At 52.0% G+C, this 115,343-nt stretch carries 102 protein-coding genes, 3 tRNA genes, 6 rRNA genes, 1 pseudogene, 1 riboswitch and 1 other annotated feature (1 of these 114 only partly in view); of the genes and pseudogenes, 110 read left to right on the top strand and 2 right to left on the bottom strand.

What is annotated here, in order from left to right; all coding sequences use genetic code 11:
* The first annotated feature begins 127 nt into the window (after positions 1 to 127).
* From SK3146_RS20695 to SK3146_RS20705, 3 genes are all read left to right on the top strand, one after another.
* A 23S ribosomal RNA gene (locus SK3146_RS20695) occupies positions 128 to 3,052 on the top strand.
* A gap of 153 nt (positions 3,053 to 3,205) precedes the next feature.
* Positions 3,206 to 3,322: ribosomal RNA gene (gene rrf, locus SK3146_RS20700) — 5S ribosomal RNA — on the top strand.
* 171 nt (positions 3,323 to 3,493) lie between these two features.
* Entirely contained in the window at positions 3,494 to 4,000 is a 507-nt protein-coding gene (locus SK3146_RS20705) for a hypothetical protein (protein ID WP_249860595.1), read from the top strand.
* A 21-nt stretch (positions 4,001 to 4,021) separates the two neighbouring features.
* Here SK3146_RS20705 and SK3146_RS20710 read toward each other — a convergent pair whose 3' ends face one another.
* Entirely contained in the window at positions 4,022 to 4,540 is a 519-nt protein-coding gene (locus SK3146_RS20710; protein WP_249860596.1) for a hypothetical protein, read from the bottom strand.
* A gap of 193 nt (positions 4,541 to 4,733) precedes the next feature.
* On the opposite strand from SK3146_RS20710, the gene SK3146_RS20715 reads away from it, so the two are divergent.
* The 15 genes from SK3146_RS20715 (at position 4,734) to rsmI (ending at position 21,057) form a co-directional block, all read left to right on the top strand.
* On the top strand, positions 4,734 to 4,934 hold the full coding sequence (locus SK3146_RS20715; protein ID WP_249866385.1) for a sigma factor G inhibitor Gin: 201 nt from the start codon (positions 4,734 to 4,736) through the stop codon (positions 4,932 to 4,934).
* Positions 4,935 to 5,060: 126 nt separating this feature from the next.
* A complete protein-coding gene (locus tag SK3146_RS20720) occupies positions 5,061 to 6,521 on the top strand; it encodes an aminotransferase class I/II-fold pyridoxal phosphate-dependent enzyme (protein WP_249860597.1) in 1,461 nt (486 codons plus the stop codon).
* A gap of 645 nt (positions 6,522 to 7,166) precedes the next feature.
* Positions 7,167 to 9,500, top strand: coding sequence for an AraC family transcriptional regulator (locus tag SK3146_RS20725; protein WP_249860598.1), 2,334 nt, complete (start codon positions 7,167 to 7,169; stop codon positions 9,498 to 9,500).
* A 511-nt stretch (positions 9,501 to 10,011) separates the two neighbouring features.
* The gene (locus tag SK3146_RS20730) at positions 10,012 to 11,007 is read left to right on the top strand and encodes an ABC transporter permease (RefSeq protein WP_375295550.1); all 996 of its coding nucleotides are present in this window, start codon (positions 10,012 to 10,014) and stop codon (positions 11,005 to 11,007) included.
* The gene (locus SK3146_RS20735; RefSeq protein WP_249860599.1) at positions 11,007 to 11,888 is read left to right on the top strand and encodes a carbohydrate ABC transporter permease; all 882 of its coding nucleotides are present in this window, start codon (positions 11,007 to 11,009) and stop codon (positions 11,886 to 11,888) included. Before SK3146_RS20730 ends, SK3146_RS20735 begins: the two co-directional genes overlap by 1 nt.
* 168 nt (positions 11,889 to 12,056) lie before the next feature.
* Positions 12,057 to 13,592 (top strand): extracellular solute-binding protein, encoded by a 1,536-nt coding sequence (locus SK3146_RS20740; RefSeq protein ID WP_249860600.1) that lies wholly within the window; start codon positions 12,057 to 12,059, stop codon positions 13,590 to 13,592.
* 132 nt (positions 13,593 to 13,724) lie between these two features.
* On the top strand, positions 13,725 to 14,978 hold the full coding sequence (locus SK3146_RS20745) for an alpha-L-fucosidase (protein WP_249860601.1): 1,254 nt from the start codon (positions 13,725 to 13,727) through the stop codon (positions 14,976 to 14,978).
* A gap of 248 nt (positions 14,979 to 15,226) precedes the next feature.
* Entirely contained in the window at positions 15,227 to 15,865 is a 639-nt protein-coding gene (gene tmk, locus SK3146_RS20750; RefSeq protein ID WP_249860602.1) for a dTMP kinase, read from the top strand.
* 334 nt (positions 15,866 to 16,199) lie between these two features.
* Positions 16,200 to 16,529, top strand: a complete 330-nt coding sequence (locus SK3146_RS20755; protein WP_249860603.1) for a cyclic-di-AMP receptor — start codon at positions 16,200 to 16,202, stop codon at positions 16,527 to 16,529.
* A gap of 60 nt (positions 16,530 to 16,589) precedes the next feature.
* Positions 16,590 to 17,036 (top strand): YaaR family protein, encoded by a 447-nt coding sequence (locus SK3146_RS20760; RefSeq protein WP_249860604.1) that lies wholly within the window; start codon positions 16,590 to 16,592, stop codon positions 17,034 to 17,036.
* Between the two features lie 67 nt (positions 17,037 to 17,103).
* A complete protein-coding gene (gene holB / locus SK3146_RS20765; RefSeq protein ID WP_249860605.1) occupies positions 17,104 to 18,081 on the top strand; it encodes a DNA polymerase III subunit delta' in 978 nt (325 codons plus the stop codon).
* Between the two features lie 2 nt (positions 18,082 to 18,083).
* Positions 18,084 to 18,887, top strand: a complete 804-nt coding sequence (locus tag SK3146_RS20770; RefSeq protein WP_249860606.1) for a PSP1 domain-containing protein — start codon at positions 18,084 to 18,086, stop codon at positions 18,885 to 18,887.
* Positions 18,888 to 18,917: 30 nt separating this feature from the next.
* Entirely contained in the window at positions 18,918 to 19,268 is a 351-nt protein-coding gene (gene yabA, locus SK3146_RS20775) for a DNA replication initiation control protein YabA (RefSeq protein WP_249860607.1), read from the top strand.
* A 122-nt stretch (positions 19,269 to 19,390) separates the two neighbouring features.
* Entirely contained in the window at positions 19,391 to 20,179 is a 789-nt protein-coding gene (locus SK3146_RS20780; RefSeq protein ID WP_249860608.1) for a tRNA1(Val) (adenine(37)-N6)-methyltransferase, read from the top strand.
* On the top strand, positions 20,176 to 21,057 hold the full coding sequence (gene rsmI, locus SK3146_RS20785; protein ID WP_249860609.1) for a 16S rRNA (cytidine(1402)-2'-O)-methyltransferase: 882 nt from the start codon (positions 20,176 to 20,178) through the stop codon (positions 21,055 to 21,057). The genes SK3146_RS20780 and rsmI overlap by 4 nt, the downstream gene beginning before the upstream one ends.
* A 245-nt stretch (positions 21,058 to 21,302) precedes the next feature.
* On the opposite strand, the gene SK3146_RS20790 is transcribed toward rsmI, so the two are convergent.
* Positions 21,303 to 21,557: an AbrB/MazE/SpoVT family DNA-binding domain-containing protein gene (locus SK3146_RS20790; RefSeq protein WP_010501678.1), complete on the bottom strand. Its 255-nt coding sequence runs from the start codon at positions 21,555 to 21,557 to the stop codon at positions 21,303 to 21,305.
* Positions 21,558 to 21,912: 355 nt separating this feature from the next.
* Between SK3146_RS20790 and SK3146_RS20795 the strand changes: the two genes are divergently transcribed.
* The 92 genes and pseudogenes from SK3146_RS20795 to fusA all read left to right on the top strand — a co-directional run.
* On the top strand, positions 21,913 to 23,199 hold the full coding sequence (locus tag SK3146_RS20795; protein ID WP_249860610.1) for an HD domain-containing protein: 1,287 nt from the start codon (positions 21,913 to 21,915) through the stop codon (positions 23,197 to 23,199).
* A 55-nt stretch (positions 23,200 to 23,254) separates the two neighbouring features.
* Positions 23,255 to 24,022, top strand: a complete 768-nt coding sequence (locus tag SK3146_RS20800; RefSeq protein WP_249860611.1) for a TatD family hydrolase — start codon at positions 23,255 to 23,257, stop codon at positions 24,020 to 24,022.
* A gap of 224 nt (positions 24,023 to 24,246) precedes the next feature.
* A riboswitch (cyclic di-AMP (ydaO/yuaA leader) is annotated at positions 24,247 to 24,448 on the top strand.
* A gap of 376 nt (positions 24,449 to 24,824) precedes the next feature.
* On the top strand, positions 24,825 to 25,964 hold the full coding sequence (locus tag SK3146_RS20805) for a resuscitation-promoting factor (RefSeq protein WP_249860612.1): 1,140 nt from the start codon (positions 24,825 to 24,827) through the stop codon (positions 25,962 to 25,964).
* A 140-nt stretch (positions 25,965 to 26,104) separates the two neighbouring features.
* Positions 26,105 to 26,650, top strand: coding sequence for a ribonuclease M5 (gene rnmV / locus SK3146_RS20810; RefSeq protein WP_249860613.1), 546 nt, complete (start codon positions 26,105 to 26,107; stop codon positions 26,648 to 26,650).
* 2 nt (positions 26,651 to 26,652) lie between these two features.
* Positions 26,653 to 27,555 carry a 16S rRNA (adenine(1518)-N(6)/adenine(1519)-N(6))-dimethyltransferase RsmA gene (gene rsmA, locus SK3146_RS20815; RefSeq protein WP_249860614.1) on the top strand — a complete coding sequence of 301 codons (903 nt, stop codon included), beginning with the start codon at positions 26,653 to 26,655 and terminating at the stop codon, positions 27,553 to 27,555.
* Positions 27,556 to 27,645: 90 nt separating this feature from the next.
* The gene (yabG, locus tag SK3146_RS20820; protein ID WP_249860615.1) at positions 27,646 to 28,515 is read left to right on the top strand and encodes a sporulation peptidase YabG; all 870 of its coding nucleotides are present in this window, start codon (positions 27,646 to 27,648) and stop codon (positions 28,513 to 28,515) included.
* A 187-nt stretch (positions 28,516 to 28,702) separates the two neighbouring features.
* Positions 28,703 to 28,975 (top strand): biofilm formation stimulator Veg, encoded by a 273-nt coding sequence (gene veg, locus SK3146_RS20825; RefSeq protein ID WP_239630887.1) that lies wholly within the window; start codon positions 28,703 to 28,705, stop codon positions 28,973 to 28,975.
* A 145-nt stretch (positions 28,976 to 29,120) separates the two neighbouring features.
* Positions 29,121 to 29,321, top strand: a complete 201-nt coding sequence (locus SK3146_RS20830) for a small, acid-soluble spore protein, alpha/beta type (RefSeq protein WP_249860616.1) — start codon at positions 29,121 to 29,123, stop codon at positions 29,319 to 29,321.
* A 109-nt stretch (positions 29,322 to 29,430) separates the two neighbouring features.
* A complete protein-coding gene (ispE, locus tag SK3146_RS20835) occupies positions 29,431 to 30,285 on the top strand; it encodes a 4-(cytidine 5'-diphospho)-2-C-methyl-D-erythritol kinase (RefSeq protein ID WP_249860617.1) in 855 nt (284 codons plus the stop codon).
* Positions 30,286 to 30,552: 267 nt separating this feature from the next.
* Complete coding sequence (gene purR, locus SK3146_RS20840) at positions 30,553 to 31,371, top strand: pur operon repressor (RefSeq protein ID WP_249860618.1); 819 nt, start codon at positions 30,553 to 30,555, stop codon at positions 31,369 to 31,371.
* Positions 31,372 to 31,393: 22 nt separating this feature from the next.
* Positions 31,394 to 31,786 carry a RidA family protein gene (locus SK3146_RS20845; RefSeq protein WP_249860619.1) on the top strand — a complete coding sequence of 131 codons (393 nt, stop codon included), beginning with the start codon at positions 31,394 to 31,396 and terminating at the stop codon, positions 31,784 to 31,786.
* 116 nt (positions 31,787 to 31,902) lie between these two features.
* On the top strand, positions 31,903 to 32,187 hold the full coding sequence (gene spoVG, locus SK3146_RS20850) for a septation regulator SpoVG (RefSeq protein ID WP_028551906.1): 285 nt from the start codon (positions 31,903 to 31,905) through the stop codon (positions 32,185 to 32,187).
* A 248-nt stretch (positions 32,188 to 32,435) separates the two neighbouring features.
* Positions 32,436 to 33,839, top strand: a complete 1,404-nt coding sequence (glmU, locus tag SK3146_RS20855) for a bifunctional UDP-N-acetylglucosamine diphosphorylase/glucosamine-1-phosphate N-acetyltransferase GlmU (protein WP_283942774.1) — start codon at positions 32,436 to 32,438, stop codon at positions 33,837 to 33,839.
* Between the two features lie 84 nt (positions 33,840 to 33,923).
* Positions 33,924 to 34,565, top strand: coding sequence for a 50S ribosomal protein L25/general stress protein Ctc (locus SK3146_RS20860; protein WP_249860620.1), 642 nt, complete (start codon positions 33,924 to 33,926; stop codon positions 34,563 to 34,565).
* Between the two features lie 214 nt (positions 34,566 to 34,779).
* Positions 34,780 to 35,343: an aminoacyl-tRNA hydrolase gene (gene pth, locus SK3146_RS20865; protein WP_249860621.1), complete on the top strand. Its 564-nt coding sequence runs from the start codon at positions 34,780 to 34,782 to the stop codon at positions 35,341 to 35,343.
* Positions 35,344 to 35,431: 88 nt separating this feature from the next.
* A complete protein-coding gene (locus SK3146_RS20870; RefSeq protein WP_249860622.1) occupies positions 35,432 to 35,662 on the top strand; it encodes an anti-sigma-F factor Fin in 231 nt (76 codons plus the stop codon).
* A 301-nt stretch (positions 35,663 to 35,963) separates the two neighbouring features.
* On the top strand, positions 35,964 to 39,485 hold the full coding sequence (gene mfd, locus SK3146_RS20875; RefSeq protein WP_249860623.1) for a transcription-repair coupling factor: 3,522 nt from the start codon (positions 35,964 to 35,966) through the stop codon (positions 39,483 to 39,485).
* Positions 39,472 to 40,572 (top strand): peptidylprolyl isomerase, encoded by a 1,101-nt coding sequence (locus SK3146_RS20880; protein ID WP_249860624.1) that lies wholly within the window; start codon positions 39,472 to 39,474, stop codon positions 40,570 to 40,572. The genes mfd and SK3146_RS20880 overlap by 14 nt, the downstream gene beginning before the upstream one ends.
* A 235-nt stretch (positions 40,573 to 40,807) precedes the next feature.
* Positions 40,808 to 41,350 (top strand): stage V sporulation protein T, encoded by a 543-nt coding sequence (gene spoVT, locus SK3146_RS20885; RefSeq protein WP_249860625.1) that lies wholly within the window; start codon positions 40,808 to 40,810, stop codon positions 41,348 to 41,350.
* Positions 41,351 to 41,516: 166 nt separating this feature from the next.
* Positions 41,517 to 43,187 carry a putative polysaccharide biosynthesis protein gene (locus SK3146_RS20890; protein ID WP_249866388.1) on the top strand — a complete coding sequence of 557 codons (1,671 nt, stop codon included), beginning with the start codon at positions 41,517 to 41,519 and terminating at the stop codon, positions 43,185 to 43,187.
* Between the two features lie 173 nt (positions 43,188 to 43,360).
* On the top strand, positions 43,361 to 44,842 hold the full coding sequence (gene mazG / locus SK3146_RS20895) for a bifunctional methyltransferase/pyrophosphohydrolase YabN (RefSeq protein ID WP_249866389.1): 1,482 nt from the start codon (positions 43,361 to 43,363) through the stop codon (positions 44,840 to 44,842).
* Positions 44,843 to 44,920: 78 nt separating this feature from the next.
* A complete protein-coding gene (locus SK3146_RS20900) occupies positions 44,921 to 45,193 on the top strand; it encodes an HU family DNA-binding protein (RefSeq protein ID WP_249860626.1) in 273 nt (90 codons plus the stop codon).
* Complete coding sequence (locus SK3146_RS20905; protein WP_249860627.1) at positions 45,193 to 45,468, top strand: RNA-binding S4 domain-containing protein; 276 nt, start codon at positions 45,193 to 45,195, stop codon at positions 45,466 to 45,468. Before SK3146_RS20900 ends, SK3146_RS20905 begins: the two co-directional genes overlap by 1 nt.
* 298 nt (positions 45,469 to 45,766) lie before the next feature.
* The gene (gene yabP / locus SK3146_RS20910; protein WP_249860628.1) at positions 45,767 to 46,051 is read left to right on the top strand and encodes a sporulation protein YabP; all 285 of its coding nucleotides are present in this window, start codon (positions 45,767 to 45,769) and stop codon (positions 46,049 to 46,051) included.
* Positions 46,048 to 46,617, top strand: a complete 570-nt coding sequence (gene yabQ, locus SK3146_RS20915) for a spore cortex biosynthesis protein YabQ (RefSeq protein ID WP_249860629.1) — start codon at positions 46,048 to 46,050, stop codon at positions 46,615 to 46,617. The genes yabP and yabQ overlap by 4 nt, the downstream gene beginning before the upstream one ends.
* Before the next feature lie 136 nt (positions 46,618 to 46,753).
* The gene (locus SK3146_RS20920; protein ID WP_249860630.1) at positions 46,754 to 46,966 is read left to right on the top strand and encodes an FtsB family cell division protein; all 213 of its coding nucleotides are present in this window, start codon (positions 46,754 to 46,756) and stop codon (positions 46,964 to 46,966) included.
* Positions 46,967 to 47,125: 159 nt separating this feature from the next.
* Positions 47,126 to 47,629, top strand: a complete 504-nt coding sequence (locus tag SK3146_RS20925) for a S1 domain-containing RNA-binding protein (RefSeq protein WP_249860631.1) — start codon at positions 47,126 to 47,128, stop codon at positions 47,627 to 47,629.
* A 200-nt stretch (positions 47,630 to 47,829) separates the two neighbouring features.
* Positions 47,830 to 47,903, top strand: a tRNA-Met gene (locus tag SK3146_RS20930).
* Between the two features lie 447 nt (positions 47,904 to 48,350).
* Entirely contained in the window at positions 48,351 to 50,846 is a 2,496-nt protein-coding gene (gene spoIIE, locus SK3146_RS20935; RefSeq protein ID WP_249860632.1) for a stage II sporulation protein E, read from the top strand.
* Between the two features lie 347 nt (positions 50,847 to 51,193).
* Positions 51,194 to 51,970 carry a vWA domain-containing protein gene (locus SK3146_RS20940; RefSeq protein ID WP_249860633.1) on the top strand — a complete coding sequence of 259 codons (777 nt, stop codon included), beginning with the start codon at positions 51,194 to 51,196 and terminating at the stop codon, positions 51,968 to 51,970.
* Positions 51,954 to 52,871 carry a protein kinase domain-containing protein gene (locus SK3146_RS20945; RefSeq protein ID WP_249860634.1) on the top strand — a complete coding sequence of 306 codons (918 nt, stop codon included), beginning with the start codon at positions 51,954 to 51,956 and terminating at the stop codon, positions 52,869 to 52,871. Before SK3146_RS20940 ends, SK3146_RS20945 begins: the two co-directional genes overlap by 17 nt.
* Positions 52,872 to 52,909: 38 nt before the next feature.
* Positions 52,910 to 54,355: a tRNA lysidine(34) synthetase TilS gene (tilS, locus tag SK3146_RS20950; RefSeq protein ID WP_249860635.1), complete on the top strand. Its 1,446-nt coding sequence runs from the start codon at positions 52,910 to 52,912 to the stop codon at positions 54,353 to 54,355.
* A 38-nt stretch (positions 54,356 to 54,393) separates the two neighbouring features.
* The gene (gene hpt, locus SK3146_RS20955) at positions 54,394 to 54,933 is read left to right on the top strand and encodes a hypoxanthine phosphoribosyltransferase (protein ID WP_249860636.1); all 540 of its coding nucleotides are present in this window, start codon (positions 54,394 to 54,396) and stop codon (positions 54,931 to 54,933) included.
* Positions 54,934 to 55,003: 70 nt separating this feature from the next.
* Positions 55,004 to 56,956 (top strand): ATP-dependent zinc metalloprotease FtsH, encoded by a 1,953-nt coding sequence (gene ftsH / locus SK3146_RS20960; RefSeq protein WP_249860637.1) that lies wholly within the window; start codon positions 55,004 to 55,006, stop codon positions 56,954 to 56,956.
* Between the two features lie 293 nt (positions 56,957 to 57,249).
* Positions 57,250 to 58,188, top strand: a complete 939-nt coding sequence (nadA, locus tag SK3146_RS20965; protein ID WP_249860638.1) for a quinolinate synthase NadA — start codon at positions 57,250 to 57,252, stop codon at positions 58,186 to 58,188.
* A 70-nt stretch (positions 58,189 to 58,258) separates the two neighbouring features.
* Positions 58,259 to 59,872, top strand: a complete 1,614-nt coding sequence (gene nadB, locus SK3146_RS20970) for an L-aspartate oxidase (protein ID WP_249860639.1) — start codon at positions 58,259 to 58,261, stop codon at positions 59,870 to 59,872.
* A complete protein-coding gene (gene nadC, locus SK3146_RS20975; RefSeq protein WP_249860640.1) occupies positions 59,865 to 60,734 on the top strand; it encodes a carboxylating nicotinate-nucleotide diphosphorylase in 870 nt (289 codons plus the stop codon). The genes nadB and nadC overlap by 8 nt, the downstream gene beginning before the upstream one ends.
* The gene (locus tag SK3146_RS20980; RefSeq protein WP_249860641.1) at positions 60,731 to 61,495 is read left to right on the top strand and encodes a type III pantothenate kinase; all 765 of its coding nucleotides are present in this window, start codon (positions 60,731 to 60,733) and stop codon (positions 61,493 to 61,495) included. Before nadC ends, SK3146_RS20980 begins: the two co-directional genes overlap by 4 nt.
* Before the next feature lie 33 nt (positions 61,496 to 61,528).
* Positions 61,529 to 62,398, top strand: a complete 870-nt coding sequence (gene hslO, locus SK3146_RS20985) for an Hsp33 family molecular chaperone HslO (RefSeq protein ID WP_249860642.1) — start codon at positions 61,529 to 61,531, stop codon at positions 62,396 to 62,398.
* Positions 62,399 to 62,462: 64 nt separating this feature from the next.
* A complete protein-coding gene (locus tag SK3146_RS20990) occupies positions 62,463 to 63,395 on the top strand; it encodes a peptidyl-prolyl cis-trans isomerase (protein WP_249860643.1) in 933 nt (310 codons plus the stop codon).
* Positions 63,396 to 63,537: 142 nt separating this feature from the next.
* Entirely contained in the window at positions 63,538 to 64,476 is a 939-nt protein-coding gene (cysK, locus tag SK3146_RS20995; protein ID WP_249860644.1) for a cysteine synthase A, read from the top strand.
* Between the two features lie 103 nt (positions 64,477 to 64,579).
* Positions 64,580 to 66,124 carry an anthranilate synthase component I family protein gene (locus SK3146_RS21000; protein ID WP_249860645.1) on the top strand — a complete coding sequence of 515 codons (1,545 nt, stop codon included), beginning with the start codon at positions 64,580 to 64,582 and terminating at the stop codon, positions 66,122 to 66,124.
* A 12-nt stretch (positions 66,125 to 66,136) separates the two neighbouring features.
* On the top strand, positions 66,137 to 66,718 hold the full coding sequence (pabA, locus tag SK3146_RS21005; protein WP_249860646.1) for an aminodeoxychorismate/anthranilate synthase component II: 582 nt from the start codon (positions 66,137 to 66,139) through the stop codon (positions 66,716 to 66,718).
* A complete protein-coding gene (gene pabC / locus SK3146_RS21010) occupies positions 66,715 to 67,605 on the top strand; it encodes an aminodeoxychorismate lyase (RefSeq protein WP_249860647.1) in 891 nt (296 codons plus the stop codon). Before pabA ends, pabC begins: the two co-directional genes overlap by 4 nt.
* Complete coding sequence (gene folP / locus SK3146_RS21015; RefSeq protein ID WP_434006808.1) at positions 67,605 to 68,444, top strand: dihydropteroate synthase; 840 nt, start codon at positions 67,605 to 67,607, stop codon at positions 68,442 to 68,444. Before pabC ends, folP begins: the two co-directional genes overlap by 1 nt.
* Positions 68,445 to 68,486: 42 nt before the next feature.
* The gene (gene folB / locus SK3146_RS21020) at positions 68,487 to 68,849 is read left to right on the top strand and encodes a dihydroneopterin aldolase (RefSeq protein ID WP_249860648.1); all 363 of its coding nucleotides are present in this window, start codon (positions 68,487 to 68,489) and stop codon (positions 68,847 to 68,849) included.
* Between the two features lie 4 nt (positions 68,850 to 68,853).
* Positions 68,854 to 69,360 (top strand): 2-amino-4-hydroxy-6-hydroxymethyldihydropteridine diphosphokinase, encoded by a 507-nt coding sequence (gene folK, locus SK3146_RS21025; protein WP_249860649.1) that lies wholly within the window; start codon positions 68,854 to 68,856, stop codon positions 69,358 to 69,360.
* Positions 69,342 to 69,551 carry a helix-turn-helix domain-containing protein gene (locus tag SK3146_RS21030; RefSeq protein ID WP_249860650.1) on the top strand — a complete coding sequence of 70 codons (210 nt, stop codon included), beginning with the start codon at positions 69,342 to 69,344 and terminating at the stop codon, positions 69,549 to 69,551. The genes folK and SK3146_RS21030 overlap by 19 nt, the downstream gene beginning before the upstream one ends.
* 25 nt (positions 69,552 to 69,576) lie before the next feature.
* Positions 69,577 to 70,596, top strand: coding sequence for a tRNA dihydrouridine synthase DusB (gene dusB, locus SK3146_RS21035; protein WP_249860651.1), 1,020 nt, complete (start codon positions 69,577 to 69,579; stop codon positions 70,594 to 70,596).
* Positions 70,597 to 70,787: 191 nt separating this feature from the next.
* Positions 70,788 to 71,264: a transcription elongation factor GreA gene (gene greA, locus SK3146_RS21040; RefSeq protein ID WP_249860652.1), complete on the top strand. Its 477-nt coding sequence runs from the start codon at positions 70,788 to 70,790 to the stop codon at positions 71,262 to 71,264.
* Positions 71,265 to 71,368: 104 nt separating this feature from the next.
* Positions 71,369 to 72,865 (top strand): lysine--tRNA ligase, encoded by a 1,497-nt coding sequence (gene lysS / locus SK3146_RS21045; protein ID WP_249860653.1) that lies wholly within the window; start codon positions 71,369 to 71,371, stop codon positions 72,863 to 72,865.
* 473 nt (positions 72,866 to 73,338) lie between these two features.
* Positions 73,339 to 74,882: ribosomal RNA gene (locus tag SK3146_RS21050) — 16S ribosomal RNA — on the top strand.
* Between the two features lie 146 nt (positions 74,883 to 75,028).
* A 5S ribosomal RNA gene (gene rrf / locus SK3146_RS21055) occupies positions 75,029 to 75,145 on the top strand.
* A 32-nt stretch (positions 75,146 to 75,177) separates the two neighbouring features.
* Positions 75,178 to 75,254: transfer RNA gene (locus SK3146_RS21060), tRNA-Ile, on the top strand.
* Positions 75,255 to 75,282: 28 nt separating this feature from the next.
* Positions 75,283 to 75,358 (top strand) — tRNA-Ala (locus tag SK3146_RS21065).
* 76 nt (positions 75,359 to 75,434) lie between these two features.
* A 23S ribosomal RNA gene (locus tag SK3146_RS21070) occupies positions 75,435 to 78,356 on the top strand.
* 219 nt (positions 78,357 to 78,575) lie between these two features.
* A 5S ribosomal RNA gene (rrf, locus tag SK3146_RS21075) occupies positions 78,576 to 78,692 on the top strand.
* Together the 16S, 23S and 5S rRNA genes with 2 tRNA genes alongside form the textbook arrangement of a ribosomal RNA operon.
* Positions 78,693 to 78,749: 57 nt before the next feature.
* Positions 78,750 to 79,652, top strand: a complete 903-nt coding sequence (locus SK3146_RS21080) for a LysR family transcriptional regulator (RefSeq protein ID WP_249860654.1) — start codon at positions 78,750 to 78,752, stop codon at positions 79,650 to 79,652.
* 110 nt (positions 79,653 to 79,762) lie between these two features.
* Positions 79,763 to 82,051, top strand: a complete 2,289-nt coding sequence (metE, locus tag SK3146_RS21085; protein WP_249860655.1) for a 5-methyltetrahydropteroyltriglutamate--homocysteine S-methyltransferase — start codon at positions 79,763 to 79,765, stop codon at positions 82,049 to 82,051.
* A 70-nt stretch (positions 82,052 to 82,121) separates the two neighbouring features.
* Positions 82,122 to 82,268, top strand: a pseudogene (locus SK3146_RS21090) (serine hydroxymethyltransferase); the annotation flags it as partial.
* A 78-nt stretch (positions 82,269 to 82,346) separates the two neighbouring features.
* A complete protein-coding gene (locus tag SK3146_RS21095; RefSeq protein WP_249860656.1) occupies positions 82,347 to 82,895 on the top strand; it encodes an NUDIX domain-containing protein in 549 nt (182 codons plus the stop codon).
* A gap of 311 nt (positions 82,896 to 83,206) precedes the next feature.
* Positions 83,207 to 83,668 carry a CtsR family transcriptional regulator gene (locus SK3146_RS21100; protein ID WP_249860657.1) on the top strand — a complete coding sequence of 154 codons (462 nt, stop codon included), beginning with the start codon at positions 83,207 to 83,209 and terminating at the stop codon, positions 83,666 to 83,668.
* A gap of 14 nt (positions 83,669 to 83,682) precedes the next feature.
* On the top strand, positions 83,683 to 84,201 hold the full coding sequence (locus SK3146_RS21105) for a protein-arginine kinase activator protein McsA (RefSeq protein WP_249860658.1): 519 nt from the start codon (positions 83,683 to 83,685) through the stop codon (positions 84,199 to 84,201).
* A gap of 31 nt (positions 84,202 to 84,232) precedes the next feature.
* Positions 84,233 to 85,294 carry a protein-arginine kinase McsB gene (locus tag SK3146_RS21110; RefSeq protein WP_249860659.1) on the top strand — a complete coding sequence of 354 codons (1,062 nt, stop codon included), beginning with the start codon at positions 84,233 to 84,235 and terminating at the stop codon, positions 85,292 to 85,294.
* 73 nt (positions 85,295 to 85,367) lie between these two features.
* Positions 85,368 to 87,809, top strand: coding sequence for an ATP-dependent protease ATP-binding subunit ClpC (gene clpC, locus SK3146_RS21115; protein ID WP_249860660.1), 2,442 nt, complete (start codon positions 85,368 to 85,370; stop codon positions 87,807 to 87,809).
* A gap of 237 nt (positions 87,810 to 88,046) precedes the next feature.
* Complete coding sequence (gene radA / locus SK3146_RS21120; protein WP_249860661.1) at positions 88,047 to 89,414, top strand: DNA repair protein RadA; 1,368 nt, start codon at positions 88,047 to 88,049, stop codon at positions 89,412 to 89,414.
* A 60-nt stretch (positions 89,415 to 89,474) separates the two neighbouring features.
* A complete protein-coding gene (disA, locus tag SK3146_RS21125) occupies positions 89,475 to 90,551 on the top strand; it encodes a DNA integrity scanning diadenylate cyclase DisA (RefSeq protein ID WP_249860662.1) in 1,077 nt (358 codons plus the stop codon).
* Positions 90,552 to 90,614: 63 nt separating this feature from the next.
* Complete coding sequence (gene pssA / locus SK3146_RS21130; protein WP_249860663.1) at positions 90,615 to 91,349, top strand: CDP-diacylglycerol--serine O-phosphatidyltransferase; 735 nt, start codon at positions 90,615 to 90,617, stop codon at positions 91,347 to 91,349.
* 177 nt (positions 91,350 to 91,526) lie between these two features.
* Positions 91,527 to 92,624: a PIN/TRAM domain-containing protein gene (locus SK3146_RS21135; protein WP_249860664.1), complete on the top strand. Its 1,098-nt coding sequence runs from the start codon at positions 91,527 to 91,529 to the stop codon at positions 92,622 to 92,624.
* Between the two features lie 92 nt (positions 92,625 to 92,716).
* A complete protein-coding gene (ispD, locus tag SK3146_RS21140) occupies positions 92,717 to 93,373 on the top strand; it encodes a 2-C-methyl-D-erythritol 4-phosphate cytidylyltransferase (protein WP_249866391.1) in 657 nt (218 codons plus the stop codon).
* Positions 93,370 to 93,855 (top strand): 2-C-methyl-D-erythritol 2,4-cyclodiphosphate synthase, encoded by a 486-nt coding sequence (gene ispF, locus SK3146_RS21145; protein ID WP_249860665.1) that lies wholly within the window; start codon positions 93,370 to 93,372, stop codon positions 93,853 to 93,855. The genes ispD and ispF overlap by 4 nt, the downstream gene beginning before the upstream one ends.
* A 47-nt stretch (positions 93,856 to 93,902) precedes the next feature.
* The gene (gene gltX / locus SK3146_RS21150; protein ID WP_249860666.1) at positions 93,903 to 95,360 is read left to right on the top strand and encodes a glutamate--tRNA ligase; all 1,458 of its coding nucleotides are present in this window, start codon (positions 93,903 to 93,905) and stop codon (positions 95,358 to 95,360) included.
* Between the two features lie 386 nt (positions 95,361 to 95,746).
* Positions 95,747 to 96,433 carry a serine O-acetyltransferase gene (gene cysE / locus SK3146_RS21155; RefSeq protein WP_375295553.1) on the top strand — a complete coding sequence of 229 codons (687 nt, stop codon included), beginning with the start codon at positions 95,747 to 95,749 and terminating at the stop codon, positions 96,431 to 96,433.
* Complete coding sequence (gene cysS, locus SK3146_RS21160; protein WP_249860667.1) at positions 96,423 to 97,820, top strand: cysteine--tRNA ligase; 1,398 nt, start codon at positions 96,423 to 96,425, stop codon at positions 97,818 to 97,820. The genes cysE and cysS overlap by 11 nt, the downstream gene beginning before the upstream one ends.
* On the top strand, positions 97,820 to 98,242 hold the full coding sequence (locus tag SK3146_RS21165; protein WP_375295554.1) for a Mini-ribonuclease 3: 423 nt from the start codon (positions 97,820 to 97,822) through the stop codon (positions 98,240 to 98,242). Before cysS ends, SK3146_RS21165 begins: the two co-directional genes overlap by 1 nt.
* A gap of 69 nt (positions 98,243 to 98,311) precedes the next feature.
* A complete protein-coding gene (gene rlmB / locus SK3146_RS21170; protein ID WP_249866393.1) occupies positions 98,312 to 99,052 on the top strand; it encodes a 23S rRNA (guanosine(2251)-2'-O)-methyltransferase RlmB in 741 nt (246 codons plus the stop codon).
* Positions 99,053 to 99,065: 13 nt separating this feature from the next.
* Positions 99,066 to 99,581, top strand: a complete 516-nt coding sequence (locus SK3146_RS21175) for an NYN domain-containing protein (RefSeq protein ID WP_249860669.1) — start codon at positions 99,066 to 99,068, stop codon at positions 99,579 to 99,581.
* Between the two features lie 126 nt (positions 99,582 to 99,707).
* Positions 99,708 to 100,352: an RNA polymerase sporulation sigma factor SigH gene (gene sigH / locus SK3146_RS21180; protein WP_239630941.1), complete on the top strand. Its 645-nt coding sequence runs from the start codon at positions 99,708 to 99,710 to the stop codon at positions 100,350 to 100,352.
* A 346-nt stretch (positions 100,353 to 100,698) separates the two neighbouring features.
* A complete protein-coding gene (gene rpmG / locus SK3146_RS21185) occupies positions 100,699 to 100,848 on the top strand; it encodes a 50S ribosomal protein L33 (RefSeq protein WP_079914997.1) in 150 nt (49 codons plus the stop codon).
* Between the two features lie 18 nt (positions 100,849 to 100,866).
* Entirely contained in the window at positions 100,867 to 101,079 is a 213-nt protein-coding gene (gene secE, locus SK3146_RS21190; protein ID WP_249860670.1) for a preprotein translocase subunit SecE, read from the top strand.
* Positions 101,080 to 101,106: 27 nt separating this feature from the next.
* Positions 101,107 to 101,640 carry a transcription termination/antitermination protein NusG gene (gene nusG, locus SK3146_RS21195; protein WP_249860671.1) on the top strand — a complete coding sequence of 178 codons (534 nt, stop codon included), beginning with the start codon at positions 101,107 to 101,109 and terminating at the stop codon, positions 101,638 to 101,640.
* A 42-nt stretch (positions 101,641 to 101,682) separates the two neighbouring features.
* Positions 101,683 to 102,108: a 50S ribosomal protein L11 gene (rplK, locus tag SK3146_RS21200; protein WP_028552028.1), complete on the top strand. Its 426-nt coding sequence runs from the start codon at positions 101,683 to 101,685 to the stop codon at positions 102,106 to 102,108.
* 238 nt (positions 102,109 to 102,346) lie between these two features.
* Entirely contained in the window at positions 102,347 to 103,039 is a 693-nt protein-coding gene (gene rplA / locus SK3146_RS21205; RefSeq protein WP_249860672.1) for a 50S ribosomal protein L1, read from the top strand.
* A gap of 54 nt (positions 103,040 to 103,093) precedes the next feature.
* Positions 103,094 to 103,251: a sequence feature (ribosomal protein L10 leader region), on the top strand.
* Between the two features lie 165 nt (positions 103,252 to 103,416).
* Positions 103,417 to 103,926 (top strand): 50S ribosomal protein L10, encoded by a 510-nt coding sequence (gene rplJ, locus SK3146_RS21210; RefSeq protein ID WP_249860673.1) that lies wholly within the window; start codon positions 103,417 to 103,419, stop codon positions 103,924 to 103,926.
* A 55-nt stretch (positions 103,927 to 103,981) separates the two neighbouring features.
* Positions 103,982 to 104,347, top strand: a complete 366-nt coding sequence (rplL, locus tag SK3146_RS21215) for a 50S ribosomal protein L7/L12 (RefSeq protein WP_249860674.1) — start codon at positions 103,982 to 103,984, stop codon at positions 104,345 to 104,347.
* A 111-nt stretch (positions 104,348 to 104,458) separates the two neighbouring features.
* Positions 104,459 to 105,055 (top strand): class I SAM-dependent methyltransferase, encoded by a 597-nt coding sequence (locus tag SK3146_RS21220; protein ID WP_249866394.1) that lies wholly within the window; start codon positions 104,459 to 104,461, stop codon positions 105,053 to 105,055.
* 329 nt (positions 105,056 to 105,384) lie between these two features.
* On the top strand, positions 105,385 to 108,921 hold the full coding sequence (gene rpoB, locus SK3146_RS21225) for a DNA-directed RNA polymerase subunit beta (RefSeq protein WP_249866395.1): 3,537 nt from the start codon (positions 105,385 to 105,387) through the stop codon (positions 108,919 to 108,921).
* A gap of 65 nt (positions 108,922 to 108,986) precedes the next feature.
* On the top strand, positions 108,987 to 112,610 hold the full coding sequence (rpoC, locus tag SK3146_RS21230) for a DNA-directed RNA polymerase subunit beta' (protein ID WP_283942775.1): 3,624 nt from the start codon (positions 108,987 to 108,989) through the stop codon (positions 112,608 to 112,610).
* A 137-nt stretch (positions 112,611 to 112,747) separates the two neighbouring features.
* Positions 112,748 to 112,999, top strand: coding sequence for a ribosomal L7Ae/L30e/S12e/Gadd45 family protein (locus tag SK3146_RS21235; protein ID WP_249860675.1), 252 nt, complete (start codon positions 112,748 to 112,750; stop codon positions 112,997 to 112,999).
* Positions 113,000 to 113,128: 129 nt separating this feature from the next.
* The gene (rpsL, locus tag SK3146_RS21240; RefSeq protein WP_249860676.1) at positions 113,129 to 113,548 is read left to right on the top strand and encodes a 30S ribosomal protein S12; all 420 of its coding nucleotides are present in this window, start codon (positions 113,129 to 113,131) and stop codon (positions 113,546 to 113,548) included.
* Between the two features lie 45 nt (positions 113,549 to 113,593).
* Positions 113,594 to 114,064: a 30S ribosomal protein S7 gene (gene rpsG, locus SK3146_RS21245; protein ID WP_239630950.1), complete on the top strand. Its 471-nt coding sequence runs from the start codon at positions 113,594 to 113,596 to the stop codon at positions 114,062 to 114,064.
* Between the two features lie 35 nt (positions 114,065 to 114,099).
* On the top strand, positions 114,100 to 115,343 hold the 5' portion of the coding sequence (gene fusA / locus SK3146_RS21250; RefSeq protein ID WP_249860677.1) for an elongation factor G. Its footprint extends 832 nt past the window's final position; only the first 1,244 of its 2,076 coding nucleotides appear in the window; the start codon lies at positions 114,100 to 114,102; its stop codon lies off the right edge, out of view.

Below are 115,343 nucleotides of genomic sequence, written 5' to 3' on the forward strand. Positions count from 1 at the left end.
TTTGTCGCTGTTAAAGGCGACGCACCGACAACTGCCATTGAATTTGATGATGTAACAGTTGCAGATTGTTCCTTGAAAACTAGATAACGAAACGAAATGCGTAGAGCAATACAACGTGTATTAGCATGGTTAAGCTAATAAGAGCACACGGAGGATGCCTAGGCGCTAGGAGCCGAAGAAGGACGTGGCGAACGACGAAATCGCCTCGGGGAGCCGTAAGCAGGCTTTGATCCGGGGATATCCGAATGGGGGAACCCAGCTGAGGTAATTCTCAGTTACTCACATCTGAATACATAGGGTGTGCAGAGGCATACGAGGGGAACTGAAACATCTAAGTACCCTCAGGAGAAGAAAACAAAAGTGATTCCGTCAGTAGCGGCGAGCGAAAGCGGAACAGCCCAAACCAGAGGGCTTGCTCTCTGGGGTTGTGGGACGTCAACGTAGGTGCAGCAGGGTAGACGAAGCGGTCTGGAAAGGCCGGCCATAGAAGGTAAAAGCCCTGTAATTGAAATTCTGCGAACACCTTAGACGGATCCCGAGTACCGCGAGACACGTGAAACCTCGTGGGAAGCAGGCAGGACCATCTGCCAAGGCTAAATACTCCCTAGCGACCGATAGTGAAGCAGTACCGTGAGGGAAAGGTGAAAAGAACCGCGGGAGCGGAGTGAAATAGAACCTGAAACCGTGTGCTTACAAGAAGTCAGAGCCCGTTAATGGGTGATGGCGTGCCTTTTGTAGAATGAACCGGCGAGTTACGTTCCCGTGCAAGGTTAAGGTGAAGAGCCGAAGCCGCAGCGAAAGCGAGTCTGAATAGGGCGACGAAGTACGTGGGCGTAGACCCGAAACCGTGTGATCTACCCCTGTCCAGGGTGAAGGTGCGGTAACACGCACTGGAGGCCCGAACCCACGAATGTTGAAAAATTCGGGGATGAGGTGGGGGTAGCGGAGAAATTCCAATCGAACTCGGAGATAGCTGGTTCTCCCCGAAATAGCTTTAGGGCTAGCCTCGGGAGATGAGTAGTGGAGGTAAAGCACTGATTGGGTGCGGGGCCCGCCAAGGGTTACCAAGTCCAGTCAAACTCTGAATGCCACATACTTTATCCCGGGAGTCAGACAGTGAGTGCTAAGATCCATTGTCAAGAGGGAAACAGCCCAGACCATCAGCTAAGGTCCCCCAGTGTGTGTTAAGTGGGAAAGGATGTGGAGTTGCGCAGACAACCAGGATGTTGGCTTAGAAGCAGCCACCATTGAAAGAGTGCGTAATAGCTCACTGGTCGAGTGACTCTGCGCCGAAAATGTAACGGGGCTAAACACACCACCGAAGCTATGGATTGTAGATTTTATCTACTCTGGTAGGGGAGCGTTGTGTATAGGTTGAAGGTGTACCGTAAGGAGCGCTGGACAGTACACAAGTGAGAATGCCGGTATGAGTAACGAAAAGATCAGTGAGAATCTGATCCGCCGAAAGCCTAAGGGTTCCTGAGGAAGGCTCGTCCGCTCAGGGTAAGTCGGGACCTAAGGCGAGGCCGAAAGGCGTAGTCGAAGGACAACAGGTTGAAATTCCTGTACCACCGTGAACCGTTATGAGCAATGGGGTGACGCAGAAGGATAGTGACGCGGGCTGATGGATGCCCGTCCAAGCAGAGAGGCTGATGTGTAGGCAAATCCGCACATCGATAAGGCTGGTCTGTGATGGGGAGTGAAAATAACAGTAGCGAAGGTCATGAGTTCAGGCTGCCAAGAAAAGCCTCTAGCCAGGGAGAAGGTGCCCGTACCGCAAACCGACACAGGTAGGCGAGCAGAGCATGCTAAGGCGCGCGGAAGAACTCTCGTTAAGGAACTCGGCAAAATGACCCCGTAACTTCGGGAGAAGGGGTGCCTCGGTAGGGTGAATAGCCCGAGGGGGCCGCAGTGAAAAGGCCCAAGCGACTGTTTAGCAAAAACACAGGTCTGTGCGAAGCCGCAAGGCGAAGTATACGGGCTGACGCCTGCCCGGTGCTGGAAGGTTAAGGGGAGTGGTTAGGGAGCAATCCCGAAGCTATGAACCGAAGCCCCAGTAAACGGCGGCCGTAACTATAACGGTCCTAAGGTAGCGAAATTCCTTGTCAGGTAAATTCTGACCCGCACGAATGGCGTAACGACTTGGGCGCTGTCTCAACGAGAGATCCGGTGAAATTTTAATACCTGTGAAGATGCAGGTTACCCGCGACAAGACGGAAAGACCCCATGGAGCTTTACTGCAGCTTGATATTGGACTTTGGTACGATCTGTACAGGATAGGTGGGAGCCTGAGAAGCATGAGCGCCAGCTTGTGTGGAGGCGACGTTGGGATACCACCCTGATCGTATCGGAGTTCTAACCTGGTACCGTAGATCCGGTATGGGGACAGTGTCAGGTGGGCAGTTTGACTGGGGCGGTCGCCTCCTAAAGCGTAACGGAGGCGCCCCAAGGTTCCCTCAGAATGGTTGGAAATCATTCGAAGAGTGCAAAGGCAGAAGGGAGCTTGACTGCGAGACAAACAGGTCGAGCAGGGACGAAAGTCGGGCTTAGTGATCCGGTGGTACCGAATGGAAGGGCCATCGCTCAACGGATAAAAGCTACCCTGGGGATAACAGGCTTATCTCCCCCAAGAGTCCACATCGACGGGGAGGTTTGGCACCTCGATGTCGGCTCATCGCATCCTGGGGCTGAAGTAGGTCCCAAGGGTTGGGCTGTTCGCCCATTAAAGCGGTACGCGAGCTGGGTTCAGAACGTCGTGAGACAGTTCGGTCCCTATCTGTCGTGGGCGTAGGAAATTTGAGAGGAGCTGTCCTTAGTACGAGAGGACCGGGATGGACGTACCGCTGGTGTACCAGTTGTTCCGCCAGGAGCATGGCTGGATAGCTACGTACGGACGGGATAAGCGCTGAAAGCATCTAAGCGTGAAGCCCCCCTCAAGATGAGATTTCCCAGTAAGTAAGACCCCTTGAAGACGACGAGGTAGATAGGTTCGGGGTGGAAGCACGGCAACGTGTGGAGCTGACGAATACTAATCGGTCGAGGGCTTAACCAAATTCCCAAGAAAGTGAAGAGAAGCTTCGAAGCTGATTCCGAATACTTTCTCGGGGCCCGGAAACAAACCGGGAAGAACAAATAATCATTGCTCGCTACGCGCACGAGTTTCGTATCTAGTTTTCAAGGCGCAAGCCTTGAACAAGTAAAACCGTTTGGTGATGATGGCGGAGGGGAACCACGCGTTCCCATCTCGAACACGACCGTTAAGCCCTCCAGCGTCGATGGTACTTGAACCGAAGGGTTCTGGGAGAGTAGAACGTCGCCAAGCACACAAAAAAAGCTTCGTGGATATTTATCCGCGGGGCTTTTTTTCGTTGACAAAGAAGTTACTTAGCGGTGTTTTCTGGACGTGTCGCTTCCGAATAGAAAAGAAGACAGGGGCTGATAATATCATTGGATTCGGACAAAGGTCCAATTGAAGCTCAGCGGAGGAAACGGTATGAAACGTTATGTAATCATCAGTCTTTGCCTTGTGCTCGCTCTAATGTCTGGATTTCAACGGGAGGTATCGGCAAAGGGGAGGACAATTGCCATTGAAGAAGGGCAGATTGAGCCTTATGTGAAGGTACCGCCTGACCGGGAAGGGGAAGTAACCGGTCAAGCTTATCGTTCAGGCCGAGGCTCGTTTTCCGGAGTGAGAAGCCCGGGAGGGAGCCGTACGGGTACTACGGCGCCGGGAAGAAACCCATCCAACGCAGCCAATAACCCCCGAACCACGAATCCGACGAATCCGGGTTACGGTACGCCGACCCGAGGAGGATGGGGCGGAATATTCGGCGGTTTTGCGGCAGGCGCACTCATCGGCAGTCTCTTTAATCCGTTCGGATTTATGGGCTTTGGCCCGGGAGCAGGCTCGCCTCTTTCTTTTATCGGGTTATTGTTCTGGGCGGTTGTCATTTATTTGGTGTACCGCTTGTTTACGAGGCATCGCAGAAATCAGCCGTAATCTTAACGAGAACAGCCCGTTTTATTGTGCATAGCATGACGTATCCTGCTCATTTAATTTGAGATACCCTGATTCTGCATGTTTTCTCAGTTGGAACAAAATAAAGAGCCTAGGCGCAATAACCCATAAGTGAACAAATATGACATGAGCGATCAGGTTTATGGAAACCCATGGATAAAAGCAGCAGCATATGACGATTGTCACCCATAGAAGATGAATATGAAGATGCATCATCCGGTACAGGGCAAAATAACTGGTAGGAACGTACCCGATCCAAGGCAAGCGGTACTGAAACATCCATTGTTTGAGCGGTCGCTTTTCTTTAAATTTGAAGTACAAATAAATGAGCAGAGTATGTAAATTAGGAATGAGCAGCAGCCCGAGCAGCAGCGGAAAAGGCTGAAGACGAATCAAATCCCACACAAATACTAAGCCGAGAAGCCCCCAATACAACTGGAAGTACAAGGGCTTGTAATGAATTCGTTGGAGCAGCCGGTAATGATAAACCGTGGATTCTTTAGATAATTGCTTGTCCTTCACGTTCGATCCTCACTCGTCCATTTTTTCATAGATTTCAAACAGGTAAAGCGGCAAATACTATATCGGCAAAATGGCAAGGAAACATAAGCTTTTCGGAACCATGTACAGGCCAATTTCATAAAAATATATCATCAACGTTTACTTTAAGAGAAAAAGGACATACTGATAGAAAAGAAGAATAGAGGTGAGACGTATGGGAGACGCGGCCCAGCAGCCAGTGATAGCCCATAACTGCATCATCTGCGGGCAAACGAAGGAAAACGGCATTATGATCATATCTGAATTCATCTGTGAAGATTGCGAACACGAAATGATTCAAACCGACGTTATGGATGCCAAATATCCTTTTTTTATCCATCAAATGAGGCAAATTTTTTATAGAAAACATGCGTAAATACGCTAAACAAGCGATATGAAGCTCTTGCCGGCGGCAGAAACCGTTGGTAGGAGCCTTTTTCTTTGATACAATAGATAAATATATACCTTTTATTTAGCAAATGTGGATAGGGAGAATTACAACATGGACAATCACAGCGCTCCTTTATTTGAGCGATTGGTGCAGCATGCGCAAGGAGAACATGCCAGTCTGCATGTTCCCGGGCATAAATCGGGGCAGGGGCTGGAAGCGGCGGCACGCCCTTTTTTCGAACATATCATGAAACTCGATTTGACGGAAATATCGGGGCTTGACGATCTTCATCATCCCGAGGAAGCAATTTGGCAAGCTCAGCAGCTCGCGGCAGAATGTTTCGGGGCCGAGGAAACGTTTTTTCTTATAAACGGGAGTACGGTCGGCAATTTGGCGATGATCTTAAGCGTCTGCCGCAGAGGAGATCTGCTGTTGGTGCAGCGCGACGCCCATAAATCGGTGATTCACGGCTTGATGCTGGCAGGGGCGCGGGCCGTGTTTCTAAACCCGGAGGTAGACCCGGCGACAGGCTTAACGCTGGGAGTCCGCATAGAAGACGTCAAAGCAGCGCTGCAGAGATATCCCGAAGCCCAAGGGCTTCTCATTACTAGACCAAGCTATTACGGCATCGCTGCGCCGCTGGAAGGCATTGTGCAGCTGCTTCATGAGTACGGGAAACCGCTTCTTGTCGATGAAGCGCACGGGGCCCATTTCGGATTTCATCCGGCCCTCCCGAAATCGGCATTATCCTGCGGGGCAGACGTGGCGGTACAATCAACGCATAAGCTGCTAACGTCAATGACGATGGGGGCGATGCTTCATGTGCAGGGGGACAGGGTAGACCGCAAGGAGCTGAAGCGCTATTTGACGATGCTGCAGAGCTCAAGTCCGTCCTATCCGCTTATGGCGAGCCTGGATTTGAGCCGCAGGCAGATGCATACGCAGGGAATGGAGCTGCTGGAACAAGGGATTCGCATTGTTGATCGATTTATGGAGCAAATGCGCAAGCTTGATCAATTTATTCTGCTGTCGCCTCCGCATGACCGGGGACTTGGGCAGGACCCGTTTAAAATAGCGGTCAAGCATTCGGCCGGCGTCTTGAGCGGGTTTGAATTGAAGGATGAGCTGGAAAAACGCGGCTGTTACGTGGAATTGGCCGATCCGCAAGCGGTCTTGCTGGTATTCAGTCTGGCATCGACCGAGGAGGATTCGGTACGGCTTGTGCAGGCGTTCCAAGAGATCGCAGAAGGATGTGAGCCGCACAGGCTATCGGACGGAGAGTCGATCGCACTCGCATCGTACACGGCAATGACCGGGCTCTCGCAGCCCGTCTCCTTCGATGAGTCCGTATACAGGCAGAAAGCGACCGCACAAATTCCGCTGGCCGATACCGTCGGTCTATCTTCAGCCGAAATGGTCGTACCTTATCCGCCTGGTATCCCCGTCTTATGTCCGGGAGAAAAAATATCGTCTGAGGTCGTTCGTTACCTGGATCAGCTTATCGGAATGGGAGCGCGCATCCACGGACTCATAGAAGGCGAACAGCCGATGCTTTCCGTATTGATCACCTAGTCGTTCGATAAACGTTTGCACCGCTTCGGCGGACAAGCGTTTTTTTGTTGTTTAGGAAATGATGCGCAGCCATATCCTGTGGAAATCCGTGGGCTCCCCCGAAAGGAAAGTCTACCCATAGGACGATCCCAGAGGAAGGGTTAGACGCCGATCCAGCTTAGGCTGGATGCGGACGCAATAAGCTTCAGAGCATCACGTCACTACCCTGGAAATTACTCTTGGTACCCCATTTCCATTGTCTGTGGTGCCGCGTCGGCGGCATGGATGGCTTTTGGGGGATTTGTTCTTTTCTCGGTCAAGAGAAGGGGGATAGCTCGCCGACGGCCCTTCTTGCAGATTCAAAGCGATGCCGGCAAAGCATGCCCACATTTTGCGATGACGCTATCGTAAAAATTGTCCCTTGAGCATGATTGCGAAGGATCGTTATGATAAAAAATGGGTATTCCCGAAAACGATTACAAAGGAGGTTGTAATGATGGGCTGGCATAGGGAAGGAAAGCATGGGACGGCCGGATACCGCCCAAAGCTTCCAGGGACTCCGTGAATGGACGAAAGAAGAGGGCGGGATGGCCGGCGCTTTCTTGCCAAGCCGATCGTTGATTCGCTAGACTAGAGAGGTGAGAATAACCGAGAGGGGGTCACAGCATGAAAAACGGTTATTTTCGCATTCGCAATCCGTTTGCGGCGTTCCGCAAAACGATGCTGCGGCGCATGCTGGTCGTATCGCTGCTGGCGTCCGTCATTCCCGTGATCGCCGTAGGGGTATCCAGCTACTTATTTTCTTCCTCGGCGATTCGCAATGAGGTGGACCAGGCAAACGCTCGGGTGCTGAAGCACGCGTCGTATTCGATAGATTCCACGTTGCAGCGGGTACGAAGCAATGCCCTGCAAATGCTGCTGGGTTCTTTTTTCAGTTCCAATCTGACGGAGCTGAAGTGGAACAATTATTCCGGATTTTATTCAAGCCTGTTCAAAAATTTATCTTCTTTGCAGAACAGCAACGCCGAAGTAGGCCAGATCGTCATGTATATTGCTGAGGACGATTATCTTATTTCTCCCGACGGGGGAGGGCGCAAGCTTCGCAGCGAAGAGGAACGCAGCCAGCTTCGCGGCTGGATGGCTTCGAGCGAGGCGATGAATTGGGTGCATGAACCGTTCGCCTTTTTGCCTGCCCTATCTAACGGTACGGTAGGCGTTACGCTGGTATGCCAGGTGCCGTTCCAGTCTTCCGAGCCGATCGGGCTATTGTTCGTGCAGTTGGCTCCGTCTTTTTTGCAGGAGAACATGACCAAATACTCCGTCTATGAAGGGGAGCAGTCGTTCATTTTGGACGATAAAGGGGAATGGGTCGTCTCCTCCGGCGGCCAGAAGGTGCCAGACGGCTTGTTTGAGAAGGTGCGCGAACAAGCGGCAAGCGGCAGTCCGTTCTCGTTTCGCTGGGATAACCGGGATTATCTCGTTACTTCGCATATTTCCTCCTTTAACGGCTGGACCTATCTCGATATGGTTCCGATTCGCGAGCTGAATGCCAAATCGCGAGGCATTGCCGTCATTACGGTGGCTATTATTGTTATATTCTTATTGCTGGGCGGTGCGGCAACCGCTTGGGGAACCCGCCGCGTATACCGGCCTATCGAGCATCTCGTATCGCTGGTAAGGGGGGGCCGTCCAGGCGATCCCTTGGCGGATGAGATCGGCTATGTGCAGACGCGCTGGGCCGAGCTAAACCGGGAGACGAGCGGGCTGCAGGCCGAGCTACGCGAACAGCTGCCGGCGATCCGCGAAGCCTATGCGCTGCAATTTTTGCAGGGGCATTTCGCTCACTATACGTTGGAGCAGCTCGAAGGGATGTTTGAACGGTACGAAGTGCCTTTCCGTCAAGCGCATGCGGTATTCGTGCTGACGTACGACCAATCGCCGGGCAGCGGAAGCCGGTTTAAGGCAAGCGATAAGGAATTGATCGTCTTTACGATCAAGAATATTGCCCAAGATATGCTGGAGCAAAGCGGAGGCAAAGGTATTGCGGTCAATTTGCTCAATGACAAGATTGCCGTCTGGCTGTGGGAGGATACGGATGACAGTGAGGATTGGTATACGGGCGTCCATCAATTCGCCAAGCAGCTTATAGACATCCTCTCCGATTATTTGAAACTGCCGGTGACGGTAGGAGCGGGAGATAGCGCAGGCCCGCCTCATGAGATGCCGATGCGCTTCGGACAAGCGGCGATGGCGCTGCGCGCGCGGTTCTGGGCCGGTACGGGCCAGGTCATTCGAAGCGGGGACACGGGTGAGGCAGAGCCTAAGCCTTATCCGTACCCGTTCGAGATCGAGGCCGGTTTGGAGCAGGCGCTTCGAGTCGGCGACGCCGCAGAAGCGGAGCGCCAGCTGGAGCGGTTCGCCGTCTACGCGCAGGAAACGCTGCGGGAAACCGAACGTATTCGTACGGCTTATTATCAGCTGATGACGGCGACGATGCGCGTTGCTTTCATTATGAATTTAAAGCTGGAGGATCTCGGAGACCCTTCGGCGACACACATCGATCCTTACCGGCAAATGAATGAATGCCGTTCGATCGGGGAATTGAACGATTGGTTTCGGGAGCAGCTCGTTAAACCTATCGCCCGTAAAATGGCCCAGCGGCAAAACCAGGAATACGAGCGCACGCTCGATATTGCGGCATCGTTCATTCAGGAGAACTACCATCTGGATTTATCGCTCGATCAGGTGGCGGAAACTTGCGGTCTCAGCCCGCCGTACTTCAGCAAGCTGTTCAAACGGGTGATGGGCGTGTCTTTCATCGAATATTTGACGGCTTACCGGATCGATCAAGCCAAGATATGGCTGAGGTCGACCGAATTGTCCGTAACGGAAGTGGCGGAGAAGGTCGGATATCAGCCGAAAAACTTCATACGCGTCTTCAAGAAACAGACGGGGTGTACGCCCGGCCAGTTTCGCGAAGCGGAGTCCGGCCCAACCTAAAATCGCCGCTGTCGCCGGCTCGTATCACGGTCTTCCTTTTTCAGGGGGACCGTGGTTTTTTATTGTTAAGGAAATGACGCGCAGCAATATCCTGTGGAAATCCGGGTTCTCCCCCGAAAGGAGAACGATCCCAGAGGAATGGTTAGACGATCCAGCTTAGGCTGGATGCGGACGGAATAAGCTTCAGAGCATCACGTCACTACCCTGGAAATTACTCTTGGTACCCCATTTCCATTGTCTGTGGTGCCGCGTCGGCGGCATGGATGGCTTTTGGGGGATTTGTTCTTTGTGCAGGGATGCTCATTTTTTAACGGAAGCATGAGGACAAAATCGGGGAACAGATGCCGCGGGTCCAGTCTCAGCAAGGGATAAGCATGATTTGGAATGCTGGAGACATCCCCCTTTTTTCGCTCCGCCGCAGCATAAGAATTGGACCTTGAGCGGCTCTGGACTCTCCCGGTAAGATACAGACATTACGATTCGCGAGTCACGACAACAGGAGGTGAAGCTTATGGAACAAACGGGAGCTAAAGCTGTCCGCCGCGCAGATGAGCTTAGTGCAGCGGCGAAACTTCGGGCGAAGAGGGAAAGGCCCGGAATGCTGCAGGAATGGGCCGTTGCGTTAAAGCGCGACAAAGGCTTGTACTTGCTTGCCGCGCCCGGTCTGTTATTTTTTCTTATATTCAAGTACTTGCCCGTTTGGGGCTTGGCATTGGCTTTTAAAGATTACTCGCCTTGGAGCGGCTTCTGGGGAAGCGAGTGGGTAGGATTTAAATATTTCCATGAGTTTTTCACCAATCCCGACTTTTGGATATTGTTCCGCAATACGATGGCGATCAGTTTCATGAACATTATCTTTTTCTTCCCGATGCCGATTATTCTCGCGCTGCTGCTGAACGAAGTCCGGGGACTCGTCTTCAAGCGGTTCGTGCAAACGGTCGTTTACTTGCCGCATTTCCTGTCTTGGGTCGTTATCGTCGGCATCTGCTTTCTGCTCTTAAGTCAAGGCACCGGCGTAGTCAATCAGCTCATTACCCAATCGGGAGGAAAGGCGATTCCGTTCTTAACCGATCCTAACGGCTTCTGGCTCATGCTGACAGCCCAAAGCATATGGAAGGAAGCGGGTTGGGGAACGATTATTTTTCTCGCGGCATTGACTTCGATCAATCAGGAATTGTACGAGGCAGCTCAGATCGACGGGGCGAACCGCTGGAAGCAGATGCTGAACGTGACGCTTCCGGGCATTCGGAGCACGATCATCGTCCTGTTCATCCTGCGGCTCGGCCAGGTGATGGAGGTCGGTTTCGAGCAAATTTATCTGATGTCGAGCGCCCCCGTCTCCGCTGTAGCCGATGTGTTCGACACGTACGTATACCGCGTGGGGATACTGAACGGAAGGTTCGGCTATGCGACGGTTGCCGGCGTCTTTAAATCGGTCGTAGGCTTGATCCTCGTCGTCGGAGGCAACCGCCTGGCCAAGAAGTTCGGAGAGGAGGGGCTGTACTGATGAAGCCGACGGCGGGAACCCGTATGTTTCAAACGTTGAATTACACGGTACTAAGTCTGATTGCTTTGGTGACGATGCTGCCTTTTCTATATGTTGTGATCGTGTCTTTTACCGATGCGAACGAATTTGTAACGAAATCGATCGTGTTGTTTCCGGAAAAATGGAGCCTTGACTCGTACCGGTACATTTTGTCGACGAATACGTTTTTGCAGTCTATGGGGGTCAGCGCGGTGCTGGCTGTAGGAGGTACGGCGCTGAGTCTGGCGGTAACAAGCTCGCTTGCGTATGTACTGTCCCGCAGCCGCTTGAAGGGCAAGCAGTTTTTTCTTGTCGCCATCTTGCTGACGATGCTCTTCCAGCCGGGGATGATTCCAAACTATATGCTGGTGGATACACTCGGTTTGACGAATACGCTCTGGTCGCTTATTTTGCCGGTATTAACGGGCGCCTGGTACGTGTTTCTGATGAAAAATTTTTACCAGGAGATGCCCGCGGAGCTGGAGGAAGCAGCTAAAATCGACGGCTGCTCCGACATCGGCGTGTTTTTCCGGATCATGCTGCCGTTATCTGTTCCCGCGCTGGCCGCTTTCGGATTGTTTTTCGCGGTCGGCTATTGGAATACGTACTTCAACGCCATTCTGTACATTAACGACGACGCGCTTCGGCCGATGCAGGTAATTTTGCAAATGCTGCTGATTCAGGCTTCGACGCAAATGGCCGATCCCAGCGTGGCGGCGATGATTCAGAGCGAGCAGACCGTGCCACCGGAAGTGATCAAAATGGCGGCCGTCGTCGTATCGTCCGTTCCTATTGTGATCGTGTATCCGTTCCTGCAAAAATATTTCGTCAAAGGAATGATGGTCGGTTCGGTAAAAGGATGAGAAGCATAGCTGTCCGCCGCTTCCTTAGCGGGGATTCAGGCGGGCTAGCGGTCATTTCGGGAAATTCATTTCGTTTAGCGTCAACGTTAGCAAGCGCCGTATCCTCGGATTGTAAAAAGGATAACCGGGGTTCGCTATAGAAACCATACATTATGGGAGGTCATTTCGATGAATAAGTTGAATAAAATGGCGGCAGGCGCCGTATCGATCGCCCTGATCGCTTCGCTGGCCGCATGCGGCGGCGGCAAGTCCGGTTCGGATGGAGCATCCTCACCAGGCGGGGATTCCTCCGGCAAGCCGATGGATATTTCGATTACGACCATAGCGTTCAGCGCCGCGCCGACAGGCGAGCTGGAAGGGCTGAAGAAGATCGGCGAGAAGTTCAACGTCAATCTGAAGATCAATTATATTCCTGCGAACAATATTACGGAGAAACTGAATGTTTTGCTTGCTTCTAACGACATTCCCGACGTGACGTTCGTCGAAGATTTCAGCACCACGCCGAGCTTTCTGAACGGCATCGACAAGGGAGCTTTTTGGGAGCTGACGCCATATATTAAAAATTATCCGAATTTGTCGAAATATCCGCAAAACGTATTTGATAACGCTTCGATTAAAGGCAAGCTGTATTCGCTGCCTCGGGTACGACCGCTGGACGGGTCCGAGGCGCTGATTTTGCGCAAGGATTGGCTGGATAAGCTCGGTTTGCAGCCGCCGAAGACGATGGATGAGCTGTACAACGTGCTGTCCGCATTCGCGAAAAACGATCCTGACGGCAACGGCAAGGCCGATACGTACGGGCTCGCGCTGTTCGGTTCTCCCGGACCTGCCGGTTACCTGATCAGTATGTTCGGGGCAGGCACGGGCTGGCACCAGGATGCCGACGGCATTACGCCGAACTGGATGACTCCACAGGCGAAGGAAGCGCTCCAGTTTTGGAACAAGACGTTCCAGGCCGGGGGCATCGTGCCGGATTTGCCTGTCATGAAGAGCCAGCAAGTACGGGATATGGTGGTGCAGGGCAAAGCCGGAGCGGCCATTACGAACGTATCGGACGCGTACAAATTCAATCTCGATTTGAAAAAGGCGAATCCGGACGCCAACCTAATGGCATTCGAATTGCCGAAAGCGTCGGACGGCAAGGCGCATTATGAGCAGGCTATCGGCTACTACGGCCAGTTCCTGGTCAGCAAAAAGGTCAGCGAGGAGAAGCTTAAGCGCATTCTTGAAGTTTATGATTATACGGCAACGGAAGAAGGATACAATCTGGGCACTTACGGAATTAAGGATGTCGACTTTACGCTCGCTTCCGACGGTTCGGTGACGCAGACGGAAGACGGCAAGAAGAAAGGCTATTCCGGCGATTCCACCGGCCAATGGGTGACCGGCTACTATAACAAATATTTGCGTGCCGCTACGGCAGGCATCCCGAGCGATGTGCTGGATTATAACAAAAAGCTGATCGACACGATCGCTGCCGTATCCGAGCCGAATCCCGAGTACGGTCTTCCTAAATCGGCGGCATTTAAGGAAAAGGGCGCCGATTGGAATAAGAAGATCAACGATATGATCATTAACGTTATCATCGGCAAGTCCAGCCTGGACGACTGGGATAAATTCGTCAAAACGATGAAGGACGACTCCGGCTTCCAAAGCCATCTGAAGGAAACGAATGAAAGCTATAAAGCGAAGGCGTCGAAGTAAAAAGCAGCAGAGCGGTTTAGCCGCTTGCAGATGAAGCCCGCTCTCCGCCCGCTGGGGCGGAGGAAGCGGGCTTGCTGCGGGCTTACGGGCCGCCGTAGTCCAACGCGCCGTTCATAATAAAGGAGGATGACCATGCAGCAGCCAAGCATTCCTACCCCCGCAATGCCCTCGCGGGAGCAGCTCCTGTGGCAGGATTTGGAGCTGGGAGTCTTTTGTCATTTTGGCATCAATACGTTTTGCGATCAGGAATGGGGGGACGGTACCGACTCGCCCCAGCGGTTTCAGCCGACCGAGCTGGATGCGCATCAATGGGTGCGAACCGCCAAGGAAGCGGGCTTCCGTTACTTCGTCTTGACGGCGAAGCATCATGACGGCTTCTGCTTATGGCCTACCGCGACTACCGGATACTCGGTAAAATCGAGCCCGTGGAGGAACGGAGCCGGCGACGTCGTGAAAGAATGCGCGGAAGCCTGCCGCAAGGAAGGCATGGGCTTCGGCATTTATGTTTCGCCTTGGGACCGCAACGCAGAGTGCTATGCCGATCCCGCCGCCTACGACGACTTTTATGCCGCTCAATTGACGGAGCTGCTGACCGGTTACGGGCCGCTTGTCGAAGTCTGGTTCGACGGAGCGGGATCGGAGGGGAGGCAGTACGATTGGCGGCGCATTATCGGATTGGTGAAACGTTATCAGCCGGAGGCGATGATCTTCAATATGGGGGCTCCCACGATCCGATGGGTCGGCAATGAAGACGGCGTAGCCCCTTATCCGTGCTGGAACGCGGCCGAGACGGCGCGCATCAGCATGTTTACCGAGGAGAAGCAGCGGTGGTTGCCCGAGACGCCCGCTTGGCTGCCGGCCGAATGCGATGTTCCGATACGTAAAAACCATTGGTTCTGGCATCCGGACGATGTAGCGAGCTTGCTCACTCTGCGTGAGCTGATGGATGTCTATTATCGCTCGGTCGGACACGGCGCAACGCTGCTGCTGAATGTCGCTCCAGACCGCCGCGGGCTGTTCCCCGAAGCGGACGCGCAGCGGCTGCTCGACTTCGGCGAGGAGATCCGGCGCAGCTTCGGGCAGCCCGCCGCGGCTGCGGACGAGCGCTCGGAGCACAGGGAAATACATCTCGACCGGCCGCTGACGATAAACCATGCCGTGCTGATGGAAGATATCCGCTTCGGCGAGCGCGTACGCGAGTATGCGCTGGAAGCCGCGGTCGAAGGAGGGTGGGTCGAACTGGTTAGAGGGAGCGCCATCGGCCATAAAAAAATCGATCGGTTTCCCTCTGTCACCACCGATCGTCTCCGGCTCAGTATCGTAGAGCAGACGGGGGGAGCATCCATCCGTAGCTTTGCCGTCTATAACGTTGACTCTATTTTGTAATTTCCATTGAATTGAGCATGAGCATGCTTCGCGATGTCGAGGCATGCTTTTTTGTCGGACACGACGCTTAACAAGTTTTACGGGGAGCGGGGAATTTTGTTTTCTGCATGTTTTTCTCGCCAAATGGATCGATGCGCTAGGTATTATGCGGTAAAAAGTATATAATCATAATATCTTTAAAGGATAACGTATGGTTTTAGCCGTAAAAGCCGCAAGGTCGGCCATTTATACAGATTGGAGTCAATGGAATGCAAAGAGGGTATTTTTTAACGGTCGAAGGCTGCGAAGGCGCGGGCAAGACCACAGTGATAGAGCTGCTTAGCGGGTATTTATCCGCGCTTGGGCATGAAGTCGTTACCTCCCGGGAGCCGGGCGGTATTGAAATAGCGGAGCAAATCCGGTCGGTCATTTTGGACACGAAAAATACGAAGATGGAAGCTAGAACCGAAGCGCTGCTGTACGCCGCGGCGAGAAGGCAGCATTTTGTCGAGAAAATCGTTCCTTCCCTCGAAGCGGGCAAAGTCATCATCTGTGACCGGTTTATCGACAGCAGCTTGGCTTATCAAGGATATGCAAGAGGTCTTGGCATCGAAGAGGTGCTGATGATTAATCAATTCGCTATAGAACATACATTCCCCGACTTGACGATTTTTCTTGATGTGAGTCCCGAGGAGGGCCTGCGGAGAATCCATTCTCGCAAGGACAGGGAAATTAACCGTCTGGATCTGGAGTCGCTGGCGTTCCACCAGAAAGTACGTGAAGGCTACCTGATCCTAGCGGAGCGTTTTCCCGAGCGGATTGTCAGCATTGACGCCAACGGGGTCATCGACGATGTGTTCGTGATGGTGAAGGAGCATTTGGAACGGTTTTTGCGGAAGCGGCAGTAAGCTCGTTCCGGATTGCATGCCGCATAGGCTTGGAACCATGAGCCTACCCGTGGCATATACTGCTTTATACCCGGAAGTAAAGCTGTTTGGGGAAAAGCGGTGATCCCGCGCGTACAGTTCCAGAAACAGCTTTCCTTGAGATGGAAGCAGGAATTCAACAATTCCGTGTCAAATTAATAGAGTAAGAACGATCTCCTAATTTTTTTCCCTCGTTGTTTGTCGTATTTTGCGCTAGACACTTACGATGCTTTCACCAAACGCCAAGTCACAATACAACTTTTGCTGCGGGCTTTCAACCGGGTCATCTGTAAATAGACAAAGGAGGGCTAAGCCAATGAAATTAGTTGTTGCCGTTGTACAGGACAAAGATAGCAATCGTCTCTCGAGCGCTTTGATTAAAGAAGGATTTCGCGCAACCAAGCTTGCCAGTACGGGCGGTTTTTTGCGGGCCGGGAACACTACCTTCATGATCGGTATTGAGGATGAGCGAGTAAGCGAGGTCATGCAGGTCATTAAGGCCAATTGCAAAATTCGCGAGCAAATCGTGACGCCGGTTTCGCCGATGGGCGGAACGACGGATTCTTACATTCCTTTCCCTGTGGAAGTTCAAGTTGGCGGAGCGGCCGTGTTCGTTCTTCCGGTCGAGCGGTTCGAGCATTTCTAAGGGAACGATAACGTCGCAAGACGTTGCTATGATCTGATTTGATGAAAGGCTGGATGCAGCGTGAAAATTAATCCGGGCTGGCGCCCTTTCGGTAACGAAATTCAGCGGAGCGAAGCGGCTTCTTCTCAGCAGCTGCAGAACAAATCGTTCTCCGATATGATGCAGCAGCAGGACGAAAGGGCGTCGCAGGAGCAGCTGCAGCGCATTTTACAGCAAATTCATCTGCAGGGAGACCGGCTGTCCCGGTCGATGACGGTGCGGGAGCTGCGTCAGTATAAACATCTCGTGAAGCAGTTTCTGGAGGAAACGGCCCGCCGCGGAGTCCAGCTGCGCAATACGCGCGGTTGGGACCGCCGCGGCCGCTCCAAGCGGTACAAGCTGCTGGAGGAAGTGGATCAGCATTTGCTGGCGCTGGCCGACGATTTGCTGGAGAGCGAGCAAGGGCGTATGGAGCTGCTGCATAAAATCGGCGAAATTCGCGGGATGCTGATAAATCTTGCTTTTTGATCTTACGACCGTTAGTGGTAAAATGGTCTATATATAATAGGAAAGGATATAACAGGGACGACCAACCATGTCTTTTCAATCGATATCAGGACAGGAACGCGTCAAACGCATATTGCAGAACAGTCTGAGATGGGACAAAGTATCTCATGCATACATTTTCACCGGGCCTTCGGGGACGGGACGGCGTCAGATGGCGCTCGCTTTCGCGCAAGCGCTGTACTGTAAGGTGCTGCCGGACGATGCCTGCGGGGAATGCCTTGACTGCCGCAAGGTCGAGCACGGCAACCATCCCGACCTGCACTGGCTTCGCCCTGAAGGAGCTTCGATTAAAATCGAGCAAATTCGCGAGCTGCAAAAGCAGTTTTCTTACCGCGCATCCGCTTCGGGGCTGAAAATGTATATTTTGGAGGATGCCGACAAAATGACGGTACAGGCTGCCAACAGCCTGCTGAAATTTTTGGAGGAGCCGACGAGCCGGGTAGTAGCGATTCTAATCACGGATAATGGACAGGCTCTGCTGCCGACCATCCGCTCGCGGGCCCAGTGGGTGCCGTTCGCTCCGATGAACCGCGACCGGATGGTCGCCGTGCTTCAAGCGGAAGGACATCCGTCGGTGCTGATCCAGGCGGCCGTCCGGCTGGCGGCGGGACCGGATGCGGCGCGCGAGCTTATTCAAGGAAATGGGTTTGCAGAAATCAGAAACCTAGTGATACAATTGACTAGAGAAAGCATGTCCCGACTGCCTACGGCGCTGCTGACAGCGCAGCAAAAGCTGGCCAAGTCGGAGCTGTCGGACCAGCTTCCTTTGTTTATGGATTTACTTATTTTATGGCTTAAAGATATGGTGCAGCTCAGCCTGGGCAACCGGTCGGAGCTTGTATATGCAGATCAAACCGAATGGACGGGCGGACTGGCCTTATCTTACGATATGAAGCATTGGGTGCGCTGTTTGGAGCAGGCGATCGAACAGCAGAAAAGGCTTCGCTTTCATGCCAACTCGCAGCTGGTGCTGGAAAAAATGTTGATGCAGCTGAAGGGGGTGTAGATTTGTACTCGGTTGTTGGCGTCCGCTTTAAAAAAGCGGGAAAGATCTATTATTTTGACCCGATCGACCTGCCGGTCGATAAGGAAAGCGCGGTTATCGTTGAAACCGCTCGCGGTATTGAATACGGAAAAGTCGTTATAGGCAAACGAACGGTTCAGGAATCCGATGTCGTACTGCCGCTGAAGAAAGTGATCCGGATAGCGGATCAAACCGATGCTCAGCTCGTGGAGGACAATAAATCCGCAGCTAAAAACGCGTTTGTGGTTTGTCAGGAGAAAATCAAGGACCATCAGCTCAAAATGAAGCTGGTGGACGTCGAATATACATTTGATCGCAACAAGATTATTTTTTATTTTACCGCCGAAGGAAGAGTAGACTTCCGGGAGCTGGTTAAGGACTTGGCCGGAGTGTTCCGGACAAGAATAGAACTAAGGCAAATCGGAGTTCGCGACGAAGCCAAGATGCTAGGCGGAATCGGCCCATGCGGACGGATATTATGCTGCTCCTCGTTCCTCGGCGATTTTGAGCCGGTCTCGATCAAGATGGCCAAGGATCAAAATTTGTCTTTGAATCCGACGAAAATTTCCGGTCTATGCGGCCGGTTGATGTGCTGCTTGAAGTATGAGCACGATAATTATGAAAGCATTAAAGAAGATGTGCCGCGGGTTGGCAGCGACGTGATCTCTTCGCTCGGAAACGGCCGCGTAGTCTCGCTAAATATTAACGAGCGTACCGTAAAAGTGCAGATTTATGAGCTCGGTAAAGTCATGGAGCTATCCTTTGACGATGTGGTAGAGCAGCATTAACGGTTGTTCGAGCTTTCTTGAGGTGAATGTGTGGATAAAAGAGACATTTTTGTTCAGATTGAGCAAATGGAAGAACAAATGGGTGCGATATACTCCGAACTGGGACAGATGAAGAAGCAAATCATCGAGCTCCTTGAAGAAAATAATCGGTTAAGCATAGAAAATCAGCAGCTGCGCAAGCTGCTGAAGAACGATGCCGAGCCGCCGGTTGTGGTACCCCATATTCATGTCACCGCCGCACAGGCCAAGGAGCTTACTGGGGAAGGCTACGACAATCTGGCCCGTCTTTACCATGAAGGCTTCCATATCTGTAATGTCTACTACGGTCATTTGCGGACGGAAGGCGATTGTCTGTTTTGCTTGTCGTTTTTAAATAAGTAAGAATGCCTTGAACGGCCGCGGTCAGCGGCGGAGGTTATCGCTAAAACCGTAGAGAAGAACCTTCTCTGCGGTTTTTTTAGATCGGGAAGGCCAAGGTCTGATGGAAAGAGGAAGCGCATTTCATGAATAAAGTAACGGTACATGCAAGCGAGAGAATCGACGATTTGTTAACGAACGACTTGAAGATTATTCAGAGCGACGAAGTATTCAGTTTTTCGATGGATGCCGTTCTGTTAGGAAGGTTCAGCTATGTGCCGCCGAGGGGGCGAATCGCCGATCTGTGCACCGGCAACGGAGTGATTCCGCTGCTGCTGTCCACGCGGACGAAAGCCTCTATCACCGGCGTGGAAATTCAAGAACGGCTGGCTGATATGGCCGAGCGCAACGTCCAAATCAACGGCCTGGAGCATCAGATTCGAATCGTCAACGGCGATCTGAAGGAGATTTCCGGCGAGCTGGGGCACGGCAGCTTCGATGTCGTGACGGTCAATCCTCCGTATTTGCCGGTGCCGAGCGGCGAGCAGAATGTGAATGAACATGTGGCGGCGGCTCGGCACGAGGTGTTTTGCACGCTGGAGGATGTGGTGAAAGCCTGCAGCCGGCTGGTGCGCAGCGGCGGCCGGGTGGCGATGGTTCATCGTCCGAGCCGCTTGGTTGAAATATTTTGTACGATGAGACAGTACAAGCTGGAGCCGAAGCGGGTCCGCTTCGTTCACCCGAGAGCGGGGGAAGAAGCGAATATGGTGCTGATTGAAGCGCTGCGGGACGGCAAGCCGGAAGTGCGAACGCTGCCGCCGCTAATCGTTTATAAAAATAAAACGGATTATTGCGATGAGTTGATGGAAATATACTACGGACGGCGTGAGCAGCTTGTCGAGCCGTCCGAGGGCATAATGAGGGATTTGACGTGAACATTCAAAAAAGTTATCGGGAAGATTCAGGACAAGGAAAGCTGTATTTGGTAGGAACGCCGATCGGCAACCTGGAGGATATGACGTACCGCGCGGTCCGAGTGCTCGGCGAAGTGCAGCTGATAGCCGCCGAGGATACGCGGCAAACGCGCAAGCTGTTGACGCATTTCGACATAGCGACGCGGCTTGTCAGCTATCATGAGCACAACAAGCATGCAAGCGGTCCCGAGCTGGTGCGGCTTATGCTGGCCGGTGACAGCATAGCGCTGGTCAGCGACGCCGGGCTCCCGGCTATATGCGACCCTGGAGCGGATCTGGTCAGGCTGGCCATCGACGCGGGCATCGACGTCATCCCGGTGCCGGGAGCGAACGCGGCGCTCTCCGCATTGATCGTCTCCGGTCTGCCTACGGAGCGCTTTACATTTCTCGGCTTTCTGCCGAGAGAGAAGAAGCCGCTGCTGCAGGAGCTTGAGCTGCTGAAGCCGGCCAAGGAGACGCTGCTGTTCTACGAGTCCCCGCATCGGATCGTGAAGACGCTTGAAGCGATGCTTGAAGTATGGAGCCCTGAGCGGCAAATGTGCCTCATGCGCGAGCTTACGAAGAAATATGAGGAAGCGGCCCGAGGGACGATACGGGAATGCTACGAGCTGCTGTTGGAGCAGCCGCCGCAGGGCGAATATTGCATTGTCGTACAGGGGGGCACCGCTTCCGAAAGCGAGCCGTCCGCCGCCTGGTGGGAGGCGTTCGGTTTGGAAGAGCATGTCGAGCATTATGTGACGCAGGGATTGAATCGCAAGGAAGCGATCAAGCGAGCCGCGGCCGACCGTCAGCTGCCGAAGCGGGAGCTGTACAACGCTTTGCACCGGCAGGAACAATAGAAGCGGTGCCGGGCAAGCGGAACGGAGTCCATAAGAAGTTACATACCCAAGCCGATCGGAACGTATCCGGTCGGCTTGTCGGTTTTGTCTATATTATATAGAAGGAAAGCAACGGGCGGCTCCTGCCTCGCGGCAAAAAAAATCCCCAAATTCATAAAAGTACATGAATTGGGGAATAGAGGAGATATGAAAAAGGTTAGAATTACCTTAGTAAGAAGTGCTATCCTTATTATAACCTATATTTCTTATTTTGTCACAGGTATTGGCATTTCCGATAAACATTCGTGACAAACAATTTTACCTTTGAAATAAGAAACATTTTCAGCGTTGCCGCAGAAGATACATGCAGGCTCATATTTTTTCAACATGATGCGCTCGCCGTCCACATAAATTTCCAAAGCGTCTTTCTCGCCGATGCCAAGTGTTCTGCGAAGCTCAATAGGAATAACGACGCGACCCAGCTCGTCGACCTTTCTAACAATACCAGTAGATTTCATCATATATATAAGTCCCCTCTCAAAAATTTATCGTCATGATTCGACATAATTCTTGATATTTATGATACCAACCATTCCCAAAATAGTCAACTAGCAATTTGCAAATTTTAGCGTTAAAATATGGAAGAATAGACCCCCAGAAGGGGGAATATACGAGAAAAGCTGCCAAACCTTGTGAAATCGGCATCTTTCTAATATAGTTCAAACATAGTATTATGAATATATTCCATATCCAAGAAAAAAATTCAAGTCAAATGTTGTTCACATTTGGAAGATTAATACGACATCATTCGACAAACATGCGGCTTTTCCGTCTCAGTTTTTTGTCGAAAATTCAAGCTTAAGGGAGGTTAGGCATATGTCCGGTTTATTACAAGAAGAAAAAGTGTTTAAAGATCCCGTTCATAAATACATTTACGTCCAGGATCAAACCATATGGAATTTGATCAACACGAAGGAATTTCAGCGTCTCCGCCGAATCCGGCAGCTGGGCACCTGCTTTCTGACCTTTCACGGAGCGGAACACAGCCGGTTTTCGCACTCCCTCGGAGTATATGAGGTTACGCGGAAAATCATTTCGCAGTTCGAGCGCAACGGTTACGAGGATTGGCCGCGCGAAGAACGGCTGCTCTGCCTATGCGCCGCTTTGCTGCATGACGTCGGCCACGGCCCGTTCTCCCATTCCATCGAAAAAACGTTCGGCACTCACCATGAAGAGTGGTCTTGCCGCATCGTTCTCGGCGACACGGAAGTGAACCGGGTGTTGAAAGAAGTGTCGCCGACCTTCCCGCAGAAGGTTGCCGGCGTCATCGCCAAAACGTACAATGAAGAAATTGTCGTCAGCCTCGTATCGAGCCAGCTCGACGCCGATCGGATGGACTACTTGCTGCGCGATGCTTACTTTACCGGCGTCAATTACGGAATGTTCGATCTGGAGCGCATTTTACGCGTTATGCGGCCGTTCCAAGGCCATATTGTCGTCAAGGAGAGCGGCATGCATGCGGTGGAAGATTACCTGATGTCCCGGTATCAAATGTATTGGCAGGTGTATTTCCACCCTGTGACCCGAAGCGCAGAGGTCATTTTGCACAAAGTTTTTCAGAGAGCTAAACAATTATATGAAGAAAATTACGAGTTCTCGTTCATGCTCTCTCCGCTGCTGAGCCTGTTTCGCCAGACGCTCAGCGTGGACGAGTACCACCTGCTGGACGAAGCCTTCATGCAGACGGTGCTTATGCAGTGGTCCCGCGAAGCGGACGAGGTTTTATCCGATCTGTGTTCCCGCTTTCTTAACCGTCGTTTATTCAAGTACGTCATGCTGGAGCACATCGACGTTCAGCAAATCGAAAGGCTGCGGGAGACGATGGCTGGCCTTGGTCTGGACCCGGCCTTTTACCTCGAAATTGATTTCCCTTCGGATCTTTCGTATGATGTCTATCGTCCGGGAGAGCATGACGAAAAACTGCCGATTTTGCTGCTCGATCAAAGGGACACGTTAACGGAAATTTCGCGTAAGTCGGAAATTGTCCGTTCCATCAGCGGCATCCATATGGGCAAGTACCATTTGTATTTCCCCGAGGAGCTGCTCAGAGCCGCTCCCGGCGCTCTGACCGAGGAGCAGCGGAAGCTGCTGCGGCTGGAATAAAGGCCCGGCCGTACCCGATTTTCCCATCACCATATAAAGGAGATTTCGCGTTCAAATGATTACAGACACTCACGCTCACTTAAATGCACCAGAGTTCGATGAGGATCGACAAGAGGTCATCCAGCGCGCGGTTGAGAACGGAATCAGTCGAATCGTCAATGTCGGATTTAACCGGGAAACGATTCCGAGCTCTATCGCCTTGGCGGAGCAATACGACTTCATTTACTCCACAGTCGGCTGGCACCCGCAGGATGCCAAAGATATGTCCCCGGAAGATCTGGAATGGATCGAGCAGCTATGCTCGCACGACAAGGTCGTAGCGATCGGCGAGATCGGCCTTGATTATTACTGGGATACGTCCCCGAAGGATGTACAGGATCGGGTGTTCCGCGAGCAGATCAGGCTTGCCCGCAAGCTTGGCATGCCGATAGTGATCCATAACCGCGATGCGCATCAGGATATTATCCGGATTCTCCGCGAAGAGAAGGCGGCCGAGGTCGGCGGCGTCATGCACTGCTTCTCCGGCAGCTGGGAAACGGCCAAGCTTTGTCTGGACATGAACTTCCATATTTCCTTCGGGGGCCCCGTCACGTTCAAAAACGCGAAACAGCCGAAAGAAGTGCTGGAGAAGGTTCCCATGGACCGGCTGCTCATCGAAACGGACGCTCCTTATTTGACTCCGCACCCTTATCGCGGCAAGAGAAACGAAACCGCATATGTGAAATTAGTCGCAGAAACCGCTGCTCAAATTAAAGGGATTTCCCTGGAAGAGCTGGCTCACGCGACTACGAAAAATGCAGTTAGATTGTTCGGTTTACGCTAGACAAATAGGGGGGTCAAGACAGCCCTTTTTTAGTCGGAAACGCGATAATCGAAGAAAATGGCATGAAAAACTAAGACATGGTTAGAAAAACAAGGGTCCAATTCGTAAAATCGCGCTTAAAAAACGGTTTTGGACGAAAATGAATCTTTTTTGCCGAGTTTGTATACTTTACAACATCGCATCCGACAGCGTAAACTCAATATTAACTTAATACGATTACCATTTTTCCACTATCGCTGAGTTTCCATAAGGGAAACGGGGGAACCGTAATTGGACCCGTCTTATTTTTCAATAAGACTAAGGTCACATTTTCTGGGGTGAGTCTTGGAGAGGTTAAGATCAAGATGATATTAACGCTTATCCAAGTAGGGCGACTCTCAAGTCCGAATCCGTCAGCTAACCTCGTAAGCGTAAGAGAGAGGTAACGATTGTCGTGTGCTTTATTTCATTAACTTGATGAAATAATCAAAGTCACGGGAAGAGTCCTCTTTCCGATGACTTTTTTTATGTTCTCCCGTCAACGTGATATTTGTCCGACAACATAATTGACTTTTAGAGAACGGGGAGGTGCTGGCCGCACGCAGGACCAGAAACGATATGGATCGAAAGGTTGCAGCCCTTAGTGGACCACTAGGAATGTTACATTTCGCTGAAGGGCGAGAAATTGGCGAAGCCGGTCTTCAGTGAAAGAGCGTCGACAGACGTTATCCGTTAACCACAGATTGCAAAACTTAAACCATAGTCGCGTCAGATCAAACATGCGTAACACTCGACGGCGGGGCTTTGAAGGAGGACCGAACTAGTGGGAGCTATTCAACACGAGCAAACCCATGTAAGACGATCATCCAGCATGTCCTTCGCATTGCGATGGAAGCATGAAAACTTGCGTATGATATCCACCACTGCACTTATTTCATTCGCTTTGACTTTCATGTTCTTAATAATGTTATACGGTACGGCTACCAAGAAGGTGACCGTCGTTGTGAACGGACAAGAGACCGTTGTTTATACCAAACAATGGGATCTGCAGCGTTTACTGGATGAGCAACAGATTCAAGTCGGGGAGCATGATCGACTCTCCGCTGCGCTGGATTCGAAGGTGAAGACGGGGGACCGTATTACCATCGACCACGCGAAGCCGGTTCAGCTTACGGCTGACGGTGAAACGAAGACGATCTACACGGTGGCCAAGACCGTAGGAGACGCGTTGCATGAATTGAACGTGCCCGTCGGAGAACTGGATAAGGTGAGCCCGGAGCTGGAGGCGTCGCTGCCGGATAGCGGTGCGGTACAAATTGTCCGGGTGAAGAAAGAGCTTGAGGAAGTATCGGAAAAAATCGCGTTTGACGTTGTGAAGAAAAACGATCCGCAGCTTGTAAAGGGCAAAGAACAAGTTGTGCAAGAAGGCCAGGAAGGCGAAGTCTTGAAGAAAAAAGAAAAACGCTTTGAAGACGGAGTGCTTGTCTCCGAACAGGTGGTTGACCAACAGGTCAAAACGGAAAAAGTCAATAAAGTGGTTGCCGTAGGTACGAAAAATCCGGTTGTAATTTTATCGGCGTCATCGCCGAATCTTCAAGAAGTAACCAAGAGCGGCGTATCCTTCGGCGTGAAGCAGGTCATTAACAATGTAACGTTAACGGCTTATTCCGCAGGCGCGGCTTCGACAGGCAAAAGCGCGGAACACCCGCAATACGGTGTGACGTCAACGGGCACGAGAGTAACGGAAGGTCGAACAATTGCAGTGGACCCCAAGGTGGTTCCGCTGGGCTGGTGGGTGTATATCGACGGCCTGGGCTTCCGCAGAGCGGAAGATACCGGCAGCGCGGTGAAAGGGAACATTATCGACGTGTATTTCGACAGCAATGACTATGCTAACCGCTTTGGCATGAAGCGAGGATACACCGTTTATGTGATCGGACCGAAGAAGCCGACCGCGGACTAAGGGGCTGCAATTAGGGAAGACTCATTATATATACGGCAAGAGGAATGAGAAGAGGGATGCCTCTTCTTTTTTCTGTGTGAAGAACATTACCGCAAGGAAGCGCGAGACGCCCTTGGCTTTGTACGAGAGAAGGTAGTAAGATGATTAAGGAAATCATTGTGGTGGAAGGCAAGGACGACACCGTCGCCATTAAGCGGGCGGTAGAGGCCGAAACGATCGAGACCGGCGGGTCGGCGATCAACGATGAGATCATTAAGCGGATCAAGCTCGCGCAGCAGCGCCGCGGCGTTATTGTGCTGACGGACCCCGATCATGCCGGAGAGCGTATCCGCAAGATTATTACGGCGCGCGTACCGGGCTGCAAGCATGCGTTCATTACGCAGGAGGAGGCTACGAGCCGCGGCGACATCGGCGTCGAGAACGCCTCGCCGGAGACGATCCGCAAAGCGTTATCCAATCTGCGGACGGATTATGAAGCGGCGGAGTCGGATATAACGTGGGAGGATTTGATTAACGCCGGCATGATCGTGCATCCTCAGGCCGCCGCAAGGCGGATGGAGATGGGCAGACAGCTCGGCATCGGCTACTGCAACGGGAAGCAGTTTTATAACCGCTGCCGGATGTTTCGGATTTCCCGCGAAGAATTCGCTGTAGCGTGGAAGCAACTTGAGAAAAAAGAGGGTTAAAGATGGATACGATAAGATCAGGTGTACAGGAGGACATTGCCTCCCCGAAAAAAACAAAGGAGCTGTTGCAGCGCCATGGCTTCACGCTAAAAAAAAGCTTGGGGCAGAACTTTTTGATCGATCCTAACATTTTGTACAAGATCGTATCGGCTGCGGGATTGGATTCGGCCAAGGGCGCGCTGGAGATTGGCCCCGGCATCGGAGCGCTGACGCAGCAGCTTGCCAAAACGGCAGGACGCGTCGTAGCGATTGAGATCGACCAGAGGCTGCTGCCGTTGCTGGAGGAGACGCTGGAGCCGTATCCGAACGCGAGCGTCGTTCAGGGCGATGTGCTCAAGGTCGATCTGAAGCCGCTGTTCGAGCAGTATTTCCAAGGCTTCGAGCCGGTGAGCGTCGTAGCTAACCTGCCCTATTACATTACGACGCCGATTATTATGAAGCTGCTGGAGGAGAAGCTGCCGCTGGAGCATATCGTCGTCATGATTCAAAAGGAAGTGGCCGAACGGATGTCGGCGCGGCCCGGAGGCAAAGATTACGGCAGTTTAAGCATTGCGGTGCAATATTATTGCGAGCCGGAGCTGGTGACGATTGTCCCTCATACCGTGTTCATTCCTCAGCCTAACGTGGATTCGGCGGTTATCAAGCTGAAGGTTCGCGGGAAGCCTCCTGTCGAGGTAGAGGATGAAGCGTTCTTCTTCGATGTCGTACAGGCTTCGTTCGTACAGCGCAGAAAGACGATATACAATAACCTGGCTTCCCGCTTTTACACCAAGGAAACCAAGAGCGAGCTGGAGGCTGTGCTGCAAGAAGCGGGAATCGAGCCTTCGCGGCGCGGAGAGACGCTGTCGATTCAGGAGTATGCGAACTTAAGCCGCTGCTTGTCCAGAGCTCTGGGGCGATCCTGAGGGCTCTGGAGCGGCCCGTATGAAATTAGGGCTCGGTGAATCACCAATTGCCTATTGACGCCATAGGATACACGAGGAGGCGATTTGGCCATGAAACAGGGAGACCTCGTTACTCGTAGATCGTATGGTGGTGACATCATATTTAAAATTCAAAATATTATTCGGCAGCAGGCGGTGCTGCGCGGAGTAGATTACCGGCTGCTCGCCGACGCTCCGTTGACCGATCTGACCACGGTAACGGTCAATGCTAACAGTCAGACCGCGGCGGGCAGCCGACCGCCATGGATGGAAACGATGCGCAAATCGAGAAACCGGGCGGTGACCGGATACGCCTCTGCGAACGGTACCGGCGGCGAAACGGCGCCGGCCTTTTTTGAAATGCCGGGCAAAGTGCTTCATCTGGACGGAGATCCGGCGTATTTGCGCAAATGCATGAATTTATACGGCGAACTGAAGGTTCCGGCCGAAGGCTATTACGTATCCGAACCGCATATGGCGGATGCGATGTATCGGCTGCTTCCGCAGGTGAAGCCCGATATTGTCGTCGTCACCGGACATGACGGGATTTTGAAAACGCGTCGCAGCGGGGACATCGCCAACCTGGGCAGCTACAAAAACTCCCACCACTTCGTAAATGCCGTCCGGGTGGCTAGACAGTACGAGAAGAACAAAGATACGCTGACGGTCGTGGCCGGAGCGTGCCAATCGCACTTCGAGGCGCTGATGCAGGCCGGAGCGAACTATGCAAGCTCGCCGTCCCGCGTTCTGATCCATGCGCTCGATCCGCTGTGCGTGGCGGTTAAAGTGGCGTATACGCCCATTCGGGACACGGTGAATATCGTCGATGTCATCGGTCTGACGCATAGCGGCTTGGAGGGGATCGGCGGGGTGGAATCCCGCGGCAGTTATCGGCGCGGCGTGCCCGTCATTCCAAAAAATATGTATCAACAAGCGCCTTAGGGGCGCTTTTTCTTTGTAAATTCGACAATTTTGTGAACGAAGTTAGAGGGTGAAATCGTAAAAACTCTTTAAAACAAGGAAAAATTGCGTTGACAACAGCTTTGCATCGCTGATATAATATTTGTCCTAATTTGACATACTACTTCCATTGGGTTATAATTTACAAGGAAAGAGGTGGTAGTAGTCAATGGCTAAAAATTCGCTATTGGATATCAAACGCAGTTTGGAACCTCATGTCGGACAGAAAATTATGTTAAGAGCAAACGGCGGTCGCCGTAAGACGATCGAGCGCTCCGGTGTATTGGAGGAGACCTACCCTTCCGTTTTTATAGTCAAGCTGGACCAGGAGCAGAACGCTTTCAAGCGCGTCTCGTACAGCTATGCAGATATACTTACCGAGTCCGTTGAAGTCACGGTGTGCAACGATGATGGACAAGTGCGGATCACGATACAGCAATAAGGGCTTTACCTAAGCGGCATGCTCCTTGGCTTGAGGGGATGCCGCTTATTCTTTGGCTCCTAGTATGTTCCGCTGCCGAATGCCGCATGGATTATCATAACGGGGGAATACTACTTGTATCCTACGGTAAAGGAGATGTTTGCGAATGGCACGAAGAGGCCGGGGCATGATGTCGGAGCAATTCAAATACGAGCTCGCCAAAGATTTGGGCTTTTATGAAACCGTGCAGCGTGATGGTTGGGGAGGTATACGAACCAAAGATGCGGGCAATATGGTAAAGAGAGCAATCCAAATTGCCGAGCAAGAGATCTCGCAACAGCCTCCGCAGCAGCCGCCGAGGTACTAGATAACGTCTTTACGGAAGCTAGAGCAAGCCAAGCGCTGCTTTAGCTTTTTTTTGTTTCTTTTTTGGTATAGTATTAGGGAATAGAATAGAGCTGCAAAGAAGGTGTCCTATGAAAGTTTTTGAAAAAGCGCCGGCTAAAATCAATCTGTCGCTGGATGTTCTGCGGAAACGGGAAGACGGCTATCACGAGGTCGAAATGGTTATGACCATGGTGGACTTGGCCGACAGGATCGAGATGCAGGAACTGCCGCGCGATACCATTATCATATCGAGTCAAGCGGGCTATATTCCTTTGGACGAGAAAAACTTGGCCTTTCAAGCGGCTAAGCTGATCAAAGACCGCTATGACGTGAAGCAAGGCGTTTACATACATTTGGACAAAAAAATTCCGGTTGCGGCCGGGCTTGCGGGAGGAAGCAGCGATGCGGCGGCGACGCTGAGAGGATTGAACCGGTTATGGAAGCTGAACATACCTGCGGAGGAGCTGCAGCGGCTGGGAGCGGAGCTCGGTTCGGACGTGCCGTTCTGCGTAACCGGAGGGACGGCGGTAGCCCGCGGGCGCGGGGAGAAGCTGGAGCCGATCGATTCGCCGCCGCAGTGCTGGGTCGTGTTGGCCAAGCCTCCGATCAACGTATCCACATCGGAAATTTACGGCAAGCTTCGGGCCGCCGCCATCCAGCATCATCCGTCGACGGAGCGGATTGTCGAAGCAATCGTGCACAAGCGATTCGACCTGTTATGCGCAAGCCTCGGCAACGTTCTGGAGGAAGTGACGCTGGACTTGTATCCGGAGGTAAGGCAGCTGAAAGAATGCATGATCCGACTCGGTGCTGACGGCGTGCTGATGTCGGGCAGCGGACCGACTGTATTCGGTTTGGTGTCCAAGGAAGCGAAGGTTCCGCGGATTTACAACGGCCTGCGCGGCTTTTGCAAAGATGTTTATGCAGTTCGGCTTTTAACATGACTACATGATACTTTTATGTTAGCTGAATGTTAGAATAAATTTCATGGACATCTTGAAAAAATACGTATAAAAATGATATAGTCACATTATAATATTCGGATTTCACTGCCTATTTATAAAACCGTAACGATACTGGACGGCCAAAACGGACAGCTCTCTTTTGCAGGGAGCGGCGGATTGGCTTTATCACGATATCCGCAAAAATTCGGCGCCGGAAATTCGGCAGGCCGCGGGTATGCAGGCTTATATTTTGAAGGGGGTTATTTCATGAAAAAATTAAAACGAAGCGCAAGGTTGGTTGAAATGACTCAATACTTGCTATTTCGCCCCCATACACTAATTCCTTTAACAACGTTCGCGGACCGGTATAATTCCGCTAAATCGTCGATCAGCGAAGATTTGGCCATCATTAAGGAAGTGTTTGAGGAAGAAGGACTGGGCGAATTGCAAACTTTGGCCGGAGCGGCTGGGGGAGTCAAATTCATACCTAAGGTCAGCAAGGAAGCGTCCTTGCAGTTCATTCAAGGAATATGCCGCCAATTGGAGCAGCCGGAGCGAATCTTGCCGGGCGGTTATTTGTACATGTCCGATATTATGGGACAGCCGCTTATTTTGAATGAAGTAGGGAAAATGTTTGCAACCGCGTTTGCGGGCAAAGATATCGACGTTGTCATGACGGTGGAAACCAAAGGGATTCCGCTCGCCTATGCGACGGCTTCATTTCTAAATCTGCCGGTCGTCATCGTGCGACGGGATAACAAGGTGACCGAGGGCTCCGCGGTGAGCATCAACTATGTATCCGGCTCGAACAAGCGGATTCAGACGATGTCGCTGTCGAGAAGAGCGCTGAAGGAAGAGTCACGGGTGCTTATTATCGACGACTTTATGCGGGTGGGCGGAACCGTCCATGGGATGATGGATCTTTTGAAGGAATTTAACGCCACTGTCAAAGGTGTAGGCGTTTTCGTAGAGTCCGGCGAGGTGGAGGAGCACCTGGTAGAGGATTACATATCGCTTGCCAAGCTGTCCGCCGTAGATCCGAAGACCAAGCAGATTACCGTCGAACCAGGCAACTATTTCCAATAATATAAATGGAGAGTGATTGAACATGAAGTTGACAACGATCGCAACAAACGAGGCTCCGGCGGCTATCGGACCGTATTCTCAAGCGGTGCAGTTCGGCAACGTGCTGTTTACGTCGGGACAAATCCCGCTCGGATTGGACGGGCAAGTGGTCGAAGGCGGAATCGAGGAGCAGACGCATCAGGTGTTTCGCAACTTGGAAGCGGTTTTGGCCGCTGCGGGAGCAGGGTTCGGCGATGTGATCAAAGCGACGGTGTTCATCAAGGATATGAATCAGTTTGCGACCGTCAACGAGATTTACGCTTCCTACTTCGGAGACCATAAACCGGCGCGTTCTACGGTGGAAGTGGCCCGTCTGCCCAAGGATGTGCTTGTCGAAATCGAACTGATCGCGGCGACAGGTGTCGAAAAACAATAAAATAATCAATTATTTATAAATTTATACATTTTTGATTAAAAAAAAGAAGGATTTTGCCCTAAAATGTGGAATTTTATATCCCAAGTCTCCCAGATGGAAAAAGGTGGTGAACACTAATGCAGATTACAGACGTTAGACTCCGTCGGGTTAACTCCGAGGGAAGAATGAAAGCCATTGCTTCCATTACCATCGACAACGAATTTGTGGTTCACGACATTCGTGTGATTGACGGTAACAACGGCATGTTCGTCGCCATGCCAAGTAAGCGCACGCCAGACGGAGAGTTCAGGGATATTGCACATCCGATCTCTTCTACCACTCGTGAAAAGATTCAAGCCGCCGTTTTGGCTGAATACGATCGAGCAGCAACAGAGGAAGAAGTAATCGTAGAAGGGGCATAATTCAGCTGGGAGAGGGCCGACAGAGGCTCTCTTTTCTTTTTACGCGAATTCATATATAGTGATTTGAGGAGTCATTTATACGTTTTTTTTCAAAGGATGGGCCTAAAGGTGGCATAGCTTTCGAAAGGTTTTTCTATAGAGAAATCGGGGCAATTGCATCTAAAGGCACTTCCTTTTGGCATGAGGCAAGCAAAGCGCAAGAGGGGTCCTTAAGAGAAGTATCCGAGAGCAGAAGGAGTGGACTGTAGTTGAACATAATGGGGATTGTCCTCGCAGCGGGACAGGGCAAACGTATGAAATCGAAGCTGTACAAAGTGCTTCATGAAGTATGCGGCAAGCCGATGGTCGGTCATGTCGTCAGCGCATTGGAGCAATTGAATACCAAGCGCGCCGTCGTTGTTGTAGGGCATGGAGCCGAAGCCGTCAAGGCGTATCTCGGAGATCGCGTAGAATATGCGATGCAGGAGCAGCAGCTCGGAACCGGCCATGCGGTGCTGCAGGCGAAAGATCTGCTTGCCGACGAAGACGGGCTAACCGTCGTCCTGTACGGCGATACGCCGCTGGTAAAGAGCGAGTCGCTCAAGGATATGATCCGCGCTCATCAGGAAAAAGGCGCTGCGGCAACGGTCATGACGGCGATTTTTGATAACCCGTTCGGACTCGGACGCATCATCCGCGACGAAAATGGACGCGTCTCCAGAATTGTCGAGCAGAAGGACTGCAACGCCGAGGAGCGGGAGATTCGCGAGATCAACTCCGGCATGTACTGCTTTACGAACCGCAAGCTGTTCGAGGCGCTGAATAAGGTGACGAACAATAATTCGCAAGGCGAGTATTATTTGACCGACGTGATCGGCATTCTCGTAAGCCAGAACGATATCGTGGAGGCTTACTGTACGGAAGACGCCGCCGAGACGCTCGGCGTGAACGATCGCGTGGCGTTGTCCGAGGCTGAACATATTATGCGCGAGCGCATTAACCGGGAGCATATGCTCGGCGGGGTTACGCTGATCGATCCGGCGAGCACGTATATCGGCGCCGATGTGCAGATCGGAGCGGATACGATCGTGCTGCCCGGCACGGTGCTGAAGGGCGCTACGGTCATCGGGGAAGATTGCGTCATCGGCCCGAATACGGAAATTGAGGACAGTACGATCGGCAGCGGCGTTCAAGTGAAGCAGTCGGTGCTGTCCCAAGCGAAGGTCGGGGACCAAACCTCGATCGGGCCGTTCGCTTACTTGCGTCCGGGGGCCAATCTGGGCAACGGCGTGAAAATCGGCGATTTCGTGGAAATCAAAAACGCTACGCTGGCCGATGAGGTGAAGGTGTCGCATCTAAGCTATATCGGCGACGCCGTCATCGGCAAAAACGTCAATTTCGGCTGCGGCGCGATCACCGTGAACTACGACGGCTTCAACAAGCAGCTGACCGAGGTGGAAGAGGATGCGTTCATCGGCAGCAACGTCAATCTTATCGCTCCGGTCAAAATCGGCAAAGGGGCTTATGTCGTCGCAGGCTCGACCATCACGCATAACGTGCCTGCCAACGATCTGGCTATCGCCAGAGAGCGCCAGGTGAACAAAGAAGGCTACGCGGAGAAGCTGCGTTCCAAGTTCTACGCGAAGAAGCAGCAGTCGAAGACAAAACAGTGATTGGTTTCCCCTTCATTTGGGCAAAGTAAGAGTAGGTGAGTGTAATTCTATTCTTGTGCCTATTGATGAAGGAGGATTTCACATATGGAAGCAGCATTGAAGGCGGAAACGCGCAAGTCGGATACGAAGTCCGAGCGCAAGGGGCTTCGCGCCAAAGGGAACATTCCAGCCGTCGTTTACGGAAAAAAAGTAAGCAATACGCCGATCGCTATAAACGAGAAGGAACTGACGGCGATCCTGCGCACCAACCCCCATGCCATTATCGACATGGTTATGCCGGATGGAAGCAAACAGCCTGTGATGATCAACGAGATCCAGCGGGACCCGATCTTGAGAACGATTCTGCATGTCGACTTTCACCAAATCAATATGGATGAACCGGTATCGACGACCGTCCGCCTCGACTTTATCGGCGACGCCGTAGGCGTGCAAATGGGCGGCATTCTGCAAATACAGCATCATGAAATCGAGATTCGCTGCTTGCCGAAGCAAATTCCGAATGCGATCGAAGTCGATGTCAGCGGACTGGAGGTCGGCAGCAGCATTCTCGTCTCCGACTTGAAGGTGGGCAGTTCCATCGAGATCAAGTCGATGGCGAACGACGTATTGGTCACCGTGCTGGCGCCGCAGAAGGAAGAAGCCGCCCCGGATACGGCGGAAGAAGCGGAGCAGAAGGCGGAAGCCAAAGCGGAAGCGGATGCGAATCATCCTCAAGAGACGGTATAGCTCTGGTATTGTTGCAGTGCAGAGGGCGGACGAAAATCGGCGGCGGCCGGGTTTCCGACGTCTTCTCGGCTCATCCTTGTTGCGGAGCGTGTCGAACGGCTTGTTCGATCCGCTCCTTTATCGCGTTCGGCGGCTGTGGGGGCCGGAGCGACATGCGCAGTCTGTGCGCAAACGGCGAAAGATGCCCCTAAACCGAAGGGAGAGCTAGAGTAACATGAAATGGTTTGTAGGTCTGGGCAACCCGGGCAAGCAATATGAAACGACTCGGCATAATATCGGATTCATGGCTTTGGACCGGTTTGCCGACAAGCACGGCATTAAAATAACGCAGAACAAATGCAAAGGTCTTCTCGGCGAAGGGAATATTAACGGGCAAAAAGTGTATCTGCTCAAGCCGATGACGTATATGAACTTATCCGGCGAATCGATTCGCGCGTTTCTCGATTTTTATAAAGCTTCGGTTGAAGATCTCGTCGTTATTTATGACGATCTGGATACGCCGTACGGGCAAATCCGCCTTCGTTATCAAGGCAGCGCCGGAGGGCATAACGGCATTAAATCGACGATACAGCATTTGGGCACGCAGACGTTTAACCGGATTCGCATGGGCATTAACCGTCCGGCCCCGGGCTACAATATAGCGGATTATGTGCTGTCTTCGTTTTCCAAAGAAGAATTCAAAACGATGCCGCAGGTGCTGGATACGACTTGCGAGGCGATGGAATACGCGCTGGAGCAGCCTTTTGAGAAAACGATGGCCAAATTTAACGGCGCATAGTGCGATCCTTTACGCCGCGTGCTTGCAAAATAGCGCAGGCTAATATTCTCCTTTTTTGGTCATAATGATGAAAAAGGAGGAGTGAGTCATGTCTATCAAATACGTTTGCCGTCACTGTCATACGCTGATAGGGGAATTGGAGCGGCAGCATGTGAGCGATGAGCTGCTCGGTTTCCATTTCTTGACCCCCGAGGAGCGTCAGAGTATAATATCGTATAACCCAAACGGCGATATGACCGTCAATGTGGTTTGCGATTATTGCAAGGAAGCTCTGGATCATAATCCCGAGCTGTCGCTTGTCACCAGTCCCCTGCAGTAATAAGGCGGGGGCGGCATCGTTTGGAATATATGCGCCTGGGCTAGCGAAGTCTGGGTTCTTTTTCGAGTACGCCGGCATAAGATTCTTAACCGTCAAGGTTTACCATATGATGAGTCAAGGATAACGAATTGTCTTCCGCCATAGAAGACGGGATTCGTTGGTTTGGCGATGTTCAAAGGGAGATAAGGAGCGTCACCTTGCGCCAAAAGGTGTTGCTCCTAGTACCCGTTGGCGGAAAACTTACCACAATGGCAAATGATGAGAAGAGGTTTTGGTTGATGGGCGAGAGGGGGTACGTTTTTTGCAAGCTTTAATCGAAGCATTCTCCGCGGATCCTGACCTGCAGAGCATCGTATCCGGTGTTCAATCGGGAATGAGGGAGCAATTGATCTCCGGATTGTCCGGTTCCTCGCGGCAGGTGATGCTGGCCGCTTTATATCATGAACTCGGGCGGCCTCTGTTTCTGGTTACGCACAACATGTTTTCGGCGCAAAAAATTTTCGAGGATTTGGTGGAATGTCTGCCAAGCGACAAGGTGATCCTTTTTCCGGCACAGGAGCTGCTGGCTGCAGAGTCGGCCGTAGCGAGCCCGGAAATGCTGGCTCAGCGGATCGACGCGCTGACGAGGCTGGCGGACGGCTTCCGCGGTGTCGTCGTCGTTCCGTATGCGGGAATGCGGCGGGTTCTGCCGAACAAGGAGATGTACGCGGAAGCGCGGATCGCCGTTCAGGTGGGGCAGACGCTGCAGTTGGATTCGTTTATTGCGGAGATGGTTCATCTCGGCTACGAGCGCGTGGAACGGGTTGAGAACAAGGGAGAGATGAGCGTCCGCGGCGGTATTATCGACTTGTACCCGCTGTCTTCGCTGCACCCGTACCGCATTGAGCTGTTCGATGTGGAAGTGGATTCGATCCGGTCGTTCGATATTGCCGATCAGCGCTCGATAGAAAAAATAAACGAGCTGATCATTACGCCGTGCTGTGAAATTATAGCCGATGGAAAACGGTTACAGAGCGCGGCTCAGCACGCGTACGAGCTGCTGCAGACGCAGCTGGAGAAGATGGCTGACCGCGGCGCCAAGGAACGCCTGCTGGAAGGCGTAGGGCACGAAATCGAACAAATGCGGGAAGGGCAGTATTTTGCCGGTTTGTTTAAATATATTTCGCTATTGTTTCCCGAGCGCCAAACGCTGCTGGATTATATGCCCGAGGATTCGGTTCTGCTGATTGACGAGCCGTCCCGTTTGCTTGAGACGGCGAAGCAATTGGAGAGGGACGAAGCCGAATGGACGACCATGTCGCTGCAGGACGGGAAGAGCATTCCGGCGCTGGTGTTGTCCAAGTCTTATGAAACCTTGCTGCAGCGCAAGCCGTATCCAACATTGTACATGTCGTTGTTCTTGCGCCAGGTGCCGCAAACCCAGCCGCAGAATATCGTCAATTTCATGTGCCGCGTGATGCAAAATTTCCACGGTCAGATGAACGTGCTGAAATCGGAAATGGAGCGTTGGAAAAAATCGGGCGCCAAAGTGCTGCTCCTGGCAAACGGCGAGGAACGGGTCGACCGCGTTCGGCGGGTGCTGGCGGATTACCATATCGAAGAGCCGACGATTTTGAACGGCAATCTTCAAACCGGCTTCGAGCTGCCGAACATTCATCTGGTCGTCATCACCGAAGGTGAGATGTTCACCCAGAAGCAGCGCAAAGCGCGCAAAGTCGAAAAGAAAATGGCGAATGCCGAGCGTATCAAGAGCTACCAGGAGCTGAAGATTGGCGACTATGTCGTTCACGTCAATCACGGGATCGGGAAATTCGTGGGCATCGGCACGTTGGAAGTCGGCGGCATTCATAAAGATTATTTGCACATTATGTACGCGGGGGGAGACAAACTGTCTGTCCCGATCGATCAGATCGATCATATTCAGAAGTATGTCGGTTCCGAGGAGAAGGAGCCGAAAGTATATAAGCTGGGCGGCACCGATTGGAACCGCGTCAAGAGCAAAGTGCGCTCTTCCGTTCAGGACATTGCGGACGATCTGATCAAGCTGTACGCCGAGCGGCAAGCGGCCCAAGGCTATGCTTTTACTGCGGACAGCACGTACCAGCAGGAATTCGAAGGCATGTTCCCCTATGAGGAAACAGGGGATCAGCTGCGGGCGATTCGTGAAATTAAGGACGACATGGAAAAGCCGCGGCCAATGGACCGGCTGTTATGCGGCGACGTAGGCTACGGCAAGACGGAGGTGGCGATCCGCGCCGCGTTCAAATCGGCCATCGACGGCAAGCAGGTGGCGGTTCTTGTGCCGACGACCATTTTGGCGCAGCAGCACTATGAAACGTTCCGCGAGCGCTTCTCCGGTTATCCGTTCAACATCCAGGTGCTGAGCCGGTTCCGTTCGAAGAAGGAGCAGTCCGATACGATGAAGGGAATCAAGGCAGGCACTGTCGATGTGGTCATCGGAACGCACCGGCTCTTGTCGGCCGACGTCAAATTCAAGGATCTCGGTCTTCTTATCGTCGACGAGGAGCAGCGCTTCGGGGTGTCTCACAAAGAAAAGCTGAAGCGGCTGAAAACGAATGTGGACGTACTCACGCTGACGGCGACGCCGATTCCGCGCACCTTGCATATGTCGATGCTTGGGGTTCGCGATTTATCCGTTATCGAAACTCCGCCGGAGAACCGCTTCCCGGTTCAGACGTACGTCGTGGAGCACAGCAACGCGCTCATCCGCGAAGCGATCGAACGGGAGCTGGCGCGGGAAGGACAGGTATACTACCTGTATAACCGCGTGCAAGGGATCAATCAAATGGCGGAGCAAATCTCGATGCTTGTTCCGGATGCCAGAGTGACGGTGGCTCACGGTCAAATGTCCGAGCAGGAGCTGGAGAAGACGATTCTCGACTTCCTGGACGGCGAATTCGACGTGCTTGTCAGCACGAGCATCATCGAGACCGGCGTCGACATTCCGAACGTCAACACGCTCATTGTTCACGATGCCGATAAAATGGGCTTGTCCCAGCTGTACCAGCTTAGAGGACGGGTCGGCCGTTCCAACCGGATCGCCTATGCGTATTTCTCGTACCAGCGGGACAAAGTATTGACGGAGGTTGCGGAAAAAAGGCTTCAGGCGATAAAAGAGTTTACAGAACTTGGATCAGGGTTTAAAATTGCCATGAGGGATTTGGCTATTCGCGGCGCGGGTAATTTGCTTGGGGCCGAACAGCACGGGTTCATCGCTTCGGTCGGATTCGACCTGTACTCGCAGATGCTCGCCGAAGAAATCGCCAAGAGGAAACAGGAGATCAGCGGGGAAGAGGCGGAGGTGCAGAAGCCTTGGAATACCCAGCTGGACATTCAGCTTGATGCGTATATTCCCGGAGATTACATTTACGACAGCGTTCAAAAAATCGAGATTTACAAAAAAGTGGCCGGCGTGAAAACGCTGGAGGAAGCTGCCGAGCTGCACGACGAACTCGTCGACCGTTTCGGCGATTTGCCGCAAGCGGTGTACAATCTGCTGACCGCTGCGAGATTGAAAGTATATGGTTCGATGTATGCGATCGAAACGATATCGCAAAAGGGAACGGATTACGAGGTCAAAATGCATGCCGACCAAACCGGCAATTTGGATGGACAGAAGCTGCTCGAAGTAACCGGGGAATTTGACGGTCGGGTGAAGCCGATTTCCGGACCGCAAATTCATTTCCAAGTCAAGGGCAAGGGGTTAAAGCCAGAAGAATCCATCGATTTGCTGGAAAGGTTTCTGGTACAATATAAGCGTGCGCTGAAATTGAAGGGAGAACTACAGGATGTTGCAAAATAAATGGAAGACGGCTAAGAAAGGGCTTATCGCTCTGCTGGCTGTAATGACGATTATCTCCGCCGCGGGATGCGGCAAGAAAGCGGATTCCGATACCGGCGCGGCAGCCGGAAGCGGCGCTGCGGCAACGAATAAAGACGCAGCGGAGGTGCTCGTTACTTATAAAGACGGCGGGAAGGTAACCCGCGGCGAATTCGACACGTTCTTGAACACCAATCTGCTGTTCTATAAAGAATATGCCCAGTACAAAGAAGATCCTGCGTTTCAGCAGGATATGATGAAGCAGCTCGTTACTTTCAAGGTGCTGTCCGCCCGTGCGGACGACAAAGCCAAGACCGCTGCCGACGAGAAGACGAAAACCCAGATGGACCAGATTAAGGCGTTCATGGGCATGCAGGAAGGCGGCATGGATAAACAGCTGAAGGATGCGAGCATTACCGAGAAAGATCTGGAGACGTTCGTCTCCCGCAGTATGCAGGCGATCGAAGCTATGGAAAGCAAAGTAACCGACGATCAAGTGAAAGCCGAGTACGACAAAAATATCGCAGCGGACAAAAATGTTTACGATGTAGCGACGGTTCGCCATATTCTGGTCGGTACGACCGATGCCGCGACAGGCAAAGAAACGCGTTCCAAGGAAGATGCGCTGAAGCGCGCTAAGGAAGTTCAGGACAAGCTGAAGAACGGCGGCGATTTTGACGCATTGGCCAAAGAGTACTCGGACGATCCGGGCTCCAAGGACAACGGCGGCAAATACGAGAACGTCGAAATTTCCCAGTGGGTGCCGGAATTCAAGAAAGCCGCTGCCGAGCTGCCGCTTAATCAAATCAGCGATCCGGTAGAAACCAGCTACGGATACCACGTTATGAAGGTCGAAGCCCGCAAAACCAAAACGTTCGACGAAGTAAAAGAAGATTTGCGCTCGCAGCTGGCCGAAACGCAAATTTACGACTTTGTCGACAAGGAATTGCCGACGATGATCGAGACCAATACGCTGCCTAAACCTGAAGAAAAAGCGCCGGCCGCTTCTCCGGCTCCATCGTCTTCACCGGCGCCGGAAGCTCCGAAATCGGAAACGCCTAGCAAGTAATATATTACCAGGATGCCCTGCAGGGCATCCTGTTTTTATTTCTCAAATATGGACATAATGAAAACAACGGCGCCGCCGGTACATAGCGGTAAATCCTACGCTAAAGAAGGCAACAGATGTATAAGTCAATGGGAATCGAAGAATACTATGGCTACTAATTGAATTCCCTCCATTTGTATACACCGTGCTATCCAGTCGAATCTAACTCTTCAAGGAAAGCGAGGCATCTAGAAATATGAAAGCAACTGGAATCGTTCGTCGCATTGACGATTTAGGAAGAGTGGTTATCCCCAAGGAAATTCGTCGGACACTCAGGATTCGCGAAGGGGACCCGCTGGAGATTTTTGTGGATCGTGACGGGGAAGTTATCCTGAAGAAATATTCTCCGATCGGTGAGCTTGGCGACTTCGCCAAGGAGTATGCGGAATCTTTGTACGAGGGCACAAATCATATTACGATGATCTCTGACCGCGATACGATTATCGCCATAGCAGGCGGATCGAAGAAGGATTTTCTGGAGAAGCAGATCGGTCCGCTTGTAGAGGCGTGTATGGAAAACCGCAAATCCTCCATGGAAAGCTCCATGGGACAGTATGAAATTTGTAAGGATGTCACAGAAACATATTCCTCCTATGTGATCGCTCCAATTGTAGCCGGGGGGGACCCTATCGGGGCCGTTATCCTTGTAAGCAAGGACGAGAATGTAAAAATGGGGCAAATGGAAACCAAAATGGCCGAAACGGCGGCGGGTTTCCTCGCAAAGCAAATGGAACAATAGATATGATTGATCGATAAGCTTCCTGACGAACGGATCCTGCAAGGATGCGAAGGTTGGGAAGCTGTTTTTGTGCTGCGCTCGTTTTTCACCAGGCTTCTAATGGTATATAATGAGAGAGAATTCGGAGGAAGCCGCGCCGGACGAACGACGAAAGAAAGGGCGAACGATGAACGGGGATGCGAACAAACATGGCGAATCCGGCAAAGCCGCGGGCTCTGCGCTGCTTAAGGGCGCTGCGGTGCTAGGAATCGCCGCTGTGGCGTCCAAGCTGATCGGGACGATGCAGAAAATTCCGCTGCAAAATATAGCGGGAGACGGGGTTTTCGGGATTTATAACGCGGTTTATCCGCTGTACATTTTAATTTTGTTTTTGGCGACGGCCGGCTTCCCGCTGGTCGTCTCCAAATTCGTTTCGGAACAGGCTGCCGCAGGACGCGACGCCGAAGCCCGACGGGTGCTTAGGGTGGCCGCAACGACGCTTGCTGCAACAGGACTGTTGTTTTTCGCGTTATTGTATTTCGGAGCGGAACGCCTGGCATGGCTCATGGGCGCCGAGCAAACAGGGCCGGCCATTCGCAGCGTTTCGTTCGCACTGTTGTTCGTGCCGGTCATGTCGGCGCTGCGCGGTTATTATCAAGGCTACCAGAACATGATTCCGACGGCGGTATCTCAAGTCGTGGAGCAGTCGGCGAGAGTAGTCATCATGTTCGCGCTGCTCCTGCTGTTCGTTCGCTACGGCTGCGGCCCGGAGCGGATCGCGGCCGGAGCGACCTTCGGCTCCGTGGCCGGCGCTATGGCCGGGCTGCTCGTCATGCTCTGGTTTTGGCGCAGGGACCCTAGACGAGCCGGGCTCAAGGCGAAGCAAGGCGCCGAGGCGGGCGCAGCGCCGGCGGAGAGCAATTGGAGCCTGGTTCGGCGGCTGCTGGCCTACGCGCTGCCAATCTGCCTCGGCACGATTGCGCTGCCGATTCTTACGCTGGTCGACTCGTTTACCGTGCCGCGTTTGCTGAAGCTTCACGGAATGGACGAGACCGGCGCGCTGCTGCGCTTCGGCCTGTATAATCACGGGCTGCCGCTCGTACAGCTGGTCGCCATGATCGCTTCGTCGATGTCGGCCGCTCTCGTGCCCTCCATTGCCGATGCGAAATGGCGCGGCGATGCCGAGGCGCTTCGCAGCCGGACGGCCATGTCGCTGCGGCTCGCCTGGCTGGTCGGGCTGGCGGCGTCCGTAGGGCTCGCGATGCTGGCCGAGCCGATTAACGCGATGCTATTCAAAAGCCCGGAAGGCTCGTGGACGATGGCCGTGCTCGCCTACACGGCCTTATTCAGCACGCTGAACATCGTGGCGTCCAGCGTGCTGCAGGGCTTCGGCGCCGTCACCGCGCCGGCGCTGTATTTGCTCGCCGCGGCCGCGGTCAAGGTCGCGGGCAACATCGCCCTCGTGCCGCGCTGGGGCATCGACGGCGCCGCCGCCGCGGCGGTGGCCGCCTACGCGCTCGCGGGCTTGCTCGCGCTCGCGCATGCGCTGCGCGCCGCCGGCGTGCGGCCGGCCCCGGGCCGGGCGGTCATCAAACCGCTGCTGTGCACCGGTTTGATGGCCGTGGCCCTGCTGGCCGTGACGCACGGCCTGCCCGCGCTGCTCGGCGCGCTGGGCGCGAGCCTGCCGCCGCGGGGCATGGCCGCGGCGGTGGCTCTCGTCGGCGTCGCCGCGGGGGCGCTCGCGTATGCGCTCGCGCTGCTGCGCCTCGGCGCCGTGACGGCGGCCGAGCTCGGGCAGGTGCCGCAGCTTAGCGGCAAGCCGCTTGCGCTGCTGCGCAAGTACCGGCTGCTGCGCTAGAGCCGGCGCAGCCCGGCTAACGGGAGCCCGCGGGCCGTCCGGGCCTATCGCTTCGGCCCGCGGGATCTTGAACGGCCCGGCTCCCGGCTGCGGGGGCATACGGTTGCCGCACATACGGCGTCCGGTAATCCGGCCGCCGCCGAATCGTCATATCATAAGGAGGCGAGTGCATGATGCAACCGCGCATTACCGTCGTCGGACTAGGCTCCGGAGACGAAGATCAATTGACGCTCGGCGTCTGGAAAAAGCTGAAGCAAGCGAAAAGGCTGTACCTTCGCACCGATCAGCATCCGATGGTTTCGCTGCTGCGCGATAACGGAATCGCCTATGAATCGTTCGATTCGATATATACAAGCAATGATACGTTCGAGCAGGTATACGAAACGATCGCCGGTCAGCTGCTGCGCTTATCCAAAGAGGAGCAAGGGGAGGTCGTTTACGCCGTGCCGGGTCATCCGATGGTGGCCGAAATGACCGTCCAGCTGCTGCGGGCCCGCTGCCCGCAAGAGCAGGTCGAGCTCACGTTTATGGGCGGAGAAAGCTTTCTCGATCAGGCGTTCGTTACGCTTGGCTTTGATCCGATCGACGGCTTTCAGCTGCTGAACGGGACGGATTTGTCGGTTTACAGTCTAAACCCGCTGCTGCATATCGTCATCGGCCAAGTGTACGACACGCATACGGCTTCCGATGTGAAGCTGACGCTAATGGAGTTGTACCCCGACGATTGGGAGGTCGTGGTCGGCCATGCGTTAGGCGTTCAGGGCGAAGAGCGGATTCATCGTATCCCGCTGTTCGAACTGGATCATTTGAAGGATTACGGCAATTTGTCGCTCGTATGGGTGCCGCGCTCCGGCGAAGAGCGGCTGCGCAGCCGGACCTTCGCCCGCTTGCACGAAATCGTGGAAATTTTGCGCAGCCCGGAAGGCTGCCCTTGGGACCGGGAGCAGACGCACCAGTCGCTTCGCAAAAACTTGATCGAGGAAGCTTATGAAGTACTGGAAACCTTCGACGAGGAAGACCCGGACCATATGGCCGAGGAGCTCGGCGATCTGCTGCTGCAAATTATGCTCCATTCGCAAATCGAGGCGGAAGAGGGCGGATTCACTGTGTGGGACGTAATCGGCGGACTGAACGAGAAGCTGATTCGCCGTCATCCTCACGTATTCGGAGAAATGAAGGCGGACGATGCCGACGAGGCGCTCAGCAACTGGCAGCAGATCAAGCAGGAAGAGAAGCGCAAGAAGGGCATCGATCCCAACGAGCTTCCGCTGCTTTCCGGAGTTCCCCGCGAACTGCCCGGGCTGATGAAGGCGTACAAGCTGCAGAAGAAGGCCGCTGCCGTCGGGTTCGACTGGTCCGAGCTGGGTGAAGTGTTGAATGTTGTCGAATCGGAGCTGTCGGAATTGAAGGAAGCGATCGCCTCTTTGTCGAAACAGGAACAGCAGGAAGAGCTTGGCGATTTGCTGTTTTCCGTCGTCAATTTGGCCCGTTTTCTGAAGGTAGAACCGGAAGAAGCCATGTCCCAGGCCAATCGCAAATTTTTTGAAAGATTTGGTTATATTGAGCGGCAGCTGCGTTTAAAGGGCAAATCTTTTGACCAAACTGATTTACAAGAGATGGAATCTTTGTGGCAGGAAGCAAAAAAAGTTTTATAAATCGACAATGGCTAGCAGGAATTTCCTGATAAACAAAGAATACTAAGCATAGTGTTATTTTGAGGAGGAAATGTATCCATGAACAAAACAGACTTGATCAACAACATCGCCGAAAAAAGCGGGATGACAAAAAAGGACGTTGAAACCGTTCTTAATAACTTCTTGGGTGAAGTAACAGATGCGCTGTCCAGCGGCGACAAAGTTCAGCTTATCGGTTTTGGCACTTTCGAAACTCGCAAACGTTCCGGACGCACGGGCCGCAACCCGCAAACCGGTAAAGAAATCAGCATTCCTGAGTCCGTAGTTCCAGCTTTTAAAGCAGGCAACAAGCTTAAAGAAGCGGTAAAATAATGCGTCTTGACAAATTTCTCAAGGTTTCCAGACTGATCAAGCGGCGCACGGTCGCCAAAGATGTGTCCGATCAAGGACGCGTCTGGATCAACGGGAAAGATGCCAAACCGAGCAGTGCGGTTAAAGTTGGCGACGAACTGAAAATTCAGTTCGGACAGAAGAGCGTCACCGTAAGGGTGGAGCAGCTGTCGGAATCGACCCGCAAGGAAGATGCCGCCAAGATGTACACGCTGCTTAGCGAAGAAATGCATAAAACCGAATTATGGCAAGGCTGAAGAGACTGATGTTTCAGTCTCTTTTTTGGTTCTATTTCTGGACATCCCCCCATACTTTTAAGTAAACAAGCTTTGTTCGTGAAATTGTCTTTTGTTATGACGCAAGACGAAGGTCCGTGTAACGAACCGGAGAGTTTACGTGTCGCCTTTGAAAACGGGTTCTATCCTTTGGCCTTTATGTAAATTGAAGGAACCCGTTTTCAACAGCGGCCGGAGGTTGTTACACGGAACCGCAGTCTTGACGAGTCATAACAAGCCGGCTTATTTCACGAACAAAGCTGCCAGGAGGGGGCGTATCATGGCAATAGAGCCGGGAAAAGTCAAACGACAAGAAATCAAGATGCTCAACCGCAAACTGCTCGAAGTATCCGGCGTCATGAATGTAGAGAGCTTCGACAGCGAGGAATTTTTACTGGAGACCGAATTCGGGTATTTGATGATTAAAGGACAGAACCTGCACATCAAAAACTTGAGCCTTGATCAGGGACTTGTCGCTATCGAAGGATTGGTGAACGAGCTGGCCTATGTAGACACGAATTCCCAAGGAAAATCCAAGGGATTTTTCGGGAAGCTGTTTAAGTGACTCTGCAAGTTCAATTCGTCACCATGGGCATGATGCTTTTAGGGGGTCTCTCGTTAGGCGGACTGTTCGATTTGTATCGGGTGCTGGCAGGCCAGCTACGTGCGCCCCGTTATGCCTATTACCTCCTGGACATCTTTTTTTGGTGCGTCGGCACGCTGCTTGTATTCAAGCTGCTTTACATGAGCAACCTGGGACAGGTGCGGATGTTTATTTTCATCGGGTTATTTATTGGCGTCGGAGTGTACTTCCTGCTCTTCAGCCGAACGGTCATTGGGATCATTAAATGGATGATCAGAGCGGTCCACGCGACGATTCGTGTCGGTAAAACAACTATCCGGTTGTTTATTGTAATTCCGGCTATATGGATCTATAGGACTACCGTCGTGTTTTTGGGGTTTTTACTGGCTATCGCTATGTTCCTGTATAAAGTTGTGCTACAATTACTCTATCCTATCTGGAGGCTGTTATTGTGGCTGCTCAGGCCCCTGATCAGATGGATCCGATTACCTATTTGGGTGAAGAAAACGGCTCAATGGACCGCGGCATGGTTTCGTCGCTTCTTTTGAACAAAGTGGGAGGGTTTTACATTCTATGCCATCCGTTCCGGCAGTAAGCAATGACGCCAAACCGAATAATAAAGGCTCATATCGCAGACGCCGTTTGGTGATGATTATACTTGCATGCTTTATGAGCTGGGCTGGCGTGACGTTATGGAATCAAATCGGGAAGCTCCAGGAGCGCGCCGAGAAGGTGACGGCCCTGGATCAAAAGTATAAAGAAACGCAGCAAGTCAATGAAGATAACAAGCGGGAGATCGCGAGATTGAACGACCCCGAGTATGTAGAGCAAAAAATTCGCAAAGAGCTGCACTATGTAAAGCAAGGCGAGACCTTGTTTTACGTGCCGAAAGAATAAAAGTAGAGACTGCCGTAATCCTCTTGTTGACCGTATTGCGGCGAGTACGTTATAATCTGCATTGTTAGGGTTTTTCTCGCACTGAACGCGGTCGCTCATCGGTGAATAGACGTCAATAGACGTTTTTCTCAATTATTTAAGGGAGGAACATTTTACTTTATGGCAATTGAAGTGGGCAGCAAGCTGGAAGGAAAAGTAACGGGCATTACTCACTTTGGGGCGTTTGTAGAGCTACCTGAGGGCGGTACCGGCCTTGTGCACATCTCGGAGATAGCAGATAACTACGTTAAGGATGTCAACGACCACTTGAAACTTAACGACGTCGTTACAGTCAAAGTGATTAATGTGGACAAAGACGGCAAAATCGGATTATCGATCAAGCAAGCGGTAGATAAACCGGTGGAAGCTAAGCCCGCTCGTTTTGAAAGACCCGGTGGCGGTTCCGGCGGCATGGGTGGCGGCGATCGAGGCCCTCGTGGCGGCGGTGGCGGTTTTGGCGGCCGTGGAGGCGACCGTGGCGGCCGTGGAGGTAAACCTCCTGCTGGTAAATTAACGTTCGAAGACAAAGTGTCGCGCTTTTTGAAAGACAGCGAAGAGCGGATTTCGTCCCTGAAAAAGAATACTGAAGGTAAACGCGGAGGCCGTGGGGCAAGACGCGATTAATGATACGAATGGGAGCCGGGGGAGCGTGTGATCGCTTCCTCGGCTTTTTGTTGCCAGGGGAGATAGGGAAACAACTATCCCAAAAATCCGGTTTCAACAGCGACTGGAAGATCAAATGGGCGCCGCAGCGGCTTTTTTTACCGCACTTTTAGGGCTGCTTGACAAATCGGATAGCTCTGATATATACTAAGATTCGTTGTGGCGGTGTAGCTCAGCTGGCTAGAGCGTACGGTTCATACCCGTAAGGTCGGGGGTTCGATCCCCTTCGCCGCTATTCAGATGCACAATTGAAGACACCCTGTCAGGAATGATCCTGTCAGGGTGTCTTTGTTTTTTAGGGCGGACAGAGTCGGATTGTTGCGGGAAGGCGGCGGCAGTTTGAAAGGATGTGGGATAAATTCCCATTTCTTGTCGGGCGAAACGGTTTCTTTCAGTAGTTTTGTCGTTTCCTTAGCGCATATAGAGCGAATCGACAGTATGCAACGGCAATAGAGCGGGGTTGTCTATAGGAATAACCGAACGGATGTTTTGGACCAAGGCGGAACGGGACAGGAACCGGTTTCCGCGAGGCCTTATGCGGCAAGGGATACGGCTGTTTGCGCGGCCGGTCTTTTTTTTGTCGGAAAAAACTTTTGTTCTACCAACTCATTCTGACAAACTTTATACTAGAGTGCCTCTATACTAGAGAACACAAATAGTATATGGGTGGTGTGATGAATATATGCAAAGAAAATTAAATGCCAATCAAGCCGGAATCGTGTGGACCCGTTTTATCCAATCAGGAAAAAACCGTATCGCAAGCCTGGTCGTACAAAATCGTTTGGTTCAATCGGTAGTAGCCAAGAAATGGTCGATTCTATTGTTGTTTATGGCATTTCTTTTAGGCAGGGCGATGATCCTCGACCAGCTTGCCCCGTTCGCCGTAGCCTACTTTGCCGTCATGTATTATTTGCGCAGGGAGCTGCTTTTTTGGACAGGCGCTTTTTTGCTCGCAGGCAGCCTCTTCTCCGCGGCTCCGCAGCACGCCGGTTATATTGCGGTGGAGATGCTCGTCTTCCTCCTTATCCAAAAGGGGGTCGAACGGTTCCAACGCTCCGACATATCGTATGCGCCCATCATCGTATTCGCCGCGACGTTCCTGGTGCAGCTTTTCTCTTATCTCGTCAGTACGGAAATGACGTGGTATACGCTCATGATGACCGGGGTGGAGTCGATGCTCAGCCTTATTTTAACCCACATCTTCTTACAGGCGATCCCTGTATTTACTCTTACCCGTAAAAACTATCATTTGAAGCACGAGGAGGTTATTTGCCTCATCATTTTGCTGGCGTCCGTTATGACGGGAACCGTGGGCTGGATGGCCGGGCCGGTAACGGTCGAGCATGTTCTCTCCCGATATTTGATCCTGCTGTTCGCTCTCGTGGGCGGAGCACCGCTGGGGGCTTCCGTCGGCGTCATCACGGGCCTGATTCTCAGTCTGGCGAATTCCAACGCCATCTATCAGATGAGTCTTCTCGCCTTTGCCGGTCTGCTGGCCGGCCTGCTCAAGGAAGGGAACAAGCTGGCGGTATCGCTCGGGATGCTGCTCGGTTCCTCTATCCTTTCCATATATATAGGAACTCAATCGGAGGTGATAGGCTCGACCTGGGAGTCGGCCGCCGCCGTCCTGCTGTTCGTGCTGACCCCGCGGGCCGTCGTGCAAATGCTGGCCAAGTATGTGCCGGGGACGCAGGAGAATCTCAAATCCCAGCATGATTATGCGAAAAGGGTGAGGGACGTGACGGCAAGCAGGGTGGAGCAATTTTCCGAAGTGTTTCGCCAGCTGTCGCGCAGCTTCAAGCAGATTACGGCGGACGCACAGCCTATGCAAAAGGAGGAAGAGGTAGGCCACTTTATGAATTCGGTAGCGGAGCGATCCTGCTCCGGCTGCTGGAAGCGTAAACAATGCTGGGACGACAAATTTTATCAGACCTACAAGTATATGACCGATATGATGACGGAGGTGGAGCTCAGGGACAATATGTCGCGCAAGCATATACTGCCCCAATGGAAGAAGCATTGCACCAAACCGGAGCATGTGCTGGAGGTGATGAAGCAGCAGTACAGCCTGTACAAAAACGACCAGCGCTGGAAAAAACAAATTATCGACAGCCGCCAGCTGGTTGCCGAGCAATTGTCGGGCGTGTCCCAGGTCATGGAGGACTTGGCCAAGGAAATCAAGCGGGAGGGGCAGGAGCTCTTCATGCAGGAAGAGCAAATTCGCAGTGCGCTGGAGGAGCTCGGATTATCGATCCACAGCATCGATATCATCAGCCTGGACGAGGGGAATGTGGAAATCGAAATCATCCATCAATATACGAAAGGATTTGATGAATGCCGCAAAATTATCGCGCCGCTCTTGTCCGAGATCGTCGGCGAGCATATCGCCGTCAAAAACGAGCAGGCGCTTGAGAGGAAGGAAGGATACAGCACGGTCGTCTTCGGATCGGCCAAGGAATACGAGGTGGAAACCGGCATCGCCGGAGCGGCCAAGAACGGCGACCTGCTGTCGGGAGACAGCTTCAGCACCGTGGAGCTCGGCAACGGCAAATTTGCCGTGGCGCTCAGCGACGGGATGGGCAACGGCGAAAGAGCCCGCGCGGAGAGCAGCACCGCTCTGGATATTTTGCAGCAGCTGCTGCAATCGGGCATGGATGAGAAGCTGGCGATCAAGTCGGTCAATTCGGTGCTGATGCTCCGCTCGTCCGACGAGATGTACGCCACCGTCGACGTGGCGCTCATCGATCTGTATAATGCCAATACGACGTTCCTCAAGATCGGATCGACCCCGAGCTTTATTAAGCGCGGCAGCGAAGTATTCCCGATTACGGCGAACAATTTGCCGGTCGGGATCGTCAGCGACATTGATGTAGATCTGGTCAGCCTGCCGCTGAAGCCCGGCGATATTTTAATCATGATGACCGACGGCATTTACGATGCGCCGGGCCATGCGGTGAATAAGGAGATGTGGATGAAACGCGTTATTTCGGAGATTCATACGGAACATCCTCAGGAGTTTGCCGACGTTCTGCTGGAGCGGGTCGTCAGATATCATCACGGGCATATTTACGACGACATGACGGTAGTTGTGGCCCGGGTGGAGAAATACCAGCCGGAATGGGCAACCTTCCGCTGGCCCGGGCTGGAGCGGATCGAGCGGCCGAAGACGGTCAGTTGACGGAATTTTGTCCAACATTATTTGAAATCGAGGGATTCAGCGCTTTCTCCCGGACAGGGAGGGGGTGCTTTTTTTTGTTGTTTAGGAAAAGATGCGCAGCCATATCCTGTGGATATCCGGGTGCTCCCCCGAAAGTAAAGTCTACCCATAGAACGATCCTGGAGGAAGGGTTAGACGCCGATCCAGCTTAGGCTGGATACGGACGGAATAAGCTTCAGTGCATCACGTCACTTTTGGGGGATTTGTTCTTTGGGACGTTCCTCTAGCATCGGCCAAGTTTAGGATTCTCGCAAAAAGGGAAAACTATATGTAAGGTTTACTATGCTCATAGAGGAGGAACGGATAGTATGAATCAAATCATCTTAATTACGGACGGGTGCTCCAACGTCGGGGTCAGCCCGGTTATTGCGGCTGCGCATGCCAAATCGGAAGGGATTGTCGTCAACGTCATCGGATTGATCGATTCCAGCGAGATCGGGGAACACGGAATCGCCGAGATCAACGAGATTGCCGAAGCCGGAGGCGGCATGAGCCGGATCGTGAACACAACGGAGCTGTCGCAAACCGTGCAGATGATGACTCGCAAGACGGTCGTTCAGACGATCCAGCAGGTTGTCGGCAAAGAGCTGCAGCATATTCTGGGCGATTCCAAGATCGAGAGCCTGCCGCCCGAGCAGCGGTCGCAGGTCGTGCGGGTCATGGACGATTTGTCGGAAACCGCTGCGCTGCGCGTTGCGCTCCTTATCGACGCCAGCGCCAGCATGAAGCCGAAGATGCAGGCGGTCAAGGAATCGATCTATGATTTGCAGCTGAGCATCCAGGCCAGAACGGGCGACAGCGAGATGGCCGTATTCCATTTTCCCGCCTCCGTTTCCGGCGATGAAGCCGTCGAGATGGATCTTAGCTGGACGCGTGACCTTGCAAATCTGAACCGTTTGTTTTATAAATTAAACATGAAGGGTACGACGCCTACGGGTCCTGCCCTGCTGAAGGTCATTCAGTTTATGGCCGGCGTATCGGAGGAGGAATCTTCCGGCGGTCCGTGGAACGCCACGGCGTATGCGGATGAACAAGAGCGCCCGCATAAGGGCAAGGATGGGATGCTGAGTGACTACGTCGTTTGAGCGGCACGTGTCTTCAGGCACAATCGTGCAAGGCAAATGGAATCATCGGCGGTACAAGATTGAGCGTTTGCTCGGTGCCGGAGCCAATGGGCAAGTATATCTCGTGAAGCGGGGGAAGTTGTCGTACGCGCTCAAAACCGGGTTCGACGCCGTCGACCATCAGTCTGAGGTCAATGCGCTCAAGACTTTGTCCAAATCCGGCACATCGTACCGCAATTATTTGCTGGATGTGGACGATTTTCATTGCGAAGGGCAAGATTTTCCGTTCTACATCATGCCCTATATGAAGGGGCAGTCCATGGCGGACTTTATGAAGCAAAACGGCCGCGATTGGATTTACCTGATTGGGCTGAATCTGCTCCGCAAACTGGTCGAGCTGCACGGCGAGGGTTATATTTTCAGCGATATTAAGATGGAGAATGTGATCGTTTCCGGATACGGGGACGTCGAGCTGATCGATTTTGGCGGCGTCACGCCGAAGGGAAGGGCGGTCAAGCAGTTTACCGAGGTGTACGACCGCGGATTTTGGGGAGCGGGGAGCCGTTCCGCCGACGAGGCTTACGATCTGTTCGCCTTTGCCGTCCTGCTCATCAGCAGTACGGATACGGGGCGGCGGCTGGCGGGAATCAAGAAGGTAATTCCGCAAAACCGCAGCGTGGATATGCTGCTGGAGATGCTCCAAGCGAACCGCGCGTTAAGCCATGCGGCTCCCGTGCTGCGCAAAGCGCTGCTCGGCCAATACGCCACCTCGAAGGAGGCGCTGGCGGACTGGCGCAAAGGGGGCTATCCCAAACCGGCCAAAATCGTTAGCTCTATCGGCGGCGCCTGGCTTAAAATTTGCTTTGCCGCTTCGCTGCTGCTGTTCGGATTAACGGTATACCTGTATTGGCCGGCTTCTTGACGTGTTTTTGCAGGCTCCATTGAAAGGATTAACGGACGATGAATCTCGTATCGAAGGTAGAGAAGGAAATACAAGCGGAGCGACTGCTCCGGCGCGGGGACAAGATGGTAGTTGCGGTATCGGGAGGGCCCGATTCCATGGCGCTGCTGCATGTCCTTTTTGCGCTGTCGAAGAGGTGGGACTGGAGGCTTGTCGTAGCTCACGTCGATCACGGTTTCCGGGTCGAGGAATCGGCGTTGGAAGCGGCGATGGTCGAAGAGGAAGCCGCGCGGCTTGGGCTGGCGTGCGAGGTCGGGCGCTTCGATGCCCCCGGTTATATTCGCGAGACCGGCCAAAACGCGCAAGCCGCAGCCAGGGAGCTCCGCTACGGCTTTCTGCAGCAAACGGCCGCGAAAAGCGGAGCGGAACGCATCGTTCTCGCGCATCATGCGGATGACCAGGCCGAGACGATGCTGATGCGGCTGCTGCGGGGAACCGGCCCTGCGGGATTGTCGGGAATTCCCGTCAGACGGACGGAACGGAATGTGGAACTTGTTCGGCCGCTGCTTCGTATATATAAATCAGAGCTGCTCGACTATTGCCGTGAAGAAGGGATCAGATACTGCATCGACAGCAGCAACGAAAGCACCAAGTATACCCGCAACGAGATCCGGCTGGAGCTTTTGCCTATGCTGCAGCGTTACAATGAGCAGCTGCCGCAGGCGCTTGGCCGGCTATCGGTCATGATGGCTGCGGAGAACGATTTTGTGGATCGTCAGGCGGCGGCTTTATTTGAACAATGTGTGGCTGCGGAAAGCGATTTCGCAGAATGGTCAAGAAATTGGTTCGCCGGGGTACATGTTGCTTTACAAAGGCGGTTGATTAAACTAATATTAAATTATCTTTCCTTTGATGCGGATTCCATGGATTTCCTGAAGCTCGAGCAAATGAGAGATGCGATACTGAGACCGGAACCGTCCAATCTTCATATCGACATAGGTCAAAGCCTCGTTCTGACGAGGGAATATGATCGGATCAAGCTACATACTTTATTTGTACCGCCGATCCCGTATCGGTACGTTCTGCAGCGAAATGAACGCCGCTTGACGATAACGGAAACCGGGGCGGTTATCGAGTGCGCCTGGTTTGAAGGCGATGCGGCAGTCGCCGCGATGAAGGCCTTGCCGGCAGACGGCCGCGATGCGGCGTGGTTTGATGCCGGGCAATTGACGTTTCCGCTAACGGTGCGCAGCCGGGCGGATGGAGATCGAATGACATTATTCGGATTAAACGGCTCCAAAAAAGTAAAAGATATTTTCATTGACGCTAAAATTCCGCCGAGCCGCAGGACGCAGATTCCTGTCGTCGCCGACGACCGCGGGCGGGTCGTTTGGCTGCCGGGCGTCCGCAGATCATCGCACGCCTTGGTAAGCGCCGCAACGCAGGCGGCCGTTTATATGAGACTTTGCACGCCGGAGGCTGACGCTTCCTCCGTGTTAAGATAAGCATTACAGATCATTTATTCCAAGTAGGAGGTTCTCTCTTGCAAAACGACATTCAAGAAACACTGTACAGCGAGCAGCAAATTCAGGACAAAGTAAAGGAGATGGGCCAATTAATTAGCCGCGATTTCGAGGGACGCAATCCGCTGGTCATTTGTGTACTAAAGGGTGCGTTTATTTTTATGGCGGATTTGGTCAAGCAAATCACCGTTCCGCTCGAAATCGATTTTATGGCGGTTTCCAGTTATGGCCAATCGACCAAATCGTCGGGCGTCGTCAAAATTATTAAGGATCTGGACGTTCCCGTTGAAGGCCGGGACATCATCATTGTCGAAGATATCATCGACAGCGGACTGACCTTAAGCTATTTGATCGACGTGCTGGAGCGGCGTAACGCGCTTTCCATAACGGTGGCGGCATTATTCGATAAGCCGGGGCGTAGAACTGTTGATTTGGATGCAGACTATAAAGGATTCGTCATTCCGGACGCGTTCGTCGTCGGATACGGCTTGGATTATGCGGAGAAGTACCGCAATTTACCTTATGTGGGCATACTGAAGCCTGAAGTGTACTCCCACTAGCATTTCTTGTGATGCCAAGACTTGCTGTGGTACAATATACAAAGTTGCCGTTTTTGAGAGGAGGTAGGGGATGAATCGAATTATTCGTAATACAGGCTTTTATTTGCTCATTTTTTTGGTCACTGTCGGTATCGTTCATTTTATCAGCACACAGAATGACCAGAAAGACGTAATAAGCTACGATAAGCTCCGACAGGCCTTAGTTGAAAAGAATGTAGACTCGGTCAGCTTGAGATATGACGGTCAGACATACTTGGTTCGCGGTAAATACAAAAATCCGCAGCCGCCGGATAAGAAAAATTTCGAAACCCGCGCGCCTTACGACCAAGAAACCGTCACGATGATCGAAAAGAGCGAAGTGCCTAACATCGTCATTGAAAAAATGGAAGGGGACAACGTTTGGATCAGTTTCCTTACCTCCATTATTCCGTTTGTCATTATTTTCATCCTGTTCTTCTTCCTGTTAAATCAGGCGCAGGGTGGCGGCGGTAAGGTGATGAATTTCGGTAAAAGCCGCGCGAGACTTTATAATGAAGAGAAGAAGCGCGTGACGTTTGAAGATGTAGCGGGGGCAGATGAGGAAAAGCAAGAGCTTGTGGAAGTGGTCGAATTTTTGAAAGATCCGCGCAAGTTTGCTGCCGTAGGCGCAAGAATTCCCAAAGGGGTTCTGCTTAACGGACCTCCGGGAACGGGTAAAACCTTGCTGGCAAGAGCTGTCGCAGGCGAAGCGGGCGTACCGTTCTTCAGCATCAGCGGTTCCGACTTCGTGGAAATGTTCGTCGGTGTCGGCGCATCCCGCGTACGCGACTTGTTCGAAAACGCTAAGAAAAACGCACCTTGCATCATTTTTATAGACGAGATCGATGCCGTAGGCCGTCAGCGCGGCGCCGGATTGGGCGGCGGGCATGACGAGCGCGAGCAGACGCTCAACCAGCTCCTCGTAGAGATGGACGGATTTGGCGCGAACGAAGGGATTATTATTGTTGCGGCAACGAACCGCCCCGACATTTTGGACCCTGCGCTGCTGCGTCCGGGACGTTTTGACCGTCAAATTACGGTGGATCGTCCGGATGTGAAGGGCCGTGAAGCGGTGCTTAAGGTACATGCCCGCAACAAGCCTTTGAACAAAGATGTGAAGCTGGACGTGCTGGCGCGGTATACGACAGGCTTTACGGGCGCCGACCTGGAGAACCTGCTGAACGAAGCGGCGCTGATCGCAGCTCGCCGCAACCGCAAAGATATTTCGATGGAAGAGCTCGACGAGGCGTTTGACCGCGTCATCGTCGGTACGCAGAAGAAAGGCCGCGTGATCAGCGAACGTGAGAAACGCATGGTTGCGTTCCATGAAGCGGGTCACACGATCATCGGTTACTATTTGGAAAATGCCGATATGGTGCATAAGGTTACGATCATCCCTAGGGGCCGTGCAGGCGGATACGTCATGATGCTTCCTAAGGAAGGCGAAGACCGGATGATGAACACCAAAAACGAGCTGCTCGATAAAGTAACCGGATTGCTGGGCGGACGCGTATCCGAGGAGCTGTTCATCGGTGAGATCGGCACGGGCGCTTACAGCGACTTCCAACGCGCTACCGGCATCGTTCGCAAGATGATTATGGAATACGGAATGAGCGACAAGCTCGGACCGATGCAGTTCGGCAATGTGCAAGGTCAAGTATTCCTTGGTCGCGACTTCGGGCATGAGCAGAACTACTCTGACGCCATCGCTTACGAAATCGATCAGGAAATGCAGACGATCATTCGCGGCTGCTACGCTAAAGCGAAGGAAACTCTTGAGAAGTATTCGGATCAGGTTCGCCTGATTGCCGAAACGCTGCTGGAGAAAGAAACGCTTGAGAAGGATGAAATCAAGCAGCTCATCGAAACGGGCAAGCTGGATCAATCCGGAAGCTCCGACGTGAAGGTAAATATCGTCGGGCAGCAGCAAACGGCGGACGCCAACAAGCTGGAGTTCGATAAGCCATCGGCAGAAGATAACAACGACGATAAGAAAGAATCTTAATAACGAAACCGGCGTGCATATGAGATGCACCCGGTTTTTTTCTCATTTGTGAGTCGGCTCCGGGTTGCGCGGCGGCGGATAAATGAGGCGTTATACGAGAAACTGGTCCCAAGAGACCACGCTCGGGAAATACACTGCGTTGGGCATCATTTTTTCAGCCATTTTGTAGTTTTTTGAGCATTGACACCACTCGGGATGTTGTGTAAATTAGTTGTAAATCTTTTAAACAATATGTGAACATTTTCACGACTTCATAGCACACAAAAAGGGGTATGGGGAAGGAAGGTACGACGATGGAGGCTTTAGCCTTGGAGCGTAAAGAGGAGCAGAAGCGTGAGCTGAAGGAACGTATCGCTCAGTTGAAGAAGGAACGCAACGCCATTATTCTTGCGCATTATTATCAGAGGGATGAAATTCAGGAAATTGCCGATTTCCGCGGCGACTCGTTTCTGCTTGCGCAAAAGGCGGCGTCTACGGATGCCGAAGTAATCGTATTTTGCGGAGTTCACTTTATGGGAGAGAGCGCCAAAATTTTGGCTCCGAACAAAACCGTGCTCATTCCCGACGAACGTGCGGGCTGTCCTATGGCGGATATGGTCAATGTAGACGGACTTCGCGCTCTGAAGAAGCAGCACCCGAATGCCAAAGTAGTCGCTTACATTAACACGTCCGCCGATGTCAAATCGGAGACCGACATTTGCTGTACTTCCGCCAATGCGGTCAAAGTAATCAATGCCATCGATTCCGACGAGATTATTTGGGTGCCCGATAAAAACCTCGGTGATTACGTTTCCAAGCATACCGATAAAAAGGTCATTATTTGGGAAGGGTACTGTAACACTCACGACATGTTGACCGTCAAGGATGTAGAAGAAATGCGGGCGCAATATCCGAATGCACAGTTCGTCGTTCATCCCGAGTGCCGTCCTGAGGTTGTCAAGCTGGGCGATTTCGTCGGCAGCACGACCGCAATCATCAAATACTGCAAGGAATCCGACTGCCAGGAATTTATCGTAGGGACCGAAGACGGAACCGGCTACCAGCTGCGGCTCGACAGTCCGAACAAACAGTTTCATTTCGCTACGAAATATTTGGTATGTCCAAACATGAAAGTCAACAATCTGAAAAAGGTTGCACGCTGTCTCGAAACGATGCAGCCGCAAATTTACGTTCCGCCTCATGTCGCAGATCAAGCTAGAGCATCCCTGGAGCGCATGCTACAAGTGAAGTAGCATGCGCTACTCTCTTGTTGAACAACCTCGCGGGCAGTCGAATATCGGTTGAAGAAGGAGAGCGTTTCTAATGATTCCTCGTTATTTAGTTGATTTTAATTTGGACGAGCTGCCGCAGGTGCATACCGATGTGATGGTGATCGGGGCCGGAATTGCCGGTCTGTTCACCTCCATTAAAGCAAGCGAACAGTATAAAGTACTGATGGTAACCAAGAAATCGCTGCTCGACAGCAACACTCGTTATGCGCAGGGAGGCATAGCGGCCGTCATTTCGGACGAGGATTCCCCGGCATACCACAGCCAAGATACGCTAATTGCCGGCGCCGGGCTATGCTCGCCGTCGGCCGTTGACGTGCTGGTGCATGAAGGGCCGGCCGGTGTTCAAGATCTGATCCGCATGGGAACCCAGTTCGATCTGGAGAACGGGGAATTTGCCTTGACCAAGGAAGGCGCGCACAGCCAGCGCCGCATTCTGCATGCGCACGGAGACGCTACCGGCGCGGAAATCGTTCGCGCTTTGTCGGAGAAGACGAAGCAGGACCCGAACATTGACCTTTGGGACGATCATTTTGTTATCGATTTGATTACCGACGGGGGAGAGTGCTTCGGCGCGCTTGTTCAGAAGCCAGACGGCCAGCGGGTTATCGTCAGGGCCAAGGCAACCATTCTGTGTACCGGAGGGGCCGGTCAACTGTACCGCTATACGACTAACCCCGATATCGCTACCGGGGACGGCATAGCGATTGCCTACCGCGCCGGCGCCCTCGTTCAAGACGTGGAGTTCATTCAGTTTCATCCTACCGCGCTTTGCTATCCGGGAGCTCCCAGATTCCTTGTGTCGGAGGCGGTCCGCGGTGAAGGCGCAATACTGCGCAATATTAACGGAGAGCGCTTTATGGAGAAATACGATCCTCAGCTGGAGCTGGCTCCGAGAGATATTGTCGCCCGGGCAATCGTCAATGAGATGGAACTAACGAAGTCGACTTTCGTCTACATAGATTTTACGCATGAGTCGGAAGAAACGGTCAAACATCGGTTTCCGACGATTTACGAATTTTGCTTGAATTACGGGCTCGATTTGTCGTCCGACTGGATTCCTGTCGCCCCCGCAGCCCATTATATGATGGGCGGCGTCAAGACGAATTTGGACGGAGAAACACGGGTGGGCCGCCTGTTTGCCTGCGGCGAAGTGTCCTCTACCGGGGTTCATGGCGCCAATCGCTTGGCCAGCAACTCGCTTTCGGAGGCGATCGTATTCGGCAGACGGATTATGGAGCGCATCCATCAGTTGCCTCCGCTCGATCGCAATCCGTCCGTATCGGCGGCATCATCGCGAACGGGGCATGTCAAACAGCCGATGGTGGAGAAGAAACTGAAGCTGCAAAAGATTATGCTGCGTTATGTCGGATTGAAGCGATCCGCTGCAGGTTTGGAGAAAGGCTACGGAGAACTGAAACGGCAGCTGGCGATTTTTGACTCCTGCTTGACCAAACGCGAAGATTTCGAATTCGCCAATCTTCTTACCTGCGCCCTGTTGACTACGGAAGCGGCCTTGATTAGAGAAGAAAGCCGGGGGGGACACTATCGGGAGGATTTTCCCGAGAAGGATGATCTCTTGTGGAGAAAACATACCGTCTTTAGCCGCGAAGACGGGATTACGGAGGGACGCGTAGACGATGTATGAGCTGCAGATGGAAACAGTAAGAAAAAACCTGAAGTTGTGGCTGGAAGAGGATATCGGCATGGGAGATGTGACCACCATGACGACCGTGCCGGCCGATCAGCAGTCCAAAGGGATCATCCACTTGAAGGATAGCGGGGTTATTGCCGGTCTGCCTGTTGCGGAAGCGGTGTTCTCGCTTATCGACAGCAATCTCGTCTTCGAGGCCAAAGTGCGGGAAGGGGAGCAGGCGGCCTACGGAACCGTATTGGCCGAAGTGTCCGGAAGCACCCGCAGCATTTTGCTGGGAGAACGGCTCGCGCTCAATCTGATGCAGCGGATGTCGGGCATCGCTACACGTACCAGACAGTTCGTCGATGCTCTGGAAGGGCTACCGACGCGGCTGGTCGATACAAGGAAAACGACTCCCGGACACCGCTTGCTGGAGAAGTACGCCGTACGGGTGGGAGGAGGCCATAACCACCGCTTCGGCTTGTACGACGCCGTCATGATCAAGGATAATCATATTAAAGGAGCCGGGGGAATTGCCGAGGCCATTCGCGGCGCCCGCGCTCAAATTCCCCATACGATGAAGATTGAAGTCGAAGTGGAGAATATGGCGCAGCTGGAAGAAGCGCTGGCGGCGCAGCCGGATATCATTATGCTGGACAATATGAGCCCGGCGCAAATGAGCGAAGCGGTTGTGCGCATGAAATCGCAGGCTCCGCATATTCTTGTAGAGGCATCGGGCTCTGTCAGCCTGGATACGATCCATGCCATTGCCTCAACGGGGGTTGACGTCATCTCGGTCGGTCGTTTGACATATTCGGTGCAAGCTTTGGACATCAGCCTGGATCTTAATGCGCGGAAGGGGGGAGCGTCGTGATTCTGGTAGTAGATGTGGGTAACACCAACATCGTACTAGGCCTTTATGAAGGGAAACAGCTGCTGCACCACTGGCGCCTCAGCACCAACCGTTCCAGCACGACCGATGAGTACGGGATGATGATTTACAATTTGTTCGGCCATGCGGGGATTGAGCTTGAACAGGTAGAGGGAATTATTATTTCCTCCGTCGTGCCTCCGCTTATGTTTGTTCTGGAGCAATTATGTTCAAAATATTTGAAGAAAACGCCGCTAATCGTCGGACCCGGCATCAAAACGGGCCTTAATGTCCGCTATGAAAACCCGCGCGAGGTCGGTGCTGACCGTATCGTCAACGCCGTTGCGGCGATTGAGCTGTACGGGGCGCCGTGTATAGTCGTCGATTTCGGGACGGCGACCACCTTCGATTACATCGACGAATCCGGCCAATACATTGGAGGTGCGGTCGCTCCGGGTATCGCCATCTCGACGGAAGCGTTGTATCAACGCGCGGCGAAGCTGCCCAGGATCGAGCTGGTTAAACCCAAACATGTAATCGGCCGCAACACGGTCGCTTCGATGCAAGCGGGGATAATTTACGGCTTTGCCGGTCAGGTCGACGGCATCGTCGGACGCATTCGCGAGGAAAACCATCCGAAAGCCAAAGTAGTGGCTACCGGGGAATTGGCGGAGCTTATCGCCAGCGAATCGCGTACGATTGAAACGGTGAATCCTCTGCTGACGCTCCAAGGCTTGCAGATGATTTACGAACGAAATCAATAGAATGGATAATACAGCCATAGAGAGGATATTCCGATGCGTGATTATTTGATTAGAGCTACTGCAATGGGGGGGAAAGTAAGGGCTTTTGCCGTATGCTCCACCGGCATTGTGGACGAGATCAGCAAGCGTCACCAAATGACGCCGACGACGACCGCCGCTTTGGGCAGAACGGTTACCGCAGGCTTGATGATGGGAGCTATGCTGAAAGGCGAAGAGAAGCTGACGATCCTTGTTAAGGGCGGCGGCCCGATCGGACAAATTGTCGTCGACGCCAACGCGAAGGGAGAAGTACGGGGCTATGTGAGCGATCCGTCGGTGGATCTTCCTTTGAACGGGGAAGGGAAACTGGATGTCGCCGGCGCCGTCGGCGTCGAAGGCTTTATCAACGTGATCAAGGATTTGGGCTTGAAGGAGCCTTACCGCGGCAGCATACCGCTCATTTCCGGAGAGCTTGCCGAAGATTTTACTTATTATTTTGCCAGATCCGAGCAGACGCCTTCTGCCGTTGGGCTGGGAGTCCTTGTCGGCGTCGATCATACCGTAACCGCGGCGGGAGGGTTCATTATCCAGCTGCTTCCTGGACTTAGGGATGACGAGATTTCGCTCATTGAGTTGCTGCTTTCCCGGGTGGAGCCGGTCAGCGTGCTGCTGGAGAAAGGGCTCGATCTTGAGCAAATTCTTCAATGCGTCGTTCCCGACGTTGAAGTGCTGGGGGAGATGGACGTTCAATTTCGCTGTAAGTGCTCCAAGGACCGCGTTGAACAGACGCTGATTTCCTTAGGGCGCGACGAGCTGCAGCAAATGCTTGAAGAGGACGGCAAAGTCGAGATTGTATGTCATTTCTGCAATGAGCAGTATGTTTTTAGAGAAGAAGATTTAAAAACCATAATCAACCAGCTGTAACTTGACGATATATTGAGTAGGACGAAAAAAATAAAGTGTGAGTGACCATACGAGGGGATTAGGAATGCGAAACATAAAGGTATTGTGGGGAGCCATCGCGGTATTGCTGATTGCCGTTGTCATCCTTTCCTCCGTATTGTCTACCGATTTTTTCAACCAACGACATGTCGACATGAGCCCGGATCAGACGAAGCAGAATCAAGCAGTAAAAGTCATCGCAACGATCGGAGACAAGACCATTACCAGCAAGGAATTGGAGCAGCAGCTGCTGCAAAAGCACGGCCGGGAATTGTTGAACCAGATGGTGGATCATGAAGTCATTCGCTTGGAAGGCAAAGCGTTAGGCATGTTTGTGGAGGATAGCGAAATCCAAAAAGAACTGAAGCGTATGCAGCAAGGCTATGACAGCGAAGAACAATTTTACGAATCGATGAAAGTGCAGCTGGGTTTGTCCCCGGAGGCATTGAAAACCGACATTTACGACAAGCTGCTTCAGGAAAAAATTGTGACCAAAGATATTATTGTCTCCGATGAGCAAGTAGAAGCTTACATCAAAGCGCATCCCGACGAATTTAAAACGGCGGTTCAGCTGCGCATTCAACAAATCGTCGTCAGCGGCAAAGATCAGGCGGCTAAAGCGTCGGCGGATATAAGCAAAGGCATTGACTTCGGTCAAGTTGCCCAAAATCGTTCGCTTGACGATGCGACCCGGGATAACGGCGGTGATCTGGGATGGGTAGAGGAAGACGATCCGTTCGTCGCGGCTCCGCTGCTGAAGGCGGTCAAACAGCTTAAGGTGGGAGAAGTCAGCAAGCCCGTCGATTGGAACGGTCATCTCTATATTTTGAAATTGAAGGACCGGAAGGAAGATCCGCAGATGAGCAAGGAAGCGCTGATGGAATCCGTGCGTAAGGAGCTTGCGCTGCGCGCGGCGCCTCCGATCAATGACGTCGTCCAGAAGCTGCGTGAAAAATGGAAGGTTAACATTACGTTCTAAGCTTTGAAGCGAAACCCCGATTTGGTAAACCCGTCCATAAATTCATATTGACAACCTATGGTTCGGTTGATAAGATATTAGTATAATACCTACCAAATTACTCGGATATCATACTATATCCTATTTTAGGAGGAACGTCTGGATGGCTAAATTAGTTCAAAACATTACACAATTAATCGGTGGTACCCCGTTGGTGAAGCTGAACCGCGTCGTGCCGGAAGGCAGCGCTGAAGTGTATGTTAAGCTGGAGTATCAAAATCCCGGCGCAAGCGTAAAGGACCGTATCGCCATTAGTATGGTTGAAGTGGCTGAGCAAGAAGGCAAGCTGAAGCCGGGCGATACGATCATCGAGCCGACAAGCGGCAATACGGGTATCGGCCTTGCAATGGTAGCGGCAGCTAAAGGCTACAAAGCCATCCTCGTGATGCCTGAGACGATGAGTATGGAACGCCGGAACCTGCTGCGCGCTTACGGCGCTCAGCTTGTACTGACACCTGGAGCAGAAGGGATGAAAGGCGCTATCAAGCGCGCCGAAGAGCTTCTTGCCGAGAATCCGACATACTTCATGCCGCAGCAGTTTAAGAACCAAGCGAACGTGAAAATTCACCGCGAAACAACCGGCCCTGAGATCGTAGAAGCGATCAATTCGCATGACGGCAAGCTGGACGCTTTCATTGCAGGGATCGGAACGGGCGGAACGATTACGGGCGCCGGCAGCGTGCTGAAGGAGAACTTCCCGAACATCAAAATTTATGCGGTCGAGCCTAGCGCTTCGCCGGTATTGTCCGGAGGCAAACCCGGCCCGCACAAAATCCAAGGGATCGGCGCAGGTTTCGTGCCTGATATTCTGAATACGAACATCTACGAAGGCGTTATTGCGGTAGAGAACGACGACGCTTTCGAAACATCCCGCCGCGTGGCGAAGGAAGAGGGCATTCTCGGAGGCATCTCCTCCGGCGCAGCGATTTTCGCGGCGCTTCAAGTCGCCAAGGAGCTGGGCGCAGGCAAGCGCGTAGTCGCTATCGTTCCTAGTAACGGCGAAAGATACCTCAGCACGCCTCTGTATCAGTTTGAAGACTAATCCGGATAAGCGAGCCCTTCATTCGTTGAGGGGCTTTTTTTCATGATCAATATCAAGTATACTTAGTCCTAACTTATGAAAATGCCGACAAGGGGGGGCGTCCGTGACGCTAATAACCTATGATCAATGGCAGCAATGGGCGGACCGTTATACCGTGCTTCCCTACGTGCAGAGCTACCCGTTAGAGGATGACCGGTGCGTTAGCTGGGAAGCGGCTTGGGAACAGGCGTCGCCCGGTTCCTTCGTGCTGGAAAGCGGCAAGGGCGGCCGCTACACGTTTCTCGGGCTTCATCCGTCCTCAGCAATCCGCGGGGATGCGCAGCGGGCGGTCATTCGGCACGAAAACGGAACGGAGACTCAGGAAAGCGGGCAGCCGCTGGACATGGTTAAGCGATGGATGGAGCCGTACCGTTCGCCGGCCGTGCGGGGACGAGGCTTGCCGAAATTTCTCGGCGGCTGCGTCGGGTTCTGGAGCTATGATGTCATCCGCACCATTGAGAAGCTTCCGGAGCAGGCTGCCGACGATTTGCCGGTGCCGGATTACGCTTTTGCCCGGTTCGACAAAGTGTGGATTATCGACCATAAAGAACGGATGCTCTATATTGCGGTTCACACTGTGATTGGCCAAGAACAGCTCGGGCTGCCGGAACGGTATCAGGAAGCCGAGGAACAGGCGCGGCGCATGAAGCTGCAGTGGGACCGGATCGCCGCAGTCAATGATTCCGGACTTCATCGGCAGCGGCGGCAATCCATGCTGGAGCAGATCGAACAGGATCGGCTGCAGATCGACGTGGAAAGCATAGAAGACATCCGGGCCGACTTTCCGAAAGAGGCTTATATCAAGGCGGTCGAGCGGATTCAACGTTACATCGGAGCCGGGGACGTCTTTCAGGTGAACTTGTCCGTAAGGCAGCACAAGCCGCTGTCCCAATCGCCGGAGTCGATCTACGAATGGCTGCGCGTCGTGAATCCGTCTCCGTACATGGGCATGCTGCGCTATGAAGACTTTCAATTAGTATCCGGCTCGCCGGAGCTGCTCGTTCAACTGGAGGAGCGGACAATGCGTACGCGGCCGATCGCGGGCACCCGTCCGAGAGGACGCGACGCCGAGGAGGACCGGCGGCTGGCCGACGAGCTGATTCATCACGAGAAGGAACGGGCCGAGCATATTATGCTCGTTGATTTGGAACGGAACGATTTGGGCAGAATAGCTGCTTATGGTACCGTTAACGTAAAAGATTTTATGGTGATCGAGTATTATTCCCATGTGATGCATATCGTTTCCCAGGTGGAAGGCCAGCTTGCCGCGGGAAAACAGGCGTACGATGTGATCGCCGCGACGTTCCCGGGAGGAACGATAACCGGAGCGCCCAAAATCCGCACGATGGAAATTATCGAGGAACTGGAGCCGGTGCGCCGCGGGCCTTACACAGGATCGATCGGATGGATTGATTACAACGGAGATATGGAATTCAATATTATTATCCGCACGCTTGTCGCCGCGGGCGGCAACGGTTACGTACAGGCCGGCGCCGGCATCGTCATTGATTCGATTCCCGAGAAGGAGTACATCGAATCGATCAACAAGGCGAAAGCGATGTGGAAGGCGATCCAATATAGCGAGCGGAACGATCAAACTTTAGTATAGGGGGCATGAGCTGTGATCCTTGTCATTGATAACTACGATTCCTTCACCTATAATTTGGTGCAATATTTGGGTGAGCTGGGGGAGCAAGTGGAAGTGCGCCGCAACGACGAAATCGATCTGGCGGGCATCGAAGCGCTGAAGCCGAACCATATTCTTATCTCGCCGGGACCTTGCACGCCGAACGAAGCGGGGATCAGCCTGGCGTTGATCGAGCATTTTAAAGGCCGGATTCCGATTCTGGGCGTATGTCTCGGACACCAGTCCATCGGACAAGCGTTTGGCGGCGAAGTCATTCGCGCGGAGCGGCTTATGCACGGCAAGACGTCGCCGATCTACCATGACGGCAAGACGTTGTTCAAAGGGCTGCCGTCGCCGTTTACGGCAACGCGCTACCATTCCCTGATTGTCAAAAGAGAGACGCTGCCGGACTGTCTGGAGATCAGCGCCGAAACGTCCGAAGGGGAAATCATGGGACTGCGTCATAAGGAATATGCGATCGAAGGCGTTCAATTTCACCCGGAATCCATCATTACGGACCATGGCTTAACGATTCTGCGCAACTTCCTGAACGAAACGGCAGTGAAGCAGGCGTGAACATCTATGTGAACGGAAGCATAATAGCTGAGCAGGAGGCCGTGGTGTCGGTATACGACCACGGTTTTCTTTACGGTATGGGCTTGTTCGAAACGCTGCGCACTTACAAGGGGCGCCCCTTCCTGCTCGGCGATCATCAGGAGCGGCTGCTGGCGGGCTGCAGACAATTAGGGATAGACTATAGCCCGCGCCCAGGGGAATGGGAGGACTTGATTCGGCGGCTGCTGGAATCGAACGGCCTGGAGAATGCGTACATCCGCTTTACGGTTACGGCCGGAGAAGACGCGCTAGGGCTTCCCTCCGGCGATTATCAATCGCCTCATGTCATCGTTTACGTGAAGGAGCTTCCAGAGAGAAACGAGGATCTGTACCGGCGCGGTAAGCCGCTTCAACTGCTCCAAACGGCCCGTAATACGCCGGAAGGGTCCGTGCGGTTCAAATCCCTACATTATATGAACAATATTTTGGCCAAACGGGAGCTGCGGCAAAACGCCCGGTCCGCGGGCGCCGAGGGATTGCAGCTTGACGCGAGAGGCTATTTGGCGGAAGGCATCGTGAGCAATTTGTTTTTCATCCGAGCCGGCCGTCTCTTTACCCCGTCGCTGGATACGGGCATTCTCCCCGGAATTACGAGAGCGTTCGTATTGCGGCTGGCGGCAGAATTGGATTTGCCCGTAGAGGAAGGGCTCTACCGCTGGCCGGAGCTTGTGCAGGCCGACGAAGCGTTCGTGACGAACTCGATCCAGGAGATCGTTCCTGTGACGACGTTGTACGATCTTCAGAGGACAGAGCTTTCCCTCAGCGGCGGGCAAGCCGGGGAATGGACCCGCAAGCTGATGGGGCGGTATCGCAGCCGCGCAGAAATTGGAAATGAAGGTGATAGGTAATGGCTGACACAGCAGCTGTACAACCGCTGGATTGCCGGGGCATCCCCTTGGATGTGCATAGCGAGACCGTGATCATGGGCATTTTGAACGTAACGCCCGATTCCTTTTCCGACGGTGGAAAATTCAATCGGACGGAAGCCGCGGTGCGGAGAGCCGAAGAAATGGCCGCCGAGGGGGCTTCCATCATTGACATCGGAGGCGAATCGACCAGGCCGGGAGCGGCTGTCGTCACATTGGAGGAGGAACTGCAGCGGGTCGTCCCTACGGTTCGGGCGCTGATCGAGGCCGGAATCGGCGTCCCTCTCTCCATCGACACGTACAAAGCCGAAGTGGCGCGGCAGGCGCTGGAAGCGGGAGCGCATATTTTGAACGATATATGGGGCTTGAAAAAAGATCCTGCCATGGGCAAGCTGGCTGCGGAGTACGGCTGTCCCATCGTCATTATGCATAACCGGACGCAGGCGGTTTACGACGATTTTATCCGCGATGTCATTCGCGATCTACAAGACAGCGTGAAGCTGGCCCATGAAGCGGGAATCCGCGACCGCCAGATCATTCTCGATCCCGGCATCGGTTTTGCCAAGTCCTATGAGCAAAACCTGCAGTTAATGAACGAGCTGCATCGAATTGCCGCGCTCGGTTATCCCGTGCTGCTCGGAACTTCCCGTAAAAGTATGATCCGTACGGCGCTTCAGCTGCCGACGCATGACGTGCTCGAAGGTACGGCGGCGACCGTTACGATGGGAATTATGCAGGGCTGCCGAATTATGCGGGTCCATGACGTCAAGGCGATGAAACGGGTAGCTTGTATGACCGATACGGTCATCCGTCATAAATAAATAGACATGTCTTGACAAAGAACTGAACTGGAGGAGAAGCAGTTGGATAAAATTACAATGAACGGCATGCAATTTTACGGCTATCACGGCGCGTTTCCCGAAGAGAATAAGCTCGGAGCGCGCTACCGGATCGATGTCGAGCTGCATCTTCCGCTGGATCGTCCGGGGCGCACCGATCAGCTGGAGGACACGGTGAATTACGCCGAGGTGTACGAGAGAATCAAAACCATCGCCGAAGGAGAAATATTCAAGCTGATCGAGGCGTTAGCCGAGCGGGTTGCACTTATGCTCCTGCAAACTTATACTAATATAAATGCAGTTACCGTACGCGTGTTGAAGCCGCATCCTCCGGTAGCGATGTTCTTCGACGGCGTAGCGGTGGAAATTCATAGAAAGCGGGCATAAGTTCATGGGCTCACAGCCTTCGTTTTACGCTTATATTGCGCTCGGCTCCAACATGGGAGACCGCGAGCGTTATTTGTTGGACGCTATCGATCAATTGGATGATCATGAAGAAATCCGTGTGATCGCTTGTTCCAGTATTTATGAGACGGAGCCTGTCGGATATGTGGACCAGGATTCCTTTTTGAATATGGCCGCCGAGGTTGATACGACATTGACGCCGGAAGCGCTGCTTGATGTTATGATGGGAATCGAACGGACTCTGGGGAGGCAGCGCGATGTGCGCTGGGGACCGAGAACGGTTGATTTGGATATGCTGCTGTACGAAGACGTGAGGCAGGACGACCCCAAGCTGATCCTTCCTCATCCCCGAATGCTGGAACGCGCGTTTGTGTTGGTGCCGCTCGTCGAGGTAATGCAATTGCGCCGCTTTCAGCAGGCTGCCGAGCTGGCAGATCATCTAGAGAAGCTGGAAGGAAAGGAAGGCGTTATTTTATGGAAAAAAATGCAATAGCGCAGCGCATTCGCGCTTTTCGCAAACTAAAGGGCTTCACGCAAAATCAGTTGGCGGATCAATTGGACGTATCTATCGCCATCTTGGGGGCGATCGAGCGAGGAACGCGCAGACCGGACCCTAAAATGATTCGCAAAATTTCCGAGGTTCTGGGCATCGATCCCGATGAACTGCTGCCAGCGGCTAAATAACCGTATAAGAGAGGAGGATATTCATATGTTAAAAATAGGAAATATAGAAGCACCGAACCAAGTCGTTCTTGCGCCGATGGCGGGAGTGTGCAACCCGGCCTTTCGGCTGATCGCCAAAGAATTCGGATGCGGACTGGTTTGTGCGGAGATGGTCAGCGATAAGGCGATTTTGCACGGCAATCACAGAACGATGGAGATGCTCTACGTCGATGAGCGGGAGAAGCCGCTAAGCCTGCAAATTTTCGGAGGGGACACGGAATCCCTGGTTGAGGCGGCTAAGCATGTGGATAAACATACGAACGCCGATATTATCGATATCAATATGGGCTGTCCCGTTCCCAAAATCACCAAATGCGACGCCGGGGCGCGCTGGCTGCTGGACCCGCCCAAGATCGAACAAATGATCTCCACCGTCGTGAAGTCCGTCAGCAAGCCGGTTACGGTAAAGATGCGGATCGGCTGGGACGATGATCATATATACGCGGTGCAAAATGCAAAAGCCGTCGAGAACGGCGGCGGCTCGGCAGTATCCGTACACGGCCGGACCCGCGTCCAAATGTATACGGGACATGCCAATTGGGACATTATTAAAGAAGTTAAAGATTCGGTGTCCATTCCGGTCATCGGCAACGGAGACGTATTCAGTCCCGAGGACGCGAAGCGGATGCTAGATCAGACGGGCGTGGACGGCGTAATGATCGGACGCGCGGCGCTCGGCAATCCGTGGATGCTGTACCGGACGATTCAATACCTGACCAAAGGCGAGCTTCCTCCGGAGCCGACGGGACAGGAGAAGATCAAGATTGCGCTGCTTCATATGGATCGGCTGGTTGCCTTGAAGGGCGAGCATGTGGCCGTGAAGGAAATGCGCAAGCATTTGGCCTGGTATTTGAAAGGTTTGCCCGGAGCGGCGCGCGTAAAGGACGTCATTATGGAGCAGACGAAACGGGATGCGATGGCGCAAGTGCTTGAAGAGTTCGTTGCCTCGCTGGACGATAAAGGCCATGCGGGCGACGCCGAAGAGGCGCCGGTTCAGGTGCATTAATCGGCCGGAGAAGGTCATTTGGATCAGATTGACATTTGAATGGGGTTGCAATATAATCAGTCAATAGTCGTTTACCAAGGCAGATCAGTCATCATGATCTCGATCGTTAATATATTATTTATAAGTGAATTCATAGTCGGCGGAATGAGCTCGAAATATGAAAATCTTTCACATGACAGGAGATCGTTGCAATGAGTGAAAAAGAAGTCATCCTGACGCAGGAAGGTTTAAAGAAGCTTGAGGAAGAGCTGGAGCATCTGAAATCGGTTAAACGCCGCGAAGTGGCTGAGCGCATCAAAGTAGCGATCGGTTATGGCGATATTAGCGAAAACTCCGAGTATGAAGATGCCAAGAACGAGCAGGCGTTCACAGAAGGCCGAATCATAACGCTTGAGAAAATGCTGCGCAATGCGCGGATTATCAGCAACGACGAAGTGAACACCGATACGGTGAGCGTAGGTTCCATCGTGACGCTGAAAGATATGGAATTCGGCGACATCGTGGAGTATAATATCGTAGGTACGGCGGAATCCGATCCGTTCCAGAATAAGATTTCCAACGAAAGCCCTGTAGGGAAAGCCATTTTGGGCAAAAACAAAGGTTCTATTGTTGACGTTAACGTTCCTGCGGGCGTAATCCAGTATGAAATTATCGATATTAAGAAATAATGTTGGTTTACGTAAGCGCCAATCAAGAACCGTCGATAGAAGCTTCCTTTGGAAGCTTTTTTAACTTATAGAAAGCATTCGAAATAAGGAGTTGGGAAAAAGGCATGACAGTTGAACAAGAAATTAACGAATTGCTGCAAATCCGCCGCAATAAATTGGACGAGCTGCGCAGTCTAGGCATTGATCCGTTCGGTCAAAAATATGATGTTACCCATCATGCGGGCGAAATCTTTGAAGCATATGAGAATCAAACCAAGGAAGAACTGGATGTCATCAACGCGGAAGTCAGCATTGCCGGACGTATTATGCAAAAGCGCAGCATGGGAAAAGCGGGCTTTGCGCACGTACAGGACATCACCGGGAAAATCCAAATTTATGTGCGCGCCGATTCCATCGAACCGGATAAATACAAAGCGTTCGATCTGCTGGATATCGGTGATATTATCGGCGTCAGCGGCGTAGTTTTCAAAACGAAAACGGGCGAGCTTTCTATTAAGGCGGTTAACGTCGAAGTACTGTCCAAATCGCTTTTGCCGCTGCCTGATAAATATCATGGTCTGAAAGATGTGGAGCTGCGCTACCGCCAGCGCTATGTTGACTTGATTATGAACCAGGAAGTTCAGGGCACTTTCATTCAGCGCTCCAAAATCATTCAGTCGATGCGCCGTTACCTCGATTCCCGCGGTTATTTGGAGGTGGAGACGCCTACGCTGCACGCCGTTGCCGGGGGAGCTGCCGCCCGTCCGTTCATTACCCACCATAATGCTTTGGACATGCAGTTGTATATGCGCATAGCTATCGAGCTGCATTTGAAACGTCTGATTGTCGGCGGTATGGAAAAAGTATATGAAATCGGCCGCGTATACCGGAATGAAGGGATTTCTACGCGTCATAACCCTGAGTTCACCATGATCGAGTTGTACGAAGCTTATGCCGATTACAAAGATATCATGAAGCTGACGGAAGAAATGATCGCTCATATCGCTCAAGACGTGCTCGGAACGACCAAAATAGAGTATCAAGGCCATGAGGTTGATCTGACACCGCAATGGAGACGCGTATCGATGGTCGATGCAATCAAAGAAGTGGTCGGCGTCGACTTCAGCGTTCAAATGTCGGACGAGGAAGCGCATAGGCTCGCCAAAGAGCATAATGTTCCGGTAGAGCCGATGATGACGTTCGGTCATATCGTCAACCAGTTTTTTGAGACGTTCGTTGAGGAGACTCTCATTCAACCTACGTTTGTTTATGGCCATCCGGTGGCTATTTCGCCGCTTGCCAAGAAAAATGAGCAGGACCCGCGGTTTACGGACCGGTTCGAGCTGTTTATCGTCGCGCGCGAGCATGCCAATGCCTTTACCGAGCTGAACGATCCTATCGACCAGCGGGAGCGTTTCGAAGCGCAGCTTGTGGAGCGTGAGCAGGGCAATGACGAAGCGCATGAAATGGATGAAGACTTCATCCGCGCGCTGGAGTACGGAATGCCTCCTACAGGCGGTCTCGGCATCGGGGTCGACCGTTTGGTCATGCTGCTTACGAACTCGCCGTCCATTCGCGACGTGCTGCTGTTCCCTCTGATGCGCGAGCGTCAAGGGGAGTAACAGGGGATACCTTTAGAGCGCATAGTTCCTTTACAGGGGAATTATGCGCTTTTTTTTAGCAAGATGCGCTATAGTTACGGATAAGCGATTCGTTTTTTTGGAATGATAACTTGCAGCAAAAAAAGTTTGAAAAAACATTTGCATTTTATGTCGCTTTTTGATATATTACTTCTTGCCGCTTTTGAAGCGGTGGTTGAAAACAGGCGATTGCATACGAAAAATAAAAAAAAGCTTGCAATCGGCTAGGCGAATGTGGTATATTATAAAAGTCGCCGCTAAAATGGGGGCGCAATAAATTGTCCTTTGAAAACTGAACAACGAGTGAGTGTTAAATAGAGAATGCGAATTCTCGCTAGCATTGAATTTTGAGCTTAAGACAAGCTCTAATAATGCCTCATGATTGGGTTCGTGGGGTCCCCGGAAAGTAATCGGAATAGGCTTCGGCAGCTTCGCTTCACTTTTTTGGGGAAACTTTATTGGAGAGTTTGATCCTGGCTCAGGACGAACGCTGGCGGCGTGCCTAATACATGCAAGTCGAGCGGACTGTTCCTTTGGGAACGGTTAGCGGCGGACGGGTGAGTAACACGTAGGCAACCTGCCTGTAAGATCGGGATAACTATCGGAAACGATAGCTAAGACCGGATAGCTGGTCTTCTCGCATGAGGAGATCATGAAACACGGGGTAACCTGTGGCTTACGGATGGGCCTGCGGCGCATTAGCTAGTTGGTAGGGTAACGGCCTACCAAGGCGACGATGCGTAGCCGACCTGAGAGGGTGATCGGCCACACTGGGACTGAGACACGGCCCAGACTCCTACGGGAGGCAGCAGTAGGGAATCTTCCGCAATGGACGCAAGTCTGACGGAGCAACGCCGCGTGAGTGATGAAGGTTTTCGGATCGTAAAGCTCTGTTGCCAGGGAAGAACGCCTTAGAGAGTAACTGTTCTAAGGGTGACGGTACCTGAGAAGAAAGCCCCGGCTAACTACGTGCCAGCAGCCGCGGTAATACGTAGGGGGCAAGCGTTGTCCGGAATTATTGGGCGTAAAGCGCGCGCAGGCGGTCATTTAAGTTTGGTGTTTAAGCCCGGGGCTCAACCCCGGATCGCACTGAAAACTGGGTGACTTGAGTGCGGGAGAGGGAAGTGGAATTCCACGTGTAGCGGTGAAATGCGTAGAGATGTGGAGGAACACCAGTGGCGAAGGCGACTTTCTGGACCGTAACTGACGCTGAGGCGCGAAAGCGTGGGGAGCAAACAGGATTAGATACCCTGGTAGTCCACGCCGTAAACGATGAGTGCTAGGTGTTAGGGGTTTCGATACCCTTGGTGCCGAAGTCAACACAGTAAGCACTCCGCCTGGGGAGTACGCTCGCAAGAGTGAAACTCAAAGGAATTGACGGGGACCCGCACAAGCAGTGGAGTATGTGGTTTAATTCGAAGCAACGCGAAGAACCTTACCAGGTCTTGACATCCCTCTGAATCCTCTAGAGATAGGGGCGGCCTTCGGGACAGAGGAGACAGGTGGTGCATGGTTGTCGTCAGCTCGTGTCGTGAGATGTTGGGTTAAGTCCCGCAACGAGCGCAACCCTTGACTTTAGTTGCCAGCATTTCGGATGGGCACTCTAGAGTGACTGCCGGTGACAAACCGGAGGAAGGCGGGGATGACGTCAAATCATCATGCCCCTTATGACCTGGGCTACACACGTACTACAATGGCCGGTACAACGGGAAGCGAAGGAGCGATCTGGAGCGAATCTTTAGAAGCCGGTCTCAGTTCGGATTGCAGGCTGCAACTCGCCTGCATGAAGTCGGAATTGCTAGTAATCGCGGATCAGCATGCCGCGGTGAATACGTTCCCGGGTCTTGTACACACCGCCCGTCACACCACGAGAGTTTACAACACCCGAAGTCGGTGGGGTAACCCGCAAGGGGGCCAGCCGCCGAAGGTGGGGTAGATGATTGGGGTGAAGTCGTAACAAGGTAGCCGTATCGGAAGGTGCGGCTGGATCACCTCCTTTCTATGGAGTCCATGGTGACTGTAGGTCATCGGACATAAGCAACTAATAGTTGCACAATAGTTGACAACGGACATCGACGAACTCGATGTAACAGTTGCAACGTCACTCACTCGTTGGTCAGTTTTGAGAGGACAACTCTCTATTCGTTTGGTGATGATGGCGGAGGGGAACCACGCGTTCCCATCTCGAACACGACCGTTAAGCCCTCCAGCGTCGATGGTACTTGAACCGAAGGGTTCTGGGAGAGTAGAACGTCGCCAAGCGAACCCCTTTATGGGGTTGCAAGTTTCAATGCGGGCCCTTAGCTCAGCTGGTTAGAGCGCACCCCTGATAAGGGTGAGGTCGGTGGTTCGAGTCCACTAGGGCCCACCATTTCTCGAAATGGATAATTTCATATTATGGGGCCATAGCTCAGCTGGGAGAGCGCCTGCCTTGCAAGCAGGAGGTCAGCGGTTCGATCCCGCTTGGCTCCACCAATAATGCAATACGATTGTTCCTTGAAAACTAGATAACGAAACGAAATGCGTAGAGCAATACAACGTGTATTAGCATGGTTAAGCTAATAAGAGCACACGGAGGATGCCTAGGCGCTAGGAGCCGAAGAAGGACGTGGCGAACGACGAAATCGCCTCGGGGAGCCGTAAGCAGGCTTTGATCCGGGGATATCCGAATGGGGAAACCCAGCTGAGGTAATTCTCAGTTACTCACATCTGAATACATAGGGTGTGTAGAGGCATACGAGGGGAACTGAAACATCTAAGTACCCTCAGGAGAAGAAAACAAAAGTGATTCCGTCAGTAGCGGCGAGCGAAAGCGGAACAGCCCAAACCAGAGAGCTTGCTCTCTGGGGTTGTGGGACGTCAACATAGGTGCAGCAGGGTAGACGAAGCGGTCTGGAAAGGCCGGCCATAGAAGGTAAAAGCCCTGTAATTGAAATTCTGCGAACACCTTAGACGGATCCCGAGTACCGCGAGACACGTGAAACCTCGTGGGAAGCAGGCAGGACCATCTGCCAAGGCTAAATACTCCCTAGCGACCGATAGTGAAGCAGTACCGTGAGGGAAAGGTGAAAAGAACCGCGGGAGCGGAGTGAAATAGAACCTGAAACCGTGTGCTTACAAGAAGTCAGAGCTCGTTAATGAGTGATGGCGTGCCTTTTGTAGAATGAACCGGCGAGTTACGTTCCCGTGCAAGGTTAAGGTGAAGAGCCGAAGCCGCAGCGAAAGCGAGTCTGAATAGGGCGACGAAGTACGTGGGCGTAGACCCGAAACCGTGTGATCTACCCCTGTCCAGGGTGAAGGTGCGGTAACACGCACTGGAGGCCCGAACCCACGAATGTTGAAAAATTCGGGGATGAGGTGGGGGTAGCGGAGAAATTCCAATCGAACTCGGAGATAGCTGGTTCTCCCCGAAATAGCTTTAGGGCTAGCCTCGGGAGATGAGTAGTGGAGGTAAAGCACTGATTGGGTGCGGGGCCCGCCAAGGGTTACCAAGTCCAGTCAAACTCTGAATGCCACATACTTTATCCCGGGAGTCAGACAGTGAGTGCTAAGATCCATTGTCAAGAGGGAAACAGCCCAGACCATCAGCTAAGGTCCCCCAGTGTGTGTTAAGTGGGAAAGGATGTGGAGTTGCGCAGACAACCAGGATGTTGGCTTAGAAGCAGCCACCATTGAAAGAGTGCGTAATAGCTCACTGGTCGAGTGACTCTGCGCCGAAAATGTAACGGGGCTAAACACACCACCGAAGCTATGGATTGTAGATTTTATCTACTCTGGTAGGGGAGCGTTGTGTATAGGTTGAAGGTGTACCGTAAGGAGCGCTGGACAGTACACAAGTGAGAATGCCGGTATGAGTAACGAAAAGATCAGTGAGAATCTGATCCGCCGAAAGCCTAAGGGTTCCTGAGGAAGGCTCGTCCGCTCAGGGTAAGTCGGGACCTAAGGCGAGGCCGAAAGGCGTAGTCGAAGGACAACAGGTTGAAATTCCTGTACCACCGTGAACCGTTATGAGCAATGGGGTGACGCAGAAGGATAGTGACGCGGGCTGATGGATGCCCGTCCAAGCAGAGAGGCTGATGTGTAGGCAAATCCGCACATCGATAAGGCTGGTCTGTGATGGGGAGTGAAAATAACAGTAGCGAAGGTCATGAGTTCAGGCTGCCAAGAAAAGCCTCTAGCCAGGGAGAAGGTGCCCGTACCGCAAACCGACACAGGTAGGCGAGCAGAGCATGCTAAGGCGCGCGGAAGAACTCTCGTTAAGGAACTCGGCAAAATGACCCCGTAACTTCGGGAGAAGGGGTGCCTCGGTAGGGTGAATAGCCCGAGGGGGCCGCAGTGAAAAGGCCCAAGCGACTGTTTAGCAAAAACACAGGTCTGTGCGAAGCCGCAAGGCGAAGTATACGGGCTGACGCCTGCCCGGTGCTGGAAGGTTAAGGGGAGTGGTTAGGGGTAACCCGAAGCTATGAACCGAAGCCCCAGTAAACGGCGGCCGTAACTATAACGGTCCTAAGGTAGCGAAATTCCTTGTCAGGTAAATTCTGACCCGCACGAATGGCGTAACGACTTGGGCGCTGTCTCAACGAGAGATCCGGTGAAATTTTAATACCTGTGAAGATGCAGGTTACCCGCGACAAGACGGAAAGACCCCATGGAGCTTTACTGCAGCTTGATATTGGACTTTGGTACGATCTGTACAGGATAGGTGGGAGCCTGAGAAGCATGAGCGCCAGCTTGTGTGGAGGCGACGTTGGGATACCACCCTGATCGTATCGGAGTTCTAACCTGGTACCGTAGATCCGGTATGGGGACAGTGTCAGGTGGGCAGTTTGACTGGGGCGGTCGCCTCCTAAAGTGTAACGGAGGCGCCCCAAGGTTCCCTCAGAATGGTTGGAAATCATTCGAAGAGTGCAAAGGCAGAAGGGAGCTTGACTGCGAGACAAACAGGTCGAGCAGGGACGAAAGTCGGGCTTAGTGATCCGGTGGTACCGAATGGAAGGGCCATCGCTCAACGGATAAAAGCTACCCTGGGGATAACAGGCTTATCTCCCCAAGAGTCCACATCGACGGGGAGGTTTGGCACCTCGATGTCGGCTCATCGCATCCTGGGGCTGAAGTAGGTCCCAAGGGTTGGGCTGTTCGCCCATTAAAGCGGTACGCGAGCTGGGTTCAGAACGTCGTGAGACAGTTCGGTCCCTATCTGTCGTGGGCGTAGGAAATTTGAGAGGAGCTGTCCTTAGTACGAGAGGACCGGGATGGACGTACCGCTGGTGTACCAGTTGTTCCGCCAGGAGCATGGCTGGATAGCTACGTACGGACGGGATAAGCGCTGAAAGCATCTAAGCGTGAAGCCCCCCTCAAGATGAGATTTCCCAGTAAGTAAGACCCCTTGAAGACGACGAGGTAGATAGGTTCGGGGTGGAAGCACGGCAACGTGTGGAGCTGACGAATACTAATCGGTCGAGGGCTTAACCAAATTCCCAAGAAAGTGAAGAGAAGCTTCGAAGCTGATTCCATCCGCATCAAGCATTAGCTTGATCGGCGTCTAAACATTCTGCTAAATTAGTTGATTATGTTTAGACAGTACTTTCTCGGGGCCCGGAAACAAACCGGGAAGAACAAATAACCATTGCTCGCTACGCGCACGAGTTTCGTATCTAGTTTTCAAGGTACAAGCCTTGAACAAGCTATACCGTTTGGTGATGATGGCGGAGGGGAACCACGCGTTCCCATCTCGAACACGACCGTTAAGCCCTCCAGCGTCGATGGTACTTGAACCGAAGGGTTCTGGGAGAGTAGAACGTCGCCAAGCAGCTAAAGCACTCACTTTTGTGAGTGCTTTTTGTTCTACTCGGGGAGGAGAAAATTCATGACTTTACAGCAATTAAAATATGTCATTGAAGTCGCAAACCGTGGCTCTATTAATGAAGCGGCCAAGAGGCTGTTTATTTCCCAACCCAGCCTTTCCAATGCGATCAGGGATCTGGAAGAAGAGATCCAAATTTCCATCTTCGATAGGTCCAATAAAGGGATATCGCTTTCCAAGGAAGGCGTTGAATTCCTAAGCTATGCGCGGCAGGTCGTTGAGCAGGCAGAGTTATTGGAGAGTCGATATCTCAATGCGAAGCCTTCTCCGCAGCATTTTTCCGTTTCGACTCAGCATTATGCTTTTGCGGTGAATGCGTTTGTCAGTCTAGTTTCGGAGTATGGTCAGGATGAATATGAATTAGCATTGCGTGAGACCAAAACTTATGAAATTATTGAAGACGTCAAAAACCTGCGCAGCGAGATCGGAATCTTATACTTGAACGAGTTTAACGGCAAGGTGATCAATAAGCTGCTTAAAAGCGCGAATCTACAGTTCAACAGCTTATTTGTCGCCAAACCGCATATTTTTATAAGCATTAAAAACCCGTTAGCCAAGCAGTCGGTCGTAACCATTGACCAGCTCCAAAACTACCCTTATTTGTCCTTTGACCAAGGGGAGTATAATTCCTTTCATTTTGCCGAAGAAATTCTCAGCACCATGTCGCATAAGAAAAGCATACGCGTCAACGACCGGGCGACACTCTTCAATTTATTGATCGGTTTGAACGGATATACGATATCCACCGGTGTTTTGAGCTCAGATTTGAATGGCAATGAAATCATCCCCGTTCCTCTGGATTGTGAGGAATCCATCAATGTCGGCTGGATTTCCCATAGAAATGTTTCGCTATCCAAGCTTGGGGCGGCTTACGTAGCGGCGCTTGAGCAGCAGCTATCCCAATAATGCTTCGATATATATTTTAACTATACCTAGATATAGTTAAATCGAGTTACATTATACCCTCTTATCTATGGTATCTTTCTCTTAACAAATTGTGGAGTGAGGGGTTTCTGATGGTAAGAAGCAGCGTATTGGGGTATCCGCGTATTGGAGCCGACAGGGAATGGAAGAAGGCGCTCGAAGCGTTCTGGGCAGGCAAGCTTGAAGAATCGGAGTTTCAGCTTCAGCTTCAAGAGATCCGTTTAAACCATTTGCGCAAGCAGCAGGAGAAGGGGATCGATCTAATACCTGTCAATGATTTCAGTTATTATGATCATATTCTGGATACCGCCGCCATGTTCGGCATTATTCCGAAACGGTTTGCTTTTGAAGGAGGCGTCGTACCTTTATCTGTCTATTATGGCGTCGCTCGGGGAACGAAGGAAGCCGCAGCAAGCGAAATGACCAAGTGGTTTAATACCAACTACCATTATATCGTTCCTGAACTGTCCGGTGCCTCTCCTGTCATTACGGAGAACAAGCCGCTGGCAGCCTACCGGGAGGCGAAGGAGAAGCTCGGGATTGAAGGTAAGCCGGTGATCGTCGGGCCTTTGACCTTCCTGAAACTGTCGAAGGGGTACAGCGCATCGGAAACGGACGCTTGGCTGCATCGGCTGCTCCCGTTGTATGTACAGATTCTTCAGGAGCTTGCGGAAGAAGGAGTTCAGTGGGTACAGATAGATGAACCGATTCTCGTGACGAAGCTAAGCGAAGAGGACGTTCAAAGGCTAAAAACCGTCTATGAAACATTCGCTGCATCCGTTCCTAATCTGAACATTATGCTGCAAACTTATTTCGAAGCGGTGGATCGTTATACTGATATTGTTTCGCTTCCAGTCAAGGGAATAGGCTTGGATTTCGTTCATGGACTTTCCGGTAATATACAGTCCATTAAAACCTGCGGATTTCCTGCAGACAAAGTTTTGGGTGCAGGGGTCATTGATGGTCGCGGCATCTGGAAGGCGTCACTCCGAGGGAAACTGGAGCTGCTGGAACAGTTGGCCCAGTTCGTGCCTGCAGAACGTCTGCTCGTGCAAACCTCAAGCAGCTTGCTCCATGTTCCGGTAACTACAGAACGGGAGACGAAGCTTACATCCGAACTGAAAAACGTGCTCGCTTATGCGGATGAAAAGCTGGATGAGCTTGTTGTTATAACGAAAGCAGCGACATCGGGCAGTTCCGGGATCGCGGAAGAATTGGAGCAATGCGATCGAGCCCTTCAAGCGCTTCAGCAGTCGGAAGAACGCAACCGCAGCAGCATACAGCAGGCTGTCGCTGCGATTAGCGCTGAGCAAGCGGAGCGTTCCCGTCCTTTTGCCGAACGTCATGCGGCGCAGCAAGCGAAATGGCAATTGCCGCTTTTCCCTACGACGACGATCGGCAGCTTCCCGCAATCTGCGGAAGTTCGGAAGGCGCGTCAATTATGGCGCAAGGGCGAGTGGAGCAATGAGCAATATGCTGCGTTCATTCGGGAGCAAATCGATACCTGGATCAAGATCCAGGAGGAAATCGGACTGGATGTTCTCGTCCACGGGGAATTTGAGCGGACCGATATGGTCGAGTTTTTCGGCGAGAAGCTCGCAGGCTTTGCATTTACGCAAAACGGCTGGGTGCAGTCGTACGGTTCGCGTTGCGTGAAACCGCCGGTTATATTCGGGGATGTAGCGTTCACGGGCGAAATGACGGTAGAAGAAACCAGATATGCTCAGTCTCGTACCAGCCGTCCGGTTAAAGGTATGCTGACTGGACCGATTACCATCATGAACTGGTCATTTGTCCGCGATGACATCCCTCGGGAGCAGATCGCATACCAGTTGGCCTATGCGCTCAGACAAGAAGTGGAGGCGCTGGAGAAAGCGGGCATCGGTATGATTCAGGTTGATGAGCCTGCGGTTCGCGAAGGACTTCCGCTGAAGGAAGAAGAGCAGGAAGCTTATCTGGCATGGGCGGTCAAAGCTTTCCGCATCGCCACCTGCACGGTACAGGAGACGACGCAAATTCATACGCATATGTGCTATTGCGAATTTCACGACATGATCGACTCCATTGAGGCGATGGATGCCGATGTCATATCCATCGAAACCTCCCGCAGCCACGGCGAATTAATTCATAGCTTCGAGTTGAACACCTACAAGCTGGGCATCGGTCTAGGCGTATATGATATTCACAGTCCGCGGGTTCCTAGTGTAGAGGAAATGACGGGCATGATCGAACGAGCTTTGCGTGTGTTGGACCCTAAGCTTTTCTGGATTAATCCGGACTGCGGCCTGAAAACCCGCGGACTCGAAGAGACGGTTGCGTCTCTGCGCAACATGGTGGATGCAACGAAAATTGCCCGCGAAAAGTATGCTGCCTTAGTCTAGGCCGTATACGGAGCAATAGAGCTATAGTTTATCAAGCCCGGTCAAAGGATTAAGTTATAGCGGAGCCATAGCGCTCCAGCCTGAATTCAAAACGTATGCTCAGCATGTCGTCAATAATGCCAAAACGTGATCGGAGGAGCTTCTGGCAGAAGGTATCGATCTTGTATCTGGAGGAACGGATCATCAGCTTGCGTTACTAAATCCGCTGTCTGTAAACGCAGCGAACGGTCGTTTATTCGGGCAAAGTATTTGATCTTCGGGTCAAATACTTTTTCTCATTTCAGGCGGGTTATTTTTGCCGAAAAAGTTGGTGGTCATGGTGAATTACGAATTCTCAGGCGCTTTGCCGAACCAAAAAATAATTTTATCGAAGGAATGTCTCATTGAAGAAGCTAACTGTGTCTTAATTTTCGCCTTTTATCAGGGCAAGCTGGTTCTTGTCCGGCATCGCAGCCGCGGCTGGGAATTACCCGGAGGGAGCAGGGAGGAAGGCGAGTCTGTGATCCAAACGGTTAGAAGAGAGTTGTACGAAGAGGCGGGAGGAGAGCCGGATTCGATTGAGCGGATCGGACAGTATTTAATTTTTGAACAAGATAGCCTTGTGTATGTGAAAAATATATATGTCGCAACGGTCAAAATGATTGGAGAACTGCCGGACGGATTTGAAACGCATGGCGTCATGCTGGCAGATCCCGTTCCGAAACAGGCAGACATTATGTATAATCCGTCGTTTAGCCCCTTAATGAAAGATAATGTGTATTCGATTGCTTCCGAATGGATCAAGGATCATCGGTTTACCGTTTCTTTAGAGAAAAGGACGGGGATTTCGCCTATGGATTCGTAAAGGTATACAAGGCAGATATCGGTTCTTTTATGGTCTTGTACAGTTTGGGAAGCAGCGGAGTCTTTCGGTGTTCATATCCTTCGAGGAAAACAATATTTGGAAAGTGCTCTTACGGTAAATAGGCGCATTTTATGTTAATACTTAAATTAAGAAGACGGTTCGGCACGATGTCCGTTATTAATAAAAAATTAGGCTTCTGCCGCTCGATATCAGTGTTTATCCATAGTTGCAAATTTTCTGAAAACTGCTATAATGTTATTAAAGTCAAAGAAAGTCAAAGTCAATTTACTTCTGGGAAGGAGGTTGAATTGATGCGTAATGTCTCCGAGGTCATCGAACAATACTTGAAGCATATCATTCAGCAGAGCACTGACGGCATTGTAGAAATTCAGCGCAATGAGCTGGCGGATCAATTCGAATGCGTCCCCTCCCAAATCAATTATGTCATCAGCACCCGGTTTACTTTGGAGAAAGGCTACATCGTCGAAAGTAAGCGCGGAGGCGGAGGCTATATCCGAATCCAAAAGATTGAGCTGAATACGCACGGATCTGTTCACGATCATATATTCAAAACGATCAGCTCGCAGATCGACCAGAGTGCTTCTGAAGGTCTCCTGTATCAGCTGGAGGAGAACGGTTATATTACTCCGAGAGAAGCCGCGATTATGAGGGCGGCTATATCAAGGGAAGTGCTCTTGCTGAAGCTTCCGCTGCGCGATGAAATCCGAGCCAAAATTATGAAGGCTATGCTGATATCCTTGTTGAGCAAATAAGGAGGGATTCTGAAATGCTTTGTCAGGAATGCGGGAAAAAACAGGCAACGCTTCATTTTACGAAAATTTTAAACGGCGAAAAGACCGAGTTTCATATTTGCGAATCATGCGCCCGGGAAAAAGGAGAGCTGATTCCGGGGACTCCGAACGGCTTTTCCATTCACAACCTTTTGTCGGGGCTGCTTGATTTCGAGCCAACCACTCATAACTCGGCGACTTCGAAGGCTCCGCCAAGCCGCTGCGAGCAATGCGGATTAACGTACTCGCAGTTCAGTAAGGTGGGCCGGTTCGGCTGCAGTTCCTGCTACAAATATTTCGGCGACAAGCTGGACCCTCTATTTAAACGGGTCCATGGAAGTACGCTTCATACCGGAAAGGTTCCTAAACGATCCGGGGGGATCATCAAGCATAAGAGGGAAATTGAGAACTTGAAGAAAGAACTGCTGCTGCGGATCGAGAAGGAAGAATTTGAAGAAGCCGCTCAACTTCGAGACGTTATACGCGACTTGGAGAAGAAGGTGGCCGAAAGCTAAACTTCTTTTGGCGAGTTAGGAGGAATTGCAGATGACAGTGAATCGATTTACCGAGCAGGCTCTAAGCGATTGGATGAAAGGCGACGGTCCCGACTCCGATATCGTGATCAGCAGCAGAATCCGTATCGCGCGAAACCTGCAATCCTACCCGTTTCCGATGCTTGCAACGAATCAGCAGTCTTTGGAAGTGCTGGAGAAAGTATCGGATGTTTTGCAAAATGAAGAACTGCATACGATCAGCCGGTTTTCACTGATTTCCCTTGCCGATCTGAACGACCTCGAAAAGCGGGTGCTGGTCGAAAAGCATCTGATCAGCCCGGCGCTGGCCAGCGAATCGCGCAACGGAGCCGTTATTCTCAGCGATAACGAGTCGGTCAGCATTATGGTGAATGAAGAAGACCATTTGCGAATACAATGCTTGTGCCCCGGTTTTCAAATTAAGGAAGCTTGGGATTTGGCCAGCCAAATCGATGATATATTCGAAGTGCAGTTGGACTATGCTTTCGATGAAAAACGCGGTTATTTGACAAGCTGTCCGACCAATGTAGGTACGGGAATTCGCGCTTCGGTGATGATTCATTTGCCGGCGTTGGTACTGACCCAGCAAATTAACCGTATTTTATCGGCCATCACGCAAGTAGGGCTGGCGGTTCGCGGGCTGTATGGAGAAGGAAGCGAGGCGCTCGGCAACCTGTTTCAAATATCCAACCAGATTACGCTGGGTCAGTCCGAACAGGAAATTATCGACAATCTGTACGGCGTCGTTCGGCAAATTATCGAGCACGAGCGCGCCGCGCGGGAGAAGCTTCAATACGAAACAAAAGCCAAGCTGCTGGACCGGATCAGCCGATCCTACGGGATCTTGTCGTACGCGGCGATTATGGATTCGAAGGAAGCAGCACAAAGGCTCTCGGACGTTCGCCTGGGGGTTGATCTGGGGATCATCAAAAATGTTCCTACACAAGTCATGAATGAACTATTGGTCATGACGCAGCCGGGTTTTTTACAGCAATATGCAGGAGAAAAGCTAACGGCTGAAGAAAGAGACATAAGAAGGGCGCAATTGATCCGCGAAAAGTTTTCGCAAACGTAGGCATGAATGCCGACGGAAATTCCCCTTTATATGGTATTGCAGAAATAATTATTCCTTTATGGAGGTGTTACACATGATGTTTGGCAGATTTACAGAACGTGCGCAAAAGGTGTTGTCTTTGGCACAAGAAGAAGCCGTTCGTTTAGGTCATAATAATATTGGCACCGAGCATATTTTGCTGGGATTGATTCGCGAAGGAGACGGTATTGCAGCGAAGGCGCTTATCGCTCTGGGGCTTGGTCTGGAGAAAATTCAAGACGAGGTAGAGGCGCTGATTGGCAGAGGTCAGGAGCAGCCGACGAATATCGCTTACACGCCGCGTGCGAAGAAAGTGATTGAGCTGTCGATGGACGAAGCCCGCAAGCTGGGCCATACGTATGTCGGAACAGAGCATATTCTGCTCGGTCTGATCCGTGAAGGCGAAGGCGTTGCGGCAAGAGTGCTCAATAATCTTGGCGTCAGCTTGAACAAAGCGCGTCAGCAGGTGCTTCAACTGCTCGGCAGCAGCGAGGTGGTATCTACCAACCATGGTAACACCACGAATGCGAATACGCCTACGCTGGACGGCTTGGCACGCGACTTGACGGCATACGCCAAAGACGGCAATCTCGATCCGGTTATCGGCCGCAGCAAGGAAATCGAGCGCGTCATTCAAGTATTGAGCCGGAGAACGAAGAACAATCCGGTGCTGATCGGGGAGCCGGGGGTAGGTAAAACGGCTATCGCCGAAGGCTTGGCGCAAAAAATCATCAATAATGAAATTCCCGAAACGTTAAGAGATAAACGCGTTATGACGCTGGATATGGGTTCGGTCGTGGCCGGTACGAAGTACCGCGGCGAATTTGAGGACCGTTTGAAAAAAATTATGGACGAAATCCGGCAAGCCGGTAACATTATCTTGTTCATCGATGAGCTGCATACGCTGATCGGGGCGGGCGGAGCGGAAGGCGCGATCGACGCGTCCAACATTCTGAAGCCGGCTCTGGCCAGAGGCGAACTGCAGTGCATCGGGGCTACGACGCTGGATGAGTACCGCAAATATATCGAGAAAGACGCCGCGCTGGAAAGACGTTTTCAACCGATTACAGTGGATCAGCCTTCTCCGGAAGAAGCGGTCCAAATTCTGCACGGGCTGCGCGATCGTTATGAAGCGCATCACCGCGTAAAAATTACGGACGAAGCCATTGAGCAAGCGGTCAAATTGTCCGACCGTTATATTACGGACCGGTTCCTGCCGGATAAAGCGATCGACCTGATTGACGAGGCCAGCTCCAAAGTAAGGCTTCGTTCGTATACGGTACCGCCCGATCTGAAAAAACTGGAAAGTAAACTGGAAGATATCCGCAAGGAAAAAGACGCGGCAGTTCAAAGCCAGGAGTTCGAAAAGGCGGCCGCTCTTCGGGATACGGAGCAGAAGCTGCGCGAAGAGCTCGATTCCACGAAGAACGAATGGAAAGAGAAACAAGGCCGCACCGACTCCGAGGTAACTCCGGAAGATATCGCCCAGGTTGTCGCCAGCTGGACCGGCATTCCGGTGGTGAAGCTGGCGGAAGAAGAAACCGAGCGCCTGCTGAAGATGGAATCGATCCTGCACGATCGCGTGATCGGTCAGGAAGAAGCCGTCAAAGCCGTCAGCCGTGCTATCCGCCGCGCCAGAGCGGGACTCAAAGATCCTAAGCGTCCGATGGGCTCCTTCATTTTCCTTGGACCTACCGGCGTCGGTAAAACCGAGCTGGCCCGTGCATTAGCGGAGTCGCTGTTCGGCGACGAGAACGCGGTCATCCGGATCGATATGTCCGAATATATGGAGAAACATTCGACCTCTCGTCTGGTCGGCGCGCCTCCGGGATATGTCGGATACGAAGAGGGCGGCCAGTTGACGGAGAAGGTTCGCCGCAAACCGTATTCGGTCGTTCTGCTGGATGAAATTGAAAAAGCGCATCCGGAAGTGTTCAACATCCTGCTGCAGGTGCTTGAAGACGGCCGCTTGACGGACTCCAAAGGCCGCACGGTCGATTTCCGCAATACGCTGATCATTATGACATCCAACGTCGGTGCGGATACGATTAAGAAAAACTCTTCGCTCGGCTTCACTGCCGTGCATGATGCGGGCAAAGATTATAACAATATGAAAGACAAAGTGATGAGCGAGCTGAAAAAGAGCTTCCGTCCGGAGTTCCTGAACCGGATCGATGAAATCATCGTGTTCCACTCTTTGGAGGAGCAGCACATCGCTCAAATCGTCACATTGATGGCGGAAGAGCTGCGCAAACGTCTGAAAGAGCAAGAGGTCGACTTTATTCTTACCGACAAAGCCAAGGCGTTCCTGGCCAAGGAAGGATTCGATCCGACCTACGGGGCAAGACCGCTCCGCAGAGCGATTCAAAAGCATATCGAGGACCGGTTGTCCGAGGAGCTGCTTCGAGGTCATATCTCCAAAGGCGATACGCTCACCATCGATGAGAAAGACGGAGAATTAACGGTAGAACGCAATCAAAAGGTTGCAACATCTTAAGCCGTCGCAGCGTCTACATCCTGTACCCTTCTTAGGGGTGCAGGATTTTTTTTGTTGTTTAGGAAATGATGCGCAGCAATAAGCTTCAGAGCATCACGTCACTTTTTGGGGATTTGTTCTTCATTTGCCGCAGAATGATTTTTATTAGTAGGGAAGAAGGGTTTTCATAACCTCCACAAAATGGTAAACTTTGATAAGACAACGGGATGCGGACGATAAACAACTAGGAGAAAAACGATGGCCAAACAAAAAACGAAATTTTGCTGCCAAGAGTGCGGCTATGAATCGCCTAAATGGCTGGGCAAATGTCCGGGCTGCCAAGCATGGAATACCTTCGTCGAAGAAGTGGAGACGGTAACGAAGACGCAAGGCATCACTTCTTCTTTATTACGCACGAAAGAAAAACCGGTATCCATCATAAATATAAAAAGCAGTGAAGAACAGCGAATCGTTACGCGCAATAAGGAATTAAACCGCGTACTCGGCGGCGGGCTGGTACCCGGATCGCTGCTCCTTGTAGGCGGAGACCCTGGGATCGGCAAATCGACGCTGCTGCTGCAAACCTCCCATGATCTGACGCTGAGCAACCAGAAGGTGCTGTATGTATCGGGAGAGGAATCTGTGCGGCAGACGAAGCTGCGCGCAGATAGGCTGAATGCGGCATCCGAACAATTGTTCGTTCTGTGCGAAACGAACCTGGAATTGATCGAAGCGGCGATCGAAGACGTTCAGCCCGATTTTATCGTGATCGATTCGATTCAAACCGTATATCATCCCGGCGTCGCTTCGGCGCCAGGGAGCGTGTCCCAAGTTCGGGAATGCACGGGGCATTTCATGAGAATTGCCAAAATAAAAGGTATCGCCACGGTTCTCGTGGGTCATGTTACTAAAGAGGGAGCGATTGCCGGTCCGAGGCTGCTGGAGCATATGGTCGACTGCGTCCTTTATTTTGAGGGCGAACGCCATCATTCGTACCGGCTGCTCCGCGCGGTGAAAAACCGTTTCGGCTCGACGAACGAAATCGGCATTTTCGAGATGAGGGAAGACGGCTTGGCCGAAGTGAACAACCCTTCGGAGCTGTTTCTATCCGAGCGGCCGCTCGGCGTATCCGGATCGACGGTCGTTGCGAGCATGGAAGGGACGCGTCCTGTACTGGTGGAGCTGCAAGCTCTCGTATCGTCTACGAATTTCCCTTCGCCGCGGCGGATGGCAACCGGTATCGATCATAACCGGCTCGCGCTAATTATTGCGGTGCTTGAGAAACGCATGGGCATGTTTTTGCAAAATCAGGATGCTTATGTGAACGTTGCCGGCGGAGTGAAGCTCGATGAGCCTGCCGTCGACTTGGCTATAGCGGTGAGCATCGCTTCGAGCCTGCGCGAGCAGCCGACGCAGCCGTTCGATGTGGTATTCGGCGAAGTGGGCTTGACCGGCGAAGTCCGGGGCGTCTCCCGGGTTGATCAACGGGTGAAGGAAGCGGAGAAGCTCGGGTTCCGCAGAGTTATCGTGCCGGAGCGAAGTCTGAAGGGATGGACGCCGCCGTCCGGAATTGAAATTATCGGAGTGAATACGGTCGCCGAAGCGCTGAAAGCTGCGCTGGGCTAGCGGTTAGTGTATATGCTTACGAAGTAGGTTTTCCTTCGGAAAACCCTTAGGAGGGACAACATGAGCAAGGAAGAAACCAAAAGAGATGTGATGAGCCAGCTTCTGCAGCTGGTCGCACCGGGGACGGCGTTTCGGGAAGGGCTGGAAAATGTGCTGCGCGCAAAAACCGGCGCCCTGATCGTCGTAGGCTACAGCCCTGAAGTGATGGAAATCGTGGACGGAGGCTTTTCCATTAATTGCGACTTCTCGCCGAACTATTTGTACGAGCTCGCCAAAATGGACGGAGCAATCATATTGAGCGAAGATCTGAAACGAATATTGTATGCGAACACCCAGCTGATTCCTAACTCTTCGATTACATCGACGGAAACGGGAATCCGCCACCGGACAGCCGAGCGGGTAGCCAAACAAACTTCCAAGCTCGTGGTGTCCATCTCCCAGAGGCGCAACGTCATTACATTGTATCAGGGCAACCTTCGCTATTCGCTTAAGGATATGGGGGTTATTTTGACCAAAGCGAATCAGGCGATCCAGACATTGGAGAAATATAAATCCGTGCTCGACCAGGCGGTGACCAACTTGGGCGCTTCCGAATTCGAGGAATCCGTAACGCTTCACGATGTGACGAACGTCGTTCAGCGCATTGAAATGGTGCTGCGGATTAAGGCGGAAATCAAGCGCTATATCAACGAGCTCGGCACGGAAGGACGCCTTATCAGCATGCAATTGGAGGAATTGGTAGGAGCGACGGAGCATGAAGCGCAACTTTTAATCAAAGACTACGTAAGAGAACTTATAGACGACAAAGTGAAGGACATCATGAAAAATTTAAGGCGAGTGGCTACCGATGAAATATTGGATCATTCGCATATCGCGCGGATTCTCGGTTATCCTCATGCGAGCAACGCCGAAGAAACCGTATCGCCGCGCGGATATCGGGTGCTGAATAAAATCCCCCGTCTGCCTTCGGTTATTATCCATAATTTGGTGGAACGTTTCCAGCAGTTACCTCATCTTATGATGGCTACGATCGATGAATTGGATGAAGTGGATGGAATTGGAGAAGTGAGGGCGCGCGCAATTAAAGAAGGATTAAAACGAATTCAAGATCAAGTACTCATTGACAGACATATTTAACTTGCATACAATCAGAGGGTAACCTATATAATAGGGTACAGTAAACTAGAGGTGGACAAATAAATGTTGACTAAATCTATTCCCAATCTTTTTACAGTAGGGAACTTGTTTTTGGGATTTATATCGATCATATTGGCCTTTAACCAAAAGGCGGAGCTGGCTGCAATCATGGTCATTATCGCCATGCTGTGCGACGGCTTGGACGGCCGGGTAGCCCGCGCGCTAAATGCCCAAAGCGAATTCGGCAAAGAGCTGGACTCCTTATCGGACGTCATCTCGTTCGGCGTAGCTCCGGCTTTCATCATGTACGTGGCCGCTTTTACGGAAATGAACGCTGCCGCGGCTTGGATCATCACCGCGATCTTCCCGATTTGCGGAGCGCTCCGCCTGGCCCGCTTTAATGTCGTAGCCGGTGTGCCGGGTTACTTCATCGGCTTGCCGATTCCAGCGGCCGGAGGCGTACTATGTACGCTGGCGCTGTTCCATACGGAGCTTCATACCGCCGTATTGGTGCTCAGCACGCTGTTGCTCTCCTATTTGATGGTCAGTACGGTGAAATACCCGAACTTCAAGAAAGTCGGCATTCCGAAGAAGGCGATTTGGATTACGCCTATCGTCATCGTCATTGCCGTCGTTATCGCCTACCAATATCCGGGCATGTTGTCCAAAATGATTTTTGTACCGCTGCTTCTCTATGCGCTGTACGGCCTAAAAAAAAACGTTGAACGCCTCTTGCCAAGACGAAGAAGAAAGAACCAATCCGTCGACGAAGTGAACTCCGAGACAAGGCCGATGTAGCCGTTAATAACACGCTTTGCGTTAATAAATGAGGCGAAAATGAAAAGCATTTATTTTCCTTGAGGGGAAAGTAAATGCTTTTTTGCTTTTTCTTTGGCTTGGGACGGTTAGCCAGGAAACTTTTGGTTCATAATTGTAACGAGGTTATTTCAAAGTAAAAGCTATGGAGGTGATTCTATGATGAAAAGATGGTTCCAATGTTTATTTGCAGTTATCGGGGGCGTGTTGGGATATGAGTGGAGTGATACCGTCGGACAGCCATTTTTCAAAATCATAGAAACGGTGTTCGGTGTGGAAACGTTGCGCGGCGAGGCTTATTGGATGATGATTGCCGGAGTCGTTCTCTTTTATTTCATCAGTTCATGGGCCGTTAATTATGTATTGCGCATGATGCAGCAAGGAGAGGAAAAGATTGCCGACGTACCGGTCTCCGATCTGATTGCGGGCACTTGCGGCATGATCGTCGGGCTGGTGCTTGCCGTCGTTTTTCTAACGCCGTTCGAGCAGGCCGTATTGTTTACCCCGCTGCTGCATGTCATTATTACGGCGATGCTAGGATTGGTCGGATTCCGCTTTGGTTATGCCAAGAAAGAAGAGGTTCTCTCCCTCTTGTCCAAGAGCCGTTCGGGCAGGGATCGCAATGCTCATGGCGAAGGCAAAGGATTCGAAGAGCATAAAATTCTCGATACAAGCGTCATTATCGACGGACGGATTGCCGATATATGCAAAACCGGATTTATCGAAGGCACGCTGGTTATTCCCGAATTCGTGCTGGAAGAGCTGCAGCATATTGCGGATTCCTCCGACCTGCTCAAACGAAACCGCGGCCGCCGCGGGCTCGACATTCTCAACAAAATCCAAAAAGAGCTGGAAGTCAAAGTATTGATCTATGAAGGCGACTTTGAGGAAATTTCCGAGGTGGACAGCAAGCTGGTGAAGCTGGCCAAGGTGCTGCAGGGCAAAGTGATTACGAATGATTTTAATTTGAATAAAGTATGCGAGCTGCAGGGCGTTTCGGTGCTGAACATTAATGATTTGGCCAATGCCGTCAAGCCGGTGGTGCTGCCGGGAGAAGAAATTCTCGTTCAAGTGATCAAGGACGGCAAAGAGCACGGGCAAGGCGTAGCCTATCTCGACGACGGCACGATGATCGTTGTGGAGGGCGGACGCGATTTTATCGGGATGACGCTGGACGTGCTGGTGACAAGCGTACTGCAGACTTCGGCGGGCCGGATGATTTTCGCCAAACCGAAACTATTGGAAAAAGCGCTCTAAAACGTATATGATAGGGGGAGCGCGATAAATAGTAGGTGAAAAGAGTGAACCAGCTGGGGGTAGTGGTTGTAGCTGCGGGCAAAGGCTCGCGGATGAAAACCGCGGAGAGCAAGCAATATCTGCAATTGAACGGCAAACCGATTATTGTACATACATTAGCTTTATTCGATCGGATGCCGGAGGTCGATACCATTGTGCTCGTAACGGGAGAGCAGGATGTCCGGCGGTGCGAAGGGTATGTGAAGCAGTATGGACTCGGCAAAGTCAAACAAGTCGTCGTCGGCGGCCAGGAACGCCAGAACTCCGTGCACAGAGGCTTAAAGGCGCTGAGCGGAGCCGTGGAATGGGTTATGGTGCATGATGGAGTGCGCCCCTTCCCCGCGAAGGAGCATATTGTGGCCTGCTGGCGCAAGGCGATGGAGACGGAGGCGGCCGTGCTCGCGGTGCCGGTCAAAGATACGATCAAGGTTGTCGATCTTCAGGGGACGATCCAGTCCACCCCGGACCGGCGCAGCTTGTGGGCGATTCAAACCCCACAAGCTTTTCGTCTTTCTTTGCTGCTGCAGGCGTACGAGCAGGCGGAGAAGGACGGGTTCGTCGGCACCGACGATGCGATGCTGGTGGAACGAAGCGGCATGTCCGTGCAGGTCGTAGAAGCGGACTATTATAATATTAAAATTACGACGCCGGAAGATTTGCCGTGGGCGGAATGGATAATACGGAATGTCAGGGGAGAGGACAAGCAATGATTCGAGTAGGACAAGGATTTGACGTGCATCAACTGGCGGAAGGGCGTAAATGTATTATCGGGGGCGTAGACATCCCCTACGAGAAAGGACTGCTCGGCCATTCGGACGCGGACGTGCTGCTGCATGCGATCAGCGATGCGATACTCGGTGCGCTGGGATTAGGCGATATCGGCAAGCATTTCCCCGATACGTCGGCGGAGTTTAAGGATGCGGACAGCTACAAGCTGCTGCTGGACGTGTGGAAGCTGGCGAAGGAAGCGGGCTATAAGCTCGGCAACATCGATTCGACGATTATCGCTCAGAAGCCGAAGATGGCGCCATATATTCCCGCGATGGTACAGCGGATTGCCGAGGCTTTGGAAGCGGAGCCGTCCCAAGTAAATGTGAAAGCGACGACGACGGAGCAGCTCGGATTTACCGGACGCGGCGAAGGAATTGCGGCGCAATCGGTTGTTAGTTTGATCGAAGTTGTGCTATCATAGTGCATATTTTTGATTTCGGTTTTGCATAGGAGAGAGGAGCGGCAGCAATGTCAGGTCAATTTCGCGTAAGATACGCGCCAAGCCCTACCGGTCATTTGCATATCGGGGGTGCCCGCACGGCATTATTCAATTATTTGATCGCTCGCAAACAAAACGGGCAATTCATTATCCGGTTCGAAGACACCGATCAGACCCGCCACATGGAGTCGGGCATCGGCAGCCAATTGGAAGGGCTGAAATGGCTCGGACTGGATTGGGACGAGAGCGTCGATATCGGCGGTCCTTACGGCCCGTACCGGCAGACCGAGCGTCTGGACTTGTACCGCCCTTATGTCGAGCAAATGCTGCAGTCAGGCCACGCTTACCGCTGCTACTGTTCGGAGGCGGATCTGGAGCAGGAGCGGGCGGAGCAAGAGGCCAAGGGAGAGATGCCGCGCTATTCCGGCAAATGCCGTCACTTGACGGCTCAGCAGATCGAGCAGTACGAGGCGGAGGGACGCAAGCCTTCCATTCGCTTCCGCGTGCCGGAGGATCGGATCATCGCTTTCGAGGACCGCATTCGCGAGCATGTGGAATTCGAATCGAACGGGATCGGCGACTTCATCATCGTTCGTCCGGACGGGATTCCGACGTATAACTTCGCCGTTATACTCGACGATCATCTGATGAACATTACGCTCGTCATCCGCGGCGAGGAGCATTTGTCCAATACGCCAAGACAGATTATGATGTACGAAGCGCTGGGGCTTCCCGTGCCCGAATTCGCGCATCTGGCGCTGATCCTGAATCAGGATCGCAAGAAGATGAGCAAGCGCGACGAATCGATCATCCAATTTATCGAACAATACCGCGAGCTCGGCTACTTGCCTGAGGCCGTACTGAACTTCATCACCCTGCTCGGCTGGTCGCCGAAAGGGGAAGAGGAGATGTTCACCAAGGACGAGCTGATCGCCCAGTTCGATCTCGACCGGCTGTCGAAGAGTCCGGCTGTGTTCGATATGGACAAGCTCAATTGGATGAACAATCAATATTTGAAGAAGGCGGAGCTGTCCCGCGTCGTCGATCTGGCGCTGCCGCATTTGCAAAAAGCGGGACGCGTTCCCGAGCAGCTGTCGGCCGAACAGCAAGAATGGGTGAATCGCCTTGTGGCGCTGAATCAGGATCGAATGCAGTATGCGAGCGAAATCGTGCCGCTGTCCGATCTGTTTTTCCAAGACGACGTAGCCTGTGAGAATGACGAAGCCGAGGCGGTGCTTGCCGAAGATTACGTACCGGTCGTTCTGGGAAGCTTCCTGAGCCAAGTGGAGCAGTCGGAGAGCTTCGCCCCGGAACACATCCAGCCGATGCTTAAAGCCGTGCAGAAGGAAACCGGTTATAAAGGCAAGCAGCTGTTTATGACGATTCGCGTAGCTTTGACCGGGCAAGTTCATGGGCCTGACTTGAACATCACTATGTACTTGCTGGGCAAAGAGAAGGTTATCGACCGGCTGAAGAAGTTATTGTAAAGCTTACGCTTTTTCGTTATACTAAGTAACATTAATATTTCGTGGCGTTGATCAGGAGAGTACGATGAATCAGGGATTTACAGAGAGGGCGGCCGGGCTGAAGCTGCATAAGCGGGCCTGCGCTGGAAGCTGCTCATTCCCGTTGATCGGAAATGCACCTGGGAGCCGTATCGGCGAGCTGCTTTCCGGTTAGGGAAGCCAGGGTAGCCGTGCCGTATACGTTCACGTTACGAACGCCGAGATGGACGAGATTGCAAGTCCGAAGCAGAGTGGAACCGCGCGCTTTTCACGCCTCTGCAGCCGCAATGGCTGCAGAGGCTTTTTGGCGTAGAGAAGAGGGCAGGGAAGGCCGTTTCGGATATCGGGGAGACTATATATCTAGCTTGATGGGGAGAAAGCAGGTGATCGTCTTGTTCAAGTACATGAAGGAAGACATCGAAACGATATTTGAAAATGATCCCGCGGCCCGCAGCTGGTTCGAAGTAGCCTTTACCTACTCCGGACTGCACGCGCTTTGGGCGCATCGGGTCGCCCATTGGTTCTACAAGCGGCGATGGTTTACTACAGCTAGAATCATCTCCCAGTTCAGCCGCTTTATGACCGGCATCGAGATTCATCCGGGCGCCGTCATCGGACGCCGGTTTTTCATCGACCACGGCATGGGCGTCGTCATCGGGGAAACCTGCGAAATCGGCAACGATGTCGTGCTGTACCAAGGAGTCACTTTGGGAGGAACCGGCAAGGAGAAGGGAAAGCGGCATCCTACTATCGGCAATAATGTCGTGATCGGATCGGGAGCCAAGGTCCTCGGTTCCTTCACCGTCGGAGACAACTCCAGCGTCGGCTCCAACGCCGTCGTATTGCGGGAAGTGCCGCCGAACTGTACGGTGGTCGGAAATCCCGGCAGAATCGTGAAGCGGGACGGCGTGCGGGTCGGTCGGCTCGATCATAACAACCTGCCTGACCCGGTTATCGATATGTTCCGGCAAATGCAGCAGCAGATCGACGAAATGAAGGTAGCGGTCACTGCACCACAATCCAAGAATGGGGGCAGCCAAGATCATGGCGCTTAAAATTTATAATACGATGACCCGGGCCAAAGAGGAATTCAAGCCTCTGGAGCCGGGCAAGGTGAAAATGTATGTATGCGGTCCGACGGTGTACGATTACATCCATATCGGCAACGCGCGGCCGATCATTTTCTTCGACGTGGTAAGACGTTATTTGGAATCTGCCGGTTACGACGTCAATTATGTCGTTAACTTTACCGATGTCGACGACAAGCTGATCAAACGGGCGGCGCAAATGGGAACGACTGTTCCGGAAGTGGCCGAGACGTTCATCGGCAAGTTTTACGAGGATACGGAGGGATTAGGCGTTCGCAAGGCGACGCTCAATCCGCGCGTAACCGAAAATATCGACGAGATCGTCGCCTTTATCGAAGGCTTGGTAAGCAAAGGCTATGCGTACGAGAACGGCGGGGATGTCTATTTCCGCACGACCAAGTTCGCCGAATACGGCAAGCTCTCGCATCAAAATCTCGAGGAGCTGCAGTTCGGCATTCGCGTAGAGGTGGACGACCGGAAGGAAAATCCGCAGGATTTCGTGCTGTGGAAAGGCGCCAAGCCGGGGGAGATCTCCTGGGCTAGCCCATGGGGAGAAGGCAGACCGGGCTGGCATATCGAATGCTCGGCGATGGCCCGCAAATATTTGGGCGAGACGATCGACATTCACGGCGGCGGCCAAGATTTGCAGTTCCCGCATCACGAATGCGAAATCGCGCAATCCGAATGCTTGACCGGACATCCGATGGCCAATTACTGGATGCACAACGGGTATATCAACATCAATAACGAGAAAATGTCCAAATCGCTCGGCAACGGCGTTAACGTAAACCAGCTGCTGAAAACGATCAGCCCGCAGGTGATCCGTTATTTCATGCTGTCCGCGCATTACCGCAACCCGCTCAACTTCAGCGAGGAAGCGGTGGAGCAGGCCAAGAACGGGCTGGCCCGGATCGAGAACTGTATCGCCAATCTCAAGCACCGGCTGGCGAACGCGACTGAAGGCGAAGCGTCGGAGGAGATCGTTCATGCCGCGGCCGAGGTGCAGAAGCAGTTCGAACAGAAGATGAACGACGACTTCAATACGCCGGATGCGATCACGGCCGTGTTCGAGCTGGTTAATGCCGCGAATCCGTATGCGCAGCAGGAGAAGGTAACCAAGCGCTCGCTGGAGCTGTTGCTGGAACAATTTGAAGCGATGGACCGGGTTTTGGGCATACTAGCACAACAAGAAGAGGAACTGCTGGACGAAGAAATCGAGCGGTTGATTGTAGAGCGGACGGAAGCGCGCAAAGCCAAGCAATGGGCCCGCGCCGACGAAATCCGCGACTTGCTCACGGAGCAGGGCATTTTATTAGAGGATACGGCACAAGGTATCCGCTGGCGGCGGAAATGATGAAAGAGCCGTTCTCTTTCGATTCCGATCTGTTCTGTTTCCCGCCGGCGAAGGACCCGCAGCAGCTGAATCCGCTCGTGCTCGCTTATGTCGGGGATGCGGTATACGAGGTGTTCATACGCCAATATGTCGTGTCCCTAGCCAATCACCGGCCTAACCAACTGCATCGATTGTCGACCCATTTCGTTTCGGCCAAAGCCCAGGCGAAGGCGCTGCAGGCTTGGCTTCCGCTGCTGACGGAGCAAGAGACGGATATCGTCAAGCGGGGGCGGAACGCCAAGAGCGGGACCTCCGCCAAAAACGCGGATATTTTGGAATACCGTCACAGCACGGCATTCGAATGTTTGATCGGTTATTTATATTACACGAAGCAATTCGATCGGCTCCACTATTTGCTTATGAAATCGCTGGAGCGGGAGTAGCGGAAAGCGGAGCCGGAAGCGGGCCGAGCTGAAGCCGATTGGATTGTCTGAAATAAGGAGAGACAGATGATGGAGGAATTTATTGCCGGTAAGCACTCGGTGCTGGAAGCGTTGCGCTCGGGACGGACGATTAATAAAATCTGGATTGCCGAAAACGCGCAAAAACAGCTGACGCAGCCGATTATCGCCGAAGCGAAACAGCACGGAGTCATCGTGCAGACGGCGGATAAGCGCAAGCTGGACCAAATGGTCGAAAATGTGCAGCATCAGGGTGTCGTCGCTCAAGTAGCGGCATACGAATATGTGGAAGTGGACGATATTTTGGCGCGCGCCGAGAGTCGGGGCGAGGAGCCGTTTATTCTCATTTTGGATGAGATCGAAGATCCCCATAATCTCGGTTCGATACTGAGGACGGCCGATTGTACGGGGGTGCACGGAGTCATTATTCCGAAGCGCAGATCGGTGGGCCTGACCGCCACCGTCTCTAAAACGTCCGCAGGAGCCGTCGAGTATGTGCCTGTGGCGAGAGTGACGAATTTGGCGCAAACGATCGATCAGTTGAAGGATCGGGGCGTATGGGTAGCGGGCACCGATGTCGCGGCGCAGCAGCCTCTTTATAAGACAAATCTGAATATGCCGCTTGCTCTCGTTATCGGTAATGAGAATAAAGGCATGGGTCGGCTGATTAAGGAAAAATGCGATTTTCTGCTGAAGCTTCCGATGTTCGGCCATATCAACTCGCTCAACGCGTCGGTGGCGGCGTCCGTATTTATGTATGAGGTAGTGCGCCAACGGTTGTCGGCGAAATAGCGGGCTTAAGGCCATGATTCAGGAAATCCTCATCGTGGATGGATACAATATTATCGGCGCGTGGCCGGAGCTGCAGAAGCTCAAGGACATCAGCCTGGAGGAGGCCCGCGACCGGCTTATCGAGCAGCTCGCCGAATATCAGTCGTATTCGGGGATGAAGGTGCTGCTCGTCTTCGATGCTTATTACGTTCCCGGACTCGGCGGGAAATATGAGCAGAGCAAGCTCCGCATCTTCTATACGAAGGAGAAGGAAACGGCCGACGAACTGATCGAACGGCTGGTGACCCAGCATATCGGACGGCGCAAACAAATTTATGTGGCTACCTCGGATATGACCGAGCAGCATGTTATTTTTGGCAAGGGGGCGTTTCGCGTGCCGGCCGGAGAACTGCTGATCAAGGTGCGGCAGTCGAAGCGGGAGATCCAGAACAAAATCCGCCAGGAGCCTACAGGCAAGCGCAACACCTTTGACAACCAACTGCCTCCGCATATGAAGGACCTGTTCGAAAAATGGCGCCGAGGCCGGTAAGAAGCGGTAATTCCAGCGTTTAGCAGCGGTTAATTCGGTTGACGATAATAGATTACATAATGTATACTTATGCTATCTTTCAAGGGTACAAGGAATCGTAGTCTTGCCAGGCCGGAGGGATTGTCGGTGAGTGTCGACCTCAAAGAACTGAGAATGTACGAATATGACCTCAAGGCAGATGAAGACATTGTCGATGCGGTTCGCGAGGGTGACAGCGACGCATTGGAGTACTTGATTAACAAGTACAAGAACTTCGTTCGCGCCAAAGCGCGCTCTTATTTTTTAATAGGAGCAGACAGAGAAGATATCGTACAAGAAGGTATGATAGGTTTATATAAATCGATCCGGGACTTTCGCGGCGACAAACTCGCCTCCTTTAAGGCTTTTGCCGAGTTATGCATCACTCGTCAGATCATTACGGCTATTAAAACCGCCACCCGCCAGAAGCATATTCCTCTTAATTCGTATGTCTCTTTGGACAAGCCCATTTATGATGAAGATTCCGATCGCACGCTGCTTGACGTCATCTGCGGTTCCCGTGTCACGGACCCGGAAGAGCTGATTATCAATCAGGAAGAGTTCAGCGGTTTGGAAGACAAAATGGGAGAAATCTTAAGCGACTTGGAACGAAGGGTGCTTATGCTGTACTTGGACGGGCGTTCCTATCAGGAAATTGCGGTCGATTTGGATCGTCATGTGAAGTCGATTGACAACGCTTTGCAGCGCGTTAAACGAAAGCTGGAACGATATTTGGAAGTCCGAGACGCATAGTAGAGGCACCCGAACTTATATAAGTGGGGTGCTTTATTTTTTTGCGAGGAAAACGGGCGATCAAGCGGCTGCCATGCTGCATCTCTCGCGGAGGTATGCATCCGCAATTTGGAGCTTTTGGCAAATAAGGGACGAATATTCTCGTCATACGTTTACCTGTGTCCTTGCCCGTCTATACTAGCAGGTATACGCCTAAAGCGCGTGAGCGGTATGCTAGTAGTAGGTTTCCCTTGACACCCAAATCGGGCTGTGCTAAAGTACATAGGTAGCCTTAAAACTGTAAGGCGTTTTTTTGCTGAACCTTTAAGGTTTAAAATTTGAGGCTGGTCCGTAGGAGGTGTACATCATGCGGGTTATAATCACGTTAGCGTGCACGAACTGCAAGCAAAGAAACTATACGTCCAATAAAAATAAGCGCAACCATCCAGACCGCATGGAGTTGAAGAAGTTTTGCAAGTTTTGCAATGAACATACCGCTCATCGCGAAACTAGGTAGTTTCTTGGAGGTGTAGTTGTGTCCTTTTTGGCTAGAATGAAGCAAGGATTCGGCAACACGTTTTCTTTTTTTGCGGACAGCTGGTCCGAACTCAAAAAAGTGAAGTGGCCAAGTCGTAAGGAATTGATCAGCTACACGCTAGTCGTTCTCTTTACGGTTGCCTTTACGACGATTTACTTCTACGTACTTGACTTGGGTATTTCTGAGCTGCTTCGACTTGTTTTTAAATAAGCGAGAGCATAGGTGGCTAATATGGAAATGGAAAAAAGATGGTACGTCGTACATACCTATTCCGGGTATGAGAATAAAGTCAAGGCAAACTTGGAAAAACGCGTTGAATCCATGGATATGAAGGACAAGATCTTTCGTGTTCTGGTACCGATGGAAGAAGAGCTTGTGAACAAGGACGGCAAGAAGAAGACGGTGATGCGTAAAGTATATCCGGGTTACGTGCTGGTCGAAATGATCCAGACCGACGACTCGTGGTATGTGGTGCGCAATACGCCGGGTGTGACGGGGTTTGTCGGTTCGACAGGGTCCGGTTCGAAGCCGACCGCGCTGCTTCCCGAGGAAGTGGAGTCGATTCTCAAGCATATGGGCATCGAAGAACCGAAACCGAAGATCGACTTCGATCTGAAGGAAACCGTTCGTGTAAAAGTGGGCCCGTTCGCCAACTTTGTCGGATCCGTGGAAGAAATTCTGCTCGACAAGGCGAAGCTGAAGGTTCACGTCAACATGTTCGGCCGCGAAACGCCGCTTGAATTGGATTATCATCAGGTGGAGAAGCTCTAGAAGTGAAGAACCGCCACACTACGTACAAGGGGGTGTCACACAATGGCAAAAAAGGTTATCAAGATTGTTAAGCTTCAAGTTCCTGCTGGTAAAGCGAATCCGGCTCCGCCAATCGGTCCGGCCCTCGGTCAAGCAGGCGTTAACATCATGGCTTTTTGTAAAGAGTTCAACGCTCGTACTGCCGATCAAGCAGGTTTGATCATTCCTGTTGAAATCACTGTATTCGAGGACCGTTCCTTTACGTTTATTTGCAAAACTCCACCGGCTGCTGTATTGCTCCGTGTAGCTGCAAAAATCGAAAAAGGCTCCGGCGAACCTAACAAAAAGAAAGTTGCTACGGTTAAACGCGCAACTGTCCGTGAAATCGCCGAACAAAAAATGCCTGACCTGAACGCTGCATCCGTTGAGGCTGCAATGCGTATGATCGAAGGTACTGCTCGCAGCATGGGCGTAGTCATCGAAGACTAATTCCGGTTGCTTAATCAGTGACAACCGACATTGCTTCGCGTAATGTAACGGTTACACTACCAGTGACAACCAACATGGCTTTGCAAATGTAATGGTTGCACTATCAGTGACAACTGACTTTCTATTCCTGAAAGTAACAGTTGCACTACCAGTGACAACCAACATGGCTTTGCAAATGTAATGGTTGCACTACCAGTGGGAGGATATTCCGCTAATACCACAGAGGAGGATATACAAAGTGCCTAAACACGGTAAGAAGTATTTGGAAGCTGCTAAGCTTGTAGATGCCGAAGCGGTATATGAGCCGTTAGAAGCTATCGAGCTTGTGAAAAAAACGGCGCCTGCAAAATTCGACGAAACCGTTGAAGTTGCAGTTCGTCTGGGCGTTGACCCTAGAAAACAAGACCAGGCTGTTCGCGGCGTTGTCGTATTGCCGCACGGTACAGGTAAAACCAAACGTGTGCTTGTATTTGCCAAAGGCGATAAAGCTAAAGAAGCGGAAGCGGCTGGCGCTGATTTCGTAGGCGATCAAGACATGATTAACAAGATCCAGCAAGGCTGGTTCGACTTTGACGTTTGCGTAGCTACACCGGACATGATGAGTGAAGTGGGTAAACTGGGTCGTATCTTGGGCGGTAAAGGTTTGATGCCTAACCCTAAAGCCGGTACGGTTACGTTCGACGTAGCTAAAGCGGTTCAGGAGATCAAGGCTGGTAAAATCGAATATCGCTTGGATAAAGCCGGTCAAATCCATGCTCCAATCGGTAAAGTATCCTTTGATGCCGAGAAGCTGGCTGACAACTTCCGCGCATTGATCGACGCTTTGAACAGAGCGAAGCCTGCGGCTGCTAAAGGTGTATACCTGAAAAACATCGCTGTTTCCTCGACGATGGGTCCTAGCGCTCGCGTAAACGCGCAAACTTTTAGATAAGGATAAGCTTGGCAGTTGACTTTTACAGTCTCCCATGCTAACCTAATCTAGCTAACAATCGAATATGACTTACCGTAGACAGCAGGTGCCGACGAGGCTTAATTTCCTGCCGAGGTGTTATGATATAGAAACGGATTTCTTTGCCTTTAGTTCAAAGATAACGTGAATCATCATGCCTTCGCAGTGTCTGCGAAGGCATTTTTGCTTAAAGTAAAGATGCCTTTGCGGACATGACCGATAGAACGTGTTGCAGCGGAATACTACGGAATGTTTACGAGATAAGTTGATACGGTAACTGATGAAATGCGTTTTCTCACGAAAACTAAGTTTATGATGACGGAGACCGTTTTCTCACGAAAACTTTAGGAGGTGCAAAAATGGCAAACGCGAAAATTCTTGAGCAAAAATCCCAGCAGGTTGCGGAAGTAGCTGAAAAGCTGAAAGAGAGCTCTTGCACGATCGTTGCCGACTACCGCGGGTTGAACGTGGCTCAAGTAACCGAGCTTCGCAAGCAGCTGCGTGAAGCGGGCATTGAATTCCAAGTATTGAAAAACACTTTGGCTAGACGTGCTACGACGAATGCTGAACTGAGCGAGCTGAATGATTATCTTACAGGTCCTACGGCGATCGCGTTCAGTAAAGACGATATCGTTGCTCCTGCAAAAATCTTGACGGCTTTTGCAAAGAAAAACGAACATCTTAGCGTTAAAGCGGGTGTAGTTGAAGGTAAAGTGGTTGATGTTAACCAAATCAAAGCACTGGCCGAGCTTCCTTCCAGAGAAGGCTTGCTGTCCATGTTGCTCAGCGTGCTCCAAGCTCCTGTGCGCAACTTCGCCCTTGCGGTTAAAGCTGTGGCAGAAAAAGACGGCGGCGCGCAAGAAGCTTAATCCGCTTTGCAGTTGAACTAACCAAAAACAATAAATTATTGGAGGTATATATACCATGAGTAAAGAGCAAATCTTGGAAGCCATTAAAGGCATGACAGTTTTGGAATTGAACGATCTTGTTAAAGCAATCGAAGAAGAATTCGGCGTAACTGCCGCAGCTCCTGTAGCTGTTGTAGCTGGCGGCGCTGGCGCAGCTGAAGTTGCTGAGCAAACAGAATTCGACGTAATTTTGACTAGCGCTGGCGCTTCCAAAATCAACGTTATCAAAGTGGTTCGTGAGATCACTGGTCTTGGCCTGAAAGAAGCAAAAGACTTGGTTGACGGCGCTCCTAAACCAATCAAAGAAAAAGTGGGTAAAGAAGACGCTGATGCAATCAAAGCTAAGCTTGAAGAAGCTGGCGCAGCTGTAGAAGTAAAATAATTTCCTATGCAGTCGGCAGACCCCTTGGAGATGTAAACTTCAGGGGGTTTTCTCTATCTTCTTGCCGTATTGGCGCGGAAGGTACCATGTAGCCTTGTGGGGGTGAGAAAGATCAGCGAGCATTACTATTCGCAAAAACCAACGACGGCACACGACATGCACACCGTAGACGAAATGCTGCGGGGCCGTAAATTTACCTTTGTGACGGATGCCGGCGTGTTTTCCAAAAAGGGGGTGGATTACGGAACCAAAGCATTGATCGCGGCGATGGAGCTGCCGGAGCGCGGGGAAGTGCTGGATGTCGGCTGCGGCTATGGGCCTATCGGCTTGGCTGCGGCAAGCTTGATTCCCGAAGGAAAGGTGACGCTTGTCGATATCAATGAGCGGGCGGTGCAGCTGGCTCGGCAAAATGCGCAGCGCAATGCGATGGCGAATGTCGAAGTATTACAGAGCGATATGCTGGCGGAAGTGCTGAACCGGAAGTTTGACGCCGTTCTGACGAATCCTCCGATCCGGGCGGGCAAAGAGACGGTGCACCGGATTTTTGAACAGGCGTATGAAGTGCTGAATCCCGGCGGGGCGTTGTGGATCGTCATTCAGAAGAAGCAAGGCGCTCCGTCGGCGATTGCCAAACTGGAGAGCTTGTTTGCCAAAGTGATCGAGATCGGCAAGGATAAAGGCTACAGAATCATCAAGGCCGTGAAATAAGTGGCGTGAAATACAATTATGTTGACTTGACATTTCTGATGTGGTATTATTATAGAATGTCAGCATTAGGGTAGGGTTACATGTCTTTAGTGTACTAAAATGTCAAGAAATATTTTTTGGCGGCATGATGAATAAAATTTAGGCATTCGACGTATAATGTTTAAATTTTAGGTAAAACCTACATGGTATGAGGAAAATTATGGTAACATGAAAGTTGATGCATTTAGAAGCTTCCACAAGAAGTATCACTTCAACAGTATTTACTCGAGAAGGCTTCAGGAGAGGCTTTTATTTTGTTCTATTGAGTAGACATGAGGGGTGAATCAAAGTTGGCGGGTCATCTTGTTCAATTAGGTCGACGCAAACGCAGGTCATACGCTCGGATTCATGAGGTTTTGGAAGTTCCGAACCTGATTGAAATCCAACAAAAATCATATGAGTGGTTTTTGGAAGAAGGATTGCGTGAAATGTTTCAGGATATTTCCCCGATTCAGGATTTCACGGGGAATTTGGTGTTGGAATTTATCGATTACAGCTTAGGCGAACCTAAGTATTCCGTCGATGAGTCCAAAGAACGCGATGTTACGTACGCAGCTCCGCTTCGTGTGAAAGTGCGCTTGATCAATAAAGAAACTGGCGAAGTCAAAGAGCAGGAAGTATTTATGGGAGATTTCCCTTTGATGACGGAGACAGGGACTTTTATTATCAATGGTGCCGAACGGGTTATCGTCAGTCAGCTGGTTCGATCTCCTAGCGTCTATTTTAGCACGAAAGTGGACAAAAACGGCAAGAAAACATATACGGCAACGGTAATTCCTAACCGCGGCGCGTGGCTGGAGCTGGAGACGGATGCGAAGGACATTATTTATGTCCGTATCGATCGTACTCGTAAAATTCCGGTCACCGTGCTGCTGAGAGCTTTGGGCTTCGGCACCGACGCGGAAATCCTGGACCTGCTGGGTGACGATGAGTACATCCGCAATACGCTGGATAAGGATAATACCGATTCTACCGACAAAGCGTTGATTGAAATCTATGAACGGCTTCGCCCAGGCGAGCCTCCTACGCTCGATAATGCAAGAAGCTTGCTGGTAGCTCGTTTCTTCGATCCGAAGCGCTATGATCTAGCGAATGTAGGACGTTACAAAATCAACAAGAAGCTGCATATTAAAAACCGTCTGTTTAATCAGAGGCTGGCCGAAACGCTGGTCGACACCAGCACCGGTGAAATTATCGCCGAAGCAGGACAACTGCTCGATCGCCGCTTGCTCGACGAGATTCTCCCTTATTTGGAGAACGGCGTAGGCTTCAATGAGTATACGGCCGTCAACGGCGTGACGGATATGGAGCATATTCCTTTCCAATGCATCAATGTGTATTCTCCTATCGAAGACGGCAAGATCGTAAAAGTGATTGCTAACGGTAAGATTGATAAGTCGGTTAAAAACATCACGCCTGCAGACATCATCTCATCTATCAACTACTTCATCAATCTTCTGCACGGCATTGGCAGCACCGACGATATCGACCACCTGGGCAACCGGCGTTTGCGTTCGGTCGGCGAATTGCTGCAAAACCAATTCCGTATCGGTCTGTCCCGTATGGAGCGCGTAGTGCGCGAGCGGATGTCCATTCAGGACGCCAACGTCATTACGCCGCAGGCTCTGATCAATATCCGGCCTGTGATCGCATCGATCAAAGAGTTTTTCGGAAGCTCCCAGCTGTCCCAGTTTATGGACCAAACGAACCCGCTTGCCGAACTGACGCACAAACGTCGTCTGTCCGCGCTCGGGCCCGGCGGTTTGACGAGAGAGCGCGCAGGCTTTGAAGTCCGCGACGTCCATCACTCTCACTATGGCCGGATGTGTCCTATCGAGACGCCGGAGGGTCCGAACATCGGTTTGATCAACTCTTTGTCCACGTTTGCGAGAATCAACGAGTATGGCTTCATTGAAGCTCCTTATCGTTGGGTCGATCCGAAGACGGAAACAGTGACCGATCAAATCGCGTATTTGACGGCGGACGAGGAAGATAACTACGTCGTAGCGCAGGCGAATGCCGAGCTTACGGAAAGCGGGCATTTTGTCAATGACTCCGTTATCGTTCGTTATAAAGACGATATTTTGACGCTTCCTAAAGAACGCGTTGACTATATGGACGTTTCGCCTAAACAGGTTGTGTCCGTAGCGACGGCATTGATTCCGTTCCTGGAAAACGACGACTCCAACCGTGCCCTCATGGGTTCGAACATGCAGCGTCAAGCCGTGCCTTTGCTCATTCCTAAGGCGCCTCTGGTAGGTACCGGTATGGAGCATAAGGCAGCCAAAGACTCGGGCGTATGTATCGTGTCCAAAGTCGACGGCGTCGTAGAACGCGTGTCGGCTAACGAGATTTGGGTTCGCCGCCAGGCGATGGTAGACGGCAAGCTGGTGAACGGCGATTTGATCAAGCATAAGCTGCATAAGTTTATGCGTTCCAACCAAGGTACGTGTATCAATCAGCGCCCGATTTGCCACAAAGGCGAGAAAGTCCGCGTCGGCGATATTTTGGCGGACGGACCTTCGACCGAAATGGGCGAATTGGCGCTTGGCCGCAACGTAGTCGTAGCATTTATGACTTGGGAAGGCTATAACTACGAGGATGCGATCCTGCTGAGCGAAAAGTTGGTTAAAGAGGATGTATACACATCCATTCATATCGAGGAATACGAATCCGAAGCCCGCGATACGAAGCTGGGACCGGAGGAAATCACGCGCGATATCCCGAACGTGGGCGAAGACGCGCTGAAGAATCTGGACGAGCGAGGCATTATTCGTGTCGGTGCCGAGATCGGCGCGGGCGACATCCTCGTCGGTAAAGTAACTCCTAAGGGCGTAACCGAGCTGACGGCGGAAGAGCGCTTGCTGCATGCGATCTTCGGTGAGAAGGCGCGTGAAGTTCGCGACACCTCTCTGCGCGTTCCGCACGGTACCGACGGTATCGTCGTAGACGTGAAGGTGTTTACCCGCGAGAACGGCGATGAATTGCCTCCTGGCGTTAATCAATTGGTTCGTGTCTATATCGCGCAAAAACGGAAAATTTCCGAAGGCGATAAAATGGCCGGACGTCACGGTAACAAAGGGGTTATCGCCCGTATTTTGCCGGAAGAGGACATGCCGTTCATGCCGGACGGAACTCCTGTTCAAGTCGTCTTGAACCCGCTGGGCGTTCCTTCGCGGATGAACATCGGTCAGGCGTTCGAGGTTCACTTGGGCATGGCCGCCAACTTCCTCGGCATTCATACGGCGACTCCGGTATTCGACGGCGCGCGCGAGCACGACGTATTCGATACGATGGAAGAAGCCGGCATGCAGCGCAACGGTAAGACATTGCTGTATGACGGACGTACGGGCGAACCGTTCGAACGTGAAGTTACGGTCGGCGTCATGTACATGATTAAGCTGGCGCACATGGTTGACGATAAAATCCATGCCCGTTCCACAGGTCCTTACTCTCTCGTAACGCAGCAGCCGTTGGGCGGTAAAGCTCAGTTCGGCGGACAGCGCTTCGGGGAGATGGAGGTTTGGGCTCTGGAAGCCTACGGCGCGGCTTATACGCTGCAAGAAATTTTGACCGTCAAGTCCGATGACGTGGTCGGTCGGGTGAAAACTTACGAGTCAATCGTCAAAGGTGAGAACGTTCCTGAACCTGGCGTTCCGGAATCCTTTAAAGTATTGATTAAAGAGCTTCAAAGCTTGGGCATGGACGTGAAAATCCTGTCTGGAGACGAGCAAGAGATCGAAATGAAGGAAATGGACGACGACGATGAGGTTACAAGCGATAAGCTCAATCTCAATCTTGAAGGCACGGAGTTAGGTGTAGAATAACGCAAGTGTTCGCGATACCGCATGGTTTGCTGATCATATAGCACATTCTTAAGGAGGGTTGCTCCTTGATGGACGTTAACAACTTCGAATTTATGAAAATCGGCTTGGCTTCTCCGGAAAAGATCCGTTCGTGGTCCCGCGGGGAAGTTAAAAAACCGGAAACGATCAACTACAGAACACTGAAGCCTGAAAAGGAAGGTTTGTTCTGCGAAAAAATATTCGGACCGACCAAAGACTGGGAATGTCATTGCGGAAAATACAAACGCGTTCGTTATAAAGGCGTCGTTTGCGACCGCTGTGGCGTTGAAGTGACCAGACAAAAGGTTCGGCGTGAGCGTATGGGTCACATCGAGCTGGCGGCTCCGGTATCCCACATTTGGTACTTCAAAGGGATTCCGAGCCGTATGGGCTTGGCTCTCGATATGTCTCCTCGTTCCCTCGAAGAGATCATCTACTTCGCATCTTATGTTGTAACGGACCCAGGCGATACACCGCTGGAGAAAAAGCAGCTGCTGTCCGAGAAAGAATACCGCAGCTACCGTGAAAAGTACGGCTATGCTTTCCAAGCGGGAATGGGCGCCGAAGCGGTGAAAAAGCTTCTTCAGGACATCGACATCGATAAAGAGGTCGAAACGCTGAAAGAAGAGCTCAAAACGGCTCAAGGCCAGCGCCGTAACCGTGCGATTAAACGGCTCGAAGTTATGGAAGCATTCCGCAATTCGAAAAACATGCCGGAATGGATGGTACTCGACGTGCTTCCGGTTATTCCTCCGGAGCTGCGCCCGATGGTTCAGCTCGACGGCGGACGCTTTGCGACTTCCGACTTGAACGATTTGTACCGCCGCGTTATTAACCGGAACAACCGTCTGAAACGGCTGCTCGATCTTGGAGCTCCGGATATTATCGTTCAGAACGAGAAGCGGATGCTGCAGGAAGCGGTAGACGCCTTGATCGACAACGGCCGCCGCGGCCGTCCTGTAACCGGTCCTGGCAACCGTCCGCTCAAATCCTTGAGCCATATGCTCAAAGGGAAGCAAGGACGCTTCCGGCAAAACTTGCTCGGTAAACGGGTTGACTATTCCGGTCGTTCCGTTATCGTCGTAGGTCCGAGCCTCAAAATGTACCAATGCGGTCTTCCTAAGGAAATGGCTTTGGAACTGTTCAAACCATTCGTTATGAAGGAGCTTGTCAATAAAGGCCTCGCCCATAACATCAAGAGCGCGAAGCGCAAAGTAGAACGCGTAAGCCCTGAAGTATGGGATGTGCTTGAAGAAGTCATCAAGGAACATCCGGTTCTGCTCAACCGTGCCCCCACGCTGCACAGATTGGGGATTCAGGCGTTCGAACCGATCCTTGTAGAAGGACGCGCCATCAAGCTGCATCCGCTCGTATGTACGGCGTATAACGCCGACTTTGACGGTGACCAAATGGCCGTTCACGTTCCGTTGTCTTCCGAGGCTCAAGCGGAAGCGCGCGTGCTTATGCTCGCATCCGGTAACATCTTGAACCCGAAAGACGGCAAGCCGGTCGTTACGCCTTCTCAGGATATGGTCTTGGGAAGCTTCTACTTGACGACCGACAACAAATTCGCCAAAGGCGCGCTGACGATCGTACGTTCGGTGCATGAGGCTGTTTCCTTGTACCAGCGCGGCGCCGCTTCGCTGCATGCTCGTATCGCCATCCCGGCGAAAGTGCTTAGCAAAACGAGCTTCACGCCGCAGCAGCAAGAAGCTATGCTGATCACTACGATCGGTAAAGTCATCTTTAACGAAATTTATCCTGCTGATTTCCCTTATATCAACGAGCCGACAAAGTCGAACTTGCTCGTGGGCCCTTCGGATGCATATTTCGTATTCGACAAGGGGGCGAACCTCCGCAAAATTATGGAGGAGCTGCCGGAATGCAAAGCGGTAGGTAAAGAATATCTCGGATCGATCATCGCGGAATGCTTCCGCAGATACCATACGACGTTGACTTCGGTCATTCTCGACCGGATCAAGGAGCTTGGCTTTACTTATTCCACGAAGGCCGGTATTACGATCGCCGTAGCGGACGTTACCGTTCCTCCGGAAAAGGATGAGCTGCTGAAAGAATCCGAAGATAAAGTTAACGTAGTTACAAATCAATACCGCCGCGGCTTGATTACCGACGACGAACGTTATGACCGCGTTATTGCCATCTGGAGTAAAACGAAAGATGAAATTACGGACATTCTGATGAAGTCGCTCGATAAATACAATTCCATCAACATGATGGTTGAGTCTAAAGCACGGGGTAATAAATCGCAGATTACGCAGCTCGGCGGTATGCGCGGTCTGATGGCTACGCCAACCGGACGTATTTATGAGCTGCCGATCAAATCGAACTTCCGCGAAGGCCTCACCGTATTGGAGTACTTTATCTCCACGCACGGCGCCCGTAAAGGGTTGGCCGATACGGCGCTGCGGACAGCGGACTCGGGTTACTTGACCCGTCGTCTGGTCGACGTGGCACAGGACGTTATCGTTCGCGACGAAGATTGCGGTACGGACAAAGGCTTTACCGTCAGCCGTATTCAGGACGGCAAAGAGGTTATCGAGGATCTGTACGACCGTATCGAAGGCCGCTACGCTTTCGAAACGATCCGCGACCCGCAAACCGGCGAAGTAATTGTCGGACGCAACGAGCTGATCGAAGCCGGCATCGCCGACAAGATTATCGCTGCGGGCATTGAGAAGCTGCAAATCCGCTCCGTGCTTAGCTGCCGCTCCAGACACGGCGTCTGCAAAAAATGCTACGGCCGTAACCTGGCGACAGGTCAGCACGTAGAGATCGGGGAAGCTGTAGGGATTATCGCCGCTCAGTCCATCGGGGAACCGGGAACTCAGCTCACCATGCGTACGTTCCATACCGGGGGCGTTGCAGGGGACGATATTACCCAAGGTTTGCCGCGGATTCAGGAGCTCTTCGAGGCCCGGAATCCGAAAGGGCAAGCGATCATTACGGAAATCGACGGTATCGTCAAAGATATCCGCGAAGCGAAAGACCGCCGCGAGATCGAAGTGCTCGGCGAAGCGGAATCCAAAGTTTATGCGGTGCCTTACGGCTCCCGTATTCGCGTGTCGGTGAACCAGCACGTCGAAGCCGGCGACGAATTGACGGAAGGCTCCATCGACCCTAAAGAAATGCTGCGCATCAAAGGGATTCGCGGTGTGCAAAACTATATTCTCCAAGAGGTTCAGCGCGTATACCGTAACCAGGGCGTTGAAATCAACGATAAGCATATCGAAGTTATGGTTCGCCAGATGCTTCGCAAAATCCGTATCGTTGACGCCGGCGACACGACGTTGCTGCCAGGCTCCTTCGTCGATATTCATGAGTACGAGGAAGCCAACAAAGTGGCATTGTTCGCCGATCTGGAGCCGGCTGTCGCAAGACCTGTGCTGCTCGGTATTACCAAAGCGTCGCTCGAGACCGATTCCTTCCTGTCGGCCGCGTCCTTCCAGGAAACGACTCGCGTATTGACGGACGCTGCGATCAAGGGCAAGGTCGACCAGCTGCTCGGCTTGAAAGAGAATGTTATTATCGGTAAGCTGATCCCTGCAGGTACGGGGATGTCGAGATACCGTAACATTCGTATTACCAATCCTAACGAAGAGGTTACGGACGAAGATCAGTCTCTCGAAATGGAGACGGTCACGGTAGAATAAACGCCAAATCAAGAATAGAAACGATGCTTGTCTTCATGAAATAATTTCTTTTTGTGAAGACAAGCAATTTTCTTGACAGGGTATGATCCGGATGCTAATATATCAAAGTGTGCCATTTTCCTTTGGAGGATGTTTTCATGTCTTATGATAAAGTGAAACAGGCAGCGAACATTAGCATAGGCACGAAGCAAGCGACAAGAATGGTAGAGCTAGGCAAGGCTACGGAAGTTTTTGTTGCCAAAGATGCAGATCCGCGAATAACGATAAAAATGATTAACCTCTGCAAGAAAATGGGGGTTAAAGTAACATACGTTGATTCCATGAAGTTGTTAGGTAAAGCGTGTGGTATTGAAGTTGGAGCTGCGATGGCAGCTGTAGTGAATGAATGATGTCAGCATGTTTTTGTCAGACAAAACAGCGATGTGAGGATGACAAAAACTTTTACTTTGTTCATTTACGATTCGCCTGGATCTGTGGGCTTAAAATCAAGGTCATTCATTTTGGAAGGAGGTGGCGACATGCCAACAATTAACCAACTCGTTCGTAAAGGACGCCAAGCGAAAGTGGAAAAATCCAAGTCCCCGGCTCTTCAAAAAGGTTTTAACGCTCTGAAAAGAGAAGCTACAGACCTGAGCGCTCCTCAAAAGCGCGGTGTATGTACTCGTGTAGGTACAATGACACCGAAGAAACCGAACTCCGCTCTTCGTAAATATGCCCGTGTACGTTTGACTAACCGTGTAGAGGTTACTGCTTACATTCCGGGTATCGGACATAACCTTCAGGAGCACAGCGTTGTATTGATTCGCGGCGGACGGGTAAAAGACCTTCCAGGGGTACGTTACCATATCGTTCGTGGCGCATTGGATACATCCGGTGTGAACAACCGTAAACAGGCTCGTTCCAAATACGGTACGAAACGTCCGAAAGAGAAAAAGTAATCAATGATTTTATAAGAATGAACTTTTCGAGAAAGGGGGATAACTATGCCTCGTAAAGGTCCAGTTACTCGCAGAGACGTATTGCCAGATCCTATTTATAATAGCAAGCTGGTAACTCGTTTGATCAACCGCATTATGATCGATGGCAAAAGAGGTGTCGCTCAAACGATCCTTTATAACGCCTTCAATCTGATTCAAGAACGTACAGGTAAAGAGCCGATGGAAGTGTTTGAAGCAGCCATCAAAAACATCATGCCTGTTCTTGAAGTTAAAGCTCGCCGTGTCGGTGGTGCGAACTATCAAGTACCTATCGAAGTTAGACCGGAACGTCGTACCACTTTGGGACTTCGTTGGTTGGTTAACTATTCTCGCCTTCGTGGTGAGAAAACGATGGAAGAAAGATTGGCGCAAGAAATTATCGACGCTAGCAACAACACAGGCGCTTCCGTTAAAAAACGCGAAGATACGCACAAAATGGCTGAAGCCAACAAAGCGTTTGCGCACTATCGTTGGTAAAATTACATTCCTGATAATAGGAAGGAGACAACCTGATGGCAAGAGAGTTCTCCTTAAAAGATACGCGTAATATCGGGATTATGGCGCATATTGATGCGGGTAAAACGACTACAACGGAGCGTATCTTGTTCTACACAGGCCGTACTCATAAAATCGGTGAAGTGCACGAAGGTGCTGCAACGATGGACTGGATGGAACAAGAGCAAGAGCGCGGTATTACAATTACGTCTGCCGCTACGACTGCCTCTTGGAAAGGTCACCGCATCAATATCATCGATACCCCGGGACACGTTGACTTCACCGTTGAAGTTGAACGTTCCCTGCGCGTGTTGGATGGAGCAGTAGGTGTGTTCAGTGCGAAGGAAGGCGTTGAGCCTCAATCCGAGACAGTTTGGAGACAAGCTGACCGTTACGGAGTTCCTCGTATTGCATACGTAAATAAAATGGACATCATCGGCGCGGATTTCTTGGGTGTAATTGAGCAAATGCGTGCAAGACTTGGCGCAAATGCAGTAGCTATCCAATTGCCGATCGGTGCTGAAAGTGATTTCGTTGGTATTATCGACTTGGTTGAACAAGTTGCCCACATGTTTAAAGACGATTTGGGTAAAGAAGTCGAAATCGTTGAAATCCCTGAAGAATACAAAGCAAAAGCGGAAGAGCTTCGTCTTGAGCTCGTGGAAAAAGTCGCTGAGCTTGATGAAGAGCTCATGATGAAATACCTCGAGGGTGAAGAGTTGACGGTAGAAGAGATTAAATCTGCTCTCCGTCAAGGCGTATGCCAAGTTAAAATCTTCCCTGTTGTTTGCGGTTCCTCTTACCGCAACAAAGGCGTTCAATTGATGATTGACGCTGTAGTGGATTATTTGCCAGCTCCTATCGACGTTCCTGACATTAAAGGAACTTTGGAGGACGGTACGGAAGTAACTCGTAAATCTGCTGACGACCAACCGTTCGCTGCTCTTGCGTTCAAGATCATGACGGATCCGTTCGTAGGTAAATTGACGTTCTTCCGCGTATATTCCGGTGTATTGAGCTCCGGTTCGTACGTAGTCAACTCCACAAAAGGCAAACGTGAAAGAATCGGCCGTATCCTTCAGATGCATGCTAACAGCCGTCAAGAAATCAGCGAAGTTTACTCCGGTGATATCGCGGCAGCCGTTGGTTTGAAAGATACGACAACCGGTGACACGCTTTGCGATGAGAAAAATCCGGTAATCCTGGAGTCCATGAACTTCCCAGAGCCGGTTATCCAGCTTGCTGTTGAGCCGAAAACGAA

This window comes from Paenibacillus konkukensis (assembly GCF_023523925.1).
In the GTDB taxonomy this organism is placed as follows: Bacteria; Bacillota; Bacilli; order Paenibacillales; family NBRC-103111; genus Paenibacillus_S; species Paenibacillus_S doosanensis.

Coding starts and splice junctions, on each gene's coding strand:
- SK3146_RS20705 (WP_249860595.1), top strand. CDS start 3,494: ATGAAACGTTATGTAATCATCAGTCTTTGCCTTGTGCTCGCTCTAATG.
- SK3146_RS20715 (WP_249866385.1), top strand. CDS start 4,734: ATGGGAGACGCGGCCCAGCAGCCAGTGATAGCCCATAACTGCATCATC.
- SK3146_RS20720 (WP_249860597.1), top strand. CDS start 5,061: ATGGACAATCACAGCGCTCCTTTATTTGAGCGATTGGTGCAGCATGCG.
- SK3146_RS20725 (WP_249860598.1), top strand. CDS start 7,167: ATGAAAAACGGTTATTTTCGCATTCGCAATCCGTTTGCGGCGTTCCGC.
- SK3146_RS20730 (WP_375295550.1), top strand. CDS start 10,012: ATGGAACAAACGGGAGCTAAAGCTGTCCGCCGCGCAGATGAGCTTAGT.
- SK3146_RS20735 (WP_249860599.1), top strand. CDS start 11,007: ATGAAGCCGACGGCGGGAACCCGTATGTTTCAAACGTTGAATTACACG.
- SK3146_RS20740 (WP_249860600.1), top strand. CDS start 12,057: ATGAATAAGTTGAATAAAATGGCGGCAGGCGCCGTATCGATCGCCCTG.
- SK3146_RS20745 (WP_249860601.1), top strand. CDS start 13,725: ATGCAGCAGCCAAGCATTCCTACCCCCGCAATGCCCTCGCGGGAGCAG.
- tmk (WP_249860602.1), top strand. CDS start 15,227: ATGCAAAGAGGGTATTTTTTAACGGTCGAAGGCTGCGAAGGCGCGGGC.
- SK3146_RS20755 (WP_249860603.1), top strand. CDS start 16,200: ATGAAATTAGTTGTTGCCGTTGTACAGGACAAAGATAGCAATCGTCTC.
- holB (WP_249860605.1), top strand. CDS start 17,104: ATGTCTTTTCAATCGATATCAGGACAGGAACGCGTCAAACGCATATTG.
- SK3146_RS20780 (WP_249860608.1), top strand. CDS start 19,391: ATGAATAAAGTAACGGTACATGCAAGCGAGAGAATCGACGATTTGTTA.
- SK3146_RS20790 (WP_010501678.1), bottom strand. CDS start 21,557: ATGATGAAATCTACTGGTATTGTTAGAAAGGTCGACGAGCTGGGTCGC.
- SK3146_RS20795 (WP_249860610.1), top strand. CDS start 21,913: ATGTCCGGTTTATTACAAGAAGAAAAAGTGTTTAAAGATCCCGTTCAT.
- SK3146_RS20800 (WP_249860611.1), top strand. CDS start 23,255: ATGATTACAGACACTCACGCTCACTTAAATGCACCAGAGTTCGATGAG.
- rnmV (WP_249860613.1), top strand. CDS start 26,105: ATGATTAAGGAAATCATTGTGGTGGAAGGCAAGGACGACACCGTCGCC.
- rsmA (WP_249860614.1), top strand. CDS start 26,653: ATGGATACGATAAGATCAGGTGTACAGGAGGACATTGCCTCCCCGAAA.
- yabG (WP_249860615.1), top strand. CDS start 27,646: ATGAAACAGGGAGACCTCGTTACTCGTAGATCGTATGGTGGTGACATC.
- veg (WP_239630887.1), top strand. CDS start 28,703: ATGGCTAAAAATTCGCTATTGGATATCAAACGCAGTTTGGAACCTCAT.
- SK3146_RS20830 (WP_249860616.1), top strand. CDS start 29,121: ATGGCACGAAGAGGCCGGGGCATGATGTCGGAGCAATTCAAATACGAG.
- ispE (WP_249860617.1), top strand. CDS start 29,431: ATGAAAGTTTTTGAAAAAGCGCCGGCTAAAATCAATCTGTCGCTGGAT.
- purR (WP_249860618.1), top strand. CDS start 30,553: ATGAAAAAATTAAAACGAAGCGCAAGGTTGGTTGAAATGACTCAATAC.
- SK3146_RS20845 (WP_249860619.1), top strand. CDS start 31,394: ATGAAGTTGACAACGATCGCAACAAACGAGGCTCCGGCGGCTATCGGA.
- spoVG (WP_028551906.1), top strand. CDS start 31,903: ATGCAGATTACAGACGTTAGACTCCGTCGGGTTAACTCCGAGGGAAGA.
- SK3146_RS20860 (WP_249860620.1), top strand. CDS start 33,924: ATGGAAGCAGCATTGAAGGCGGAAACGCGCAAGTCGGATACGAAGTCC.
- pth (WP_249860621.1), top strand. CDS start 34,780: ATGAAATGGTTTGTAGGTCTGGGCAACCCGGGCAAGCAATATGAAACG.
- SK3146_RS20870 (WP_249860622.1), top strand. CDS start 35,432: ATGTCTATCAAATACGTTTGCCGTCACTGTCATACGCTGATAGGGGAA.
- SK3146_RS20880 (WP_249860624.1), top strand. CDS start 39,472: ATGTTGCAAAATAAATGGAAGACGGCTAAGAAAGGGCTTATCGCTCTG.
- spoVT (WP_249860625.1), top strand. CDS start 40,808: ATGAAAGCAACTGGAATCGTTCGTCGCATTGACGATTTAGGAAGAGTG.
- SK3146_RS20890 (WP_249866388.1), top strand. CDS start 41,517: ATGAACGGGGATGCGAACAAACATGGCGAATCCGGCAAAGCCGCGGGC.
- mazG (WP_249866389.1), top strand. CDS start 43,361: ATGCAACCGCGCATTACCGTCGTCGGACTAGGCTCCGGAGACGAAGAT.
- SK3146_RS20900 (WP_249860626.1), top strand. CDS start 44,921: ATGAACAAAACAGACTTGATCAACAACATCGCCGAAAAAAGCGGGATG.
- SK3146_RS20905 (WP_249860627.1), top strand. CDS start 45,193: ATGCGTCTTGACAAATTTCTCAAGGTTTCCAGACTGATCAAGCGGCGC.
- yabP (WP_249860628.1), top strand. CDS start 45,767: ATGGCAATAGAGCCGGGAAAAGTCAAACGACAAGAAATCAAGATGCTC.
- SK3146_RS20925 (WP_249860631.1), top strand. CDS start 47,126: ATGGCAATTGAAGTGGGCAGCAAGCTGGAAGGAAAAGTAACGGGCATT.
- spoIIE (WP_249860632.1), top strand. CDS start 48,351: ATGCAAAGAAAATTAAATGCCAATCAAGCCGGAATCGTGTGGACCCGT.
- SK3146_RS20940 (WP_249860633.1), top strand. CDS start 51,194: ATGAATCAAATCATCTTAATTACGGACGGGTGCTCCAACGTCGGGGTC.
- tilS (WP_249860635.1), top strand. CDS start 52,910: ATGAATCTCGTATCGAAGGTAGAGAAGGAAATACAAGCGGAGCGACTG.
- ftsH (WP_249860637.1), top strand. CDS start 55,004: ATGAATCGAATTATTCGTAATACAGGCTTTTATTTGCTCATTTTTTTG.
- nadA (WP_249860638.1), top strand. CDS start 57,250: ATGGAGGCTTTAGCCTTGGAGCGTAAAGAGGAGCAGAAGCGTGAGCTG.
- nadB (WP_249860639.1), top strand. CDS start 58,259: ATGATTCCTCGTTATTTAGTTGATTTTAATTTGGACGAGCTGCCGCAG.
- nadC (WP_249860640.1), top strand. CDS start 59,865: ATGTATGAGCTGCAGATGGAAACAGTAAGAAAAAACCTGAAGTTGTGG.
- hslO (WP_249860642.1), top strand. CDS start 61,529: ATGCGTGATTATTTGATTAGAGCTACTGCAATGGGGGGGAAAGTAAGG.
- SK3146_RS20990 (WP_249860643.1), top strand. CDS start 62,463: ATGCGAAACATAAAGGTATTGTGGGGAGCCATCGCGGTATTGCTGATT.
- cysK (WP_249860644.1), top strand. CDS start 63,538: ATGGCTAAATTAGTTCAAAACATTACACAATTAATCGGTGGTACCCCG.
- folP (WP_434006808.1), top strand. CDS start 67,605: ATGGCTGACACAGCAGCTGTACAACCGCTGGATTGCCGGGGCATCCCC.
- folK (WP_249860649.1), top strand. CDS start 68,854: ATGGGCTCACAGCCTTCGTTTTACGCTTATATTGCGCTCGGCTCCAAC.
- SK3146_RS21030 (WP_249860650.1), top strand. CDS start 69,342: ATGGAAAAAAATGCAATAGCGCAGCGCATTCGCGCTTTTCGCAAACTA.
- dusB (WP_249860651.1), top strand. CDS start 69,577: ATGTTAAAAATAGGAAATATAGAAGCACCGAACCAAGTCGTTCTTGCG.
- greA (WP_249860652.1), top strand. CDS start 70,788: ATGAGTGAAAAAGAAGTCATCCTGACGCAGGAAGGTTTAAAGAAGCTT.
- lysS (WP_249860653.1), top strand. CDS start 71,369: ATGACAGTTGAACAAGAAATTAACGAATTGCTGCAAATCCGCCGCAAT.
- SK3146_RS21080 (WP_249860654.1), top strand. CDS start 78,750: ATGACTTTACAGCAATTAAAATATGTCATTGAAGTCGCAAACCGTGGC.
- metE (WP_249860655.1), top strand. CDS start 79,763: ATGGTAAGAAGCAGCGTATTGGGGTATCCGCGTATTGGAGCCGACAGG.
- SK3146_RS21100 (WP_249860657.1), top strand. CDS start 83,207: ATGCGTAATGTCTCCGAGGTCATCGAACAATACTTGAAGCATATCATT.
- SK3146_RS21105 (WP_249860658.1), top strand. CDS start 83,683: ATGCTTTGTCAGGAATGCGGGAAAAAACAGGCAACGCTTCATTTTACG.
- SK3146_RS21110 (WP_249860659.1), top strand. CDS start 84,233: ATGACAGTGAATCGATTTACCGAGCAGGCTCTAAGCGATTGGATGAAA.
- clpC (WP_249860660.1), top strand. CDS start 85,368: ATGATGTTTGGCAGATTTACAGAACGTGCGCAAAAGGTGTTGTCTTTG.
- radA (WP_249860661.1), top strand. CDS start 88,047: ATGGCCAAACAAAAAACGAAATTTTGCTGCCAAGAGTGCGGCTATGAA.
- disA (WP_249860662.1), top strand. CDS start 89,475: ATGAGCAAGGAAGAAACCAAAAGAGATGTGATGAGCCAGCTTCTGCAG.
- pssA (WP_249860663.1), top strand. CDS start 90,615: ATGTTGACTAAATCTATTCCCAATCTTTTTACAGTAGGGAACTTGTTT.
- SK3146_RS21135 (WP_249860664.1), top strand. CDS start 91,527: ATGATGAAAAGATGGTTCCAATGTTTATTTGCAGTTATCGGGGGCGTG.
- ispD (WP_249866391.1), top strand. CDS start 92,717: ATGAAAACCGCGGAGAGCAAGCAATATCTGCAATTGAACGGCAAACCG.
- ispF (WP_249860665.1), top strand. CDS start 93,370: ATGATTCGAGTAGGACAAGGATTTGACGTGCATCAACTGGCGGAAGGG.
- gltX (WP_249860666.1), top strand. CDS start 93,903: ATGTCAGGTCAATTTCGCGTAAGATACGCGCCAAGCCCTACCGGTCAT.
- cysE (WP_375295553.1), top strand. CDS start 95,747: ATGGGGAGAAAGCAGGTGATCGTCTTGTTCAAGTACATGAAGGAAGAC.
- cysS (WP_249860667.1), top strand. CDS start 96,423: ATGGCGCTTAAAATTTATAATACGATGACCCGGGCCAAAGAGGAATTC.
- SK3146_RS21165 (WP_375295554.1), top strand. CDS start 97,820: ATGAAAGAGCCGTTCTCTTTCGATTCCGATCTGTTCTGTTTCCCGCCG.
- rlmB (WP_249866393.1), top strand. CDS start 98,312: ATGGAGGAATTTATTGCCGGTAAGCACTCGGTGCTGGAAGCGTTGCGC.
- SK3146_RS21175 (WP_249860669.1), top strand. CDS start 99,066: ATGATTCAGGAAATCCTCATCGTGGATGGATACAATATTATCGGCGCG.
- rpmG (WP_079914997.1), top strand. CDS start 100,699: ATGCGGGTTATAATCACGTTAGCGTGCACGAACTGCAAGCAAAGAAAC.
- nusG (WP_249860671.1), top strand. CDS start 101,107: ATGGAAAAAAGATGGTACGTCGTACATACCTATTCCGGGTATGAGAAT.
- rplK (WP_028552028.1), top strand. CDS start 101,683: ATGGCAAAAAAGGTTATCAAGATTGTTAAGCTTCAAGTTCCTGCTGGT.
- rplJ (WP_249860673.1), top strand. CDS start 103,417: ATGGCAAACGCGAAAATTCTTGAGCAAAAATCCCAGCAGGTTGCGGAA.
- rplL (WP_249860674.1), top strand. CDS start 103,982: ATGAGTAAAGAGCAAATCTTGGAAGCCATTAAAGGCATGACAGTTTTG.
- SK3146_RS21235 (WP_249860675.1), top strand. CDS start 112,748: ATGTCTTATGATAAAGTGAAACAGGCAGCGAACATTAGCATAGGCACG.
- rpsL (WP_249860676.1), top strand. CDS start 113,129: ATGCCAACAATTAACCAACTCGTTCGTAAAGGACGCCAAGCGAAAGTG.
- rpsG (WP_239630950.1), top strand. CDS start 113,594: ATGCCTCGTAAAGGTCCAGTTACTCGCAGAGACGTATTGCCAGATCCT.